Here is a 114,293-nt window from a genome sequence, read left to right as displayed (position 1 = left end):
AGCACTTCGCCCGGCAGCGGTGCGGGTCCGCAATAGGGGCTCCAGCTACGAACCATCATGGCCAACCCACGCTGCGGCGCGCCACGGGTTCATCGCGGCGGCAGGTGCACCTTGGAACACGGGCGAGCGCCCGACATCGCCGCGCCTGAGGAAGGGCGACTTATTGACCGCCCTGCCCCGGATCATTGGCCAGCGGCCGCAGCGCGCGGCGGTGTGACCTGCCAAACGGTATTGGACAGATCGTCCGCCACCAGAAGGATACGCCGCTGCGGATCGAACAATACACCCACCGGACGCCCGCGTGCCCGACCGTCTTCGGTCAGGAAGCCGGTCAGAAAATCGACCTGATTTCCGGCAGGCCGCCCATTGGCAAACGGAACCCATGTGACCTTGTAGCCAGCCAGATCCTGACGATTCCAACTGCCGTGTTGGCCGACAAAGGCCCCTTCGATGAACGTGCCGCCAAACCCGCCGTCGCGTGCAAACGATAACCCCAATGCCGCCACATGCGCCCCGAGGGCATAGTCGGGCTTGAGAGCGGATGCGACCAGTTCAGGTTTTTGCGGGCGCACGCGCGGATCGACATTCTGGCCCCAGTAACTGTAGGGCCAGCCGTAAAATGCCCCGTCGCGCACCTGTGTCAGGTAATCGGGCACCAGCTGCGGACCGATCTCGTCCCGTTCGTTCACCACGCTCCACAGAGCGGAAGTGTTCGGCTCGATGGCCAGAGCGGTGGGGTTGCGGATGCCCCGCGCGAGGGTACGGCGTGCGCCCGTTTCACGATCGATGGCCCAGACCACGGCGCGCTCTTCCTCCACGGCCATGCCGCGTTCGCCCACATTCGAGTTGGAGCCGATGCCCACATACAGCGTCGAGCCATCCGCACTGGCTGTCAGTGCCTTGGTCCAGTGGTGATTGAGAGCCGAGGGGAGCTTGGTGACCTCTTCCGGCTCTGCCGAGGCTTGGGTCTGACCCTCGACATAGGGCACCCGCACCAGAGCGTCCTGCTCGGCGATATAGATGTAGCCATCCACGAACGCCAAACCATAGGGAGCGTTCAGAGAGTCCAGAAACACAGTCCGCACGTCCGCGACACCATCACCATTAGAATCTCTGAGCAATGTCAGCCGGTTACCGCTCTCGACCTTGGTGTTGCCCTGCTTCTTGATGAACCCCGCGATGACATCCTTGGGCCGCAAGCGCGGAGCCCCGCCGCCTCGACCCTCGGCGACGAGTACATCTCCGTTGGGCAACACAAGCATCTGGCGCGGGATGTTCAGGCCCGTCGCCAGCGCTGTCACCGTGAACCCCTGTGGTGCCTGAGGCACGCTGTCGCCCCAGCCTACCGGCTTGGCAATCCGCATGGGCGGCAGCAGGGTCTCGCGGATTTCAGGCAGGTCGGGACGCGGCCCGGTTTCGTTAATGCCCTCGACGCTGCTGCCGCAGGCTGCCAGAGCGAGGACCGACACCATGGTCAAACAACGACGGATCATCGTACCGCTCCCTTATGCAGCGTGCCGGTATAGTGAAGTAGCCCTGCAACGAGTGCGCAGACGCAGCTCAGCACCGACAGGGTCATGCCCAGCGAACCGACCGAGCTCCACCCGTCCTGACTGTGTTTGAAAGCGTTGACCAAGCCGAACAGGCACATGGCCAACAGCAAGACGCTGTGAAGACTGTGCGTGAGCGAGCGGAATCTCAAAACCCCGAACAGGCTCCAGAGAAAGGCGATACCGCCGAAAACCAGCCCTCCCACAATCGCCCATGCCGAGAAATTGCTCCACTGCAGTTCCTCGGTTTTCAGGTAGGCGATGTCTGTCAGCATGGCCTGGGTGAACAAGGCCACCGGAAACGCAAGGACCAGGCCATAGAGGCCTCGTCCGAAACTGGCGGGATGAGTGTACATAAGGCAGCCCCTTTTCTAACCCTCTCGGTCCGCCAGCCTCGAGCGGCGCGTGTTGGCCAGCTCACAAACCCGGACTCTCCGTAGCGAATTAATCGGCTCCGGCCCTATGGGTTCCTCAGTGACAGCTGGGGCACTTTGGCCGCCCATCATCCGACGCAATAAATGTAAGAAAATCAGGGAACCGTGGCCGTTACGAAGCGTTGCAGTCCGGCTTGTGTAGATGGCCCAGCCTAGGTACGCATAAGCTCAGTGAGAAAACCTTGTTACGGAGCGGGTAAAACCCGCTGATGGCGCTCTGGGGGGAGCCGCAGCCTATGTTCTCTAAGAACCGTTCGACCGCCTCGTCCCGCACCGAGGCATGGGCTGCTTTAGGACTGGTACTGGTCTTAGCCTTTTTTTGCGCCACCAGCGTCGTCGCCTATATGAATATTCAGGTCCTCAGGACCAACAACCAGCAGATAATGCACACCCACAAGGTCATCGTCGGTATCGATGGCCTGATGGCGTCCTTGCTGAATGCGGAAACGGGTCAGCGCGGCTATCTTCTCACGGAAAACCCCTCTTATCTCCAACCCTATCAGCGCGCCGTCGAGGGACTGGAAGCGCAGATGGCGGAATTGGATGCGCTCACCCAGAATAATGCCATCCAGAATGCTCATCTGGACCAAATGCGTGCCCATGTCGCCACGCGCATGAGCGAGCTGAACAATGCGCTGGATGCGCGTCGCGAACGCGGCATTGAAGGCGCGATCGCCCACCTGAACTCCGATCGCGGCAAGGCTGAAATGGATGCCGTGCGCACCATTATCGGCCAAATGCAGCTGGAAGAGCAGCGGGTGCGCGAGGCGCGCATAAAACAGATGGAAGCCGCCGCCCGCACCGCCGTCATCAGTGGTGTGTTCTCGGGGCTGTTTGGCGCGTTTCTGACTATTGTTGTCTTCCAGCTCATCCGCCGCAGCGTACGACAGCGCGCCCGTCAGGAATGGCTGCATCAAGGGCAGGTGGGTCTGGCCAAGGCCATGCTGGGCGACCAGTCTCTGGAAAATCTCGCGGACAATATTCTGGCGTTTCTGGCCCGTTATACGGGGGCCCATGCGGGTGCCCTGTTCAAGGGCGAGGAAGGCCAGTTCCGCCGTCTGGCTGTCACGGGGGTCCCCTCCGATGCCGCCATCCCTGCCCGCTTCTCGCCCAAGGAAGGCCTGTTGGGTCAGGTCGCCAGCGAGGGGCACGCCATTGTTCTTGACGAGGTACCCGACGGCTATCTGACCATCGGCTCGGCACTGGGCCGCGACAATCCTCGACATCTGATTATCGCACCGGGCAAGGCCGACGGCGAGGTCAATGTGGTACTCGAGCTGGGCTTCCTGCACGCCGTCGCAGAACCCGCGCGGGCCCTGCTGGAGGAATCCGCTTCCGCCATCGGCGCGGCCCTGCGGTCGGCCCGTTACCGCGCCCGCTTGCAGGACATGCTCGAGGAGACCCAGCGTCAGGCCGAAGAACTGCAGGTGCAGAGCGAGGAACTGCGCGTCTCCAACGAAGAGTTGGAAGAGCAAGGTCGCGCCCTCAAGGAATCCCAAATCCGTCTGGAACAACAGCAGGCCGAACTGGAGCAGACCAACAGCCAACTGGAAGAACAGGCCCAGATGCTGGAAACCCAGCGCGACGATCTGGAGCGCAGCGGTGCCGATCTGGCCCTGAAGGCACGCGAGCTGGAACAGGCCAGCCAGTACAAGTCCGACTTCCTGGCCAATATGTCGCACGAGCTGCGCACGCCGCTGAACTCGCTGCTGATCCTGTCGAAACTGCTGGCCGACAACAATGACGGCAATCTGAGCGATCAACAGGTGAACTATGCCCGCACCATCCAATCCTCGGGCAATGACCTTCTGGACCTCATCAACGACATCCTCGACCTGTCCAAGATCGAGGCGGGCCATATCCAGGCGCGCCCCGAAGCGGTGGCCATCCAGCGTATGGCGGGCGATCTGAGACAACTGTTCCAGCCCGTGGCCGACGAACGCAAGCTGAGCTTCGCCATCGATATCGCCTCGGTCACAGACGTCGATCTGGAAACCGATCGCCAGCGTCTGGAACAGATCATCAAAAACCTGCTCTCCAACGCCTTCAAATTCACCGAGGCAGGCGAGGTCAAACTGTCCGTCGAACCGGTCGGCGTGGACGAAATTGCCTTTGCCGTTTCGGACACGGGTATCGGCATTTCGCCCGAACATCAGGCCGCCGTCTTCGAGGCCTTCCGTCAGGCCGACGGCACCATCAGCCGTAAATACGGCGGCACGGGGCTGGGCCTGTCGATCTCGCGCGAGCTGGCCCGTCTTCTGGGTGGCCGCCTGACGATGGAAAGCGCTCCAGGCAAGGGCAGTACCTTCACGCTGATCATCCCGCGCATCTATCAGGCCGAAAAGGTGACCGCGCGCGAGCTTGCACCCAAGCCGATGGGCAACAGCTTGCCCGCCGCCGCGTCGATCCCGCCCTCCAGCACAAAGACACAGGACGCGCCGCAAGCGCTGGCCACCTCCGCCCCTCGTGCCGTCGACGATGACCGCGATCATCTGACGACCAAACGACGCATCCTTCTGGTGGTCGAAGACGACGCACGTTTCGCCTCCATTGTACGCGATATCTCGCGCGAACTCGGCTTCCAGGTGCTGGTGGCCGGCTCGGCGGAAGAAGCCGTACGCATGGCCAAGCGCTATCAGCCCAATGCCGTGGTGCTGGATGTCGGCCTGCCCGACCAGTCCGGACTGACGGTGCTGGATGTGTTGAAGCGCGATGACGACACCCGCCACATTCCGATCCACGTGATTTCCGGCGAAGACCACAGCCAGACGGCCCTGTCGCTGGGCGCCATCGGCTATCTGGTCAAACCGGTGCAGCACGAAGATCTGGTGCAGGTGCTCACGACGCTGGAAGAAAAGCTGACGCGCTCGGTGCGACGCGTCCTGATTGTCGAAGACGATCTGGTCCAGCGCGATGCCGTCAGCCATCTTCTGGCGTCCGGCGACGTGGAGACTGTGGGTGTCGGCACGGCCGCAGAATGTCTGGAGCAGCTCAAGTCCCAGACCTTTGACTGTATGGTTCTGGACCTGACCCTGCCGGACGCTTCGGGCTTCTCCCTGCTGGAGACCCTGAGCCGCGAAGGGGCCTACGCCTTCCCGCCGGTGATCGTCTACACCGGTCAGGACCTGTCGCCCGATCACGAGCAGCAACTGCGCCGCTATTCCAGCTCGATCATCATCAAGGGGGCCAAATCGCCCGAGCGGCTGCTCGACGAAGTGACCCTGTTCCTGCACCAGGTCGTCTCCGATCTGCCGCCGGAACATCAGAAGATGATCCGCAAGGCGCGCAACCGCGATGCCGTATTGGAGAACCGCCGCATTCTGATCGTCGAAGACGATGTGCGGAACGTCTACTCCCTGACCAATGTGCTGGAACCACGCGGCGCGCAGATCGAAATCGCCCGCAACGGCAAGGAAGCCCTGGACGCCCTGGAGCGATCGGCAGCCGATCCGGCCAAGCAGATCGATCTGGTCCTGATGGACGTGATGATGCCTGTTATGGACGGGCTGACCGCCACGCAGGAAATCCGCAAGGACAGCCGCTGGAAGGATTTGCCGGTTCTGATGCTAACGGCCAAGGCTATGCCTGACGATCAGGAACGCTGCATGGCGGCCGGTGCCAATGACTATATGGCCAAGCCTCTGGATGTGGACAAACTCTTGTCTCTGGTTCGCGTATGGATGCCGCGTTGACCCCTTCGCAGCAGCCCTCGGTCGAGGATATCGAAATCCAGCTTCTGCTGGAGGCGATATTCCTGCGCTATCACTATGACTTCCGCCACTATGCCCGCGCTTCGATCAAGCGGCGGCTGATGCAGGCTCGCATCCATTTCGGTGTGCCCTCCATCACCGCCCTGCAGGATCGGGTGCTGCATGATCCGGCCATTCTGGATCAGATGCTCGGCTTCCTGACGGTGCAGGTCAGCGAGATGTTTCGCGACCCCTCCTACTTCCGCGCCCTGCGCGAACAGGTTCTGCCACACCTAAAAACCTATCCGTCTCTCAAGATCTGGATCGCGGGGTGCAGCACTGGCGAGGAAGTCTATTCCATGGCTATCCTTTTCAAGGAAGAAGGCCTTCTGGACCGGACCCTGATTTACGCGACAGACATCAATCCGGACGCCTTGGCCGCCGCCAAGGCGGGCGTTTATGCCAACGACCGCATCCGCAAATTCACTGAGAACCACCAGAAGTCAGGCGGGCGCTCATCCTTGTCCGACTACTACCGTGCCGACTATGGCCGCGCGGTTTTCGACAGCAGTTTGAGAGCCAATGTGGTCTTTTCCGACCACAGTCTGGTGTCTGATGCCGTCTTTGGCGAGATGCAGCTGATTTCGTGCCGCAACGTCATGATCTATTTCGATCGTGATCTTCAGGATCGTGCGGTTGGTCTTTTTAAAGACTCGCTGAGCCGTCACGGCTTTCTGGGCATTGGCTCCAAGGAAACCCTTCGCTTTTCGCGCCATGCCGGTGCCTTTGCCGATTTCGTCCCGTCCGAAAAAATCTATCGGAGACAGGACGGATGAAGGGGGTCGAGGCCGTTGTGATGGGGGCGTCTGCCGGCGGCGTTCAGGCCCTGCTGGAAATCTTGCCGTATCTGCCCGCCGACTATCCCGTGCCGGTCATGACGGTACTTCATATTCCGGCTGACCGCGCCAATGCGCTTGTGCCACTGTTACGCAGCAAGTGCGTGATCGGCGTGAAGGAAGCGGAAGACAAGGAAAGTCTGGCCCCCGGCACCGTGTATTTTGCGCCGGCAGACTATCATCTACTGGTCGAGACCGACGGCTCCCTCGCCCTGTCTTCGGACGAGCCCGTCAACTTCTCCAGACCGTCCATCGACGTGCTGTTCGAGAGCGCTGCCGATGCCTATGGCGAAGGCTTGCTGGCTGTCCTGCTGACCGGAGCCAACGACGACGGCGCGCGTGGCCTCAGGAACATCTGCGCCACCGGGGGTCGGGTCATCGTACAGGATCCCGAAGAAGCCCAAGCCCGCGCCATGCCCGAGGCTGGACTGCGATTTTGTCCCACAGCGCGCGTGGAGAAACTGCGCGGAATTGTTGAACAGATGAGAGCGATTGAAGCCCCATGAGCATCGTGGATACGCCAGTCAACATCCTTCTGGTCGACGATCTGGAAGAAAACCTCATTGCTCTTGAGGCCCTGCTGGCCAACGAAGGCGTGGTCTGTCTCAAAGCGCGTTCTGGTGAAGAGGCACTGGAACTTCTGCTGGTGCATGATGTGGCTCTGGCGCTGCTGGACGTGCAGATGCCGACCATGGACGGTTTCCAGCTGGCCGAGTTCATGCGCGGCAATGTCAATGCACGCGACATTCCTCTGATCTTTCTGACAGCAGGCAGTGCAGATAGTCCGCGACGGTTCCGGGGCTATGAAGCGGGCGCGGTGGATTTCATCCAAAAGCCGATCGAGGCTGATATTCTTCGCAGCAAGGCGCGCGTGTTCATCGAACTGTATCGCCGCAAGCTGCAGATACTGACCCAGCGTGATGCGTTGGAGGCCTATGCCAATACCCTTCGTCAGGCCGACCAGCGCAAGAACGAGTTCATCGCCATTCTGGGGCACGAGCTGCGCAATCCGATCATGGCCTTGAACGCGGGCTTCAAGCTGCTGGAAAAGACAGACGACCCCGCAAGGCAGCAGGCGCTGCACGAGCGTATGAAGGTCCAGACCCACCATCTCTCGCGCCTGATCGAAGACCTGCTGGACGTGGCACGTATCGACAAGGGCAAGATATCCCTGAAGCCGCAAGCGGTCAGTTTACAAGACATTGTCCAGTCCGCCGTCGATATAGCGACACCCAAAATGCAGGCAGGCGAACATACCCTGACCGTCAGCACGCCGGATCAGACGGTGTGGATGTATGGCGACTTCACCCGTATGTCCCAGATTGTCAGCAACCTTCTGACCAATGCGGCCAAATACACCCCGACGAAGGGAAAGGTGCATTTGGAAGCCACGGCTTGCGAAGACCACGTCACGATCGCGGTTCAGGACAATGGCATCGGCATCGCGCCACACGCGCGGAACTATATCTTTGACCTGTTCGCCCAGTCCAAAGGCCCCGACGCCCGTGCAGGAGACGGCCTTGGTATCGGTCTTGCGCTGGTCAAAAAGCTGGTGGAAATGCACCACGGCAGCATCGAGGTGCATAGCGAGGGCACGGGCAAGGGCAGTTGCTTTACCGTCCGCCTACCCGTGCAAAACCCGCAAGCCTAGACCGGCATCCGGGCCGCCAGAGTAAGGGACGACACACATTCGGAACTATTGAAGGCCACACTCGATGATGTGGGACGCCGTTCCACATCCCGGGGATGCCTGAAATCCATGCCTGCTGGCTTAAGATCAAACATTCCGGCCAATGCCGTACATCTTTGCATCGATATGCAACGCATGTTCGTCGAAGACACACCGTGGCAAGCCCCGTGGGCCGAGAGGGTCCTGCCCCAGGTCATCACCCTGTGTGCGGCTCGCCCCGAGCGCATCTGCTTTACCCGCTTTGTGCCCGCAGACGCGCCAGGACAGGGCCGAGGCACGTGGCAGTCCTATTGGGAGCGCTGGTCCGACATGACCCTTACCGAACTGGGGGGAGATATGGTTGATCTGGCTTTGCCGCTTCAAGCGTTCACCCCACCGGCAAAGGTACTGGACAAGCGCGTCTATTCGCCGTGGGTGGGCACCGATCTGGACGCTGCGCTACAAAGGGGCAGCGTGGACACCTTGATCGTCAGCGGTGCCGAAACCGACGTTTGCGTACTGGCCGCCGTGCTGGGGGCGGTTGATCTGGGCTATCGGGTCATCGTGGCAACTGACGCGGTTTGCAGCTCGTCGGACGAAACCCATGACTATCTGCTCAGACTCTATCAGACCCGATATGGCCATCAGGTCGAGACCGCCGAGATCGAAGAAATCATACAGGCTTGGGCTCCGGCATGAGCGACCTAGCCTCAGTGGAGTTTAAGTCGCCCCGCCGCACGCTTGGATAGCCGGCGCGCCATACCCATCAGCAAGGTCCGGCGTAGACCCACGACTGTTCGATAATGATCGAACCGGATCGCGCCATAGGCCGCCCGCGCCACCAGTCCCTCGATCAGAAACCCGCGCCCGAGTACGCCGCCCATCAGCGAGCCGACCGCACCGAAATGGCCGAGTGAAACCAGAGCCCCGCGATTTTCGAAACGGAAGGGTCGGTCGTGCCTCGGGTTCAACAGGAAGCGTGCCAGATATCGCGCCTGCTGCGACGCGGCCTGCGCCGTCGGTGGCAAAGGCGCACTGGATCGGCTGGCGCAATCGCCCATGGCATAGATGTGGGGTTCGGACGTGCGAAGCCGGTCATCGACCAGGAGCTGGTTCAACGGACCGGTCTCCAGTCCCAGCTCCTGATTTTCCGGTGAGGCCAGAACGCCAGCCGCCCACACGACAGCGTCGGCGTCGATCCAGCCGGACGTGGTTTGCAGGCCCTCGGGCGTCACCGCCTCGACACGTGTTCCGGTCCTCACCTCGATACCGCGACGTTGCAGTTCGGCCTGCACATTGGCGGATACCTCGTTCGACAGACCGCCGAGTATCCGTCCCGATGCCTCGATCAGGGTGATGCCCAGTTTGAAATGTTGGGCAGGAGGCAGCCCTTGGGCCAAGGCCTGATAGCCCACCAGAATCTCTGCCGCCAACTCCGTTCCCGTCGCCCCCGCCCCCACAATGGCGATCGCCAGCTGAGGTCGCCCCTCATAGGCCGCCGCCAGAAAAAGCTGGATCAATCGCGCGTGGAACTCCCGTGCATCCTCGGCGTCCTCCAGAACGTGGGCGTGCCCCTGCGCTCCGGGTGTCTTGAAAAAGTTCGAGCCACTGCCCGTCGCCAAGATCAGGCGACCGTAGCCGATATCGCGCTCGGAGCGATCCTCGCCGTCCAAGGATGACGACAGCCGAATACAACGGCTTTCCGGATCCAGCCCCACAAAGCGGCCCAGAACGAAGCTGAAATGGTTTCTTCGCGCCAACAGCGGATAGGAAATTGCTTCTTGGGAGGCATCCAGTGTACCGGCAGCAACCTCGTGCAACGACGGCTTCCACAGATGGCTGATGTTGCGATCAATCAACAGCACCCGACGGGGCCCCTGATCACGTCCGAGCTTTCGCCCCAGCCGCGCGGCCAGCTCCAGACCACCCGCGCCCCCGCCGACGATCACAAAATCATACCTCATCGGTTGCCGGTCGGCACACAAAGAGGCGGGGCGCGCCTTGGGAAAGACGCGCCCCGTCAGGGTTCTGATCATTCAGCTTTTCTCGACCGGAGTGGTCTTGCCGGCACCCGGCCCTGCGCCAAGATCGGCACCGGTAAGCGGCTCTGCATTCGGGTCCGATTGGGTGCGGTCGGCAAAGGCCTGAACGGTCTTGGCTTCGACCCCGCCCAACTTGACCTCGCAGCCACCGTCTCCGCCATCGACCGCCATCTGGCCCTCGCGGTCGGAGACGACCTCCCACTGCGGCCCTGTGTTCCACGGCCCCTGCCCTTCGGGCTCGCCCTGCGACATGTCGAAATAGGTGTCGGCAAATGCCGGATCGGCGGGCAGCTTGCCTGACGGGAAGTTGTCGGGGATGGCATAAAGGGCTTTTTCAAACGCCTTCTGGTGGGCCACTTCGCGGGTCATCAGGAATCTGAGCGCATCCTTGATCCCCGGATCGTCGGTGACGTTGATCAAACGCTCATAGACAATCTTGGCCCTTGCCTCGGCGGCGATGTTGGAGCGCAGGTCGCAGGTCGGATCGCCGATAGAATCCACATAGGCAGCCGTCCACGGAACGCCCGCCGAATTGACCAGTGGCGCACCGCCTCCATAGAGCAGGGTCGTGGTGTGGCTCTCTCCACCCTGCGTCATGGTGGCGTACAGGTCGGCTTCCTCCTCGACCGCTTCGGCCAGGCGTCCCTTGGCCCCGCGATTGAGCATGCTGACGATCGAGCCAATGATTTCGAGGTGGCTAAGCTCCTCGGTGGCAATGTCCATCAGAAGGTCGCGCCGATTGACGTCCTCGTCGGCCAGACCTTGGGTAAAGTAGCGCATGGCTGCGGCCAGCTCGCCTTGCGGACCCCCGAACTGCTCCAGCATGAGGGTAGCCAGAGCAGGGTTCGGTTCGGCCACCCGCACCGTGTACATCAGTTTCTTGTTGTGCATGAACATGGTCAGTCCTCCCGTTTAACGGCTGTGCTCGGCGTCGCTGCGCTTGAGGGTCAGGAATTTCTCGGTGATTAGCGGCAGGCTCTGATCCACCCACGCCGCCATCCTCATTTCCTCATCAAGCGAGGTATTGAGCGGGTCATATGCCGCCGAATATCCGCCATGGCGGGCCAGCAGAATGAGCCCCCGATAGGAGGCCACCTCGAAGTTTTCGAAAGCAAAATTGGCGAAGGCGTTTTTCAGAATCTCATCATCGGCGAACATGTGGCCCAGAGCCGCCATGTTTCCGCTCAGGCTCAGCGCCGCATCCTTCAGCCCTGACGGGCTTTCACCAAATCCGTCCAGAAGCCCTTCGAGCCGTTCGATCTGCTGTTCGGTCTCCACGCGGTGGGCTTTCAGCATGTCGGCAACTTCGGTGAAGTTCTTGGCCCGATCAATCTGGCGGTCCATCAACGCCAGTGCCTGATGCTCGACCGCATGGGCATTTTTCAGTCCACTGACAAAGACCTCGCGCCAGATGTCGTCGTTATTGGTCATAGTCTCGTTCCTCCTAGAGCCCCGTCAGGGAACGCCGCCAAAGGAAACGGGACCGGCAGTGTCGGCCCCTGAACAGACCCTCCGAAATCGACGGGGAACATCGACGCCCTTTCAATGTTCTGACATCAAAGGGGACGTGACATGACAGACAACAAGCCGTGGGACGTAGTGGTCGTTGGCGCAGGCCCTGCCGGTCTGACCGCCGCACTTTATCTGGCGCGATATCACCGCCGCGTGCTGGTCGTTCACGACGGGAAAAGCCGCGCCCTGCGTATCCCCCTCACCCACAATGCGCCGGGGTTTCCCGAAGGTATCAACGGCGTGGACCTCGTCCGGCGGATGACCGATCACGCCACCCATTTCGGTGCCGAAATACGTGAAACCCACATCACCGACATCCGTCGCCGGGAGGAAGGCTTCGCCTTGTCGGTGGCCGACGCCGCCGACCTCGTCGCCCGCACGGTTATTCTGGCCACCGGCATTTTCTTGAACCAGGTCGATCTGCCTGAAGACGTTCATGAACAGGCGATCAAAGACGACGTCCTGCGCTATTGCCCGATCTGTGACGCCTATGAGCATACAGATGCCCACATCGGCGTTCTGGGCTGCGACAGTAACGGTGCGGCCGAGGCCCTGTTTCTGCGCCGCTATTCGGACCGCATTACCTTGATGCCCCTCTCCCATCCCGAACTGACCGCGTCGCAGAAGGCTCAACTGGATCAGGCCGGCATCAAGGTTATGACGGGTGCCCTGGTCGAGCTCTCACCCCAAAACGACCGGATCGATGTCGTTTTGGAGGGATCGCAAACGCTGGGTTTCGACGTGGTCTATCCGGCGCTGGGCTGCTCTCCGCGCGCAGAACTGGGGACCGCTTTGGGTCTTGCTGTAACCGAAAGCGGCTGCCTGCCCAGCCAATGTGTGACAGCCAGCCCGATAGCAGGCCTGTGGGCCGCAGGCGATGTGGTGGAAGGCCTGGACCAGATCAGCGTCGCCATGGGCCACGGAGCCCTCGCCGCCACGAAAGCCCATAACTGGCTTCGCGAGCAGGACGGCGAGACGCTGACCTGATCCGGTGCCTTAACCGTGGGGTTGCAGCACCACCTTCGTCCACTCGTTCGGATTGTCGTGGAAGTTTTTATAGGCGTCGGGCGCTTGTTCCAGCGGTAGGCGGTGACTGATCAGATCCGTCGTGTCGATCCGGCCCTCAAGCACCAGTTTGAGTAGCTCGGGCAGGTATTTCTGCACATGGGTCTGGCCCGTTTTCAGGGTCAGGCCCTTTTGCATGAAGGCTCCGATCGGCAGTTTGTCGCCAATGCCGCCATAGACGCCCGGCATGGAGATACGCCCGCCCTTGCGGCACGCCATGATCACCTCGCGCAGAACGTGCTGGCGATCGGTGCCCAGCTTGGTCTCCTGCTTGACGGCGTCGATAATATTGTCCGGCGCGAAACCATGCGCCTCCATGCCCACGGCATCGATACAGGCATCAGGACCAATACCCGCCGTCATTTCCTTGAGTGCGTCCAGCACCTTGACCTCGTGATAGTTGAGCGTCTCGGCACCGTTGCGGCGTGCCAGCGCCAGCCGGTTCGGCTGATGGTCGATGGCGATCACGCGCCCCGCCCCCATCAGAAAGGCGCTCTTGATGCAGAACAGGCCCACCGGACCACAGCCCCAGACCACAACCGTATCCCCCGGCTCGATCTCTGCATTTTCGGCGGCCATCCAGCCGGTCGGCAGGATATCGGACAGGAACAGAACCCGTTCGTCCTCGATACCGTCGGGCACTACGATGGGTCCAATATCGGAATAGGGCACGCGGGCGTATTCGGCCTGCCCACCCGCATAGCCGCCCGTCAGGTGGCTGTATCCGAACAGGCCCGCCGTCGGATAACCATAGGCCACCTCCGAAGCGTCCGACTTGTCCGCCGGATTGGAGTTATCGCAGGCCGAGTACTGCTGCTTGCCACAGAAGAAACAACTGCCGCAGGCGATCACAAAAGGCACCACCACCTTTTGCCCGACCTGTAGGCTGGTGTTTCCCCGCCCGACCTCGACCACCTCGCCCATGAATTCGTGGCCCAGAATGTCGCCAGCGTGCATGCCGGGGATCATGCTGTCATAGAGGTGCAGGTCCGAGCCACAGATGGCCGTGGCCGTGATCTTGATGATCGCATCGCGCGGATTGACGATCTGAGGATCGGGGACCGTATCGACGCGAACGTCATGTTTCCCGTGCCAGGTAAGTGCGCGCATGATCGATCCTCCTCAACTACGCGGTGCGGCGTGGGGAGCCTGGGAGGTTGCGACCTCTCCCGTCTCCATCAGTTGTTTGAAACGGCGCAGTTCACGACGCGCTTGAATGCGGGGTTCGCGCTGCATGACCTTGGCCACCAGCTTGCCAACAGCGCCCGCGGGCGGGTCATAGCTGACCATCACGCGCACCTCGGTCCCGCGCCCGAACGCATTGTCGCGGAACTCGACCCAGCCTTCATGGTCAATGTCGGACTGCTCTGTTGAACGCCATGCGATATACTCGCCCGGGCGGTCCTCGGTGACTTCGGTCTCCAGCTCGATATCGGTGCCGCCCGGGCCTGCGATCACCCAGCGCCGACCGTCGGCAGATACCTCGCGCACATTCGGCATAAAGGCCGGAAGGTTCTGAAACGCCCGCCAGAAAGCATAAAGATCGGAGCGGGGTCGATTGACCATCACCGCCTGCACAGAGGACGCCTCGTGGTCGCCCCTAGGCTCCTTGCGGTCTAGCAGACCCGTCGAAGCCATGTTGGCGTCGGTGCCCTCAGGGGCATGGATGTGGGGTTGGGTCATCCTGCCGCCCTCGCGCAAACTGGCCAGGCCATCGTCAAATCGGGACGTCGCATGGGTATCTCCCTTCTTTGTTGTGAAGGAAAAGTGCGCGGCGCGGACGATGCGTTTCTCAGCGTCGCCCATGTGTCCGGAACGGATCAAACCGGAACGGGGCCGTGGGGTACGGGTTAGTCGGGCGTATCCAATCGCACAGCGAGCCCGCCATGCCCCACCCGCCCCCGCACGAGAAACCCGAGGTCCTCAAACGCAAGGGATCGCTCATGCGGTTTCTGGCGATCCTCGTGGGTCTGGCCATCCTCATCTATGTGGGCGTGGCGGCCACGGCTTTCCTGCGCACCGAACGAGACCCTGCCAGCCCTCCGCATGGAAGCGGAAACGAAAGGACAATCGATGGACAAGCAAACTGAAGGCCGCACCAAGAACGGGGCTGTCCCCGTAACCAAGTCCACGCCTGACGCGCCCGACAAAGGCGCGCAAAAGGCGCACGAAAAGTCGCAGCAGCGCGCAGGTCCCGATGGCCCTGACGCCACCGAGATTGGCGACACCTTTAAAAAAGCACCGTAACAAAAAGGGCGCTGAAGATAACTTCAGCGCCCTAGCTTTATCGCCTGTCCTGAAATCAGGATTTGGCCGCCAGCAGCTCTTGAGCCTTTTCAAGGTGCGCGCGGATTTTGGGCAGGACAGCCTGCGCGTGGGCGCTCAGCTGCGCCGCCTCTGCGTTGTCGGCAAAGCCCGAATGAAGCGCGATGGCTTCTTCGTGTGCCGCCACCTGTTGTTGCAGATAGATCTTGTCAAAATCGCCATTGGCCGCGTTGGTCAGATTGTCCAGCAGGCCTTTGCGGCGTTGATCCAGTTCGCCGGCGATCCACGAGGTTTCCCCCGCCTGACCCACCGCGGTGCGCAGCTTCTCGGTGGCTTCAGTGTGGTCCGCCTTGATCATCCGGGCCAGTTCTTTGACTTCATCGGACTGGCCATGCTGCAGCGCCAGATCGGCCGAGCGGATTTCGTATAGATCGCCCATCGAGGCGCTGTTCACATAGCTTTCGGTGTTATTGGCACCCATAACATTGGCCGACACCTGACCAACTCCGGCAGAGACCGTATCTTCAGCACGGTCCATCGCGGTCGGCTCGTTATTGTTGGAGCATGCGACCAGAAGCGAGGCTCCGGCCAACAGAGACGTGAATGCTATTGCCTTACGCATGGTTGGTTCCCTTTCCGTGATGAAAGGAAAACCCGACCGCCAATGCTACGTTTCGATAAGCCGTTCACCCGACACAACCGGTTGCGTAAACCCCATATCAGGAACAGGCCAAGGCTGAACCCATTGCAAAGGAGCCGTTCAACTCAAATCTGGGAGATACCAAGAAATGGCCGACAAAGATTTGAACGATCTGTTCTATGATACCCTGCGCGATATCTATTATGCCGAACGGAAAATACTGAAGTCGCTGCCGAAAATGGCTCGCGCGGCACAGTCTCCGGAACTAAAGGCCGCGTTTGAAAAGCACGAGGCCCAAACCGAGGGCCAGATCGAGCGCCTGCAACAGGTCTTCGAAATCGTAGGCAAGGCCGCCCGCGGCAAGACCTGCGACGCCATTGAAGGCATCATTGCCGAAGGCGAAGAGATCATGGAAACCTTCAAAGGCACGTCCGCACTTGATGCCGGTCTGATCTCTTCGGCGCAGGCGGTCGAGCACTACGAGATCACGCGCTACGGCACGCTGAAACGGTGGGCTCAGGTGCTGGGCATGGACGATGCTGCCAAGCTTCTGGACGAGACCCTGCAGGAAGAAAGTCAAACCGACGACGATCTGACCGGCTTGGCCGATGCCCAGATCAACGCCGAAGCCGCCTGATTAAAAAAACCCGGTGAAGCCAAAAGCTTCACCGGGTTTTTCTATGCCCGCATTGGCTCGGGCTGCCTGTGAAGGGGCCGTCGCACGGGTTCGCGATGGGTGTCACACGAACAGCAGATGGCTCTGAGTTTCTCGACATCCGTCACCACAACCCGACCTCGGCGGATTTCGATAGCGCCGCGATCTTTCAGATAGCCGCACGAAGCGTTGATGCTGGTACGTTGAAAACCCAGAATCTCCGCCAGACGCGCTTGGGTAATCAAGATGCCCTTGGGATCGGTAACCGCACGGTGCAGACGCATGATCCATTTGGCCGTCCTTTGAGAGGCCGTATGGATGGCATTGCACGACGCCTCCGTCGCTGCATCGCGGGTGCGGGCCACCGCGTGGACAGCCAGAAAACGAAACATCCACGGATCACTCAGCGCCTTGCGCAAAGGCTCCAGCGGAACACTGAAGCCCTCGCACGGGAGCAGAGCCCGCGTTTCGCGCCATTCGCCTTCGTCCAACAGCGTTTCCCACCCGTGCACACTGCCCGGCACGATCAAACCCGAACACACCGGATGACCACGCGCAAAAATGCCCAGCACACCCGATGTCAGAAAGTACAGATGACCTTTCGGCGGAGCATCTCTTTGATCCAGAAAGGTCTTTTTGGCCAAAGAACTGATGACCCGCTTAATGTCTTCAGGGAATGCCATCAGAACCGGGTGCATCACTTGCACTTCGGCACTTTTACTATGCTCGAGCGCATTTCTTTTCATCTCATTTTAGCCCTCGGTCAGAAATGAAACGCTCAACGGACATCGGGTCATTTCGATTGATGATGGACGCCAGATGCCTGCTGACACGACCTTGAAGTGAGTTTGTCTTGAAAAAACCGCCGCAATCGACAGTGGACGATCACTGTCATGGGAAGTGTGAAGGTAACGAACTGTAACCCAAAGCAGTTGCCTCGGCTTTGGGACAACCGCGCGCTGTTAAGCTTAATGATTGTTTTGTAAGGACTTTAAACTGAAGCGTCAGGTCCTTTTGTCGCCCATACGTCCAATATCGGACACTAGGCATGACCATTTTTCTTTTCCGCCGTGATTATAACGGCTTAGGGATAGATCCAGCTGTCGACCTTCACAGCGACAGGCCCGTCGCTCCCGACCGTCAAAACGGCCTGCCGCACGCCGTGTGCCGGCACATAGTCGACTGTAACATCAGACCCCTGCCCCGACGCCACCGCAGACACCATCACCTGGGACGCTGTGCGTGCGCCCTCATTATTCACCTCGACCAGCACCTGCCGACCGTCAGCATACGGACGGACTTCGAGGATGCGCGCGGACAGTTCAGCGCTCCGGCTCCCGAGCAAGCTTTCGCTGACCAGCACCACGACACAGAAGACTATGACCAGGCTGCCCAGCACGGCCGCGATAATCTGTAATCGCGACGGCCCTGCCCGCTTGGCGGGCGTGGACAGTTTTCGCGCTTTGGAAAACAGCTTCATACCAGCAACCTCGCCACAGCGGCCCCCAGTGACGCCGGAAAGGCCAGGACCACCGTATTGGCGAGAATGGCCCCTGCACCGTGGCCATCATTCATGCCCAACACCGCCAGTATCCCCAGACTGGCCAAAAGACAGAGTGCGTAGCCGGGCACGGTAAAATGCAGCAGCGCGCCCAAGGGCGTCTCCTTTTCTTCCTGACCGGCAAACCCGACCTCGAAAACAAAGACGTGGAGCAGCACCATCGACAACAGCATCACCTCCAAAGAGGTGACGGGGCCGATCTGATAGGCGATCAGCTTCATCTCTTCGGTCGGGGCAAGGTTGGCGGCCAGATAGAGCGCCCCTGCCATCATCAAAAACAGTTCGCCCGGATAGTCGCCACGACGCAGGTGATCCTCCGATCCGCCGATGGCCAACTGCTTTCGCGCGACCAGTGCACCCATGGCAGCAGGGACCATTTGCAGCGTCACCTGACCTGTCGCCACCCGCAGATTACCGACTTCCAGACTGCCCGTCAGACCCAATAGCCCGACAGCCAGAACGGCAGCCGCGAACAGGGCCACCGCCACATCCAGCAAGTTTTCGCGCACCCCCCTGCGGTCCGAGAAGCCCGCATAATGGGCCAGACCATAAAGTACCGGCAGCCCCGCCAGCAGGAACAGCAGCTGACGCCACGGCTCCAGCGTCATCCCCAACGCCCACATCTCCATGGTCATCAGCAGGGGCAGAGAAAACAGCAGCGCGCCGCCGAAGGCGCGACCCAGATCGCGCACATACGAGGGTTTGGACTTCAGGGCGTGGCTGCCGGACACTGTGAAGACCTTATCAGCCGACGCCTTCGCCGCCGGTTACGCCCCACACCTCTCCGGTGACGAAGCTGGCTTCCTGCGAGGCCAGCAGGACGTAAACGGGCGCGATCTCCACCGGCTGCCCGGGGCGCCCGAAGGCACTGTGTGCGCCAAAGTTTTTCACCTTCTTGTCGGGCTGCCCGCCGCTGGGCTGAAGCACCGTCCAGAAAGGTCCGGGAGCCACGGCGTTCACGCGAATGCCCTTTTCGATCGCCTGTTTCGCCAGAGCCTTGGTGTAGGTCACTATGCCCCCCTTGGTAGTGGCATAGTCCAACAGAATGTCGCTGGGGTCATAGGCTTGAATGGAGGCCGTGGTGATGATCGCCGCCCCCTCAGGCATGACGGGCACCGCCGCCTGACACAGCCAGTGCATGGCATAGAGGTTGGTTTTCATCGTCGCGTCGAAGTCTTCTGTCGAAAACTCGCCGATGTCTTCGCGATACTGCTGACGCCCGGCGTTGACCACCAGAATGTCCAGACCGCCAAACGCCTCTACGGTCGTCTCCACCAGCGCAGCGTTCCAGTCTTCGTCGCGCACATCGCCTGCAAGTCCCAGCGCCAGCACGCCTTCGGCCTCGATCAAGGCGACCACCTCGGAGGCGTCGGCCTCCTCCGAGGGCAGATAGCTGATGGCCACATTGGCCCCCTCGCGGGCAAAGGCGATGGCCACGGCACGGCCAATGCCGGAATCCCCTCCGGTGATCAGCGCATTGCGTCCGGCCAACCGTCCATGTCCCCGATAGGACACCTCGCCATGGTCGGGCGCGGGCACCATGCGCTTTACAAGTCCCGGTGCTCCCTGCGCCTGTTCGGGAAAAGGCGGGCGCGGATATTGGTAACGGGGGTCCTGCATCGTCAGACGTTGATCCATATCGATACCTCCAGATCATCCTGCGCCTTCGCGCGGTCGGGGTGGGCGGACAAAATGCTGACTGCTAAAACCGGATCACTGCACAGGTGTTGCAAAGCCTCAGAACCAAACACGCTGGAACCACGCTCCGCATCAACCGCTAGGGGTGGCTTTGAGCATTTTGGCCAGAGCCTTTTCGAATGATTTGGCGCTGGCGCGCGGCAGGGTCTCGGCAATCTCGCCCTGTTCGAACAGCTCGACCACGCGGGGGTGGACATAGGCGCTGCGACACACCGCCAGCGTGTTACCCAACAGGGTTGCAGCCTCACGAATGCAGGCGTTGGCCTTGCGTCTGGCGTCCGTGGGAGAAGTAGGAGGCTCGGTGTCGCACAGCGCCCGCGCGACGCAGACCGTGGCCGCCCAAGTGCGAAAGTCCTTGGCCGAAAACTCTTCGCCCATGTGTTCGCGGATGAAGGCGTTGATGTCGTCGGACGTCACCGGCCGCACCTCGCCTTCCGCGTCAGTGTATTGAAACAGCGTGTGCCCCGGCAGTTCGCTGAGCCGTCGGACGCCAGTGGCCAAGCGGCGGTCCTGAAGGCTGAGGTCGTGTAGAATCCCGCTCTTGCCACGAAACCGGACACGCAGCTCGGTACCGCTGACCTCTATGTGTCTCTTGCGCAGGGTGGTCAGTCCATAACTTCGGTTTTCGCGCGAATAGCGGGCATTGCCGACGCGGATCAGGCTCAACTCCATAAGCCGCATGGCCGTGGCCACCACCTTTTCCTGATCAAACCGCCTCCGCGCCAGCCCCGCCTCGATAGCCGCTTCAAGCCTGGGCAGTCTGGCTGCAAAGGCGGGCATGCGCGCAAACTTGTTTTCTGACTGCGCCGCGGTCCAGTCAGGATGATAGCGGTATTGTTTGCGCCCCTTCGCGTCGCGTCCTGTCGCCTGAATATGGCCGTTCGCGCGCGGGCAGATCCAAACGTCCGTCCAGGCCGGAGGGATAGCCAGAGCGCGTATACGGGCGAGCACCTTTTTATCGCTGATGCGGGTGCCGTCCGGTTTCACATAGCAAAAGCCGCGCCCTGCCCTTTTGCGCCGGATGCCATCCATTTCGTCCGAGCACCATCGCAGTCCGGCAGGGACCTCCGGCTCATCGGCCACCTGGGGCATGGCCGGTTAACCGGCTTTGCGGGTGCGGGACCGGGTGGTCTTCGTCGTCGACTTGCTGGCGGTCTTGGCGGGAGATTTGGCCGCGCCTTTGGCCGATTTGGCATCCAGACTGGCGCGCAAGGCGGCCATGAGGTCCACCACGTTGTCTTCTTTGGCCTCGGTCACCTTGGCGGGCTTCTTGCCCTTCTGCTTGTCGGCAATCAGAGCCTTCAGAGCCTCTTCATAGCGGTCGGTGAACTGGCTGGGATCAAACGGTCCTGCCTTTTGCTCGATAATCTTCTCGGCAATCTTGATCATGTCGGCATCGGCCTTGGCCGAGGAGATGCCGCCGAAAACCTCGTCGGGCTGGCGCACCTCGTCATCCGTTCGCAGCGTATAGGCCAGAATGCCCTTGCCACGCGGCTCCAGCGCCAGCAGACGCTCGCGTGTCGACATCACCACCCGCGCCAGAGCGATCTTGCCCGACTTTTCCATCGCGGTACGGATGACGGTAAAGGCGTCCTGTCCGATCTTGCCGTTGGGGGCGAGGAAGTAGGGATTATCCCAGTACAAGCGGTCGATATCCTTGGCCGGAACAAAGCTCTCGATATCGATGGTCTTGGTGCTCTCCAGCTTGACCGACTTGATCTCCTCGTCGGTCAACAGGACGTATTCGCCCTTGGAGACCTCATAGCCCTTCACCAGATCGGATCGGGAAATCGGGCCGGTGTCCGGATCGGTGGTGACCATTTTGATCCGGTTGTTGGTCTTGGGATTGATCAGGTTGAAGTGAACGTCACCGCCGGTCGATGTGGCGGTGTACAGCGCCACCGGACACGTCACCAGCGACAACTTCAGATGACCTTGCCAACTGGGTCTGGGGGCCATGATCGCAACCTCGTTCCTGAACCGCCGCGCTGTGGCGACCATTCACAAACGAGCGTTACGCCAATAGGTTCGCTCAGCCGCAGGCCTGAATGTCGCCGCTGTCGGTGTCCAGCAGGAAACAGTGCTGATGGCCGTCGTCGATATCGGTGACCCACAGCCTCAGTTCCGGCACAGGCGGAGAGGTCACAAAGTCCTCGATATAGGTCACGGCGGCGGCCTCGACTGTCGGCTCTTCGACAATACGGGTGGGGTGGCCGGTCGCGGTAACGCGATAGCGGTTCAGTTCGGGCGCGTGGGTTTGCGTCATCTGCATCCTCCGTCTCAACCGAACGCCTAACCCGCCATAAGGATTCGCCCGACAGGACGAAATCTGTGGATGGCGGAGCGCAAAGCCTCGCCGTTCGTTTGCACAGGCGGAGGTCACCATGCCCAATCCCCGCCTGTCCACCTATCAAAAGATGCGCGACTTCTCCAAGACGCAGGAGCCGTCGGGCATAGGGGCCGAGATCGCGCCATCGGACCAGCTGCGCTTTGTGATCCACAAGCACGACGCCAGCCGTCTGCATTTTGATCTGCGACTGGAGTGGGGCGGCACCTTCCTGTCATGGGCCGTGCCCAAAGGTCCATCATTGGACCCTGCGGACAAACGTCTGGCCATGGCGGTAGAAGACCATCCGCTCGACTATGGCGACTTCGAAGGCACCATCCCCAAGGGCCTGTACGGCGGGGGCACAGTGATGATCTGGGACCGCGGACTGTGGATACCGGAACACGGCTTTGAGGACGTCGAGCGGCATCTGGAGAAGGGCGAGCTCAAATTCGTGATGGAAGGGTCACGGATGCACGGCTCGTGGGTTTTGGTACGGCTGAAGCCCAAGGCGGGCGAAAAGGGCAAGCCCTGGATGCTGATCAAACACAGGGACAGCGCCGCCAAGACAGGCGATCGCGGCGGGCCGTCCGATCGCGATAAATCGGCCGCCTCGGGCCGGACGATGAAGCAGATTGCCGATCATGTTCAGGCCGAGGTCGAACCCTTTATGACCCTGCCCCGCACGCCACCCAAACCGCAGAAATCTGCCCCCAAGAAAGCCACTTCACCGAAGATGGCGAGCAGGACCAAAACGGCCAAGGCCGCGCCCTCATCGGCCATGCCGGAGTTTATTCCCCCGCAGCTTGCCAGCACCATCGCCACGCCGCCAGCGGGCGAAGCGTGGGCGCATGAGATCAAGTTCGACGGCTATCGGCTGCAACTGCGCATCGACAACGGCAAGGCCACCGTGCGCACCCGAAAGGGGTTGGACTGGACAGACCGTTTTGCCACTTTTGCATCGGACGCCAAGACGCTGAAGGACGGGCTGTACGACGGCGAGGCAGTGGCGCTGGACGATAATGGATCGCCCAGTTTTGCCCTGTTGCAGGCCGTTCTGGGCGGCGAGAGCGATGCGCCACTGATCTATTACGCCTTCGATCTGCTGCACGATGGCAAGAGCGACCTGCGCGACAAACCCCTGTCCGAACGAAAGGCCCTTCTGGCCAAGCGGCTGGCCAAGGCGGATCAATCGATCCGCTATGTCGACCATTTCCAGACGGGGGGGCAGGCGCTTTTGCTATCGGCCTGCCGCCTTGATCTGGAAGGCATCATCTCCAAACGGCTCAGCGCGCCATATCGCTCGGGCCGCAGTGACGCGTGGGTAAAATCCAAATGCCGTCAGGGACAGGAGGTCGTCATCGCCGGATGGGCTACGACGGGCGATGCCTTCCGGTCACTGATCGCTGGCGTCTATCGAGAGGGACAACTGGTCCATGTCGGCCGCATCGGCACCGGCTTCAGCCGCAAGACGGTCGAGCAGATCATGCCCAAACTCAAGGCAGTCGAGACGGACAAAAGCCCCTTTCCAGACGGCCCCGAAACAATTGCCGGCGTTCATTGGGTAAAGCCCGTTCTGGTCGCAGAGATTGCCTTCGAGGGCTTTACCGGCACAGGTGCCATCCGTCAGGCATCGTTCAAAGGCCTACGCGAAGACAAGGCCGCCAAGGATGTAGAACTGGACACGCCCGCCGCCGTGGCCAAGCCTTCTTCCGCCAAACCTGCCCACTCGGCAGCCCCCTTGCGCAATGTACGACTGACCAGCCCTGACAAGGTGCTGTGGCCCGCCACCAAAGACACCCCCGCCATCACCAAGCGCGATCTGGCCGAATACTACGAGCGCGTTGGCGAGAAAATGCTGGAGCACATCAAGGGTCGGCCCTGCTCCATTATCCGCATGCCGGACGGCATCGAGGGGCAGTCTTTCTTCCAGCGCCATCCGGTCAAAGGTCAGTCGCCGCTGATCGAGGCGGTCGAGATCAAAGGCGATCCCAAACCCTATATCCGTATCGATACGGTCGAGGGCCTGATCGCGGCAGCCCAATTTGCTGCCGTGGAAATCCACCCGTGGAACTGTGTGCCCTTCAAGCCGGAAAAGGCCGAGCGACTGATATTCGACCTCGACCCCGCGCCGGAGGTTTCGTTCGACGAGGTCATCGCCGCCGCCAAGGAGGTGCGTGATCGGCTCAAGGATCTGGGGCTGGACAGCCACTGCAAAACCACCGGCGGCAAAGGGCTGCACGTCACCACCTACATCGAACATTTCGACATGGATTGGGCCGAAGCCAAGGCCTTCGCGCGCGAGTTTTCGCGTGTCATGGCCGCCGAGGCTCCCGACAAATATTTGATCAGCATGTCCAAGAAGGCGCGCGAAGGACGCATCTTCATCGACTATCTGCGTAACGACCGCAAAGCCACCGCCGTCGCCCCCTACTCTCCCCGAGGCCGCCCCGGCGCTCCGGTCTCCATGCCCGTGAAATGGACACAGGTCCGCAAGGGTCTGGACCCCCACAAATATCGCATCGACACCCTGTAACGAAAACGGCTCCGAGACAGGTTCGGAGCCGTCTGATCGTCACGTCGTATGCGCGCGCTTACAGGATTTCGAACAGACCCGCTGCGCCCATGCCGCCACCGATACACATGGTCACCACGCCATATCGGGCCTTGCGACGGCGGCCTTCGATCAGGATGTGGCCCACCATGCGCGAACCGGACATGCCATAGGGGTGGCCGATGGAGATGGCACCGCCGTTAACGTTCATCTTCTCCAGCGGAATGCCCAGAATCTTCTGGCAGTACAGCACCTGTACAGCGAAGGCCTCGTTCAGCTCCCACAGGTCGATGTCATCGACCGTCAGGCCAAAACGCTCCAGCAGCGGCGGCACCGCCTTGACCGGACCGATACCCATTTCGTCCGGCTCCACGCCCGCGACAGCCATGCCGACATAGCGGCCCAGCGGTTGCAGACCCCGGCGTTCGGCCTCCTTGGCCTCCATCAGCACATTGGCCGAGGCCCCGTCCGACAGCTGGCTGGCGTTGCCTGCCGTAACGATGCCGCCCGGAATGACTTCGCGCAGGCCTTGCAGACCTTCCAGCGTGGTTTCGGGACGGAAGCCCTCGTCCTTGGTCAGGGTCACGTCCTTATAGGACACCTCGCCCGTCGCCTTGTCGACCACCTTCTGGCGCGAGGCCAGCGGGGCCAGTTCGTCAGCATAGGCACCGTCCTCATAGGCCGCCGCCGTGCGCTGTTGCGAGATCAGGCCGTATTCGTCGCACTCGGCGCGAGTGATGCCATAGCGCTGACCGACGATCTCGGCGGTGTTCAGCATGGTGATATAGGCGTCCGGCGCGTTCTTCAGCACCGTCGGATCGCTCTGCACGCGCATCTCCAGCGTCTGCACCAGAGAGATGGACTCCACGCCACCGCCGACAGTGATCTGCATCTGGTCGGTGATGATCTGCTTGGCCGCCGTAGCCACGGCCATCAGGCCGGACGCGCACTGGCGATCCAGCGTCATGCCCGCGACGGACACAGGGAAACCGGCTGCCAGCACAGCATTGCGGCCGATGGTATGCTGATAGCCCTGCGGCATGGCACAGCCCAGCAGCACATCCTCGATCTCGCCGCCTTCAAGTCCGGCGCGATCGGCGGCCACACGCAGCGCATGGCCTGCCAGCGTCGGCGAAGGGGTGTCGTTGAAAGCTCCACGATAGGCACGGCCAATCGGCGTGCGCGCGGTGGAGACGATGACGGCTTCTCTCATGATTTATCGCACCGTGACTGCCGGACACACCGGCTGCGGCCAGCTCTTGCGTGGCCTGTTGAAAACCGAACGCGGGTATAGTCTCGCCCCACGATCCACGACCTTGGCCCAGTTGGCAATGACCTGCTGATCCCCAACGCGCCCCCCGAGGCAAAGCGCAAAGGTCAGGGTGGTAATCACCTTGATAAGGACATATAGTATTTATTATACGATCAGGTGTTCACGTCTTACCCTCGCTGGGCCACAGCTACGAGACAGCTTGGGGCGCATCAAAGTGTCAGGCGTTACCTCTCCCGCACAATCGATAGGAGGATCATCGATGAGTCTGTTTGATACCGAGGCGTACACCTGCCTGTCGGTGCAAGAGGTCTATGAACTGTCGTTCAAAGTCCTGACGGCGGCGGGCCTGGCCGAGGATCAGGCGACCTCGGTGGCCAAGGTGATCACGGCAGGCGAGCGCGACGAATGCCGCTCCCACGGTCTGTATCGCCTGCCGGGCTGTGTGCAGACCATTCAATCGGGCAAGCTCAATAAAGACGCCAAGCCTGACATTAAGGATGTGACCCCTGCCCTGCTGAAGGCCGACGCCAAGTTCGGCTATTCGGTGCTGGCGTTTGATCAAGCCGTGGATGCATTGGCGGCCAAGGCCAAACAGAGCGGCATCGCCGCATTGGCCATCAACAACTGCTTTCACTTCTCGGCCCTGTGGCCGGAGGTCGAGGCACTGACCCAGCGCGGTGTGGCGGCCTTGGCCATGACGCCCAGCCATGCGTGGGTGGCCCCCGCCGGTGGCAAGCGCGGACTGCTGGGCACCAATCCCATGGCCTTTGGCTGGCCGCGTCCGGGCCCCAATCCTTACGTCTTCGACTTTGCCACCAGCGCCATTGCGCGCGGAGATCTGGCGCTGCACGACATCGCGGGCAAGCCCATCCCCGAGGGCTGGGGCGTGGACAAGGACGGCAACCCGACCACCGTCGCCCGCGAGGCACTGGACGGAGCCATGCTGACGTTTGGCGGCCATAAGGGCTCGGCCCTGTCGACCATGATCGAGCTGATGGCCGGTCCGCTGATCGGCGATCTGACAAGCCTTCAGTCCATGGCGTTCGACGACAACCAGAAGCTGGCCCCCATGCACGGGGAACTGGTTCTGGCGTTCGACCCGGGCCTGCTCGGCGGCGGCGATCTGGAAACCCAGTCGGCGCGCGCCGAACAGCTGTTTGCGGCCTTCGCCGATCAGGGGGCCCGCCTGCCCTCGCAACGGCGTTTCGAAGCCCGTCAGCGCAGTCTGGCCGACGGCGTGCGCGTGCCGCAAAGCCTGTACGATCGCATCACAGCGCTCGATTTATAAGCCCGCCTCTCTCGACACTCCCTTTGAAATACGTATATCGTATACCAAATGAGAGGGGAGTGTTGAGATGAACAAGTTTCTGATGGGGACTGTTGCTGCCGCCGTGTTGATCGCGGGCGCGGCTCAGGCCCAAACCACCCAGTACCAGAACCAGCAGGCGTGGAGCGACGATCCGCCGGTCATCGGTTCACTGATCGCCTTCGCCAATAATGAAAGCAATCTGCGCACCGCCGTAGAGCGCTATCTGCAGGACAAGGCCGCTATCGAGCGCCGCTATCCGGTGCAGATGTCGCCAGTGCGCTCTGCCCGTCTTCAGGCTTTCTATGCGGCGTGGGCCGAGCGTCTGACCCAGACCGATTTCAACGCCCTGAACGCCGAAGGCCGCATCGACTTCATTACCTTACGCAACCGCATCACCCATGATCAGGCGATGCTGAAGCTGAGCGACGACCGCGCCCAGCAGATTGCGCCGCTACTGCCCTTCTCCAACAAGCTGGGCGCTCTTCAGGAAGCCCGCTTCGACCGCAACCGCGTCAATGCCCGCGAGGCCGCAGGTCAGCTGGACCAGATCGCTGCCGAGGTCGCCCAACTGACCCGCAATGTCGAAGAGTCGGCTGCCCGCAACAACGGCACGGCCCGCATCGATGGCGTGACGCCCGTCTCGGCCCGCCGAGCAGCCATCCAGATCGAGCACCTGCGCACCATCCTGTCGGACTACAACACCTTCTATGACGGCTATGACCCCGACTATTCGTGGTGGGTACGCGAGCCCTATGCCCGTCTGGATGCCGCGCTGGTCAAATACGCCCAGACGCTGAACCGCCATCTGGTCGGCATCCGCGATGGCGAGCAGCCGCCGATCATCGGTGACCCCGTGCTGGCCCAAGGCCTGCAAGCCGACCTGCAACTGGAGATGCTGCCTTACACCGTCGAAGAGCTGATCGATATCGGCCAGCAGGAGTTCGCGTGGATCGTGCGCGAAATGAAGGTCGTCTCCAACCGCATGGGCTATGGCGACGACTGGCACGCGGCGCTGGAGCATGTGAAGAACCTCGCGCCTGCGCCCGGCGAGGTGCCGTGGGCCATCTTCGACATTGCCAAATATTCCGAAGAGTTCGTCGAGCGTGATGACAGCGTCACCATGCCCGCCTTGTCGCGCGAGATCTGGCGCTTGGCGATGCAGACGCCCGAGCGTCAGCTAATCAACCCCTTCTTCTCGGGGGGCGAGGTGACCCGTCTGTCCTATCCGACCGACGGCATGACGCATCAGGACAAGATGATGTCCATGCGCGGCAACACCCCGCACTTCAACTTCGCCACGGTGCACCACGAACTGATCCCCGGTCACCACATGCAGAAGTTCATGAATGACCGCTTCAACACCCACCGCACGCCGCTGACCAATACGCCGGTCTGGCGCGAAGGCTGGGCGCTGTATTGGGAAATGATCCTGTGGGACAAGGACTTTGCCCGTAACGACGCGGACCGTATCGGCATGCTGTTCTGGCGCCTGCACCGCGCCGCGCGCATCGTCTTCTCGCTGAAGTACCAGATGGGCGAATGGACCCCGCAGCAGGCGACCGACTATCTGGTCAAGGAAGTCGGCCACGAATACGCCAACGCCGAGGCCGAGGTGCGCCGCACCACCATCGACGCCCCCTTCTATCAGTCGGCCTATATGATCGGCGGGCTACAGTTCTACGCCCTGCGCCGCGAGCTTGTGGACAGCGGTCGTATGACCGAGAAGGAATACCACGACGCTGTTATGCAGTTGGGCCCGATGCCGGTCGAGATGATCCGCGCCCGCCTGCTCAACCTGCCGCTCGGTCCCGATTACAAGACCCAGTGGCGCTTCTACACCGGCCCCGTGAGCTAAGCTCGCGGGGTCACCCCCACAGACACTACGCTTCCCCAGTTCAGGATTAAGCCATGACCCAAACAATCGAACTGACGCACTGGATCAACGGCGAAAAAGTCGCCGGTGATCTGTCGTCCGAAAGCCTTAACCCGTCGGATATTTCCGATGTGGTGGCCGTGGCTCCTGACGGTGGCGTGGCCGAGGTGGATGCCGCTGTCGATGCCGCCACCAAGGCTTTTGACGGATGGTCGGACGCCTCTCCGGAAGTCCGCTCGGATATTCTGGACCGCGCCTCCAATCTTATGATGGAGCGCCGCGAGGCTCTGGGCACCCTGCTGGCCCGCGAAGAGGGCAAGACCCTGCCCGAAGGCATTGGCGAGACCATGCGCGCCGCCCGTATCCTCAAGTATTTCGCGGGCGAGGCCCTGCGCCTGCACGGCCAGAATCTGGCCTCCACCCGTCCGGGCGTCGAGGTCCAGACCTATCGTCAGGCCGTCGGCGTCTATGGTCTGATCACGCCGTGGAACTTCCCTATCGCCATTCCGGCGTGGAAGATCGCGCCGGCGCTGGCCTTCGGCAACACCGTGGTGCTTAAGCCTGCGGGTCTGACCCCCGCCACCGCCGAGGCTCTGGTGGCCATCTTGCATGAAGCGGGCCTGCCCAAGGGCGTGCTGAACATGGTTGTGGGTCGCGGCCACGTCGGTCAGGCCATGGTCGACCACAAGGGCATCAGCGGCATCAGCTTCACCGGCTCGCAAGCCGTGGGCGCTGGCGTGGCGGCGGGTGCGGCCAGCCGTCAGGCGCGCGTCCAGCTGGAGATGGGCGGCAAGAACCCGCTGATCGTTCTGGACGATGCCGATCTGGACAAGGCCGTGGCTATCGCTTTGGACGGCTCTTTCTTCCAGACCGGCCAGCGCTGCACCGCTTCCAGCCGCCTGATCGTACAGGACGGCATCTATCAAGACTTCATCGACCGCTTGGCCGAAAAGGTTTCTGCCATCCGTGTCGGCCACGCCCTGAACCCGAACACCCAGGTCGGTCCGGCCGTCAGCGAGGCCCAGCGCGAGACCTCATACCGCTATATCGACATCGCCCGCAGCGAAGGGGCCACCATCCATGCAGGTGGCGAGCGCCTGTCGCTGGAACATGAGGGCTGGTACGTCCAACCGACCCTAATCACCGACACCGATCCGCAGCAGCGCATCAACATCGAAGAAGTGTTCGGCCCTGTCGCCTCGGTCATCCGCGTGAAGTCGTATGAAAACGCGCTCGAGACGGCCAACAACACCGAGTTCGGCCTGTCTGCCGGTATCGTGACCCAGTCGCTGAAACATGCCCGCGACTTCCAGAAGCGCGCCAAGGTGGGCATGACCATGGTCAATCTGCCGACCGCCGGTGTGGACTATCACGTGCCCTTTGGCGGCATCAAAGGCTCCAGCTACGGAGCCCGGGAGCAGGGCTTCGCCGCCGCGGAGTTCTTTACCCAGACCAAGACGAGTTATTCGGCCTACTGATCACAAATCCCCGCCCTTCGGCGGGGATTTTATTATAAGCCACGGAAAAAGCTTAGGTTAATTTTTGACACCCTCTCTGGCCCGCTTATTGACACAACACTGATATAGGATAACGTATTTCGTATACGGTATTATATATCGTCGATGCGCAGGCTCTGGTCGCCCCGTTGCGTCTGGTTGCTCGGCGCATCAACGGAAGGGGTCGCGGCTATGCGGCCCCGATCACAAGGGTCCGCAAAGGACCGCAATGAGGGGCGAGTTCATGTTTAGACGTCAGCAGACGCGAAGCCTTCTTCGCGCGACTTCCTTCCTCTCCGGTGCCGTGGCGCTGGGGGTTGTTTTCACCGCCGGCAGCGCCACGGCGCAGGAAACCACTTCGGTGGACGACATCGTCGTCACCGGTTCGCGACTGGCGCGTCCGGATCTCAGCGCACCCAGCCCGATTACGGTCGTCGGTCAGGAAGACATCACGAACTCGGGCGCGACCACCATTGAGTCCGTCGTCAACGAACTGCCGCAACTGTCAGCGGGTAACACTTCCAGCGTGAACTCGGGCGGTGGCTCGGGCGTGCTGACGGCCAACCTGCGCGGTCTCGGGGCCAACCGCACCCTGACGCTGGTCAATGGCCGCCGCTTCATTCCCGCTAACGGCTCGGGCAATGTCGATCTGGGCACCGTGCCCAGCGCCCTGGTCAAGCGCGTCGAAATCATCACCGGCGGTGCCTCGGCAGTTTATGGCTCGGACGCCATCGCCGGTGCGGTCAACTTCATCCTGCGCGACGACATCGATGGCATCGAGGCGGGCTATCAATATGGTCAGGCCTTCGAAGGCGATGCCGCCAGCCACAAATATGATCTGACCTTCGGCACGTCCTTTGCCGATGGCCGGGGCAGCCTGATCCTGCACGGAAACTATCTGACCCGTGACGGTGTCATGATGGAAGACCGCGAGTTCTCGCGAATTCCGCTGGATTCCAACACTATGGGCGTCACCGGCTCGGGCAACATCCCCGGTGGCCGTATTGCACTGAGCGCCGCCCAGCTGGCCTCGCTGAACGTAGGCAATGGCGCAGGCGTGCTGCCGCGCAATCCGTCCTGTACCGCTCCGCAAAACGCCATCCGTTTTGGTGAAAACGGTCAGGTGCTCCAGTACTGCTCGCCGGAAGACACCTTCAACTATGCCGACGGCAACTTCCTGCTGCGTCCGTTCGAGCGCCAGCAGTTCACCGGTCTGGTCAACTATCAGGTCAGCGACCGCGTCGAGGCCTTTGCCGAGTTCCACTACGTCAACACCCAGAACAACTATCAGCAGGCCTCTGACTCGCTGAACGTTCTGACGCCGGACCAGTCCTATTTCGAGGTCGTCAACTATGCGACCAACCCGGTTCTGCCGGACGCGGTGCGCCAGTTGTTCGTCAACAACGCGGCCATCTTCGACCCGAACGGTACCGGCAACGCCCGCATCGCAGGCGGCATCCTGCGCCGCTTTGACGAGCTGGGCCTGCGTAATTTCGCATTCGAGCGTACCACCGTCGGCACCACGGGCGGCCTGAAGGGCAGCTTTGATCTGGGCAGCAATGCATGGAATTGGGAAGTGTTCGCCCAGTACCAGCGCTCGCGTACGGACGAGACGGTCGAGGGTATGATGTCCCCTGCCCGTCTGGGTCTGGGATTGAACACCACGATCAACGGTCAGGGTCAGGTCGTCTGCGCCAATCCGATCCTGGGCTGTGTGCCGGTGAACCCGTTCGGCCTGAATGCCTTCAACGCCGAAGCCGCCGCCTTTATCACCCCGCACCGCTCGTCCAGCGACGAGTTCGAACGGACCGTCTTCGGGGGCTCCATCGCCGGCGAGCTGTTCGAACTGCCTGCCGGTCCGGTCTCGACCGCGGTTGGCTTCGAATATCGAAAGGACGACTACCAGTACCAGCCGGGTGCGACCGATCTAGCCCGCGAATACGGTTCATCCTCGCGCGGCGTGACCGCTGGTGGCTATGAGGTCACCGAGCTGTTCGGCGAGCTGCGTGTGCCGATCCTGACGGGTGTGCAGTTTGCCGATGAACTGTCGTTCGAGGGCGCTGTCCGCTTTTCGGACTATTCCAACTTCGGCGGCTCCACCACGTGGAAGGCCGGTCTGGAATGGGCTCCGATCGACTGGCTGCGTTTCCGTACCGCCTACAACGTGGCCAACCGCGCCCCGTCGATCAGCGAACTGTATGCCCCCGTCTCGGTCGGCTTTAACGCCGGTAATGATCCGTGCGCGGCTGCCAGCAATCCATCTGCCGCACAGAAGGCCCTGTGCGTCCAGCAAGGCGTGCCGGCCAATGCCATCGACAACTTTGTCCCGACGGCTCTGGGCTTCAACCAGCGCTCGGGCGGTAACCCCAACCTGCAGGAAGAAACCTCGGAAACCTTCACTGCCGGCTTTGTGGCCCGCGTGCCGTGGATCTCGCGCCTGAACGTCGCCGTCGACTATTTCAAGATCGAGGTCGAGGACGCTGTGGCGACCCTCAGTGCCGCCGACACCCTGCGCGTCTGCTACCAGTTGCTGGATATTAACTCGGCCCCGTGTCAGGCCATCACCCGCATCCCGGGCAATGGTGAAGTGTTCGAGGTCAACGCCTCCAGCAGCAATATCGGCTCTCTGTCCGTCGAAGGCGTCGACCTGTCGGCAGACTGGGGTACCGCGCTGCCGGAGACGCTGGGTCTGGCCAACCACGGTGCAGACCTCAGCATCACCTTGCACTCGAACTGGATGTTCGAGCGCGTCAACCAGTTGATCGGCGCCCAGCCTATCGACTGCGCGGGCTACTATGGCACCTGCACCCGTATGGGTGCGGGCGGCACTCCGGCCTTCAAGGCTAATCTGGGTGTCTCCTACCTGTCCGGTCCGTTCACGCTGCGCAACCAGTTCCGCTACATCGACAAGCTGGAGCCTATGGCAGGCGTAAACGGCGCGAACATCGACGCCGATACCGTGACCTATTGGGACCTGTCGGCCTCCTACACCCTGTCTGACCGGTTCGAGGTGTTCGGCGGCATCAACAACCTGCTGGATCAGGAGCCGCGCATTCTGGGCCAAGCCCACGGCGGCGATTCCAACACCGATGTCACCCTGTACGACCCGATTGGCCGCTACGGCTTCATCGGCGTGCGCGCACGCTTCTAACGCTCAGGCAACGACAAGGGCGGCACCGCGACTATCGCGGTGCCGTTTTTCGTATACGGATTTCAGGTCCGAATACGAAAGGCGGCTTGATCTCCCTTATATAAATCAGATACCGTATACTATCTTATATGGAGGCTTAGTTATGGCGGGCGTAAACATGGACTGGAACGGAGTCATTCCGGCAGCCACGACGCAATTCGCGACCGATTACAGCGTCGATATCGACGCGACCCAAAAGGTGCTGGATGCGCTGATCCGCGACGGCGTGGACGGTATTATCTCGTTGGGCACGGTCGGCGAAAACAACTCTCTGGATGCCGATGAAAAGCGCAAGGTCCTCAGCGCCGCCATCGAGACGTCCAACGGTCGCGTGCCGATCATCACCGGCGTCAGCGAGCTGACCACCGAGCGCGCCGCGGCCTATGCCCGCGATGCCGAAAAGCTGGGGGCCGACGCCCTGATGCTGCTGCCAGCCATGGTCTATGTGCCGACGCCGGAAGAGCTGGAAGCCCACTTCCGTGCTGTGGCCGCCGCCACCTCGCTGCCGATCATGCTGTACAACAACCCGACCATCTATCGCGTCGGCGTCAACAACAGCGACCTGAAGCGTCTGGCCGATGTGCCGAACATCGTCGCCGTGAAAGAAAGCGCGCCGGACTCACGCCGCATCACCGACATCATCAACGAACTGGGCGACCGCTATAAGGTGCTGGTGGGTCTGGATGACGTGGCGCTGGAAGGCCTGCTGCTGGGGGCTTGCGGCTGGATTTCCGGCCTGACCAACGCCTTCCCCGAAGAGTCTGTGGCTCTGGTCAAGGCCGCCAAGGAACGCGATCTGGATCGCGCCATCGAGATCTATCGCTGGTTCATGCCGATGCTGCACCTGGATGCCGTGTCCGATCTGGTCCAGTCGATCAAGCTGGCCGAGCAGATCATGGGCCGTGGCAGCGAGCGCGTGCGCATGCCGCGAATGCCGCTGGCGGGCGAGCGCCGCAAGGAAGTGATTGCCATGGTCGAAAAGGCCGCCGCCAACCGTCCGGTCGGCGTCTCCAAAACCGTCGCAGCAGCCTAAGGCTCAGAACCCATGCGGGACGTCTTTTTCTGTATAGACGGTCACACTGCAGGTAACCCCGTCCGCCTTGTGGCGGGCGGGGCTCCCCTGCTCAGCGGCAAGTCCATGGCCGAGCGCCGTCTGGATTTTCTGGACCGCTATGACTGGATCCGCACCTCGCTGTGCTTCGAGCCGCGCGGCCACGACATGATGAGCGGCGGCTTCCTGTATCCGCCCACCCAGGACGATACAGACGCCGGCATCCTGTTCATCGAGACCAGCGGCTGCCTGCCCATGTGCGGCCATGGCACCATCGGCATTCTAACCTTTGCGCTGGAAAACGGCCTGATCCGCCCGCGCCAGCCGGGTCGACTGCGTATAGAAGTGCCCGCGGGCATTCTGGACGTGACCTATGAAGAAGACCTCAACCGCGTCACCTCCATCCGTCTGAAGAATGTCGCCAGCTATCTGGCCGCAGAAAACATCCAGATCGATGTGCCGGGCCTTGGCCCGCTCAGCGTGGATGTCTCCTACGGCGGCAACTATTACGCCATTGTCGAGCCTCAGGGGGCCTATACGGGCCTTGATGATCTAGGGGCCTCGCGCATCATCGAACTGAGCCAGATTGTCCGCACCAAGGTGCGCGAACAGTTCCATCCGGTGCATCCGCTGGAGCCGTCCATCAACGGTGTCAGCCATGTGCTGTGGGCCGACAAGCCATCTGCCGAAGACGCCCATGGCCGCAATGCCGTCTTCTATGGCGACAAGGCCATCGACCGCAGCCCGTGCGGTACCGGCACCTCGGCCCGTATGGCGCATCTGCATGCCAAGGGACGGTTGAAGGTCGGCGATGCCTTTGTCCATGAAAGCTATATCAAGAGCCGCTTCATCGGACGGGTCGAGGCCGAAACCACTCTGGGCGAGCATAAAGCCATCATCCCCTCCATCGAGGGTTCAGCCATCTCGACAGGTTTCAACACCATCTGGATCGACCGGCAGGACACCTTCTGGAAGGGTTTTCAGGTCGTCTGAAACAGCAAGGGTCACGGCGCATAGCGTTCGTGGCCTTTTTTGTTAGCCCGGTGCGTACGGTCTCGCGGATGACACTGTGACTTGGTATACTAAACCATGGCTACTAATCCGTTCGAAGTTCGCACCCTGTCTGACCGCCTTGTCGAGGTGGTCCGCGACATGATTTTGTCCGGCGCTATCGAGCAAAACGTCCCCATACGTCAGGATGCTCTGGCCAGCGAACTGAACGTGTCCAAGATTCCGGTCCGCGAAGCCTTAGTGCGTCTGGAACAGGACGGTCTGGTCGTCTCGCACGCCAATCGCGGCTTCTTTGTCCGTGCCATGTCGTCGCAGGAAGCCGAAGAGATTTACGCCCTGCGCCTTAAGCTGGAGCCCGATGCCTCGGCCGAGGCCTGTCTGGCCGCCAATGACAAGGAGCGTCAGGCCGCCAAGGATATTCTGGTTCAGCTGGATGCCGCCGCCGCTGCGCGCTCGCCGCAAGTCGGCCCATTGAACCGCGCCTTCCACATGGCCCTGACCCAGCCCGGCCATAACACCATCACCGCGGGCATCGTGTCGCGCCTGCACATCATGGCCGATCGCTATGTGCGCAAGCACCTCGAGTTCAAAGGCCGCCACGAAACAGCCGCCGACCAGCACCACGAAATTCTCGGCGCCTGGCTGACCCGCGATCCCGATACGGTGCGCGCCCTGATCACCAGCCACCTGCAAAACACGCTGGAAGATCTGCGCGACGAGTTCAGTCAGGCCCATAACGCGGCCTGATCAGCGCCGAGAGAACGGTACAAAATAAAACGGGCAGAAATCGCTTTCTGCCCGTTTTGTATTTTAGGCGCTGACGGCGAGCGCCGCGCGTTTCCTTTTCAGAGCTGTGTGCAGCAGCGATACCGCCGCATATAGCACAACCACCACCACGCCCCAGCGCATGACCGTCAGCGGCAGAGAGGTCACCACAAAGGCCGCCAGCAGCACTGCCGGAATACCGCCCAGCGCCATGCCCAGCACCAGTTTCAGGTCGATGCGATCGCTCTTGATAAAGCGCAGGCCCGACACCGGCATCAGGAAGGCACAGGCCCCCATCATGATCGGGAATGCCGCCGTGGGGTTCATGCCCATCAGGCTGAGCATGATCAGCGAAGGCGCATACAGGCCGATGCCAAAGCTCATCAGCGCGCCCATCACCACGTGGGCGGCAATGGCGATGTAGAACAGGTGGCCTTCCAGAGAGACGGCCTCGCCGCCCGCAGGCATCAAGTTCAGATTGGTCATGGCATAAAGGCCTGCCGCGATCAGCAGGGCCGTACCCACCACGATCTGCACCGCCTTCACCGGCAGTTTCAGCACGATCGGCGCACCAATCAGCGCCCCCACGACCGACGCGGCGATACAGGCAATCAGCAGCACCGGATCAACCACCACCATGTGAATGAACACCAGCCCCTGCGCCACCGTGGGCAGGCAGTGTCCGGCATTCAGCACCGCAGGCAGAAAGCTGTCAGGGATCAGTTTGCGAAACCGCAGATAGGCCGTGGTTGGCGCAAAAGACCCGATACCCAGAGCGTCGAAAAAATTGGCCACGGCCCCCACCGCAATGCCCTCGACGTTGGGCCTTGCCTGCCCTTTGGATCGCGCTGTCCGTATCAATTGAAACGCAAAGTTCAGCGCCAATAACGCCAACGCAATCTGAATACCCAAAATAATCACGACCTACCCCTCCCGATAGCGTGGATGCCCCTTGGCCTTGTCGACCGGCGTTGTTAGAAAGAGCATGATCCAAGATCGGATACAATATACTTTTGGAGCCAAGAGCTTGGCCTTTAGCGCCCCTACCGCCGCCCCCATCAGCGCCACAGAACGCCAGCAGCGCATCGAGACTCTCACCCGTCGCATGGCCGCTTATGGCGTCAGTGCTGTCTTGCTGGGCGCATCGGAGTCCCTGCGCTATTTCACCGGCTTGGTGTGGTCACCGTCCGAGCGCTTCAGCGGCGCGCTGATCCACGATGACGGCACGGTGGACATCGTCTGCCCGCGTTTCGAGCAGGAAAAGTTCGAGCAGATTCTCGCCGAGGAGGGCTGCATCGGCGGCGATATCTTCACGTGGGAAGAGGAGCACGATCCGCACGCGGTGATCGCTGCGCGCCTGTCACCGAATGCCAAGCTGGCGGTAGACGATCAGCTGGCCGCCTTCACCCTGTTCGGGCTGGCGCGCACGCTGGGCCATGAGCGGATTATCAGTGGCGGGTCGATTATTACGGCGCTACGCAGCATTAAATCACCCGCCGAAATCGCCATCCTGCAGCGCGCCAAGACCATCACTCTGGAAGTGCAAAAGCGCGCCCATGCCCAGCTCTATAAAGGCACCCGCGCGTCGGAAGTGGTGGCCTTCATCGACACGGAACACCGCAAACTGGCGGGCCATGGCTCCTACTTCTGCATCGTCTCCTTTGGCGTGGACACCAGCCTGCCCCACGGCGGCAGCGGCGATCCGGCGCTTCAGTCAGGCGATGTGGTGCTGATCGATACAGGCACGGAAATCGACGGCTATCACTCCGACATCACCCGCACCTATGCGTTCGGCGACCCGACGCCGTCCTTTGCCCGCGTGTGGCAGGACGAGAAAGACGCCCAACTGGCCGCGTTCAACGCCGCCCGCCTCGGTGCCCCGTGCGAAAGCGTCGATGCCGCCGCCCGCGACCTGCTGACCGCGCGCGGTTACGGACCGGACTACCAGCTGCCCGGACTGCCCCACCGCACCGGCCACGGCATCGGTCTGGATATCCACGAAAGCCCCAATCTGGTGCGCGGCGACCGCACGCCATTGCAGGCGGGCATGTGCTTTTCCAATGAGCCGATGATCGTCATTCCCGGCCAGTTCGGCGTGCGTCTGGAAGACCATTTCTACATGACCGAAGACGGCCCGCGCTGGTTCACCCCGCCCGCCTTCAGCCTCGAACAGCCGTTCGGCGAGACCGCCTAATGACCCGCACACCGCGTAGCTTTACCGTCATCGGCGGCGGTGTGGTCGGCAGCGCCATTGCGCTTCGCCTGCAAAACGCTGGCCTTGACGTCCTGCTGATCGACAATGGCGATCCGCGCCGCGCCGCTTCCTTTGGGAACATCGGCCATATCGCCGCGGAACAGGGCGACCCCATGCCCTCCAGCCAAACCCTGCTGAGCGCGGCAGGACGCCTGTTTGCCTTTCAGGGTCCGCTGGATTTTCGCCTGCGCGACGCCGCCCTGTGGGCCCCGTGGGCGATGCAGTTCGTCACTGCCTCGCGCCCCGTTCATGTCGAGCGCGGGGCCTATCTGCTATCCAAACTGCTGCATGATCCCTTGGGCGCGTGGGCGCGGATGGTATCTCTAGCCAAGGCTCCGAGCGATCTGGTCCGCCCTGCGGGCCACAATGTGGTGTGGATGACGCCCGAACGCGCCACAGCCGGCGTGGCCGCCTGGGATCAGGCCCGCAAGGTCTCGACGACCACCCGCCCGCTAGAGGCCTTTGAGCTGGAAGCCTATGAGGCCGTGTTGAACCGCCCTCCATCAGGCGGTCTGGCCTTTACCGGCACCGGACAGGTCAGCGAACCGATCCGCGTGGTCGAGGCCCTGCGCGCGGCCTTTACTGCCAAGGGCGGTCAGGTCCGGACCGGCAATGTCTCTACCATCACCCCGCACGATGGCGGTGTCACCCTGACACTGGCCGATGGCGGCTTTATCGAAAGCCACGCCATTGTGGTAGCGGCGGGCGCATGGTCGGCCTCGCTGATGGCTTCCATGGGGGTCAAGGCTCCGGTCATCGGCGAGCGCGGCTATTCGGTCCAGTCTGCCGAACACAACTGGCCAGCCGACCTGCCCCTGACCGTATTCGAGGACAGCCCCTTGGTGGTGTCGCGCTTTACCGGCGGCCTTCGCGCCAGCAGCCATGTCGAGTTCGGCGATCCGTCCGCCCCGCCCGATCCGCGCAAGTGGAAATGGATCGAGGACCGGCTCAAGGGTCTGGGCATCCAGTTCTCGGCCCAGCCGGACCGCTGGTGCGGCCCGCGCCCGACCCTGCCCGACTATCTGCCCGCCATCGGCCAGTTGGATCAGGCCCCGCAGGTCTATTACGCCTTTGGCCACCAGCATCTGGGCCTGACCTTGGCGGCGGAGACGGCGGAAATCATGGAAGGCCTGATCGTCAACCAAGAGCAGCCACACTGGCTGTCATCGCTCAAGATCGAGCGCTTCGCCAAGGCGCGCTAGGCGTCCCACACCAAGGTCACAGCCAGCCCGCCCAGATCGGACCGCGACAGGATCAGGTCGCCATCAGTGGCCTGCATCCGGTCCAGCGCGATAGCCAGCCCCAGACCGCTCTGGCCGTGCGTTTCGTCCAACCGTCGCCCGCGCCGCAGGGCCTCGGCCATCTGGTCCTCGGCAATGCCCGGCCCGTCATCGGCGACGGTCAGCGAGCGGCGCTGGCCGTCCGCCTGCGCTGTCACCCGCACCGTCGTACGGGCAAAGCGGGCCGCGTTTTCCATGACCGCGCCCAAGACTTCCAATAGAGCCGCCTCGCCCATCGGCAGCATCAGCCCCTGCGGCACGGCATTGTCCCACAACAGCTCTGCGCCATCCGGCGTGCGTTTCAGCACGGCCATCAGGCGTTCCACCACTGCCGCGCCTTGGGTCTGTTTCCCGTGTTCCAGCGCCTCACCACGCGCCAGCTCGGCCTCGACCGCCCCCTGCAGCAGGTTGAGGCTCTGCCCCAGTGACTGACGTTGTGCGTCCGGCAGCTCTTCGGCCTGCAATCTCAGCGCCGTCAGGGGCGTCTTGAGGGCATGGGCCAGATCGCGCGCCTTTTCGCGCGCCCTTTGCACATCGCGCGCCCGGGCCTGCGCCAGCGCATTCACCGCCTCGGTCAAAGGCCGCACCTCCAGCGGATGGGTTTCAGGGACCAATCGCGCTGTCGGCTCGGCCCGCATCCGGTCCAGCTCCCGCCGTACCCGATCCAGCGGGGCCAGACCCAGTTTCACCTGCACCCACACGGCCAGTGCCATCACGCCCCACAGCACCAGCAAGAAGACCGACGTCTCGCGTCCGAAGGCCGAGCGTGCCGCCATCAGGTCGGCCCTGTCCGCCGCCACCTCGATCCGCACCTGCGGCCCGTCCGGCTCCAACTGCACTTCGCGCGCAATGGTCAGCACGCGCGGCTCATAGGGCCCATCGCCTTGATAGGCCCCCCATCCGCGCGCAGGCAAGGCGGGTCCTTGCGGCAACTGCCCGTCCCATAAGGAGCGCGAGCGGAGATCGCCTGCATCCGTGGAAATGCGCCAGTAAAGACCGCTGGCCGGACGACCAAAGCGCGGATCAAACGGCTGTCCCGACAGCACCGGCTTGCCCCCCGCATCCAGCGACAGGGCCGAGATCAGAGACAGACCGTGGCGTTCCAGCTCGGCCTGCAACTGCCGCTCCGAATGGCGCTCAAACAGGAACCCCAGCACCAGCCAGCCGACCACCAGCGCAAGGGCAATCATGCCCCCCGCCACAGCCAGCAAACGGATGGCCAAAGAGCGCACGATTACAGCGTGCCTGCCAGATAATAGCCAAAGCCACGGCGGGTCTCGATGATCCCCGCCCCGACCTTGCGACGCAGCCGCGCCACCAGCGCCTCGATGGCATTGGCATCTACCGAGTCCACGCCATGCAGGGTTTCGGACAGCTCCCCCGCCGACAACGGACGCCCGCCCCCGTGCGCTAAGGCATGCAACAGGCGATACTCCAGCGGTGACAGGGTCAGCGGCGCGCCGTCCACCGCCCCTTGCATCCGGCGCGTATCCAGCGTCAGGCGGCCCAGCGTCAGCACCGCCTCGGCATGGCCCGCGCTGCGACGCACCAATGCCCGCACCCGCGCCACCAGTTCGGCAGGCTCGAACGGCTTGGCCAGATAGTCATCGGCCCCCGCCTCAATCCCCTCGACCTTTTCCATCCAGCTGCCGCGCGCCGACAGAATAATCACCGGAAAGCCGCGCCCCTCGCTGCGCCAGTTCCTAAGCACGCTCAGCCCGTCCAGACGCGGCAAGCCCAGGTCCAGCACCGCCACATCGAAATCCTCGTCAGAGCCCAGCGCCCACGCCTCTTCGCCATCGCGCGCGGGCGTCACCAGAAAGCCCGCCGCCGTCAGGGCGCGGGTCACACCGGCGGCAATCGCCTCGTCATCTTCGACCAGCAACAGACGCATGGGCGATCAGTCCTCTTCGCGATCCAGCACCTGCCCCGTGCGGGCATGAACTGTGGTTTCGATGGCGCGGCCTTCGGGCGTCAGGGTCTTTACCTCGTAGACCTCAACGTCATCGTCCTCATCGAGTTCGACCTCGATCACCTCTCCGGGCGAGACGCGCGCAACGATCTCCAGAATACGTTTCAGAGGCAGGCGCGATCCCTCAGGCGCGTCTACCGGTGGGGGTACATTTTCACGCGTAGGCGGGGTGACAGGCTCGGACGGGTGAACGCGCGCCATGTCGGGCGACACCGGAGGGGTGTCAGGCGCACGACTTTCCTCGCGCTGACAGGCTGCCAGCGTCAGGGCCACACACGTCATGACGACAAACCTGAGCATTATACGCTGCTGTATGCCCCAACTTAGCTGACATTTCGCTGACGATCGGCGTGACGGGGGCGTCAGCCAGCCTCCGCCATAGTCCATTCATCGCCGCAAGCATGCGGACTTGAAAGGACAAAATCATGAACACCAAGCTGACCGTCTTGACCGCCGTCGCCGCCCTGCTGACCGCCGGTGCCGCCGCCCCTGTAATCGCCCAATCGGCTCCGGAAGCTGCCCCGCAGCGCGCATCGGCCCAAACCGCCCCTGCCCGCACGCAAGGCGACTTCTTCGCGGGAACGGAATGGGACGATGATGCCGAAGACCAGCGCCGCTATGGCCGAATGCCGCGCCCGAGCGTGCAGGCTCTGCGCGCCATCGGCATGGTCCGCGCCACCGAGGTCGAGCGTGACGACGGCCGTCTGGAAGTCGAGGGCGTGGACCGCCATGGTCGGGACATCGATGCCAAGATGGATCTGGCCGGTCGCCGCGTGATTTCGTACGAGGTCGACAACGACTAAAGGCCGTCTATCCAGAACATCAAAGGCCGGAGCGCTGTCTCCGGCCTTTTTTGCGAGCACGCAGGCTTACGATACTCGTCGCAGCACGAAGAAGTATGGCAGGGGCATCGCCCGCATATCCATGACGCCCAGCACTGTCCGCACATCCACCCGGCGGAACATGTCGATAATCGGCAGGTCGTCATAGACCATGGCCGCCGTCACCTGCCCCCGATGCAATACACTGCGCAGGCGTGCGGCGGGTTGATCGGTTTCCAGTTCAGCGCGGCGCTCGACGGCCTTGCCCGGTGCCGGTTGGCCCATAAAGCGACCCGGATGCACGGCAAAAGTCCCGCCCTTCCCGTCGTCGAACAACAGCGGATGTACCGCGTCGACACTGTCGAACCGCTTGCCGCGCCAGCCGGTCGCCTCCAACGCCCCGTCCATCGGATGTCCGGTCGCAAACGGCTCGCCCGCCCACTCCCCGATCATAAAATCCGGATCAACCGGTGCCATAGCGTCGAACAGCGCAAAGGCCTTTTCAGGTGTAATTGGGCCCTGATCCAGCGCGTGTTGGAAAGCAGTCATAGGGTTTGCTCCTGCGGCATCAGCAATACGGGTTTGACGGTCCGGCCCTGCTCCATGTCGTGAACCGCCTCGTTTATGGCCTCGAACGGATAAAAGCGGATCAGCTGCTCGAACGGAAACTGTCCCTGCCGATGCAGATCGATCAGATGCGGAATGAAGGACTGTGGATCGGCATCGCCTTCAATCGATCCCACCAGACGCCTGCCTTGCAACAGGGCCGTCATGTCGACGCCAACCTCTGTCCCGCGTCGGGGCAGACCCAGAAGCACGCAGGTGCCGCCGACCGCCAGACTTTGAAAGGCCGAGGCCAGAACACCTTGCGCCCCTACACAATCCAGCGCCGCTTCCACCCCGCCTTTCACGGCGCGTCGGATCGCCTTGGCCAATTCCGGCTGATCACCCCGAAATGTCATGTCGGCCCCGAGCTGTTCAGCCAGCGCCAACCGCTCGTCGCGGATATCTATGGCGAGGATCGGTCCCGCGCCCACCGCCTTGGCCGCCATGATCGCCGCCAGTCCCACAGCCCCTGCGCCAAACACGGCCAGAGACTGACCGGCCTTTAACTGCAATGTGTTCAACACCGCACCGGCACCGGTTTGCAGTCCGCATCCTAACGGGGCCAGACGTTCCAGCGAAAGGTCATCCGGCACCTTCACCACATTGCGGGCCGCGACAATGGCATGGCGCGCGAATGAGGACTGACCGAAAAAGGCACTGCCCACTTCGCGCCCCTCCAGTCGCACGGGTCGGCTTCCGTCCGGTCGGGCACCGGAAAAATTGCCGGCAAAGGCTTCGGCACAATAGGCGGGTCGCGCGTTGCGGCAGGCCGCACATTGGCGACAGGCATGAAAACTGAGCACCACACGCTCGCCCACACTGACGCGCGATACCTGTTCGCCTACTGCCTCAATGATACCCGCGCCTTCATGACCCAGTACGGCAGGCAGGCCAAAGGCCCCATGGCCGTCGCGGTGCACCAGATCGGTATGACATATCCCCACAGCGTGCAGGCGCACGCGCACCTCATCCGGACGGGGCGCTTCCAGTTCGACCTCCCGCAAGACGAACGGACCCTTGGGCTGTTCCACCACGGCCGCCACGGTCTTTAACACAGCCGACACCTCCCGCTTCTGGAGGCACAACCTGCCGCGAGAGTCCCCGCCTTCCAACCTAGCGATACTGACAGGTTCGCCTGCCAGCGCGGACCTAAAGTCCCTGCCGGATACCTCGGGAATAGTCGATGTCTCTGGGCAGCGCCTGCGCCTTGGCGGTAATCCGTGCCGATTGTTTGATGTCACCCAGCGCGCGGTCGTTGGCGATGACGCCGATGTCGTACAGATAGTCCGGCACATGACCTGACAGCAGAACCCGCCAGTCCAGCGGAATACCGGGGGCCACCAGACGCGCCAGCCGCCAGATCACCGTGGTGCAGTTGGTGGTGACGGTCTGGTACCAGCGCGGCTTGCGGTCCAGATCATTGCCCAGTTCCAGATAGGACAGGAATAGCTGGCGACGCTGCTCGGGCGTCATCTCCAGACGGTACAGCGACACCTGATCAGCCCGCGCATGGGTGCGCAGGCGCACAATGTCCTGCTCGGTCGCGGCAATCAGAACCAGTTCAAACTGTTTGAAAAAACCGCCCAGTTCGGAAAACGCCTCATCCGCCTCGCGCCGGATTTCAGCCGACAGGACTACATACTGCCCATCGGCAAAACCAAAGCTGAGCATGGTGTGGGCGATGTGCGAACTGCCCCATGTGGTCATCACCAGATCGACTGTTTGAAGCTGCTGCAGATCGACCGTCGTGCCGATCCAGCGCTCATCCGCCTCATCGCGCGTGATCCAGCCGAAATCGCGTACATCGGTCAAATGCACCTTCGTGCCCTCGACGCGCGAGGTCACACCGCGCGCCACATCCGGTGCCCAGTCGCGGTCCTGCCGCGGTTGCAGCGCGCCGAACCACGCCCCCACACCCACCACAATCGCCGCCAGCCCCAGCCACGCCGCGCGCCGCCCCTTGAACGACAGGGCTATAAGGCCCGCCAGCAGTACAAGCGGAAGTACGAACGCCAACCACCGCACAGCCGGAAACTGGAACCACAGGGCCGCCGCCGTCCACGCCAGCACCAGTGTTGACAAAGCCACAGCCAGCACTGGCCAACGACGCCCTTGCGCGCGGTATTCAACAGACATCCCAGACCCTGCCCGACTTCACTTCCACACGACGTTAGCGCGTGCGGATCGTGGCACAACTGCTGAAAGCCGGACAGGGTTGCAGGCCGAGACGTCAGATCGACTGGCCGCCGGAGATTTCGATACGCTGTGCCGTCATCCAGCGGTGGGCCGGATCCAACAGATTGGCCACCGCAGGGCCGATATCGTCCGGCACGCCGACGCGGCCCAGCGCCGTCATAGATGCAAAGGCGTCGTTATATTCCGGCGTGTCACGCACGGCACCGCCCAGAAAATCCGTCTCGATGGCCCCGGGGGCGACCACATTGGCCGTAATCCGTCGCGGGGCCAGTTCCTTGGCCATATAATGCGTCAGCACCTCGATCGCGCCCTTGGCCGCCGCATAGGCCGAAAAGCCTTCGCCCGCGATCCGTGTCAGGCCCGAGGAGAAGTTGATGATCCGCCCCCCGTTGGCCAGCATTCCGGCGAGGGTCTGGGTCAGGAAAAAGACCCCGCGCACATGCACGCCGAACAGGGCATCAAAGGCGGACACAGACGTCTCCACAAACGGAGCCATGTCGCCGTGACCGGCATTGTTGATCAGGTGGTCAAAGCTGTCGCGGCCCCAAACTGTTTGCAGCGTCCGCGCCACCTCGTCGCGAAAGCGGGCAAAGCCGGCCACGTCGGAAACATCCAGCGGCAGGGCGACGGCCTTGCGGCCCATGGCTTCGATCTCGGCCACCACCTGCGCGGCCGCATTCGTGTCGGCCCGATAGGTGATGATGACATCGCCGCCGCGACGGGCGACGCTCAGGGCGGTGTTACGGCCAAGGCCACGGCTGCCGCCGGTGATCAGGGTGATGGTCTTCATGGTCAGGCTCCTTGAGGGGCTTTGCGATGACCACACCCTGCCGGATCAACGCCGCTCCTAATTGCCGGATCGTGGCTAAGCCTTGCCCGATCCTCCAACACCATTGTTCGCCTCCCATATCCGGGCGTAGCCTAGGCTCATGAATACGCCCGTCCCTCACCGGCTTTATGATTTGGCCCGCCGCCAACTGGACGCCCATGGAATGGCCGAGGGCAAGCTGGCAACGCCCATTCCGGGCCTGTCCATCGTGCGTGAAATCCAGCCCTCTCCTCTGACGCACGACATCCCCGCGCCCATGGTGGCTCTGGTGCTTCAAGGTGAAAAACAGGTGACGGCAGGGTCTCGCACGACCCATCTGAAGCCGGGGGATTCCCTTCTGATCGCGGCAGATGTGCCGACCATCAGTCAGGTGATGCGGGCCAGTGCCGACAAGCCCTATGTGTCCATTATCATCGACCTGAACCCTGCGGTGATAGAGCCGCTTTTGCTCGAGATCGACGGCCTGCCCGATGGCGGGCACGCGGTGCGCAGCCAAACCACGACGCCCGAGATGGCCGACGCCGCCCGGCGGTTACTGGACTTGCTCGATCGTCCAGCCGCTTTGCCCATCCTGCAGGAGGGTCTGATCAGAGAGCTGCATTTCTGGCTGCTGAGCGGAGCACATGGCGCGGGCATCCGGCACCTCGGCATGACCCATAGCCACCACCACCGCATCGCCCGCACGGTGAGCCTGATCCGTAGTCGCTACAACCAAACTCTGCGCATAGAACAACTGGCCGAGACTGCGGGCATGAGGCCCTCGGCCTTCCACCAGCATTTCAAACAGATCACGACGCTGACGCCGCTACAGTTTCAAAAACAGCTACGGCTGATCGAGGCGCGCCGGAAACTGCTCACGCGGGGAGCCTCCATAGCCGATACCGCCTATGGCGTCGGCTATGAAAGCATTCCGCAGTTCACGCGCGACTACGCCCGCATGTTCGGCGCGCCGCCCGCCAAGGACCGGCGCGCCCAAGCACAGATTGCCTAATAGAGATCAGGCCGCCGCCTTGGCCGATTGACGTTCCGATGCCGTATTGGCCGCGCTGATGACAGCGCGGGCCGAGGCGGTAGCCACGTCGGAATCCATACCAAAGCCGAACACGACCTGACCGTCCGCCGTGCGGCATTGGACATAGGCGGCGGCTCTGGCGTCCGTGCCCGCGCCGATGGCGTGTTCCTGATAGTCGACAATCTCGAACGCGGGACCACCCGCCTCGCGCATACCGTCCAGCAGGGCCGAGATCAGGCCGTTACCGCGCCCCGTGATCTGCTGCACCTTGTGGCCGATCTTCACGTCGCCGGTGAACACACGCTGGCCGTCACTCTTGGCGATGCCATGCTCGGCAAAGGTCATCAGTTCGAACTGCTGCGGACCTTCGACGCGATAGGTCTTTTTGAAAGCATCCCAGATGTCGGCACTGGTCAGTTCGCGGCTGGTTTCGTCGGCCAGTTTCTGGACCGCGCGGCTGAAATCGGCCTGCATGGCCTTGGGCAATTTCAGACCCTTGTCCTGTTGCAGCACCCACGCCATGCCGCCCTTGCCGGACTGCGAGTTCACGCGGATGACGGCCTCATAGCTGGCCCCGATGTCCGCCGGATCGATCGGCAGATAAGGCACGTTCCAGATCTGGTCGTTGCGCTTCTCTTGGGCTTCAAAGCCCTTCTTGATCGCATCCTGGTGCGAGCCCGAGAAGGCCGTGAACACCAGCTCCCCCGCATAGGGATGACGCGGGTGGACAGGGATCTGGTTGCAGTACTCAACCGTCTGGACGATCTCTTCCATATTGGAGAAGTCCAGCTCCGGCGAGACGCCCTGCGTGTACATATTCAGCGCCAGCGTCACCAGATCGACGTTGCCGGTACGCTCGCCATTACCGAAGATACAGCCCTCGATACGGTCGGCACCGGCCATCAAACCCAGCTCGGCAGCGGCCACGCCCGTGCCACGGTCGTTATGCGGATGCAGTGAAATGATCACCTGCTCGCGACGCGACAGGTTCTTGATCATCCACTCAATCTGGTCGGCATAGATGTTGGGGGTCGAGCACTCGACCGTGGCGGGCAGGTTGAAAATCAGCGGCTTTTCGACCGTCGGTTCCAGAATATCCTGAACTGCCTCACAGACCTCCAAGCTGAAATCCAGCTCTGCGGTCGAGAAGGTTTCCGGCGAGTATTCGAACCGCCAATCGGTGTCGGGGCGCTTTTCGGCCTCTTCGCGCAACATCTTTGCGCCTTCGATGGCCAAGGCTTTGACGCCCGCGCGGTCCATGTTGAACACCACTTCGCGCCATGCGGGCGAGACGGCGTTGTACAGGTGGACAGTGGCGTTGCGCGCGCCTTCCAGCGATTCAAACGTCTTCTGGATCAGGTCACGGCGCGACTGGGTCAGCACCTGCACCATCACATCCTCGGGAATGCGGTTCTGGCGCACCAGACCCGAGATAAAGTCGAACTCGGTCGCACCCGCAGACGGGAAGCCCACCTCGATCTCCTTCAGGCCGATCTTGACCAGCATGTCGAAGAAGCGCTGCTTCTTGGCAGCATCCATCGGGTCGATCAGGGCCTGATTACCGTCGCGCAGATCGGTCGACAGCCAGCGCGGTGCCTTGGTGATGGTACGCGAAGGCCACTGGCGGTCCTTCAGATCGATCTGGGGAAACGGACGGTATTTAACCGAGGGGTCGCGCAGCATGAATGCGCCTCTCTTGGGCAAGCAGATTATTCAATGGGAGATGTGCGGCGAAGACACGTCGCCACCGAGGCAGCCGTTAACCCCGGCGGCCACTCATAAGTCGCCCAAGGGCGACGCCTGCATGTGCAAGTTTCTCAACCATCGACGCACCCATAAGATAGTGCGCCGCAAAAATCTACCCGATTATTAGATGCCAACTTATATACGTTAGCATAAAAAACCCGACATCCAGCTAAAGCCGGTACCCAGAAGCAAAATCCCAAAAAGTCGGGAAATATTTGCCGTTTCTAATGCCGGTTTCAGGGCAGAACGTCCTTAAATCGCGCGGCGCGTTTCGGGGCTCAGGCGTGGCGCCGCTCTTGGCACAGTTGCCAAAGCGCAAGGCCCAAAAGGACAGGCAGCCCCAGCTCTCCCGTCTCCTCGACCGCCTTGCTGACCGCCAGGACCGCGGGCTCCAACATCAGGCCGACGTCGGCAAGCTTGCGCGGAAAGCCATCCATCTCCTTGAGAAAGATGCCGAATGCCACCAGCGCGCCCAAGGTCAACACAGCGGGCGATCCCCGGCCTCGCATGGAACGCCACGCCGAACGTGCGGCCAGACCCACCAGAATGATCAGAACCAGCACCGCGCCGCCTGCCAGCACTTTTTCCAGCAGGGGAACGTCGGGGCTCACATAAAGGCGCGTTTTGAATACGCCATAGGTGGTGAAGGCCTTGTGCGCGTCCATTTCGCGCAACCCCATCAACAGCGCCGCCAAGGACACCAAAGTCGCCGCCTGAATGCCGCGTCGCCACAAAGCCAGACCTGCAATCAGCACCGCCGCGTACAGAACCACCGTAGCGATCTCGATCGGGCCGCCTTCCTGGGTCAGTTGCAGGGCACGCGGGCCCAGCGAAAGGCTGAACGCCAGCGCCACGGCCAGACAGACAATGATCACCGCTAAAGCGGGCGAAGCCGCAATCGCAAAACGCTTGACCCGTGACCATGGCGTTTCCGGTGCCATAACACGAGACGATGAGGACATTTGACCGAACATTGACTACCCGATGCGATCGCACCAACGACCGCCCGGGCGTTACTGCTTGCTGAAGTCTTTACCGTAATATTACGGCCGCGCTCGCGCCACGAGATTCTACAAAGGCGGGCACGCCCCTTAACGCTTTTTCTCGCTCCACAGGTCCAGATCGGCCTCTTGCCCGATCAGCGCCAAACCCGATGCGATGGATTCAAACTCGCTACCGCTCTCGATACGCTCGGCGCTAAAGCGGTCGGTAAAGATGCGGCGCACGGCAGGCACAAATGATGTGCCCCCCGTCAGGAAGACCCGCTCGATCTGATCGGCCTGCAAGCCCGCACGCTCCAGTGCCAGATCGACGGCATCCTGCATGGCGGCCAGTTCCGGCGCGATCCAGCCCTCGAACGTCTCGCGGCTGACATCGGCGCGAATGTCCACATCGCCTGCGCTGAACACAAACTGCGCCTGTTCTTGCGACGACAAGGCGATCTTCAGCGCCGACACCGACTGATAAAGGGCATAGCCATAGTTCTCGTCCAGCACCTCGACCAGACGCTCGATCTTTTCCGGCTCGTCGGCACTGCGGACCAGTCCGCGAATGTCCTTCATGTCGCGCGATGCGCGCAGCAGGGCCAGCTGCTCCCATTTGGCAAAGGCGGTGTAATAGCGCTGGGGCACCGGCAGGGTCTTGCCCATGGCCGTATAGGTCGTGCCCTTCCCCAGCTGCGGCGACACCAACTGGTCGATGATGCGATAGTCGAACGCGTCGCCCGCGATGCCCACACCCGCGCGGCCCAGAGGCACCGACCGCAAGCCCTCCGGAGTCGGCTCGAAACGGATGATGGAAAAGTCGGACGTACCGCCGCCAAAGTCGGCCACCAGCACGGTCGCCGCCTGAGTCAGTTGGCGGGCGAAAAAGAAGGCCGCGCCTACCGGCTCATAGGCATAGCGTATGTCGCTAAAGCCCACCTGCGCAAACGCCGCCTCATAGCGTTCCAGCGCCAGCGCCTCGTTAGGGTTGCCGCCCGCAAAGGTCACGGGGCGCCCCACGATCACGCGCGGCGGCAGGTCGGTCAGCGCCTCGCCCGCATGCTCGCGCACCTGTTTCAGGAAGACGGCCAGCAGGTCTTCAAACTTGTAGCGGCGACCGTCGATGACCGTTTCGCTAAAGGCGGCACTGGCGGCAAAGTTTTTGAACGACTGGATGAAGCGCGTCTCCAGCGGATCTTCCAGATAGGTCTCCACCGCCCACGGCCCCGCCGTAATCACACGCTCGGGTGCCGAACCGTCAGCGGCGGGGATCAGCTGGAATCCCAGTGCCGAGCGAAAACCCGAGACCTCGCCCTGCGGAGCCTTCAGCGTCACCACCGCCGACTGCCCCTGTCCGCCGCTAAGCGCCAGCACAGTGTTGGTGGTGCCAAAGTCGATACCGATAGTCAGGGCAGAAGACGTCACGCCGGGTCTTTCAAATCTGTCCGCATCGCCGCCGCGCGCAGACCAAAAGGGGGCGCTCCCCCTAGCGCAAAACGCGCGGCGGCGCCCCCTGCCAAATGTCCAATGACCAAAGAAAAGGGCCGCCCCTGACAGAGACGGCCCCACGCTCTCACAACCGGAAGGCTGCGATTACTGGTTCTTGAACACCTTGCCGGCGCGCATGACGAAGTTGACGTTCATCAGGGTGGCGACGTCCTGCAGCGGGTCGCCTTCAACCGCGATGATGTCGGCGGCATAGCCCGGGGTCACGCGACCGATTTCATTGCCCAGCTGGAAGTGGTCAGCGGCATTGATGGTGGCGGTCTGAATGGCCTGCAGCGGGGTCATGCCGGCTTGGACATACAGCTGGAACTCGCGGGCATTGGTGCCGTGCGGGGCCACGCCGTTATCGGTGCCAAAGGCGATCTTGACGCCAGCCGCATGGGCGCGGCGCGCCATGTCCAGCATCAGCGGACCGGCTTCCAAAGCCTTTTGGCGCTGGTTCGGGGTGAAGAAGGTGCCCGGACGGGCCGCTTCCTGAGCCACGAACTCGCCGGCCAACAGGGTCGGCACCAGATAGCGGTTGCCTTGCTTGAACAGGCGGATGGATTCGTCGTCCAGATAGGTGCCATGCTCGATGGAGTCACCGCCAGCGCGCAGGAAGCTGTTGATACCGTCCGTGCCGTGGGCGTGGGCGGTCACGCGACGGCCCATAAAGTGGGCGGTCTCGACGATGGCTTCCAGCTCGGCTTGCGAGAACTGTTGGTTCAGGCCTGCACCGGTGTCGGACAGAACGCCGCCGGTGGCGGTGATCTTGATCACATCGGCGCCCGAACGCACGCGTTCACGCACGGCGCGACGGCAGTCGTCCGGACCCGAGCAAACGCCGGTCGAGCGCATCAGCGGCACAAAGGCTTCCGAGACGCCGTTAGCATCGCCGTGACCACCGTGCGGGGTGACGCCACCGGCCGAAGCTAGAATGCGCGGACCCGGAACGCGGCCTTGGGCCACTGCATTGCGCAGGCCGATCACCGCGTCGGTGTTGCCGCCGAGGTCGGCCACAGTGGTAAAACCGGCTTCCAGAGTAATCTTGGCGTATTGAGCGCCGCGCAGGGCCGCATCGGCCGCCGTGTTGGTGAAGCGGCTGGCGCGGTCACCGTCGCCCTGCTGGTTGCCGAGGTGGACGTGGCTGTCGATGAAGCCCGGCAGCACGAACTTGTTCGACAGGTCGATGACATTGCCTTCACCGACGAAGCCGTCGCGGATTTCCTTGACCTTGCCGTTCTCGATGACCAGCGTCTGGCGCTCGGTCACGCGGCCTGTGGCCGGATCGGCCAGCAGGCGACCGGCGTGGATATAGGACAGGTCCTGTGCCGATGCTGCGCCGGCAGATGCCATCAATGCGGCGGCCAGACCAACGGCCCAGCTCTTCTTCAGGGTCAGTTTCATGGTTTCCTCCTCCGCGGCGCATCAGGCGCCGCCCCAAGACTGGATACTCAAATTTCCGGTGCACCCTCGTCCACCGGAAAACGCGAAGGGGCCGGAACATTCGCTCCGGCCCGAAGTCGTTAGAATTTCTTGCTCACCGCGACCGAGTAGTAGCGGCCCAGAACGTCATAGTTCTGCGGGTCATAGGTCCCGCGCACATTGCCGACCTGCGGCGGCTCCTCGTTCAGCAGATTGGTGACGGTGAAGCGTACCGTAGTGTCGAACGGCAGATCGACGCGGGCGTTCAGATCGAACACGTCATAGGCATCCACACCGCGCGTCGTGCTGGTGGGCGAGGTCACGCGCGCCGAGTTGATCATCTCGGACGTATGACGCCAGCGCAGGCCGACGTTCCAGCGATCGCGCGAATAGGTGACGCTGCTGACGGCCTTCCACTCGGGGTGGGCCTGACCGGCATTGGCCTCGATGGCCGTGCCCCAGGTGCCGACATAGTCGTACACAGGCGCACCCGGCAGGGCCTGAATCTCGAAGCTGTCCAGATAGGACACGGTGGTGCCAAAGGCGAGGCTGCCGGTATCGCCAAAACCCAGATCGGCCAGATGCAGACGCCAGTCCACCTGCAGGTCCACACCCGTCACATTGAACGCGCCGAGGTTCAGCAGCGGCTGCAACGGATTGACCATATTGCCGTCGACCGTGCTGCGGTCCTGTAGCTGACAATAGTAGTTGTTGGCGTCATAGGTCGGGTTGTTGCCGCCATCGTTGAAGCAATAACGGATGGCGTTACCGACACCCAGCGTACCGACGGCATCGGCCACCTCGATCTTGTACCAGTCGATCGAGGCCGAGATGTTGCTCAGCCACGGCGACGAGAACTGCGGCTGGATCACGGTGCCGAACGAATAGGTGTCGGCGGTTTCCTCTTCCAGATCTGGGTTGCCGCCGGTCAGGGCGAACACTTGCGCGGCACCAAACTGATAGGTGTCGATCAGAGCTTCGGGCACGCCCAGAGCCACGCACAGATCGGCGACCTGCTGGCCGTTCGGACCCTGACGGAAGGAGGAGCGAACATCACACGGATCACCATCGGTGTTGGCCGCCGTGGGCGTGCCGATACCCACCGTAGCGGTCGAGATGGGGGCGAACAGCTCGCCGACGCTCGGCGCACGCACAGCGCGGTTATAGCCGCCGCGTAGTCGGAAGATGTCGTTCACCTGCCAGTTCAGATCGGCCTTATAGGCCTGCACGCCACCCACCGAGCTATAGTCGGAGTAGCGATAGCCGAACTCCATCTCCAGCGACTGGATGAAGGGCAAATCCTTCAGCAGCGGCACGAGGACCTCGGCAAAGACCTCGGTGGAATCCACCTCGCCCGATGACGCCCACAGCGGCGCATAACCCAATACGTCGCTGGTCCCGTCCGGGCGGCTCAGTTGCGCGTCCGGTACGAACTCGAAGTGGTTGTAACGATAGCCGACACCCGCCGCGAAACGCACCTCGCCCGCAGGCAGTTCGAACAGCGAACCGGTGACCGAGGCCTCGGCCATGCGCTGGGTTAGCTCATTGGTGTTGGTGGTCTTGCGCACCACATAGTTGATGCACTCGGCCGAGGGCGTGTGGTTGCCGAACGGGTTCAGTCCACCGGCGCAGAACTCGTTACCGCCGGTCGGGCTGTACAGCAGGTCGGTCATCGCATCGCGCGAGACGCCGCCGACCTGGGTGTTCAGGAATTTGGCCTTCGATGCGCTGGCATAGGCTTCCCACGTCCAGTCCTTGATGCCCACCTGACCCGACAGGCCGCCGATGAACTGATAGACGTCATAGGCATAGTTCTGCAGGCGCGGACCCGCGAAATCGAGGTCCTTCCAGAAGGTGAAATCCGCGTCCGGATCGGCGCGCGAGTTCAGGATGTGGCGGAAGTCATTGCTGATATAGGGGTTCGACGCCGGCACCGTCAGCGCATAGGCCAGACCCGCCAGCGTCGGATTGAACACACCCTCGGACTCATAGCTGGTCAGCGAGCCCTGGATATAGCCGCTGATGTTCTGGGTGATGTCATAGTCCACCCGCGAGAACAGCGAATAGCGCTCGTTGTCGTTCTGGACGATGTTGCCGGTCCAGCCGTACAGCATGTTGTTGCCGCCCGCCGACAGATAGGCCCCGTCAGTCTCCGGATCGCGCAGGTTCATCACCGGCGAGGTGCCCGCCAGATTAAACAGGGAGCCATCAACGGTGTTGAAGCCGATCTGGCCATTATAGAAGCCCGCCGAGCCCTGAACCGGATCGGTGCCGTACTGGCCGACGAAGATATCGTTGATGGCCGCCAAAGTCGGCCGGTTTGCGCCGAACAGGGCCGAACCCTGCGCCACAATGGCGGTGTTGGATTCGCGGTTACGGCGGAAATAATAGTCACGCTCGGACTGGAAGGCGCGCTCGCGCATCGAATAGTCCAGCGAGATCACCGCGCGGCCACGCCCCTCGGCAAAGCGATCCCCTGCCGTCACCGATACGCGGAAGCTCTCGCCGTCGCCATAGTCGGAAATGCCGTACTGCGACGCGAGCGTGACGCCTTGGAAATCGTTCTTCAGGCGGAAGTTGACCACACCGGCGGTCGCATCCGAACCATAGGCGGTCGAGGCACCGCCGGTGATGACTTCCACATTGCCGATCAGGGCTTCGGGGATGATGTTCAGATCGACCGAACCATCAGGGTTCGATGGCTGCAAGCGTTTGCCGTCCAGCAGGATCAAGGTGCGCTTGGAGCCCAGACCGCGAAGACTAGCATAGGCCTGACCGCCATTCAGTGAGGTCGAGGATGAACCCGAGGTGCTCTGGCCTTGCGCACCGGCAAACTGGGGCATCTGCGTCAGGGCTTTTTCAACCGTGACCTGACCTGTGTTTTCAATCGCTTCGGCCGTCACCGACGCCAGCGGGCTGTTCGAGGTGTAGTCACGCCGCGCGATGCGCGAACCGGTCACCACAATGTCGCTGACCTGGGCCACGGTTTCCTCGGCCTCGGGCAAGGCATCCTGCGCATGGGCCACACCGGCAGCCAGCGCGGTATAGGCACACGCCCCAGCCAGAAGCGTGCGATAGGCCACGCGTCGCGTATTTTGATTACCCCTAAGGCGCATCGGCATCCTTCCCTCTGACAAAAGTCGAGCCCCCTCACTACGGGGGTCTCCAACAAATGCGTACTGACGAAAATATGCGTTCAACGAACGAAGGAAGACAATAGTATACAGAAAAATATTTTCTCTATTCGCGCCGTTGAAGAAATGAGAGGCGATAATTCGAGTTTTAGTCGAAACAATATGGGATAAAAAATGCGCATCGCCTTAAAGTGGTGCTGCTGACCGAAAAACTCTGGATGGTTTAAAATTCTGCCCCGTTGGCAAATTTTATTCTCCATCAGACAATCCAGGCATGGAATATTCGGCATAAGCGAAAAGGGGTTCCGCTACGTCAGCATAGCGGCTTGTCTTGCACGGCGGGCATACAGGCCTGATGATACGGGCCTCCCCAATCAGAAACGCCCTCCCATGACTGAACTGCCTTCTCCGAACGATCCGTCTTCACCTTCGGCCCCCGCGCGGGTGGAAGGGCTGATCGATTTGCTGACGGTCGAAACGCTGGACACGGACCTGTATCGCGGCATTCCCCTGCCCGGCGGCAAAGGTCGGGTCTATGGCGGTCAGGTGGTGGCGCAGGCCCTTCAGGCCGCCCAACTGACCGTCGAGGGTCGCCGCTGCCACTCGCTGCACTGCTACTTCATGCGCCCCGGCGAAGAGGGGCGTCCGATCATCTATCGCGTGGCGCGCGATCATGATGGCCGCACCTTTGCGACCCGCCGCGTGATTGCCTCGCAAGGCGGCGAGCCTATCCTGAACATGCTGCTGTCGTTTCAGGTCCCCGAAGAGGGCTTTGAACATCAGGACACCATGCCGGACGTCGCTCCGCCGGAAGATCTCATCAGCGAGGCAGAGCTGTGGCGCGCCAATGCCCACATGGTGCCGGACCATCTGAAGTCCTATGTGCTGCGCCCGCGCCCGCTGGAGTTCCGTCACGTCTATCAGCGCAATCCGCTGGCCCCCGTTCCCGCCGAGCCGCGTCACGCCTCGTGGTTCCGCACCGTCGCGCCCATCGGCGACGAAGAAACGATGCACCGCGCCATTCTGGCCTATGCGTCGGACATGACCCTGCTCAGCACCTGTGGCCAGCCTCACGCCATCAGCTATCTGGACCCCCAATTCCAGATCGCCAGTCTGGACCACGCCGTCTGGTTCCACGGAGATTTCCGCGCCGACGACTGGCTGCTGTATGTCACCGACAGCCCTTCGGCCTCGGGTGCTCGCGGCTATAACCGTGGCCAGATCTTCACCCGTGATGGCCGCCTCGTCGCCAGCGTGGCCCAAGAAGGCCTTATCCGCCAGCGTAAGCCGCGCGCCTGATCAAGCCATCGGCTCCAAAACAAAGCCCCCGCCGTTCGCAAACGGCGGGGGCTTTTTCTTTCGGCGCTTAGCCCAGGCTGTAATAGGTCGGCGCACCGGGCCCGACCGGCAGGCCAAAGCCGAAGACCCAGACGAAGAACATGATCGTCCAGATGATGGTGAAGAAGATGGAGTACGGCAGCATCATCGCGATCATGGTGCCGATGCCGACCTTCTTGTCGTACCTGACCGCCCACGCGAGGATCAGGCCGAAATAGCTCATCATCGGGGTGATGATGTTGGTGGTGGAATCCCCGATCCGATAGGCCGCTTGAATCAGTTCCGGCGAATAGCCCAACAGCATCAGCATGGGCACAAAGATCGGGGCCGTCATCGCCCACTGTGCCGAGGCCGAACCGATCATCAGGTTCACGAAACAGCAGATCAGAATAAAGCCGATGAAGATAACCGGTCCGGTCAGGCCCAGCGCCTGCAGCCCCTGAGCGCCCTTCACCGCCGTGATCGAGCCGATGTTGGACCAGTTGAAGAAGGCCACGAACTGGGCCGCAAAGAAGATGATGACCAGATACAGGCCCAGCGAGGTCATGGCCTGCGCCATGCCGTCAATCACGTCGCGGTCGTTCTTCACCGTGCCCACGACGCGGCCATAGGCCCAGCCGATGGCCAGGAAGAAGATCAGAATCCAGACGGCAAACCCGCTGAAGAAGGGCGAGCGCATGGCATCGCCCGTCACCGGATCACGCAACACGCCCCATGACGGCAGGATGGTGAGGGCCATCAGCGCCAGCACGCCAAGGAAAGCCAGACCCGCCCATTTCAGACCCTTCTTCTCCTGATGGGTCAGCGGATCGGCGGTGGCACCTTCCAACACGGTCGGATCGGCGTCTTCCTTGTTATAGGCACCCAGTTTGGGCTCGACGATATAGGTGCTGACGGCCCAGCCCACGAGGGTGACCATGAACACCGAGATGGCCATGAAATAGTAGTTGGCCGTGGCCGTCACCGAATAGGTCGGGTCAATCAGGCGCGCCGCCTCTTCGGTGATACCGGCCAGCAGCGGATCAATCGTGCCGATTAGAAGGTTGGCCGAATAGCCGCCCGACACACCGGCAAAGGCCGCCGCCATACCCGCCAGCGGGTGACGCCCCAGCGAATAATAGACCGCGCCGGCCAGCGGGATCAGTACCACATAGCCCAGCTCCGACGCAGTGTTGGACATCACGCCCGCGAACACGATCACCACCGTAACCACATTCTTGGACGCACCCAGCACCATGCCGCGCACAGCCGCCGACAGCACGCCGGACTTTTCCGCCACGCCGATACCCAGCATGGCCGTCAGCACCACGCCCAGCGGCGCAAAGCTGGTGAAATTGGTGACCAGTCCGCTGAAAATCCGCCGCACGCCATCAGCGCTCAGCAGAGAGACGGCGCGGATCATGCCGTCTTCGGAGCGGCCCGCCGCCCCGACCGGACGCGGGTCATCAACCGCCACGCCCAGATATCCGAACACCCCCGACAGCAGCACCATGCCCAAAGCCAGCAGGAAGAACAGGGTCACCGGATGCGGCAGCAGATTGCCCAGCCATTCGACCGTATCCAGAAAGCGGGTGAAGGCATTGCGCTTGGGCGGCGTGCCCCCTTGGGGCGCGGCGGGCTGCATGTCCGGCATTCGGTCAACCTTGAGTCGGGGTCATCAATCATTATCCGGCCGCCTCCCCTTCGAAGCGCCGGAAATTGAGAACTTTCAACTCTAGCGAGGGTTAAGGCAATGCGACAATCTTGTCCGCTTGGCGCATAGCTTGGCCACGCTAGAGTATCATCAGCGATAATTCAGCGATCTTTATTCGGAGACTTTTCATGTCCGTCAGAGCCTATGGGGCCACCGCCGCCCATCAGCCCGTCGAGCCGATCACCATCCCCCGACGCGATGTTGGCGAACATGATGTCCAGATCGAGATCGATTATTGCGGCATCTGCCACTCGGACCTGCACACCGTGCGCGGAGAATGGGGCGAGGTCCGCTTTCCCTGCGTCCCCGGCCACGAAATCGTCGGCCGCGTATCCAAGGTCGGCTCGGCTGTCTCGCGCTTTAAAGAGGGCGATGTCGTCGGCGTGGGCTGTATGGTCGACAGCTGCCAGCACTGCCACCCCTGTGAAGAGGGGCTGGAGCAGTACTGCGAAAACGGCATGACCGGCACCTATGACAGCAAGACGCCAGATGCCCCGGGCCACACTCTGGGCGGCTATTCCCAGCGCATCGTGGTCAAGGACAGCTTTGTGCTGAAGATCACCCACGACGCTTCGCAACTGGCTGCCGTGGCCCCGCTGCTGTGCGCGGGCATCACCACTTGGTCGCCGCTGCGCCACTGGAACGTCGGTCCGGGCAAGAAGGTCGGCGTCGTCGGCATCGGCGGCCTTGGCCACATGGGTGTGAAGCTGGCCCATGCTCTGGGCGCGCATGTGGTGGCCTTCACCACGTCTGAGTCCAAGCGTCAGGCCGCGCTGGATCTGGGGGCCGACGAGGTCGTCATCTCCAAGGACAAGGACCAGATGAAGGCCCATGGCCGCAGCTTCGACTTCATCCTGAACACCGTGGCCGCCAGCCACAATCTGGATGCCTTCACCAAGCTGCTGAAACTGGACGGTACCCTGTGTCTGGTCGGCGTGCCCGAACACGCCCACCCCTCGCCCAGCGTCGGCGTGCTGATCGGCGGTCGTCGCTCGATCGCGGGTTCTTTGATCGGCGGCATCAAGGAAACGCAGGAGATGCTCGATTTCTGCGCCGAGAAGGGCATCACTTCGGACATCGAACTGATCCGCGCCGACCAGATCGAAGAGGCCTATGAGCGTATGCTGAAGTCGGACGTGAAATACCGCTTCGTCATCGACAACAGCACCCTGTAAGCGCCAATCCCGCGCCCACAGAAAAGGCCCGCCGGATCATCTCCGGCGGGCCTCTTGGTTTTTGTCAGGCAACAGGGGCCTTAGAAATATTCCGCATTGGCCGGGCACTGGGCCGCGATGCGGCGGGCCGTGATGCTGGCAGGGATATAGGGCGTGCCACGCGACAGCTGGGCACCGCCGTTAAAGCGGAAGGATTCCTGCTGATAGGTACCGTTCAGACGCACATTGATGCGACGCCCCTTGCGGTCCTGACAGCTGCCTTCAAAGCGGGTGCGGCCATTGCCGACCTCGCGCACCGGATAGGTGCACTGCCATTTGCGGGTCGAAAGACCGCCAAAGAACCGGTTGATCTCGCTGGGACGCACACATTTCTGTTCGGTGTCACGCACCCCCAGAACACTGGTGGTGTATTCCCAATAGCCGGGCAGGACCTCGCTGCGAGCAGCCTGCGCCTGCGGGGCCGAGGCCGGTGCGGCCAACAGCACAGCGCCCGCCACCAGCGGCAGTGTCACAGCCGCAATTCGAAATCCCCTGGAGGGAGCAAGAGTAGCGGTTTTGATTTTTGAACGGCTCATCATAGGCTCCGCTATAGTGGTGACGGGTTGAACGGCGTGTGAACGGGTTCGATCCCTTATATTTATCGCCAGAATCCACTTTCGTCGCCGACTCCGGACCAGACTCGGCTTGACGCGAAGTGAGTCCTTCCTCTATACGGCCCCCTCTCGCGTGGGCCAAAAGCCTTACGCGCCACCTGTTTTCATGCGTCCGCAACGTTTGCGCGGATGTGACCTTGAGGATCTTAAGATGTCGCGTCGTTGCGAACTCACCGGTATCGGCCCGATGGTCGGCCACAATGTGAGCCACTCGAACATCAAGACCAAGCGTCGTTTCCTGCCGTCTCTGAAGACGGTCAAGGTAACCTCGGACGCTCTGGGCCAAACCTTCTCCCTGCGTATTTCGAACGCTGCCCTGCGCACGCTCGACTACAAGGGCGGTCTGGACGCCTTCATCGTGAAGGCTCGTGATGAGAAGCTCTCGGCTGCTGCCCTGCGCATCAAGCGTCAGGTCAAGGCCAAGCTGGCTGAACAAGCCGCTGCCTAATCAGCCCTGCTGATAAAAGTTCTGGAAAGGCCGCTGGAAACAGCGGCCTTTTTCTTTTGCGCGAGGGGCGGCTAGATAGCGGCCAAGCTGATCTACCGGAGCGCTGCTATGTCTGTCCGTTCGCCCCTTGCACGCCGCCTGATCGTTCCGGCGCTGGCGGCCCTGATGACGGCCAGCACGGGGGCACTGGCCCACGACACCAGCCCGCGCCGCCCCACCGCCTTTACCCTCACCAGCGGATCGGAGCGCACGCCCGAACAACAGGCGGTCAGATTCGATGCCGCCCGCTTGGCGTTCAACATCCGGCCCGCCAGCAAATCCATTCAGGCGCAGGCGGGTCTGGATTTCACCGCCACGGCACCCGTCTCTGCTATCGTGGTTGAGCTGGACACCCTCTACACCATCGACCAGATCGAGGTGGACGGCACCCCCATCGACAACTGGACCAATCCCGAAGGCCGCCTGACCATCCCCCTGCCCCACCCCCTGGCGCAGGGCGATAGTGTGGAGATCAACATCGCCTATGGCGGCATCCCCCATGTGGCCGAGCGCGCGCCATGGAATGGCGGCTTCGTCTGGTCCGAATCCGACGGCCAGCCGTGGATGGCCAGCGCGGTTCAGGGCGAAGGCTGCGACCTGATCTGGCCGTGCATCGACCACCCCATGGGCGAACCGGCCAAGCTGGATATGTTCATTACCGTGCCAGCGGGTCTATCGGCACCGGCCAATGGCCGTCTGGTGCAAAAGACCGAGCACAGCGATGGCAGCACCACCTGGCACTGGACCACGCGCGATCCGAACACCTATGCCATCACGCTCAATGTCGGCCCCTATCGCGAGATGTCGGCCACCTATAGCAGCCGCTATGGCAACGCCATTCCGCTACAGTTCTGGCCGCTGGCCAACGTACCGGAAGACAAGGCCAAGAGCCTGTTCGACCAACTGCCGTCGATGCTGGACTTCTTCGAGGAATGGGTCGGCCCCTATCCCTTTGCCGATGAAAAGGTCGGCGTAGTCGAGACCCCGCATCTGGGCATGGAGCACCAGACCATCAACGCCTATGGCAATGGCTATAAGCTGGATGGCAAGGGCTATGACTGGCTGATGCAGCACGAACTGGCCCACGAATGGTTCGGAAACCAGATGACCAATGTGTCGTGGGACGACATGTGGCTGCACGAAGGGTTCGGCACCTATATGCAACCGCTCTACGCCCGTTGGCTGAACGGCGAGCGCGCCATGCAGGCCGAACTGGAGACCATGCGTCGCACCATCACCAACCGCTTCCCGATGGTCTCGGGCCAGCCACAGGATGCGGCCACGGTCTATAAGGCCGAGACCGGCCCTGCGCTGGACCTCTATTACAAAGGCGCGCTGATCGCCCACACCCTGCGCCTTTATATGGGTGACGCAGCGTTCAAACAGTCGTTGCGCGAACTGGTCTATGGCACCCCTGACCCGCAACCCGGCCATATTACGACCCAGTACCGCACCACCGCCCACTACATCACCATCGTCAGTGCCCTGATGGCTAGGGACATGAGCTGGTTCTTCGACGCCTATCTCTATCAGGCCGACCTGCCGGAACTGGTGATGGAACGCGACGGCGATCAGGTGCGCCTGACGTGGGTAACACCCGCCAAACAGCCCTTCATCATGCCTGTCGAAATCGAGATCGACGGCACGATCTATACGATCGATATGAAGGACGGTTCAGCTATATTCTCGGCCCCTGCCAGCGCCCACATTCTTCTGGACCCGCAGTCGAAAATCCTGCGCCGCCTGCCCTATATGGAAGCGTGGAAGGCCGCCGCTAGAGGCTGAGATGGCGGGCCATCCGGTCCCGCAACCATTCCACCAGCGCCTCGACCCGCCCGTCAGAGGCACGCCCCGCAGGGCGCAGCATCACATACTGCGTCCCGTCAGGCGAAAAGCCGTGGGGGGCGATCAGCCGCCCCTGCTCCAGCGCCGTCGCCACCATATGCACCGAGGCCATGGCCACTCCCTGCCCCGCCAGCGCGGCCTGAAGCGTCAAGTAGAAGTGCTGATACTGGATGTCGGCCCCGCTGAAGCGCGCCTTGTGGCCGCGCGTCCAAGCCTTCCACGCGTCGGGGCGGGTGCGGCTGTGCAGGCNNCAGGCGCGGCAGGTCCGACAGCGCGGCATCGGCCAGGGAGGGCGCAATCACCGGCCCCATCCGCTCTTCAACCAGCGGCAAGGCCTCTACGCCTGCGGGCAGTGGAAAGTCCTGACGACGCAGCGCCAGATCAAACCCCTGCGCCACAAAATCCACAGGACCGCCCGCCGCCAGCACGCGCACCGCGATCCCCGTCTCCTGTTCCAGATCGACCATGGCGGGGATCAGAAAACGCAGACACAGGGTCGGCTCGCACGACAGGATCAGCGGCTGGGGTCCCGCATCCAGCGCATGAAACTCGCTCATCGTCTGGGCCAGACCGCCGAAAAGCGGCCCCAGCTTTTCGGCCAGCCAAGCCCCTTTTGGCGTCAGATGCAGGCCGCGATTGCGCCGCTCGAACAGCGCCTCGCCCAGTTCATCCTCCAGCCCGCGCACCTGTTTGGACAGCGCCCCGTGCGTGACGTTCAGTTCTGACGCCGCCGCCACCAGGGAGCCCTGCCGCGCCACGGCTTCGAACGCCCGCAAACTGCCCAAGGCCGGAAGCCGCGCCCGATCCATACCAAACCCCATGTGTGAACATTACTCACATATTAGCGGTATGAATTTCGATTTTAAAGCGTCAGCACTGCGATGAATGTGAGAGCGGTTTCAATATCGGGGTTCACATGGAAACGTTCGCACTGTTTCTCGGCGTTGTGGTTCTGGCGGTGATCAGCCCCGGAGCCGATTTCGCCATGGTCTCGCGTACCAGCGCCGTAAGCGGGCGAACGGCGGGGCTCATGACGGCACTGGGCGTGGCGACGGCGTGCTGGTTCCATATCACCTACGCCATTTTCGGCTTGGAACTCATCACCCGCTGGCTGCCCGGATTTCTGGACGGCGTGCGACTGATCGGCGTGGCCTATCTCATCTATTTGGGGGCGAGCATGGCGTGGCCCCGCCCCCGCGCCGCCCAAGCCGAGCCAGTAGCCGACACCGGCTCAACGGGACGACATTTCCTGCTGGGCCTGTTCACCAATGCCCTGAATCCCAAGACGGCGATCTTCGTCATCAGCCTTTATGCCCAAGTCATCGGGCACAGCACCGGCATGCTGACCAAGCTGGGCTATGGTGCCATCATCTCGGCGGTCCACCTCATGTGGTTCGCCTTGGTGGCCATCTTTCTGTCCCGCGACACCGTCCGCCAGTTCGTGGCGCGCCATCGGCCTGTCGTGGACACCATTATCGGCCTGCTATTGATCGCACTTGGCGTGGCCTTGTTGTTCTATAAAATCGATTAGACTGGCAGCGCTTTACCATCGACGGCTGTCGCTTCAGTCTGGGGCACAACCAAAAGCGATAGGGAGCCCGCCATGCGCCGTCTGTCCGGTCTGATGACCAGCCTTGTTCTGATGACCAGCGCAGTCAGCCTGTCCGTGCCCGCCATGGCGCAGGACGCCGCCGCGCTGCCGCCGTTGGAAAAGCCCTCTCAGGTCCTGTTCTGGACGCCGCAGCAGCGCGAGGCGGGCTTTCGCGCCATGGACCAGATTGTACCACACCGCGTCATCCGTCGCGGCCCCACGGTGCATGAACTGGCGCAAGGCACTCCGCTGAATCTCGACGTGGCGGCCTTTATGGACAGCGAAAAGACCGCTGGCCTCTTGGTGCTTCAGGACGGCAAGATCAGGCTGGAACGCTATGGTTTGGGTTTTGGTCCCGAGGGGCGCTGGACCTCCTTCTCGGTCGCCAAATCCATCACCTCTACGCTGGTGGGCGCGGCCATTCAGGACGGCCATATCGAAAGTCTCGACACCCCCATCGTGCGCTACCTGCCCGAACTGGCCGATAGCGCCTATGACGGGGTCAGCGTGCGCCAACTGCTGACCATGACCTCGGGCGTTGACTGGAACGAGGACTATACCGACCCGCAATCGGACGTGGCCCGCTTCTTCGAGCCGCACGAGACAAACGGCATGGACCCGACCCTTCACTATATGCGGCAGCTGAAGCGGGCCGCCGAGCCGGGCACCCGCTGGCACTATAGCACCGGCGAGACCAATCTGATCGGCGTGCTGGTCGCCCGCGCCACGGGTAAACCGCTGGCCGACTATCTGTCCGAAAAGCTCTGGGCTCCCTACGGCATGGAGCAGGACGGCGGCTGGATGATCGATGAAAACGGTCAGGAAGCTAGTGGCTGCTGCGTCATGGCCAGTCTAAAGGACTGGGGCCGCGTGGGTCAGTTCATTCTCGACGGCGCACAGGTAAACGGCCAGCCCGTCGTGCCCGCCGACTATCTGGCGCAGGCCACCACCGCACAGGCCCAGACGGGCGAGCCGGGCATCGGCTATGGCTTCCAGTGGTGGACCCTTCCTCGAGGGCGCTTCGGCGCACAGGGCATTTTCGGTCAGTCGATCACCATTGATCGCGAACGCAAACTGGTGGTGGTCATCCTGTCGGCATGGCCCACCGCCACCGGACGCTCACCCGCCCGCACGGCCTTGATCGAGCAGATCATAGAGGCGGTGGACGTCCAGCCCATGTGATCGAACTATACCGCAACCCCTAATTGAGATAACATCGGTATATCAATTAGGGAGCGAGAGCGGTTTGGTATGAAACATCTGATGTTTGGACTGGCGCTGAGTGTTTTCGTCGTGGCACCCGCCGTGGCCCAAGACGCACCACAGGCTGTGACAGCTCAAGGCACCAGCGTCTTCATTGGACGAAATACGCCGCAGGCCATGTACGGCACCTATCTGTATGAAAAACGCGGTGAGCCAACGATCGAACTGCGCGCAGACGGCACAGGCCATTTCCAACCGCACGGCGTTCCCGCCATTCCCATCCGTTATTTCATTCAAACCGACGAGACCGGAGAGCCCATTATCCAGCGCGGTCAAGTTGACGCCAGCTATATGCATATTCTGGTGGTACAGTACGGCCCCGGCGGCGGCGGCAACTATCCGCAGGACAGCTATGACCGCTTCAACTGGATCTGGGACGCCTCCACCGGCTGCGCCGTGATCCTCGGCGAACGGTTCAAATGCTAGAGCCCTAAGCCTCCAGCGCGACATCCCAGTAAAGGTAATCGATCCACGTCTTGTGCAGGGTCTGCGGGGGGAAGCGGCGTCCGGCCTGTTGGAGTTGCCATGCGCTGGGGCGTTCGACCTTGCGGCGCAGGGGCATTCCGGCTTGCAGCGGGGTGCGGCCGCCCTTGCGTAGATTGCACGGGCCGCAGGCGGTGACGATATTCTTCCACGACGTCACCCCGCCCTGAGAGCGCGGCAGCACATGGTCGAACGTCAGGTCCTGTGACGTGCCCTGCTCGCCGCAATACTGACAGCGAAAGCCGTCGCGCAGGAACAGGTTGAAGCGGGTAAAGGCGGGGCTGCGGTCCTGATCCACATAGGATTTCAGGCACACCACGCTGGGTAGCTGTATCTCCATGGAGGGGCTGCGCACCACGCGGTCATAGGTGGCAATGACATCCACGCGGTCCTGCCAGACCGCCTTGATCACCTCTTCCCACGGCCATAGCGACAGCGGGAAGTAGGACAAGGGGCGATAGTCGGCATTCAGCACAAGAGCCGGAAAGCCTGAGGGCGTACCTGTCAGAACCTGCATCACGCAGGCCCCCGGTGGTGCCAGAATATCGACGCTACAGGACTGAAGACACGTCTCCTTCCTTGATCAGGACGGAGAAAGGTTAACCCTGATTCTTCGACAGCACCACGACCTAAAGATCACAGTTCTTTAATGGTGCCGCTTGTCAAAAACGCTGTGGCGCACTGGGAAAGGCTGGCAGGCTCCAGCCCTTCAGAATGGCACCGGCGCGCAGGGCCAGCCCCACCGTCACAGCCGCCGCCACAGCAGGCCAGGTGGGTACCGTCATGGCCTTCAGGCCCACGAACACCGCGCCGGACGCCAGAGCCGCCGAAATATAAAGCTCGCGTCGCAGCAGGATGGATGGCTGGTGCGCCAGCACATCGCGCACGATGCCGCCGAAACACGCCGTCAACACACCCATCACCACGCAGATCAAAGGTGCCACACCATAGCTGGCCGCCTTGGCCGCGCCCATCACGCCATAAGCCGCCAGACCGATAGCATCCAGCCACATCAGGGCGCGGAAGCGCCACGTACGCGGTCCGATCACCCACACCGCTGCCGCCGCCAGCAGGCACACCGCCAGATAGCGCCAGTCCGCCACCCAGAATACCGGTGCCCCGATCAACAGATCGCGCACCGTGCCGCCGCCCACACCCGTCAACGCGGCAAAGAAGCCGAAGGTGACCACATCCTGTTTCTGATAGGCCGCCGCCAGCGCACCCGTGGCGGCAAACACAGCCACGCCGGCGAAATCCAGCAGGGGCAAAACATTTTCGGGACGGGCCAGCTCGGCAGTCGTGCTCAGGGGTGTCACATCAATCCTCCAGCGCGATGTCGCCGCGCTTTACGGCTCCATACCATCCCCAGAGCATTTGCGCCGCAACAGAGCGCCACGGTCGCCAAAGGTCTGCCCGTGCATAAAAGGCCTTTTCTTTCAACCGCGTGTCATCACCTGCGGCCCAGCGCCACGCCTCCTGCAGGGCCACATCGCCCGCCGGAAACACATCCACCCGCCCCTCGCAGAACATCAGAAAGGTCTCTGCCGTCCAGCGGCCCACGCCCTTGATGGCCGTCAGGGCCGCGATCGCCTCGTCGTCTGAAAGCCGTTCCAGATGATCGAGGTCGATCAGACCGTCGATGTGGGCGCGGGCGATCGCGTGGCCATAGCGCGCCTTTTGTCCCGACAGGCCCAACGACCTTAGAGCCTCGATATCGCGTGCCAGAACCGCCTGTGGCGTCACCTCGCCCAAGCCTTCGCACACCCGTTTCCATATGGCCGCGGCCGCCGCCACCGACACCTGCTGTTCGACGATCATGCGAAACAGCCCCTCATACCCGCCGGGCCGCAGTCGCCATTCCAGCGCGGGTGTTTGTGCATGCACGCGCGCCAGCACGGGATCGGCCCGCACCAAATCCTCCCTCGCCTGTCCCATGACGGCGCTCAGCGCTTCGGCTTTGGACATGCGAACCCTCCGCTCCACAGTCATCCGTCAAGGATGCTGGCAGTCCCGTCTTGTCGACAGGCGCGGGCGGCGCCATTAGCCTTTGGCCATGGACCGCCCCTTCGTCACCCGCTTTGCGCCCTCGCCAACCGGACGCCTGCACAAGGGGCACGCCTTCTCGGCGCTGACGGCCTATCAGGCCACCAAGGACGCCAATGGCCGTTTCATCCTGCGCATCGAGGACATCGACCCCACCCGCTGCCGCCCCGAATATGAGGACGGCATCTATGAGGACCTGCGCTGGCTGGGCCTTGACTGGGAAGAGCCGGTGCGGCGTCAGTCGGACCATCTTGCAGACTATGCCGCCGCTGTTGACGACCTTCGCCAGCGCGGGCTGGTCTATCGCTGCTTTCGCACGCGCAAGGAAATCCTCGACGGCATAGGCCATGCCCCGCATGGCAGCGCCGACGCCGTCCGCCCCGGCCCGCACAGCCCCGACGAAGAAGCCGAACTGCTGGCCAGCGGCAAAGCCTATGCGTGGCGTCTGTCACTGGACCGTGCCCATGAAGCACTGGGCGGCGCGGCATGGGAGGCCCTTTCGTTTTACGAAGAGGGTACCGGCCCTGACGGCGAAAGCGGTTGGGTCAAGGCCCGCCCGGAGACCGCAGGCGATGTGGTGCTGTCACGCAAGGATGCCGGTGCCGCCTATCATCTGGCGGCTGTCCACGACGATGCTCTACAGGGGATCAGCCACGTTATTCGCGGCGTTGATCTGTTCGAAGCCACGCACATCCAGCGCCTGATACAGACCCTGTTCGACTGGCCCGCGCCTGTCTATCGCCACCACCGCCTGATGACGGGGCCGGATGGCCGCCGCTATGCCAAGCGCGATGGATCGGTCACGCTGAAGTCTTTGCGTGAAAGCGGTACCACCGCCACCGACATCCGCGCCGAGGCCGGATTTGGCGCATAGAAAAACGCGGAAGGTTTGCACCTTCCGCGTTCCTCAAACCTTTTAGGTCCGGATAGACCTTAGAGGACTTTCAGCTCGATGGCTGCGGTCTTGCCGCGCTGGTTTTCCAGCTCGTATTCGACCTTGGCATTCTCATCGAGACCAGCCAAACCAGCCTTTTGAACAGCCGTGATGTGGACGAAAACGTCCGAACCGCCGCTGTCAGGTTGAATGAAGCCATAACCCTTGGTCGGGTTGAACCACTTGACCGTACCGGTCGCCATGTTGCGTCTCCGTAAACGCGCTTTTCCAGGCAGACCCCCTACAGGAGGCCCGACAGCCCATCTGGACAAGCTCGTTCAGAGAATGAGCGCAACGCGAGTTTGGACCCCACGCGATATCCGGACTGCGAGATAGTTGTCACTTGCCTTCCGCCTACGGTCAACTGAAATGATTCTGTTATTTTTAATGCTACGCCGCAGAAATGATTAACGTCCGCCGGACGTAGTCCATCCTTGGACAGCGCAAAACATCACACCGTTCGCTTTGCGCCACCGGTGCCCGTCGCATGGTTTAACAGTCGGGTGGACGCCGCTGGATTGCAGTGTCACCGTACGTCCTCCCCGTGGCACAGCCGGAGCCCCCATGTCCAAAGACTATGAAACCGAACTCGAGGCCTTGCAGGTCCAGATCGTGGAAACCCAGGCTTGGGCCATCGAAAAAGGGCTAAAGGTCGTCATCATCTTCGAGGGCCGCGACGCCGCCGGTAAGGACGGGGCGATCAAGCGACTGACCGAGAACATGGCCCCGCGCGTCACCCGCGTGGTGGCCCTGCCCAAGCCCACTGATCGTGAAACCACCCAGTGGTATTTCCAGCGTTATGTGCCGCACCTGCCCGCCGCGGGCGAGACCGTCATCTTCAACCGCTCATGGTACAACCGCGCCGGTGTCGAGCCGGTCATGGGCTTTTGTACGCCCCAGCAGCATCAGGCCTTTATGGAAGAGGTGGATGATTTCGAGCGCCTGCTCACCCATTCGGGCATCATCCTGATCAAGCTGTGGCTGGACATCAGCCGCGAAGAGCAGGCGCAGCGCCTGTCAGAGCGGTTGGTCGACCCCATCAAACGCTTCAAGGTGTCCCCCATGGACAAGGAGGCTCAGGATCGCTGGGACGCCTATTCCACGGCCCGCGACAAGATGCTGTCCCAGACCCATTATGATTACGCCCCGTGGACGGTCATCAAGACCGACAAGAAGAAGAAGGCGCGGCTGAACATCATCCGCCACATCCTTCATGTGCTGAACCGCCCCGGCCTGAAAGCCGATGCCCCCGATAAGGACATCGTCTTTGCAGGCGATAAGGCCAAGGGTCAGCTGAACCCCTAGGCCTTGGGTTCGGCAGTCGCATTCGATCCGGTCAGACCAGCAAGCACACTGCTGACCTGATCGGTCGGGCCGGTGCCGAGGGCTGCACTCTGGGCCAGTTTGGCTGCTCTCTCGCGCAGGGCTTCGATCTTTTGGGTGCGAGGATCGTCCTTCTGCATTTCTTCGGCCTGACGCACGCGCGCTTCCAGTTCGGCAACCAGTTCCTCGAACTGCTGGTTGTTCAGTTCCTCGCCCTGTTCAAAGCGGCTCATGGCCTCGTCCAGAGCGTCTTCCCACGCCTTGTTGTGAATCTCTGCGTTATCCATGGGTGGGCTCCTTTTCTTCAGACGGGGACCGCACGGCATACCGCCGCCGCCCCACCTCCAGATAAGCCGGACCTCGGCTCTAGGTTCCGCTCATCGCCATGCCGTTACAGCCTTGGCAACACAGACTTAACCCCTATGGCCCAGCTTGGATGACGTCGTTCTTCGTCGCACCGCAAGGAGATGCGTGGTGTCCACCGTCATGACCCAGAGCTACCGCCGCAGTCGGGACCATTTCCAGCCCGAGGACATGGATCCACAGGAGCAGCGGCGCATCCGTGGCCAGCTGGAACAGATCGACTATGCCGCCTATGTCGCCAACCGCGAGATCATCGGCCAGACGCTGGGCGAGATCAGCGCCGACGACTTTGGCAAAATGGCCGCCCGCACCGCACAGGCCCGCGCCCGCTGGGTGGCCGAAGGCCTGCGGCTCACCCACTCCGGCTCTCCGGCCACGCCCGATCAGGTGGTGCGACTGACCTCGGCACGCGTGGCCTATGAGGAACTGGCCGAAGCCTATGACGCCCTGCGCCGGATGGTGGAGCGCGGCTATGTCACCGCCCGCTTTGTGGCTGATCAGAACAGGCCGACCAGAAGCTGACGCAAGGGGTTGTCCGGATCGGACAGCAGCTTGGCCACCATGGCCAGACAGATGATCACCAGCAGCGGGCGGATCAAGCGGGGCCCGAAACGCATAGCCGCGTGCGAGCCCAGCCAGCCGCCAAACACCTGCCCTACCGCCATCAGCAGACCCACCAGCCACAGGACGTGACCGCCGACGGCAAATATGCCGACCGAGACGATATTGCTGGCAAAGTTCAGCGCCTTGGTGTGGGCCGTCGCCCGCGTCAGCCCCATGCCCAGCAAGGTCACCAGCGCCAGCGCAAAGAACGATCCCGTGCCCGGTCCGAAAAAGCCGTCATAAAAGCCGATGCCGCCTGCCACCGCGCCAAAGGCGAAGGGCGTCAGCCGCGCCTTCACATCCTCGTCGCTGGCCTTGGGGCCGAACAGAAAATAGAGCGCAATCGCCACCAACAGGACCGGCAACAGCACCATCAGCCATGCCGCATCCACAAAGGTGACGACGAACGATCCCGCCGCCGCGCCCAGAACCGTAAAGATCAGAGGCCATTTCAGCAGGCCGAAGTCGATACGCCCCTTGCGCCAGAAGGTATAGGTCGCCGCCGCCGTGCCGAAACTGCCCTGCACCTTATTGGTGGCGATGGCGGCAACGGGCGAGACTCCCGCCGCCAGCAGGGCGGGCACGGTGATCAGCCCGCCGCCACCGGCAATGGCGTCCACAAACCCTGCCGCGACGGCGGCAAAGAACAACAGCCCGATGATCTCGGGGGCCAAATCCAACACCTTATTCTCCCCCGACCCGTGGCCGCTTAGTCCAGTCGTTGAGGACGGGTCACAACGGGCGCATCCGGATCACTGGGCGGAGCCGAAGCTACCGTGGGCGGCGGACCGGACGGCTCGGCTGCGGGCGGCGTGACCGTCACGACCGGCGGGCTTTGGGGAGCGGATTGCGGCGCGGGTGACGGGGTCGCCTGAATTCCACTTGCCAGAGTTCCGTTTGCCTGAATTCCGCTCACCTGAGTTCCGCTTGCCTGCGGGCGAGGCGCAGGCTGCGCACGCGGCGCAGCGGACACCGGCCGCGGTGCGGTGGCTTGCGGTTGTAGAGCCAGTTCCGGATTACGGTGCGACACAGTGTCGGTCGCCGTGGAGGGCGGAGCCACCTGCGGGGCTTCGCCTTCGACAATCGGTTCAGGCAGGGCTGCGACCCCGCCGGTGGCACCTTCCATCACAGGCGCTTCCTCGATCGCAGGGCCTGCATCGACAACAGGCGCCGCGTCGGTCCCCGCGCCCCTCTGGGTCAGCACAAAGGCGCCAGCCGCCAAAGCCACCACGCCTGCTCCGACCAAGAGGACCAGCGGCAGCTTGCTGCGCGACGGCCGTGGCTCGGTCTGGGCTATCGTTTGCTCTGGCGTCTGAACGGCTGCTGCGCTCACGGTTTCCACCACCAGCGCTGCGGGCTCGGCGGAAACCTTGGTATCAGACAGGGCCGCCAGCTTGGGTGCCGTCTGTGTATCAGGGGCTTTAGCCTGAGGAAGCTCGACCGTCTCGATAGTCACTTGATCGGCCGCAGGCTGGGGCACGGGTTGGGGGGCGGGCTGGGGTCTGGCCAGACCGGCTCCCGGCACCAGTGAACCGCCAAGGAAGTTGGCGGGCCGCACCGGCGTCGAGGGTTGGGCTACCGCGGGCTTGGGTGCAGGGGTTTGTCCAGCAAGGGGCTGCGCCGGACGCGTCGCCACCGGAATATTACCCCCGCCCAGACCATTGGCGGTGCTGCCGCTAATGCGTGGTGCCGTCGGCTTGGGATACGGCGGCATGGCCATCAGACGGGCCATACCCTCGTCGCGCGGCAACGGGCCGGCGCGAAACACGGCCTGCGGCGGACGCCCCCAGGTGATCTGGCCACGACGAAACGGCTGTCCGGCAGCCGCATCATGGGTTGCGGGCGCAGTCGCAGGCGCTTGCGGCTCGGCCGGAGTGGCAGACGGGTTTTCCGAAGACTTGGGGCTATTCGACGACATAAACGCTCCAGCATCCGGCGACCGCCGGAAAGACCATCAACTCAAATCAGGCCCGCAACCTCGGGGGGCCATCGCCTGACACGCTGGCCCGTGAATGCGGCCAAGACGCGGCCAATATCATTACGGCTTGGCCACACCTCACGTCAGAGCCAGACGCGCCTTATATCAACGCTCGCTCAACAGCCCAAGACGAAGTGGAACGCGGATTCGGGCTAACTGATTGATTAAATATTCCAAGGCTCAGCAAGACTTGACCCTAGGTAGCCTAATAACTTTACGTTGCGTCACTGAAAACGACATCTGTAATGCGGTTTTGCGCAACAATGCGCCACTGCGGCTTTGCGGACGGTTGACCGCGCGGGTTTGGCCGTTCATCACAAAGAGAAAATTAAACATTGGGGAAAGGCGGCGCATCCATGGGTATGACGGCGAGTATCAAGCAGGAAGTTCGCTTTCTTGGAGGTCTGATCCGCCTCTTGCGCCGCATTAAGCCCATCCAGTTGGATAGTGATGTTCTTGTTTGCGACGATATCGAAGAGGCCGTCGACAAGTGGCCCGATAATATCTGCGTCGAGGACGAGACCCGCAAGCTGACCTATCGCGAGTTCGAAGCGCTCGCGAACCGTTATGCCAACTGGGCCAAGGGCCGTAATCTGAAGCGCGGCGACACCATCGCGCTGGTCATGCACAACCGCGTCGAATACGTCGCGGCTTGGTTCGGCTTCTCCAAGATCGGCGTGGCGACGGCCCTGATCAACAACAACCTGACCGGCGCAGCCCTCGGCCACTGCCTGAACATTTCGGGCGCGTTCAACGTCGTCTCGGACGAAGACTGCTGGCAGGCCGTCGAAGAAACCCGCACCCGTATCGAGCGCGATATCAACCTGTGGGTTCTGGGGCTGGGCGAAGAGAACGAAACCAACAGCCGCCGCGATTTCGACAGTGCCGTGCGCAGCGCCTCCTCGGTGCGTCCGGACCGTTCGGTCCGCAAGGGCCTGACCAACCGCGACACCGCCCTTTATATCTTCACTTCGGGCACCACCGGCCTGCCCAAGGCAGCGCGCATTCCGCATTCGCGTGCACGCACCTATATGCGCGCCTTCGCCGGCGGCACCGGTGCCACCTCCAAGGACACCCTGTTCAACGTCCTGCCGCTGTATCACTCCACCGGCGGTCTGGTCGGTGTGGGCTCGGTGCTGCTGAACGGGGGCCGCATGGTCACCCGTCGTCGCTTCTCCGCCTCGACCTTCTGGCCCGACGTCAAGGCCAGCGGCGCGACCATGTTCGTCTATATTGGCGAACTGTGTCGCTATCTGGTCAACTCGCCGGCCAACCCCGACGAGGCCTCGCACAAGCTGCGTCTGGCCTTCGGCAACGGCCTGCGTCCCGATGTGTGGGAAGAGTTCCAGAACCGCTTCAAAGTGCCCGTGATCCTCGAGTTCTATGGCTCGACCGAAGGGAACGTCTCGCTGTTCAACTTCGGCGGCAAGCCGGGGGCTATAGGCCGCGTGCCCGGCTATCTGAAGTCTCAACTGAACATCCGCATCATCGAACTGGACCCCGAAACGGGCGAGCCGGTGCGCGGCCCCAACGGCCTGTGCAAACTGGTCAAGACCGGCGAGACGGGCGAAGCCATCGGCGTGATCGGCAATACCATCCGTCAGGACTTCACCGGCTATGCCGACAAGGCCGCTACCCAGAAGAAAATCCTGACTGACGTCTTCAAAAAGGGCGACCGCTGGTTCCGTACCGGCGACCTGATGCGTCAGGACAAGGAAGGCTACATCTACTTTATGGACCGTCTGGGCGACACCTTCCGCTGGAAGGGTGAAAACGTCTCGACCGCCGAAGTGGAACAGCACCTGTCCGAAGCGCCGGGCGTGCAGGAAGTCATCGCCTATGGCGTCCATATCCCCGGTCAGGAAGGCCGCGCGGGCATGGTGGGTCTGGTGCTCGACAACGGTTTCGACGCCAAGAGCTTTGCAGAGGTCGCCGAGCGCGAACTGCCGCCCTATGCCCGCCCCTGCTTTATCCGCCTGCTGAAGTCGGCTGAAACCACCGGCACCTTCAAATACCGCAAGGTCGATCTGGTGGCCGATGGCTTCGATCCGGAAAAGGTCGACGGCCCGCTCTATGTCCGCGGTGGCCCCGACGGCTATCAACTGCTGACCGAGGACGTGCGCCAGAGCATTCTGAACGGCACCCTGCGCCTCTAAGGACTTACGGTTCCAGACAATCAAAAGGCGGCGAAGCCCAGCTTCGCCGCCTTTTCTTTTGCCTCCTTGTTCATCGCCGCCCCCTGCACCAAGGGATTGGCGTGAAACCTGACCTTAAGCATTAACCTTCACAGTAGGCGCTTCATCGGTCCCTCTTCAGAGCTGTCCCAGTCGCCTCATGTTCCAAATCATCGGCATTATCATGCTGTTCGCCATGGTGTTCGGCAGCTTCCTGCTGCACGGCGGCAAGATGGCAACCATTCTGTATTCGCTGCCCTATGAGCTGATGGCGATCTTCGGCGCGGGTATCGCAGCGTTTCTGATTTCCAACTCCATGACGGTGATCAAAGGTGCGCTGGGCGGCCTTGGCAAATCCTTCGCCGGACCGAAATGGAAGAAGCAGGATTATAAAGACCTGCTCAGCCTGCTGTTCCAACTGACCAAGACGATGAAGTCCAAGGGCGTCATCGCTCTGGAAAGCCACATCGAGAAGCCGGCTGAAAGCCCGATCTTCCAGAAATATCCGAAGATCCTGAAGGACCACTTCGCCGTAGACTTCATGTGCGACACCCTGCGCATGATGACCATGAACCTCGAAGACCCGCACCAGATCGAGGACGCCATGGAAAAGCAGCTGGAGAAGCATCACCACGAGGCGCTGGCCCCTGCCCATGCCCTGCAAACCCTTGCAGACGGGTTGCCCGCCCTTGGCATTGTGGCCGCCGTGCTGGGCATCATCAAAACCATGGGCTCCATCACCGAGCCGCCGGAAGTTCTGGGCGGTATGATCGGCGGCGCTCTGGTCGGTACCTTCCTCGGCGTGTTCCTCGCCTACGGCCTGGTCGGCCCGTTTGCCTCCCGCTTGAACGCCATCGTCGAGGAGGAAGGGGCCTTCTACAAGATCATCCAGTCGGTTCTGGTCGCCCACCTGCATGGCAATGCCGCACAAATCTCGGTGGAAATCGGTCGCGGCGACATCCCCTCGACGGCCCAGCCCAGCTTTGCAGAGATGGAAGAAGCTCTGGCCGCCGCTCCGTCGGAGTAAGGTGACGGATTCGACTCTTACGAATAGCTACGTTACTTCTTTCTATTGAAGGGCCGAGGGGGCGACCCTCGGCTCTTTCCAATTCGATCGCCTGTCAACTGACACCAACCGACCCATTGGGGGGATAGCTTATGAACATCCGTCGTCTGATGATCGCTGCCGCTGGCGTGAGCGCACTGGCCGTGGCCGCCTGCCAACCGGCTACCAACGAAGCTCCGGCAGAAACCGCCGCTGACAACGCCGAAGCCTCGGCCGAGCAAGCGACCGACGCCGCTGGCGACGCCGTTGAAGCTGCTGGCGATGCCGTCGCTGCCGCAGGGGACGCCACGGCTGCCAAGGCCGAAGAGGTCGCAGAAAAAGTCGAAGAGAAGACCTCTAACTAACGGACTTATAAGGAGATTTCGTATTTCCTCACCGTCCATCACGAACGCGTGAGAATTTTACTTGCGATTCTCCTCACGATCCCGTTATCTGTTGCTCAGCGAGGCATTTGGCCCCGCCTCAAACTTCTAAGGAAGACACACATGCGCATCGCCGCCCTGATCGCCGCTTCGGCCGCCGCTCTGGCTCTGGCCGCTTGCCAACCGGCTGCTACCGAAGCTCCGGCTGCTGAAGCTGAAGCCGCTGCTGCTGACGCTACCGCCGCTGCTGAAACCGCTGCTGACGCTGCTGGTGAAGCTGCTGAAGCTGCTGGTGAAGCCGCTGTTGCTGCTGACGCTGCTGCTACCGAAGCTGCTCCGGCTGCTGCTCCGGAAGCTGCTCCGGCTGCTCCGGCTGCCTAAGCCCAAGATTTCCATCTTGGATCGCGGGGCTTACGCTCTGTGATGGAGAAGGGGTCGTCCGAGGACGGCCCCTTTTTTCATGGCCGAAAGCGGTCTATCCCCGCGCCATGACTGACGACAACGCCTCTCCACAACTTGTCTGGGCCGACGATGGCTCGCCGCGCTCGGGCCGGTTTGGCGACGTCTACTTCTCGAAAGATGACGGGCTGGCAGAAACCCGCGCCGTGTTTCTGGGCGGTTGCGACATGCCCGCCGTCTGGCAGGACCGAACCCGTTTTACGGTCGGCGAGCTGGGCTTTGGCACCGGCCTCAACATTATTGCCCTGATCGATCTGTGGCGACAGCATCGACCGTCGCACGGTCAGCTGCACGTCTTTACCGTCGAAGGCTATCCCCTCACCCGCGAGGAGGCTGCCCGCGCCCTGGCCGCGTGGCCCGATGTGGCCGAAACCGCTGCCGCCTTGCTAGACCAGTGGCCGACCACGCGCCCCGGCTTTCACCGCATCGACCTGCCACAATGGGGCGTCACGCTCGACATCGCCGTGGGCGAGGTAGAATGGGCGCTGGCGCAATGGTCCGCACAGGCCGATGCGTGGTTCTTAGATGGCTTTTCGCCCGCATTGAACCCCGGCATGTGGTCCGATGAGATTATGGCCGCTGTCGCCGCCCGCTCCGCCCCCGGCTGCCATCTGGCCACCTTTACCGTCGCCGGTGCCGTGCGGCGCGCCCTTGCCTCCAATGGCTTCACCGTCGAGAAAAAGCCGGGCCACGGACGCAAACGCGAACGTCTGGAGGCCCGCATGGCGGGTGCCACTGTCGCCGTCGTACAGCCGCGCGTGGCCGTCATCGGTGCCGGAATCGCTGCCGCCAGCACCGTCCGCGCGCTCAAGGCGGCAGGCCTGAACCCCACCGTCATCGAAGCAGACCATGCCGGCGCAGGCGGCTCGGGATTTCCAGCCTCGCTGGTGACGCCGCGCATGGATGCCGGCGATGACTTTATCGCCGGTCTCTATGCCCAGTGTCTGGAACGCGCCGGACAACTATATGGTCAGATCGATGGGGCCATATTGTCACGCGGCGTCGTGCAGTTGGAGCATATGGCGCGCGATAATGCCCGCTTCGACAAGATCGCAGCCCAGCCCCTCTGGCCCGACAACACCATGCGCCGTCTGACGCCGTCCGAGGCTTCTGCCCTGATCGGTGAGCCGGTCCCCCACGGCGGCCTGCACATGCGGTCGGCCTTTGCCCTTTCACCGCGGCACGTACTGGCCGACTGGCTGGCCGACACCCCGATGATCACCGCCAAAGTCGCACGTCTGGAGCGCACTGTGGACGGCTGGGCCCTACGGGACGAAGACGAACAAATTATCATCCATGCCGATCACGTCGTAGTCGCCGCAGGTTGGGGCACCGCCACCCTGCTTCCCGATCTGGCGCTGTCGCCTGTGGCCGGACAGGCTGACTGGGCCGAGCAGGACGGTCCCAGCCCCACCGCCGTCGCATGGGGGGGATACAGCGTCCCTACCCCTCAGGGCCTGCTTTATGGGGCCACCCACGATCGCGGTGTAACAGACCCCTCCCCTAGCGATGCTGCATCCGACAAAAACCTGAACACCCTGTCGCAGACCCTGCCTGCGCGCGCCGCCGCCATCGCCGATGCCCCGCGCCATCGCCGCACAGCGGTTCGCGCCACTACGCCGGACCGTCTGCCACTGTGCGGGACTGCCCGCGAGGGCCTACACGTCCTGACCGGCATGGGATCGCGCGGCTTTTGCGCCTCCCCCCTACTGGGTGAACACATCGCCGCCCTTGTCTCGGGTGCCCCCTCGCCCCTGCCGTATGACTGGGCCACAAAACTGTCACCTAGGTTTTGAATATTACGGGTAGACGAGACAGTAATTTGAACCACTATGAGCTGTACGCCCTGATCAAGAGGTTCATATGGCACGCATCATCACTTACGGCACAGCAGCTCTGGCCATGGCTCTGGCATCGTGCGCATCGGATACATCGACCCAACTGGCCAGCACCGGCACCGACAATGTGCGCCAGTGCTTCCGACTGGAACAGGCCCGTTCTGTCACTTATGAGGCCGAAAGCGGTTTGAAGATCGACGCCGGTCTGGGCCGCACCTATCAGGCCGATGTCGAGGGCCCATGCCCCGATATCGCGCGCGTCAGCCAGTATGCTCTGATCGCCGAGGCCGGTCGCAATCGCGAAATCTGCGTGGGTGACACTGCTCTCGTTCAACCCAAAGAGCTGAACCAGACCACGGCCCCGTACGCCTGCCGTATCAAGGTCAATAGCGTCACCCGCTAATCGCTTTCCCACATGACAATGCCGCGCATATCCTCCCGCTTCACCCCGATCGCCCTGACCAGCCTGGCTTTGGCAGCGACGGCGGGAGGATGCGCGCCTACCCCTCCGACCTCTTCAAGCGTGGCCCCCGTGGCATCCGCACGTCCGTGCTTCAATGTGTCCCAGGTAAGAGGCTTTCAGGCGCGCGATCGCGACAGCGTCATCCTCGAAACGCGGCTCGGACAACATTATGTGGTCGAGACGGTGGGCCTGTGCATGGGTCTGGATTCCGCCATCGACCTTGGCATTCAATCCGATGTTCCGGGCCTGGATCGCCTTTGCGTAGGCGACCTTGCCCGCCTTGTCCTGCGCGATGCGGCGCCATCTCCTACGCCTTGCCGCGCCCGCGTGGTTGAAGTTATCGAGGCTGACCGCCCTGCCGCATCAACGCCCGCCGCATGGATGTAAACAAGGTCCGTCGTAGGCACCTTGCAGTTATACATCTTCGTAATGACGCGTTTGAAAGTTTGAGCGAAACCTCAAGGCAGAGTATGGATCAGCAAGTTTGCTGGTTGACGAAACACCGTTTCGCGTTCCCATACCTCCCCTAGGCCGCGCCGTTCGCGCCGCTCTTTCCTTTGAACCGTCCCGAATGATCCAATCGCGCCCCTCGCTTCGTCTTTCGCTTCTCGGTTTTGCTGCCCTCGCCCTGGCTGCGTGCGGTGGCTCCTCCGAAAAAGAAGCGGCCCCCACATCCACCACCACCGTCAGCGCCGTGACCACCACCGTGGCCACCCTGCCGCGCATCGTTGTCGCGTCCGGCACGGTCAGCGCTTGGGAAGAGGTACCCGTCGGTGCCGAAACCGGCGGCATGACGGCTACGGCCGTTCTGGTAGATGAAGGCTCCTATGTACGTCAGGGCCAGCCTCTGGTGCGCATGAACGATGCCCTGCTGCGTGCCCAGCTCAACCAGCAACGCGCCGCCGTCCAAACGGCAGAGGCCAATGCCTCGCGCGATGATGCGGCTCTGGCCCGCGCACAGGAACTGAAAGAGCGCGGTTTCCTGTCCCAGGCCTCGCTGGATCAGGCACTGGCCAACCAGCGCAGTTCGCAGGCCAATCTGGCCGCCGCGCGCGCAGGTTTGGCCGAGACCCAGACCCGTCTGGATCAAGCCGTCATCCGCGCCCCTGTCAGTGGCCAGATCATCAGCCGCAGCGTGACCAAGGGCCAGATCATCCAGCCGGGCACCGAGCTGTTCCGCATGGTGCGTGAAGGTCGCCTCGAACTGGACGCCCAGGTGCCGGAAACCGACCTTCCCGCCCTGCGCGCCGGTCAGACCGCCCGCATCACTTCCTCGCATGCCGAGCCGACCACCGGCACCATTCGCATCGTCACGCCCGAGGTGAACGCAGAGACCCGTCTGGGCGTGGCGCGCATCAGTCTGGCCCCCGGCGGCGGTCTGAAACCGGGTATGTTTGCCCGCGCCGAGATCGAGGCCGGTACCCGCGAGACCACCGTCGTACCAACCCCTGCCGTGCTTTACCGCGACAACAAGGCGGGCGTCTTCGTCATCGAGGCCGAGAACAAGGTGCGTTTCGCGCCCATCCGCGTGCTTATGCGTGACGATCAGAACTCGTCCGTCGAAGGTCTGGCCGAGGGCGTCCGCGTGGTGGTTCAAGGTGCCGGCTTCCTGAACACCGGCGACACCGTGACTGTGGCCCGCGCGGTGACCACCGCCTCGGCCACGGCCACGCCCGCGCCTGCGGCCCCTGCGCCCGCGGCTAAAAACTAGGGTCGCCCGTTCATGAACCAGATTTCGTCCTGGGCGATTAAAAACCCCATTCCCATCATCCTGCTGTTCCTGCTGCTGACCATCAGCGGCATGATCGGCTTTGCGTCCATGCGGATTAACAACAATCCGGATGTGGACTTCCCGCTGGTGAACGTCACGGCCGTACGACCGGGGGCTGCGCCTTCGGAAATGGAAGTGCAGGTCACGCGGGTGATCGAAGACTCGATCGCGGGCCTATCGGGAGTGCGCAACGTCTTTTCCAACATCGGCGATGGCGTCTCGACCACCCTGATCGAGTTCGAACTGGGCACTGATACCGAACGCGCCACCAATGACGTGCGCAACGCCATGAGCGGAGTGCGCGCCACCCTGCCGCAAGACATGCAGGAACCGACGGTCCAGCGCATCGACATCACCGGCGATGCCCTGATCACCTATGTGGTCCGCTCGCCGACGATGACGCCCGAACAGATTAGCTGGTTCATCGACAACGACATCTCCAAACGTCTTCTGGGCCTTGGCGGCGTCGGCGAGGTTAACCGCTCGGGCGGTGTGGATCGGGAAATCCGCGTGGAGCTGGACCCGCAACGGCTGGCTGCCTATGGCGTCACCGCCGCCCAGGTCAGTCAGGCCCTCACGGGGGTGAACAACAACCTGCCGGGCGGTCGCGTGACCGTGGCAGGGTCCGAGCGCGCCGTCCGCACCGTCGGCTCGGCCACGTCGCTGGAACAGCTGGCTGGCACTCTGGTGCCGCTTCAGGGCGGTCGCAGTGTGCGTCTGTCCGATCTGGGCGAGGTGGTCGACAAATGGTCCGAGCCGCGCCGTCTGGCCCGTTATAACGGCCAGGAAGCGGTGACTTTCAACTTCCTTCGCTCGCGCGAGGCTTCCGAGGTCAAGGTTTCCGAGCGCGTGCGCGAAGAAATTGCGGCCGTTAACGAAGCCCGCGACGATCTGGTCATCGAGGAGGTCACCTCCTCGGTCCAGTACATCGAGGAATCCTATCTGGCCTCGCTGGAGGCCCTGATCCTCGGGGCCATTCTGGCCGTGGTGGTGGTGTTCATCTTCCTGCGGGACTGGCGTGCGACCTTCATCGCCGCCACCGCCATGCCGCTGTCGCTGATCCCGACCTTTGCGCTGCTGGCCCCCATGGACCAGTCGCTGAACGTGGTCACCCTGCTGGCCCTGTCACTGACCATCGGCATTTTGGTCGACGACGCCATTGTGGAGATCGAGAACATCGTCCGCCACATGCGCGACGGTAAACCGCCCTATGACGCCGCCTTCGAGGCCGCCGACGAGATCGGTCTGGCCGTCGTGGCCACCACAGGCACCATCATTGCCGTGTTCGCGCCGGTCGGCTTCATGCCGGGCATCATCGGCCAGTTCTTCAAGGCCTTTGCGCTGGCGGCCTGTATCTCGGTCTTCTTCTCGCTGGTGGTGGCGCGCACGCTTACCCCGCTGATGGCCGCCTACTTGCTCAAGCACACCAAACACGAGGACAAGGATCCGGGCTGGATGCCGGGCTATCTGCGCGCGCTGAAATGGTGCCTTGGCCATCGCTGGCTGGTATTCATTGCCGGTGCCGTCTTCCTCGTCGGCTCTTTCGTGACCGCAGGCGTCACCAAGATGTCGTTCGAGTTTATGTCGCCCGCCGATCAGGCCCGCGCGTCATTTCAGGTGGAGTTGCCGCCCGGCTCGACCCTGCGCCAAACCGACGCTGTTGTGCAGCAGGTGACCCAGATCCTGAACGGTCGCTCAGAAGTCGTGTCTGTTTACGCAGCCATCGGGGGTCAGGACGTCAACCAGGCCAATGTGTTTGCCGACATGGTGCCCAAGGGTGATCGCGACCTGTCACAGCAGGACTTCCAGCGCGTCATGGTCGACGAGCTGAAGACCATTCCGGGTGCCCGCATCCGCGCCGGCATCGCCCAACAGGGCGGTGGCCCGGGCGACGGCACGACCTATGAGTTCGCTCTTCTGGGTGATGACCCTGTGAAGCTGGAACAGGCCGCCCGCGCGGTCGAGGCCGAGATGAAACAGGTTCAGGGGCTGGCCAATGTGGTCAACACCTCGGCCATCGCCCGTCCGGAGATTGTGGTTACACCTCGCCCTGACGAAGCGGCCCTGCTGGGCGTGTCGGCCAGTGCCATATCGCAAGCTGTCCGTGTCGCCACCATCGGCGACGTCGACCAGAACCTGCCGAAGTATAATCTGGGCGACCGCCAGATCCCGATCCGCCTGCAACTGACCGAAGATGCACGCGAGGACCTCTCGGTCATCCAGAACCTGCGCGTTCCGACCGCTTCGGGAGCGACTGTGCCGCTCAGCGCCGTGGCCAATGTGGAGTTCGGTGCCGGTCCGGCCAGCGTCACGCGCCGTGACCGCGCCCGACTGGTCTCCATCCGCGCAGAACTGAACGGCATTACCACCGGTGCTGCCGCGCAGGCTGTGCGCGCCCTGCCCTCGGTGCAAAACCTGCCCGATGGCGTACGTCAGGTGGCCGCAGGCGATGAAGAGTTCATTCAGGAAATGCTGATCGGCTTCGGCATCGCCTTCCTCAGCGGGATTTTGCTGATGTATGCGGTGCTGACCCTTTTGTTCAAATCCTTCGCCTATCCAGTCACCATTATGGCGGCGCTGCCGCTGGCGATTGGCGGGGCCATTCTGGGTCTGATCATCATGGGCAAGACCTTCTCGATGTCGGCCCTGATCGGGGTTCTGATGCTCATGGGTATCGCCGCCAAGAACTCGATCCTGCTGGTGGACTACATCATTATGGCCGAGGCAGAGGGCATGTCGCGCTATGAGGCGATTATGGATGCGGCCCACAAACGGGCCCGCCCCATCTTGATGACCACCTTCGCCATGGGAGCGGGCATGGTGCCGATCGCCATGGGCATCGGCGCGGACGTCGAGTTCCGTTCCCCCATGGCTATCGCCGTGCTGGGGGGATTGATTTCGTCCACCTTCCTGTCGCTGCTCTACATACCGGCAGTGTTCACTATCGTCGACGATGTGGCCCTGTTCTTCCGTCGCCTGCTGGGCAAGACCTTTGCCAGCCAGAAGCACCACGCTGACGGCACCACGCCCAGCAAATACTAATCCTGATAGATCAGGTATTTTGGCCCCCGGCGTCCGCGTCGGGGGCTTTTCATTGAGGGGTTCGCACGTCCATGTCGCCATCTGCCGAGGCTCTGTGGAACCGCTATCGCCAACAGGTGCCCGATGCGCCTGAAACGCCCTATGAGTGCTTCCACTTCTGCGACAACGAAGCAGACGCTGACGAATGCGCCGATCTGGTGGTGCGCGACATCAAGCGCGGTACCGCCGCCTCTGTCGCCGAACTGGAGCGCGCGGGCATGCGTTTGCCCGTCGCCGGCGATATCTCTGTCGTCACCCGATGGAATGGCGATGCCGTAGCCGTCATCAAGACTGTTCAAGTCGACATCCGCCGCTTCGATGATGTGGACGAAGCCTTCGCCCGGCGCGAGGGCGAAGGGGATAAGACCCTGACCTACTGGCGCGAGGTGCATGACGCCTATTTCCGGCGGGTGCTGGAAGGGTCCGGCGTGGCCGTCGATGGCGATCTACTCATCGTCTGCGAACAGTTCGAGCGGGTTCTATAACGCCCAAAAAGAAAGCGGCCGGATCGCTCCGGCCGCCAGTTGCTCGATAGTCGTCGGGATCAGTAACGGATACGCAGCGTCAGACCATAGGTGCGCGGCGCACCAAGGAAGGCGGCATAGGTCTGCGTATCGCGTGCCGGATCGTAATAGGTGCCGTTCGACTGAACGGTCGTCTGGAAGGCCGAACCCATCAGCGGTTGGTTGATGGCCACTTGCAGGTACTCGGTGTCGGTCAGGTTCTGACCCCACACTTCCAGCGTCCAGCGCTCGTCTTCCGAACCGATGGAGATACGGCCGTTCAACACACCATAGCCGTCCTGCATCTTCCACGGCAGCAGGTCCGAACCGGTGTTGTACTCGGTCATGTACTTGCCGGTCAGGTTGAAGCCGGCGCGCAGGCCGTTACCCATGGCGCGGTTGAAAGCGATGGAGGCCGTGGTCGACCATTCCGGTGCGAACGACGCGCGCGCGCCCGGCAGCAGCGACAGCTGCGGGAAGTTGCCCGGCACGGTCATGTCGTCGGCCGTGAAGTTGCTGTACTTGGTGTCGGCGTAGGTCACGCCGCCCGACAGCACCAGACCTTCGATCGGGGTGAACCAGGCGAAGTCGGCATCCACACCGCGCGAGGTCAGTTCCGGGATCGACTCCACCACGAAGGCGGTGCCGAGGAAGGTGTTCAGCTGGAAGTCCTCGAAGGTCTGGTCGAAATAGGTCAGGTTCAGCAGGACCGACCGGTTGAACAGGGTGTTCTTCAGACCGATTTCGTAAGAGTCGACCGTTTCCGACGGAAACAGGAGCGAAGCGTTCGGCGTGATGCCGGTCTGCACACGGTCCATGTTGTAGCCGAAGGACTTATAGCCCTTGGCATACGAGCCATACAGCATGACGCTGTCGTTAAACTTGTAGCTGGCCTTGATGGTGCCGCTCAGCTCGCCGTCATCGAACGACTCGTTGATCTGGCGCTGGTCATACAGCGGGTTAGCCCAAGGCAGACAGATGTTACCGATGATGGTCTGCGCTGCACCGGCACCGGCCACCGGACCGAGAACGGCCCCCAGGGCTTGACCCAGAGCTGTCGCATTGCCCAGTGCACCGCCGCAGGCTTGGCCATTGGTGCCGACATTGTCCTGAAGGCCACGCAGGGTCTTCTCATCCCACGTGTAACGCAGACCCAGCGTAATATCGAACTGGTCGCTCACGCGCCACGTGTTGTTGGTGAACAGCGCCACCGACTGGGTGGTTTGGGTATAGAGGTCCTGCACGCCATGGCCGGTCCCGAAACCCGGGCCGGTGCCGGGAATAGCGCCGGTCACACAGCCGGTCAGCTGTGCAGGCGTCGCGCCGGGTGCCGTGATACAGCCGATCCGCGCCGGGCTGGGCTGAATGAGGCCGCCGGTCGCCGTGCTCATGCTGGACGTCAGCAGCAGCGACAGGAACGGAGTGTAGTGCGCGCCGTAATAATAGGAGTCGTCGCGACGGATCTGCTCGCGGGTGAAGAAGGCCCCGAACAGCCAGTCCAGCTTGTCGGTCGCGCCCGCCAGACGGAACTCTTGCGTCACATTATCCAGCGAATAGCCGTAGCCGCCGTTGTTCTCGCGGTACATGTTATCCAGCGTGGAATAGTCGAGATCCATGCCGTTCATACCTTCCCACGCGCGCCAGGAGGTCAGCGAGGTGAAGGTGGCATTCCACGACGGAATGTCGATGTTGGCTTCTGCCGACAGGCCCATGTCTTCCATGGTCTGACCGGTTTCGCGGTTGGAATAGGCCGTGCGGGTGAACGGAATGGCACCGAAGCCTGGCACTGCCGGTTCCATCTGGCCGCCCAGAAGATTGACCAGCTGGACCGTCGGGCCGACGCGAACCTGCGTGGCCACGCAGCAATATTCATCGCGCTTGGTGTAGTCGGCGATCAGGCGGATCGACACATCGTCGGACGGCAGGATCAGCAGTTGGCCGCGCGCGGTCCAGAAGTCCTGGTTCTGGTCATCGGTTTCGGTACGCGGGCCCGGGCCAGTCACCACGTCATAGTAACCATCGCGCTTGCGGGTACCGATATAGAGGCGACCGGCAACATTGTCCGACAGCGGGCCGGTGACCGAACCGGTCACGCCCCACGCGCCGAAATTCCCGACGGTGGCTTCCAGATTCATGCCCGGATCAAACGACGGGGCTTCGGAAATAATGTTGATCACGCCCGCCGAGGTGTTCTTGCCGAACAGGGTGCCCTGCGGGCCCTTCAGCACCTCGATGCGCGACAGCTCGCCCAGATCGCCAAAGCCGACCGAGTTACGCGAGCGGTAAACGCCGTCGATCACCACGCCGACCGAGCTTTCCAGACCCGGGTTGTCACCCACCGTACCCACGCCGCGGATACGGGCCGTGGTGGAGGCTTCGGACTGGGTAGAGGTGACGGTCATACCGGGGGTCAGGATCTGCAGATCCTTAATGTCTTTAACACCCGCACCGTCCAGAGCTTCGGCCGACAGGGTGGTCACCACGATCGGCACTTCCTGCAGGCTTTGCTCGCGCTTTTGCGCCGTCACGATGATGTCGTCGACGGAGGTCGGTGACTCCTGCGCCACGGCCATACCGGCCATGCCAAAGGCTGCCCCGAAGGCAATGGCGGATGCAGTGTAGCGAAGGCTAGTGTTCAGACGCATATGTCCGGCTCCCGGCTTTGAGGCCCGGCCGCAGCTCGGCGACCGCGCACGTTTCCTGTCCCAATATCGACCCGCGCTCGTTAAGCGGCGCGGGTTCGACAAATTGGGTAGTGCAAGCCTCAAAAACCGTAAAGACAACGAAGTTACATGAACTACGTTTTGTCGGCCGTTATAAGTTTCTGTGACGCGAAAGCGACACATTTGGATGACGCTAGGTCAAGGTTTTTACTGGTTTTTCAAGTTCTCGTGAGAAACCTGCGCCGCTTTCTCGCGCATTCGAGTCGCATGCGAACTGGAGGCCATGCGCAAAACGATCGCCGCGCCGAGGGTCGACAACAGCGATCCACCGATGACGCCCAGCTTCACCTCCACCTGCTCGACCGAGTCTACGGCCCCGGGGAAGGCCAGCACGCCAATGAACAGGCTCATTGTGAAACCGATGCCGCACAGCAGGCTGACGCCGTAGACCTGTAGCCAGGTGGCCCCCGTCGGACGGTCCGCCAGTTTCAACTTGGTCGCCAGCCACGCCGCGCCAAACACGCCGATCTGCTTGCCCACAAACAGGCCCAGGGCAATCGAGATTACCAGCGGCGCAAAGGCCTGCTCCAACGACAGTCCGGCAAAGCTGACGCCGGCCTTGGCAAAGGCAAAGATCGGCAGCACCAGAAACGCCACATAGGGGTGCAGGTCGTGCATGGCATCGCGCAGGGGGCTGGCACCGGTTTCCTTGCGCGGATTCACCGGCACAATGGCCGCAAAGGCCACGGCGGTCAGGGACGTCGATAGTCCCGACTTCACCGTCAGCCACCACATAATCCCGAAGCCCAGCGACCAGAAGGCCGCCGCCAGACGGCGACGCCCAGCCACGGCCATCAGACCGATCATACCAATGGCCCCCAACAGCGGTGCCAGCTCCACGCCCTGACTGAACAGGGCCGCGATCAGCATAATGGCCCCGAGATCATCGACGATGGCGAGCGTCAGCAGGAAAACACGCAGCGAGGACGGCAGCCCCTTGCCCACCAAACCAAAGACCGCCAGCGCAAAGGCGATGTCCGTGGCCACCGGAATGGGCCAGCCGCCATGCGGGCCACTCAGCGCCCCACTGACCGCCAGATAGACAGCCATCGGCGCGACCATACCGCCGATGGCAGCGATGATGGGCAGGGCCAGCTTCTTGGGGTTGCTCAGCTCGCCCTTGAGGATTTCATGTTTGATTTCCAGACCGACGACCAGGAAGAAGAGGGCCATCAGGCCTTCCTTGATCCAGTTCGACGTGGTCTCCACCAGCACCAGCGGGCCGATCTGCAGCGTGTGCTCGGCTTTCAGCCAGCTGAAATAGTCGGCCGACCACGGCGAGTTCGCCACGATCAAAGCCGCCACTGCGGCCAACCCGAGTGCGGATCCTGAAGCCGCCTCTGTCTTCAGGAAGTCAAATGTCAGTTTTTTAGCCACGTATAGAGATCCGATATGTCGGTTTAATTCAAAAATGGCGTCAGGTTATCGACGGACGCCTGACCGGATTCGCTCACCCACGGGCGCACGCCGGCCTGGCTCCTGCGCGCTCGACACCGCCCAAAATAGGGGCGGCTACAACGAAGGAGCCTGATCTCTGGGTACAAAATACCCTGCCACAGGAGCGGTTCAACCCTTATCGACATTGCGAAATCACTTGCGAAGGCGCATCTGCCCCGCATGCCTGTTTCCCCGTCCTATCGCCCCGATCCCCGTTTCGCCCTTCTGGGTTCCGACTACGGCGAGACCGTCGCGGCTGCCGAGTTCCCCGACACCCTTCTGCGCCTGCGCCACGACCGCGCCGCTGCCGAGGTCGGGCTGGACACGCTGACGGAGAATGAGTGGATCACCCACTTTGGACGGTTCCAACCCCTGCCCGGCCAGCCGGAGCCGGTCGCCATGGCCTATCACGGCCACCAGTTTCGCGTTTACAACCCGCAGATTGGCGATGGTCGCGGCTTCCTTGCGGCGCAGCTGTGGTCCACTCCCGCTCAAGCAGCGAGCGGCCCTAAACTTATGGATCTGGGCACGAAGGGATCGGGCCTCACCCCCTACTCGCGCCATGCCGATGGTCGCCTGACCCTAAAGGGCGGCGTGCGTGAAGCTCTGGCCGCTGCCATGCTGGACAGCCTCGGCGTACCAACCTGCCGCATCCTGTCCCTGATTGAGACCGGCGAAGAACTGGAGCGCGGCGACGAGCCTTCGCCGACCCGCTCGGCGGTCATGGTGCGCCTGTCGCACAGCCACATCCGCTTCGGCACCTTCCAGCGCGCGGCCTATTACAGCCGCCGCGATCAGCTGTCGGTCCTGCTGGAACACGCCCGCAGCCTCTATTATCCGCACCTGAAGGAAGGCGACGCCGCAGGTTTCCTTCATGAGGTTGTGCAGGCGCAGGCCAAGCTATGTGCGCGCTGGGTGGCCGCCGGTTTTGTCCATGGCGTTCTGAACACCGACAATCTGAATGTGACGGGCGAAAGCTTTGACTACGGCCCGTGGCGCTTCCTGCCGCACTATGAGCCGGGCTTTACCGCCGCCTATTTCGACCACGACGGCCTTTATGCCTATGCACGCCAGCCCGAGGCGGTGTTCTGGAACCTGACCCAGCTGGCGGGCTGCCTGAAACTGATCGCCGAGCCTGAAGGTCTGGTGACGGCGCTCAACGGGTTCGGTCCGGCCTATATCCGCGAACTGCGCGCGGCCTTCCTGATGCGTCTGGGCGTCAAATCGGTGGGCGAAGCCGCCGACCAGCGCCTGCTGGACTGCACCTTGGCGCTACTGCGCGAGAAGGGTGAGGAACTGCGCTGGGAGCCGCTCTTCTTCGACTGGTTCGGCGGCTTTTCTTCGGCTGCCCGCGCCTTGGGTGGACCGCGCGGCAAGGTCTATCAGGGCGAAGCCTTCGATGCCTTCCGCTACGCCCTGATGGAGCACGAGCCGGATCGCCCCGAGCGTCTCGAACACCCGATGTTCCGCGCTGGCGAGCCGGAGGAAATGCTGATCGACGAGGTCGAGGCCATTTGGTCGGCCATTGCCGAAAATGACGACTGGCAACCCCTGACAGAAAAGCTGGCCCGTCTCGAACAGGCCCGTCTGGCTTGGGATTTCAGCGACCCGGCTGCCGTCTGATTTCAATTCATCACCCGGACTGACAGATTTTTCGGGGTGCCCCCCTTTCATAGGGCAAAAACGACACTAAATACGACACTGCAACAACAGCAGTTACCTATATGACCACCTCCTGCCCTCCACGCCCGCGTCTCTCCTTGTGGCAAATCCTGCGACCGCGCGCCAAGGCTTCGGCTCGGACCATCACGAGTTCGGTCGTCGCCGACACGCCGCAACGCCGCGTGCGCGCCATATGGATCAATGCGGCGCTGTGGACCTTTCAGGGCTGGCTGTCGATGTTCTTTGCCGCCGCAGGCTTTGCCAAACTGACCGAGCCGATGAACCATCTGATTGTGCTGCTCGGCTGGCCCGAAGTCGCATCGCTGGAATTTGTCCGGATTTTCGGCGTCGTTGAACTGGTGCTCGCAGGTCTGATGCTGACCCCTCTGGCCGGTTGGACGATTGGCCGTCCGGTCGTAATCGCCGCCTCGGCGGCCCTCGTTCTGATGCAGCTCGGCTTTCTAGCGACACACATCGCGCGGGCCGAGGTCGGTCTGGCTGTGATGAACATGATGCTGCTGGCCATCACCGTACCGGTATTATTTGGACGCCGCCGCGGCTTCTGATACCCTTGAAAGGTCGACGGTCCTGCCCCGTTCGGCTCGATCACAAAAAGCTTACGTTTACGCGCGCGTAAACCCTCTTGCGCTTTACGCTGACGTAAAGTTATGTTTGCCGCATGGCGAACGCTGACGATCATCGCACCTATTCCATCCGGCAGCTTTGCCGCGAGTTTGGCGCAACGGCCCGCGCGCTTCGTTTTTACGAGGACAAGGGCCTGCTGACCCCCTCGCGCAAAGGCCAGACGCGTGTCTACAGCGCGCGTGACCGGGCACGACTGAAGCTGATCATGCGCGGTCGTCGCATCGGGTTCACCTTGCAAGAGATCCAGGAAATGATGGATCTCTATGACAAGAAGGAACACAACGTACACCAGATGGCGATCGCCCTGCCGCGTCACCGTGCCCGCATTGATGCGCTGAAGCAGCAGCTAGAAGATATCCAGGGTGCCATCGAAACCGCCGAAGAAGCGTGTGCCTGGATGGAGCAGACTCTGGCCGAACACCGGCCCGACCTGCTGCCCGGAGCGGATGCCTACGCCAATTTGTTGAGCGAACGCCTCAACAATCCCGACAATCAATATCAGCCCTTCAAAGCGAGAGCTTAATCATGGCCTATAAGTCGCCCGTTCGCGACCTGTCCTTCGTGCTGCACGATGTGCTGCAAGTCGAAAACTACGCCGAGCACTTCGGTAACCCGGACGTCTCTCGCGACCTGATCGACCAGATCCTGGAAGAAGGTGCGAAGTTTGCCGACGGCGTGATCGCTCCGATCAACAAGACCGGCGACATCGAGCACTGCAAGATCGAAAACGGCGTCGTCACCACCCCGACGGGCTGGAAAGAAGCCTATCACCAGATGGTCGAAGCCGGCTGGACCAGCCTGGCCTTCAATCCTGAATACGGCGGCCAGGGCCTGCCGGCCATCATCTCGATGGCTGTCGGCCAGTTCACCGCTGCGGCCTCGGCGGCCTTCTCCATGTATCCGGGCCTGACCGCCGGTGCCTTCCACGGCATCGAGGCCAACGGTTCGGACGAGCTGAAGGCTAAGTGGCTGCCGAAGATGGCGACCGGCGAGTGGACCGGCACCATGAACCTGACCGAGCCGCAGTGCGGCACCGATCTGGGTCTGGTGCGCACCAAGGCTGTTCCGAACGGTGACGGCACCTATTCGATCACCGGCCAGAAGATCTGGATCTCGGCTGGCGAGCACGACTTTGCCGAAAACATCGTCCACACCGTGCTGGCCCGCGTCGAAGGCGCGGTTCCGGGCATCAAGGGCCTGTCGCTGTTCCTCGTGCCTAAATTCCACGCGGATGACGCCGGCAACATCACCGAGCGCAATGGCGTCGAGTGCGTCGGCCTTGAGCACAAGATGGGCATCCATGGCAACGCCACCTGCGTCATGCAGTACGAGAACGCCAAGGGCTGGCTGATCGGCGAAGAAGGCCGCGGCATGAACAACATGTTCGTTGTCATGAACGAAGCTCGCCTCGGCACCGGCCTGCAAGGTCTGGCCATCGGTGACGCGGCCTACCAGCACGCGGTCGAGTTCGCCAACGACCGTCTGCAATCGCGCTCGCTGACCGGACCGAAGAATCCGGACGGTCCGGCAGACCCGATCATCGTCCATCCGGACGTGCGTCGTATGCTGCTGGAATCCAAGGCCTATGTCGAAGGCGGCCGCGCCTTCATCCTGTGGACCGCGCTGCAAGCCGACCTGCAACACTCCAAGGACGAAGCCGTGGCCCAAAAGGCCAACGACTACATGGGTCTGATCACGCCGGTTCTGAAAGCCTTCCTGACCGACCGTGGCTTCCACGTCGCCTCGCTGGGCATGCAGGTCCACGGCGGTTCAGGCTACACCGAGCACTTCCAGGCCTCGCAGTACCTGCGTGATGCCCGCATCACCATGATCTACGAAGGTACCAACGGCATACAGGCGCTGGACCTCGTGGGCCGCAAGCTGCCGGCCAAGGGTGGCCGTGCCATCATGTCGTGGTTCGGCGACATCGACGCCTTCGTGTCGGAGAACTCGGGCAACGAAGCCATCAAGCCGTATGTCGACGGTCTGGCCGACGCCAAGGAGAAGCTGCAGGAAGGCACGATGTGGCTGATGCAGAACGGCATGGCCAATCCGGACAACGCCGGTGCCGCCTCGACCGACTATCTGCACCTGTTCGGCCTGACCGCCTACGCCTACATCTGGGCGCAGATGGCCAAGGCGGCCCAAGCCAAGATCGACGCTGGCGACAGCGATCCGTTCTACGCCAACAAGCTGAAGACGGGCCGCTACTTCGTCGAGCGCATCCTGCCTGACGCAGGTGCCCACCTCACCAAGCTGAAGACCGGCGCAGAGGTCCTGATGGATCTGGACGCCTCGGCCTTCTAGGCCAGACAGATCAGGGCCTTTCCCCAGCGGAAAGGCCCTTTTCTTTGCCCGTTTCACGCCAGTCCGCCGATGCACAAGAGCGGACAGCCCATGAGAGGAATGCCGGATGAATGCTCTGAACCTCCCCGAACCCACTTTCATGCAGGATGAGGACATCATCCTGTTCAACGACAGCGTCGCCAAATGGGTGGCCGATCACGCCCCGCCCGAAAAGGTGACCCAATGGATCGCCGACAGTTCGGTGCCGCGCCAGCTGTGGAACGATGCCGGTGACGCTGGCTTGCTGGGCGTGTCCATGCCCGAGGAAGACGGCGGCTTCGGCGGCGACTATCGCCATGAAGTGGTGATCATGAACCAGCTGGGCTGGCAGGGCGCAGACCACTTCGGCATCTCGTTGCACAACGCCATCGTCATGCCCTACGTCTGGCACTATGGCACCGAAGAGCAGAAGGCCCGCTGGCTGCCGCGCCTGCAGTCGGGCGAACTGGTCGGTGCCATCGCCATGACCGAACCGGGCGCAGGCTCCGACCTGCAAGGTGTAAAGACCACCGCCATCAAAAAGGGCGACCACTACGTCCTCAACGGCTCCAAGACCTTCATCACCAATGGCCAGCTGGCGAACTTCATCCTCGTTGTCGCCAAGACCGATCCGGCAGAGGGTGCCAAGGGCATCACCCTGATCGGCCTTGAGACTGATGGCGCAGAGGGCTTCGAGCGCGGTCGCAACCTGCACAAGATCGGCATGGAGGCCAATGACACCTCGGAGCTGTTCTTCAACGATGTGAAGGTGCCGCTGGAAAATGCGCTGGGCGGCTCTGAAGGTCAGGGCTTTGTCCAACTGATGCAGCAACTGCCGCAAGAGCGCCTGAACATCGCCGTTCAGGGCTGCGCCGCTGCCGAGCGCGGTCTGGAAGCCACCCTCGCCTACGTCAAGGAACGCAAGGCCTTCGGCAAGCGCGTCATCGACTTCCAGAACACCCAGTTCAAACTGGCCGAGGTCAAAACCAAGCTAACCGTCGCGCGCGTGTTCGTGAACCACTGCATAGAGCAGCACCTGCAGGGCAAGCTGGATGCGGCCACCGCCTCCATGGCCAAATATTGGGTCACCGACATCCAGGGCGAGACCATCGACGAGATGCTCCAGCTGTTCGGCGGCTATGGCTATATGAACGAATATCCGATCGCCCAGCTGTACAAGGACGCCCGCGTCCAGCGCATCTACGGCGGCACGAACGAGATCATGAAGCTGCTGATTTCGCGCACGCTGTAAGCGTCACGCCCTACACACAAACGCCAACGGCCCGCAGGTTCCACAACCTGCGGGCCGTCTGCATTTCCACTACGGGCGGAACAATGGTGCCCGATGCTGCGCTTACTCCTCATAACGACAAGGAGGATGTCAAATGTCTACCGAACGCCGCATTGAACACCCCGATGGCAGTGTCGAGACTGTCACCACCCACGAGACACCCAACACGGTCGTCACGGAAAAGCGCGGCGGTGGTATGGGCCTTCTCGGAATCCTTGTGGCCATCCTCGCCATCGGCGTGGTCGGCTATTTCCTTTTCACCATGACCCAGACCGAACAGGTCGAAAGCAACGCCATCGCCGGTGCCGCCGAGAGCATTGGCAATGCCGCCGACAATGTGGGCGAAGCCGCCCAGCGCGCCGTCCCCCCCGCGCAGTAAGACTTCTGGCTGAACCGCGTGGGAAAAATCCCTACGCGGTTCAGTGCGGCCAACGTATCGCCAGCGCCACCACGGCCCCCGCCACGACGACGGCACCGGCAACCCAGCGGGTAGCCCATTTGATCTCGTGGGCGATCTGACGCTGGGCCTCGGTGTCGGCGCGCGGCGTCTCTTCCGACAGTTTGCGGGACGCGGCACGGATCAAGCGCGGGATATCGTCAGTGACCGAGGACAGGTCCAGCAAGGTGCCGATAGCCCAGTTCCTCACGGCCTCGGGGCTGCGGCGCGAAAGCAGCGCCCGTTTCCAAGCCCCGTTCATCGTCCGCATCAGGTCGAACTGGGGATCGACCCGCGACAGCACCCCTTCGATCGTCACCAGCGCTTTCAGGATCAGCACCAGATCGGGCGGCGCAGCGACCCGCTCGCGCCGCATCAGTCCCATCAAGTCCTCGACGATCGCGGGCAAATCGATCTGCCCCTGCCCATGGCGGGCAATCAGGCGTTCTGCCCCTTCGGTCAGGCTGCGGCGCGACACATCCGTGCCCTCGGTCCAGTCGGCCAGCACCTCGGCCATGCGCGCGCCATCGCCACCGGCCAGCGCCTGCACAAAGCCGATCAGTTCGCTGCGTCGGCGGGGTGTGATCGTGCCAACCATGCCAAAGTCCAGCAGGCCGATGCGGTTTCCCTCCAGCCCGCGCAGGTTTCCGGGGTGCGGGTCGGCATGGAACCGACCATTCACCAGCACCATGTCCAGCACCGCATGCGCCCCGACCTTGGCCAAGGTGTGCGGATCGATCCCGGCCGCGATCAGACGGGCAGCATCGGTGGGCGGCACGCCCTCCAGATAGTCCTGCACCAGAACGCTGTCGGTGGTGTGCTCCCAATAGATCGCCGGAATGACCACAGCGTCATTTCTGGCAAAATCGGCAGCAAAGCGGTCGCAGTTGCGCCCCTCGCTGGTGAAATCCAGTTCCTCCAGCATGGCTTCGCTGAGCTGTTTGATCAGGGCGCGCGGGCGATAGCGGGCAATCTCGGCGCTGGACTGCTCCGCCTTGCGCGCCAGTTCGTTCATAAGGCGCAGGTCCGCCTCGACCTTGGGCCGGATGCCGGGACGGCGGATTTTCACCACCACCTGTGTGCCGTCATGCAGAACGGCGCGGTGCACCTGAGCGATAGAGGCGGCGGCCAGAGGCCGGGTATCGAACGTCGCGAACACCTCTTCGGGCGCTCCACCCAGCGCCCTTACGACCTCGGGCCTCAGCTGTTCGAAATCCACGGTGGGACCACCGCTCTGAAGCTGCTCGAACTCGGCCACCCAGTCGGGCGGCAACAGGTCGGAGCGCGTGGACAATATCTGCCCCAGCTTCACGAAGGTCGGCCCCAGCGCCTCCAGCGCCAGACGGGTACGGCGTGGCAGCGGCTCCGGCCCCTCGCCTTCCTCGCCCTTGCTGCCAAGGCCCAGACGTCCCACCACCGCCTGCAATCCGAACCGCGCCGCCACGGTGGAAATCTCGGCCAGACGTTTGCGATCGCGGGCCGCTACGGCAAGGGTTGTGAACATGCTGACAGAACGTCAGGGCCAAGGCGACGTTCCCGTTTCCTCACCCGTCAAAGCGCGATATTCAGACGCCATGATCCGTCTGCACGTCACTGCCCCGCTGGCCGAAGGCCATGCTGTCGCCCCCACCCTCGACCAGTCCCGCTATCTGACGCAGGTCATGCGTCTGAAACAGGGCGACGACCTGCTGCTGTTTAACGGTACGGACGGCGAATGGCGCGCCGAGGTGATCGAGGTGCTGAAAAAGGGTGCCATCCTGCGCTGTCTCGAACAGACGCGCCCGCAGGCCTTCGGCCCCGACCTCGAACTGATCCTCGCAGGCATCAAGAAAGCCCGCGTCGAGACCGTGGTGGAAAAGGCTGCCGAACTGGGGGCCAAGTCGGTACAACTGACCATCACCCAGCGCACCAATGCCGAGCGCATCCGCCTTGACCGCCTCGATGCCATCGCCGAGGAAGCCGCTGAACAAACGGGCCGCCTGGATGTGCCCGTGGTGCACGAATCCAAAAAGCTGGCCGACATCCTCAAAGACTGGCCCGAGGGCCGCAAGCTGATGTTCTGCGACGAAACCGGTGGCGATCCGGCCATCGACGCCCTGCAAAAAGCCGGTGCCGGCGCGTGGTCGATCCTGATCGGTCCCGAGGGCGGTTTTTCCCCGGAAGAGCGTGAACACTTGCGCTCTTTGCCCTTTACCACAGCCGTTTCGCTGGGCCCGCGTATCCTGCGCGCGGACACCGCTGCGATTTCGGCCATGACCCTTTGGCAATACGCCGTTGGGGATTGGGAACGATAAGTTTCCAAAAAGGCTTGTGAAGGCGATTGCGGGTGCGCATCTAGCCCGCAACAACAGAGGTTACTCATGGCTGACGACGCGCCGCTCACCCGCGATCAACTGATCGAAACCATCAGCCGTGGCGAAAAGCCTCGCGACCAGTGGCGCGTGGGCGCAGAGCACGAAAAGTTCGGCTTCGACCGCTCGACCCTGCGTCGTCCGGCCTATGAAGGCGACAACGGCATCAAGGCCATGCTGGAAGGCCTGACGCGCTTTGGCTGGTCGCCAGTGTACGAAGGCGAAAACGTCATCGCCCTCGAGCGCAAGAACAATGAGGGCTTCTCCGCCTCCATCAGCCTTGAGCCGGGCGGACAGTTCGAGCTGTCGGGCGCGCCGCTGCTGACCATGCACGACATCTGTGACGAGACGGGCCGCCACCTGATGGAGGTCAAACAGATCGCCGACCAGATCGGTCTGGGTTTCCTCGGCGTCGGCTTTGACCCTTTGTGGACCCGCGCCGACGTGCCGGTCATGCCCAAGGGCCGCTACAACATCATGCGCGCCTACATGCCCAAGAAGGGCTCGCTGGGCCTCGACATGATGCTGCGTACCTCGACCATTCAGGCCAATCTCGATTTCGAGAACGAAGCCGACATGGTGATGAAGTTCCGCACCTCGCTGGCGCTGCAACCCGTCGCCACCGCCCTGTTCGCCAATAGCCCCTTTACCGAAGGCAAGCCCAACGGCTTCTTGTCGGCCCGTGCCAATGTCTGGACCGACACCGACCCGGACCGCACCGGCATGCTGGACTTCGTGTTCGAAGACGGCTTCGGCTATGAGCGCTATGTCGACTATGCGCTGGGCGTGCCGATGTATTTCGCCAAGCGCGGTGACACCTATCATGACCTGTCGGGTCAGGACTTCCGCGCCTTTATGGACGGCAAGGTCGATGCCCTGCCAGGCGAGCGCGCCAATATCAAGGACTGGGCCGACCATCTGACCACCCTGTTCCCCGAGGTGCGCCTGAAACAGTACCTCGAAATGCGCGGGGCCGACGGCGGCCCGTGGAGCCGCATCTGCGCCCTGCCCGCCCTGTGGACCGGCATCTTCTATGACGCACCGTCTCTGGCCGCCGCATGGGACCTGTGCAAGGAGTGGGACATCGAGGACCATGAGCGTCTGCGCCGTGACGTGACCCGTCTGGGCCTCAAGGCCGAAGTGAATGGCCGCAGCGTGCGCGATGTCGCCGTCGACATGGTGGCCATCGCCAAACAGGGCTTGATCAACCGCAACCGCCTCTCCGCCGGCATGGTCGATGAGCGCGGCTATCTGGCCGAACTGGAAGACATCGCCGACAGCGGCATCACCCCCGCTGAACGCCTGCTGGATCTCTATCACGGCGAATGGCAGGGTGATCTCAGCCGTCTGTTCCGCGATTTCGCCTACTAAGGCACAGAAAATACAAAGATTTACGTCAACAACCGTAAATCCTTCCGCCTCTCACAGCTTGTTCATCGCCCCGCGTTCGCTTGGGCGCGTTCTGGCGCTTCCCACCCTGACACTCAGACGCTAAGTCTTGTGTCAGGGAGCAGCGGCACCACCGTGTCGCCGCACAGCGAGGGAGGATGTCCATGACGCGTACCGCACTGGTCACCGGAGGCACCCGCGGCATTGGCAAGGCCATTGTCCAGCGCCTCAAGGAAGACGGTTTCAATGTCGCGGCAGGCTATTCGGGCAATGATGCCGCCGCCCGCGCCACTGCCGAAGAACTGGGCGTAATGGTGGTGAAGGGCAATGTCGGCTCCTTCGAGGACTGCCAGCGTGCCGTTGCAGAGGTCGAGGCCGAACTGGGCCCGATCGATGTGCTTGTGAACAATGCAGGCATCACCCGCGACGGCTTCTTCCATAAAATGAGCCACGACCAATGGTCGGACGTCATCCGTGTGAACATGGACAGCGTGTTCAACATGACCCGTCAGGTCATCAACGGCATGCGCGACCGCAACTGGGGCCGTATCGTCAACATCTCTTCGATCAACGGCCAGAAGGGCCAGATCGGGCAGGCCAACTATTCGGCGGCCAAGGCGGGCATGATCGGCTTTACCAAGGCGCTGGCGCTGGAGAACGCGCGCAAGGGCGTGACGGTCAACTGTATCGCCCCGGGCTATATCGATACCGATATGGTCGACGCCATGGACCCCAAGGTGCTTGAGGGCATCATCGCCCAGATTCCGGTGGGTCGCCTCGGCAAGGGCGAAGAGATCGCCGACATGGTCGCCTGGCTGGCCGGAGAGCGTGCCGGATATGTCACAGGGTGCACACTGTCGCTCAATGGCGGGCAGTACCTCGTCGGGTGATTACGACTCTGCCTAAAATCTGCCGCGCGTTCATCGGACGAGTCTTGTTATGACATTCGCGGCCAAGCACGTGACGGAGAATCCGTTTGCTTTGCACGTCGAGGCCAACCACGCCTCGACGGTCGCACGTGCGCGCGCCACGATTATCATGGCCTCTGCCCTGGCCGCTCTGCCCATTCTATGCGCCCCCACCAGCGGGCTGGCCATGGACGCGGGTGTACAAAGGGCTGCTGTGTCCGCGGGCGACTATCCGCGGGGTATCCGCGCCACACCGGGTCGCACCACTCCGCCGCCGGGCCGCTATGTGGCCGCCACAGGCCAAGGTTTCATCCTTGGCCGCCAGGGCAGTCTGACCCTTTTGCGCTTCGACCGCTCGAACGAGACGTGGGTACTGCGCGCCTCCTCGGCACCGCGCGGCGACACCATCTACCGCAATGATGCGGGCGAGCAGGTCCTGCGCGTCACCTCCTCGGGCGGTATGACGCTGTACTCGTCGCGCAGCCCCGGTGGCTCTCCGGTGTCCAACGCCGGTGGCACTGCCCCCAGCCTTGAGCCTCAGGCGCTGGGTCCGGTCCAGCTGTTCAATCTGATGACCCGCCGCTCCAGCCTGATCTCGGACGCGGTTGGCCGTCTGGTGCAGATCAACGTCTATGGCGACGAGTCCGAGGCTCTGTGCGTCGAGGCCCTGATTGTGACCACCGACACGGTGATCCGTATCGCCCGTTCGCCCAGCGCCAAGCCCTTCCTCGACCGCATGCGTGTCATCACTATCGTCGAGGGCAACCGCTCGGCGGTAACCTATCAGCGCGGCGAGCTCCGCATCGTGGTCGACCCCTCGCGCGGCATTGCCGGACGCCCCTCGTCGGCCCGTATCATTCGCGCGATTATTCCTGAGGAATAATATCCGCGATCGCGGTAATGGCTAAGCCATGCGCGCACGTGATTTTCTGATCCTTGTTCTGGTCTGTCTGGTCTGGGCCTTTTCCAATGTATTGGGAAAGATCGCCGTCGACCGCTGGGACATTCCGCCGATCTTCTTTACCGCCGCGCGCTTTGTGCTGGTGGCCCTGTGTACCCTGCCGTGGCTCAGGCCCGTGCCGCGCCCGCTGTGGCGTATTCTGCTGATCGGGCTTTGCATGGGCGGCGGCAATTTCGCCCTGCTCTATATGGGCCTGCAAGGAGCCTCGCCTTCAGCGGCCGCCGTGGTGCTGCAACTGGCCGTGCCCTTTACCGCCCTGCTGGCTGTGCTGATGCTGAAAGAGACCATCCGCTGGCGGCGCGGTCTGGGCATCGCCCTGACCATGGCGGGCGTGCTTCTGGTCAGCTGGAACCCTGCCGGTCTCGGCCTCGCGCCCGCACTATGGTTCGTGGTGGGCGCAGCCTTTTCTGCCGCGCTCGGCTCGGTGCTGATGAAGCAGATGGAATCCGTGCCACCCCTGCGGTTTCAGGCGTGGGTGGGTCTAATCTCGGCCTTCGTCCTTTCGGGTCTCAGCCTGATGTTCGAAAGCGGGCAGGTAGAGACCGCCATGGCCGCTGGCTGGCGCTTTGTCGGCGCGGTCGTCTTCATGGCCCTGATCGTCTCGATCTGTGGCCACACCGCCTTCTACGGCCTGATCAAACGCTATGAAGCCAATCTGCTGGCTCCGCTGACGCTGATGACGCCGCTGGCCACCATCGGCTTTGGCGTCTGGCTGACCGGCGACCAGCTGAGCCTGCGCATGATTATCGGTGCAGCTATCGCGCTGGGCGGCGTGTTGATCGTCGCCATCCGGCCCAAGCCCACCGCCGAAATGATGCTGAACCGCGAAACGCCCTAGCCCGCGAAACTGTCCTTGGCCGCGCGGCGCTGCGCAAACTCTTCGGCAGTCTTGGCCGTCAGGAAGGGGTTGAACTGTTTTTCGACCGCCAGTGTCGTCGGCACGGTCTTTTCGCCGCGCTGGCGTTTGGCAAAAATCTCGTCGCAATGGGCCTTCAGCGCCGTATCGTCCGACAGGCTCAGCGCAAAGCGGGCATTGGACGCCGCATATTCGTGGGCGGCATAAAGGACGGTGTCATCGTCCCATGCGGCGATCTTCGACAGGCTGACGAACATCTGCTCCGGCGTGCCTTCAAACAGACGGCCACAACCCAGCGGAAAGATCACATCTCCCACAAAGGCCAGTTTCTCGCCCGCTGCATGCAGCACCACATGGCCCAGCGTATGGCCGGGGGCCTCGGTCACCTCGAACACGGTCTCGCCCAGCGCCACCGTATCCCCGTCCTTGATCACGCGGTCCAGCGGGGCCACGCGGCGCACCTCTTCGGGGCCGACAATCTCGCAGCCCGTCTCGGCCTTCAGCCGCTCATTGCCCTCGGTATGATCGGGGTGCCAGTGGGTGTTGAGGATCATATCCAGCCGCCCCCAGCCCGAAGCCTCTAGGTCCTTCAAAATGGCCTCGGCATCGGGCGTGTCGATGGTCGCCACCTGTCCGGTCGCCTCGTCGCGAACCAGAAAACCGTAGTTGTCAGAGCGGCACGGGAATATTCGAACGGACAGTGTCATGTTGTCATCCTAGCAGGCGTGGGCCTCATCGTCCTATACTCGCGTCATGCGACGCAGCATTGACGAACTCAGGACCTTCTACGGCGAGCCGACCGGCGCGCTGGTCCGACGCCTGTTGGCGCGTCGCCTGTCCGATGCATGGGGCACCGCCAGCAACTGTGACGTCCTCGGCCTTGGCTATGCCACGCCCTGGCTGGACGGTTTCAGCGATGCCCGCCGCGTGATCGCCGCCATGCCGGGGGGCCAAGGGGCCGAGCATTATGCCAGCGCCGCCCGCAACCGGTCCGTGCTGGTGGACGAACGCCGCCTGCCCTTCGCATCCGGCCTGTTCGACCGCATTCTGATGGTGCACGCCATCGAGGAAGCCGACGACCCGCAAGCCATTCTGATCGAGGCCGCCCGCACCCTGTCACCCTCAGGCCGGCTGATTGTGGCCACTGCCGCGCGGGGCGGGCTTTGGGCGCGCACCGAGGCCACCCCCTTTGGCCACGGCCGCCCCTTTTCGCGCCGCCAGCTGGAAAATCTGGTGCGCGGCGCAGGGCTGGAGCCCTCGGCGTGGTCACCGGCCGTCTATGTGCCCCCGTGGCGCCCCCTGCTGGGCTTTGCCGACGGCTTTGAGCAGGTGGGCCGCGTCGCCTTTCCGGGCGCGGCGGGGCTGATCCTGCTGGAAGCCAGCCGTCGCAACTATGCCCGCCCGCGGCCCAAGGGCAATCTGGTGGTTCTGCCGCGACCGGCGCTGGCCCCGGCACCCAGCGGCGCGACCCGCCAGTCCCATTCAACCGGCGTTTCGCGCGACAGCGAACTGGAACCACAGCGCAAACCGCTTTATGGGGGCGTCCCATGCACAGACTGATCCTGATGCGGCACGCCGAGGCCGAAGCCCGTCCCCCCGTTGGCGGAGAAGACCGCGACCGCCCGCTGTCGGCCCGCGGTCTCAGCGAAGCGGCCCGCGTGGGTCAGGAACTGGCGGCGCGTGGCTTCCGTCCCGATCTGGCGCTGGTGTCCAGTGCCGTTCGCACCCGGCAGACGTGGGAACAGGTTCAGGACGCACTGGGCGATGTCGAAGTCCGCGTGCAGGATCATCTCTACGACGCCCCTGCCGAAACCCTGCGCCATGAAATCGAACTGAACGAGGAAGAGGCAGGCTGTGTGCTGGTGCTGGCCCACAATCCGGGCATCCACCAACTGGCCGTCGACTATCTGATCGAAAGTGCGGCCTCACCCACCATTCTCGACCGCTTTGCCGGTGGCTTTCCGACCTCGGGCTGCGCCGTATTTCAGGTCGATGCCGCCGGTCGCCCCAGCTATGAAGGCTGGCTGACACCAGCCAGTCTGGGCTGAGGACCATGAGCCAGATGCCCGATGTGGCGTGGAAAATCCTTTCGGTCGCCGACTGGAAGCGGATGCTGGCCGAAGGCCGCTATGAAGGCTCGCCGGTTGATCTGGCCGATGGCTACATCCACCTGTCCGCCGCCGACCAACTGGAAGCCACTGCCGCCAAACACTATGCGGGCCAGACGGACCTAATGCTGGTCGAGGTGGATCTGACAGTCCTTGCCGACGATGTGGTGTGGGAGCCGTCGCGCGGCGGGGCCCTGTTTCCGCACATCTATGGCGTGCTGCCGGTTTCGGCCACGCGCAATCCCCGCCCGCTGTCGGTCAGTGCCGACGGCCAGATGATCCTCTGACCCGACTGTCCGTATCATGAGCCTGACCGATCTCGGCACCGCCCTTTTCCGCAAACTGGACCCCGAGACCGCGCACCGCGCCGCCGTTCAGGCCGCCCGCCTGTTTCCCCTGCCCGCACCCGCCGCTGATGATCCGGTCCTGACCACCCGCATCGCAAGCCTGACCCTGCCCAATCCGGTGGGGCTGGCCGCAGGCCTCGACAAAAACGGCGAGGCTCTGCACGGCCTTGCCCGCCTCGGCTTTGGCGCGGTTGAATGTGGCTCGGTCACGCCCAAGGCCCAGCCGGGCAATCCCAAGCCGCGCCTGTTCCGGCTCACCGAGGACCGCGCGGTCATCAACCGCATGGGCTTCAACAATGACGGTGTGGAGCCGTTCGCGTCCCGTCTGCATGACCGCCCGCGCACGGTCGCCATCGGGGCCAACCTCGGTGCCAATAAAGACACCGAGGACAAGGCCGCCGACTATGTGGCGGGCCTGAAGCGTCTGGCGGGTCTGGCCGACTATTTCACCGTCAATATCTCCTCGCCCAATACGCCGGGCCTGCGCGCCCTTCAGGGCCGCGAGGCGCTGGACGATCTGCTTGGCCGCATCCATGAGGCCCGCCCCCACGACCGCGCGCCGGTCTTTTTGAAAATCGCGCCCGATCTGATCGGCGAGGAAATCGGCATGATCGTCGAGGCCTCTATCGCCCATGGCATCGATGCCCTGATCGTCTCCAACACCACTTTGGAACGCCCTGCCCATCTGAAGTCCGCCTTCAAGGGCGAGGCGGGTGGCCTGTCGGGTGATCCGATCAAACCCTTTGCCCGCCGCGCCCTGCAAGCCGCTGCCGAGGCCGCAGAGGGCCGCCTGCCCCTGATCGCGGTTGGCGGTATCGACAGCGGCGAAGAGGCCTATGCCCGCATCCGCATGGGGGCCAGCGCGGTCCAGCTCTACTCGGCGCTGGTGTTCGAAGGCCCCGGCCTGATCACCCGTATCAAACGCGATCTGGCCGCGCGCCTGAAAGCCGATGGCTTCACATCGATTTCGGATGCCGTATCGACGTTACGTTGACGCTCCATTAGGGCTCATGATCTAGTTTGTCTGCGGGGAGACGCCTTAAGACGAGAGATCGGGGACATGAGCAACGCCTCTACGGCCGGACCCATCCGTCCAAACGGATGGTCAAAGGCTATTGATTCGCGTCACCGAACCTTGTTGCACAGGGTGGCGGCAGCCTGCGCATCGGCTGTGGTTTTTGCTCCGATCATCGGCACTCTGACCACTCTGGGCTGGCTGGCCGCCTATCTTCTCATGCTCGGCATGGAGAAGGTCGTGGTCCGACCCGCGCGCGGTCAGGACGGCAAACCTCCGCCCGGCCTCATCGGATTTATGTGCGACAGCATCCTGCTGGTGGGGGCCATCACCTATGCCTGGGTCGTCCTGCCGATGTGGTTTGTCGGCGGCCTGATCGGCGGTCTGTGCGCGACCATCTATCTGGGCGCGGGCATTTTGCAGGCCGTGATCAACGGCTCGGGATCCGCGCGCGTCACCCTGCTGACCGTCTTGCCGAACACCCTGATGGGGCTGGCCATTCCGTGGCTGCTCACCCTGCACGGTGCCACGATCAATCAGGTTGTGGCCACCACCACGGCGGTGCTGGTCTTCCTCGGCATCTGTCTTGGTACGTCCTTGCGTTTGAAGGCGGCCAATCACGCCCACGCCCAAGCCTATGCTTTGGCCAAACAGAACCAGCAGGAAGCCGAACAGGCGGTCGACAGCCGCACGGCCTATCTGTCCATGGTTGCCCATGACCTGCGCACGCCCATTACGGCCATTCTGACCGGTGCCCAGTCCCTGAAGGACGACAGCCTGCGCGGCCTGCCCATGGCCCCGCAGAAGCTGGCCATGATCGAGGACGCAGGCCGGATGATGAACGCCCTGCTGAACGATCTGCTGGACCACGCCCGCATCGAGGCGGGAGCCATGACACTGAACACGCAGGCCTTTGACCTGCGCCGCCTGTTGGCCCAGACCGCCCGCCTGTGGGCCGGCCCGATCCGCGCCAAGGGCCTGAAACTGGTGATCGACGCCGACCGGTCGCTGCCGCGTGCGGTACTTGGCGACGAAATGCGCCTGCGTCAGGTGCTCAACAACCTGCTGTCCAATGCCGTCAAACTCACACAAAGCGGCACCATCACCCTGACCGCCAGCGCCTTTCAGGATGACAACGGCACCTATGCCGTCACGATCGAAGTGGCCGACACCGGCCCCGGCATGACCCGCGATCAGGTGTCGCGCGTTTTCAACCGTTTTGATCAGACCGCCGAGGACATCGCTTCGCGTTATGGCGGTTCCGGCCTTGGCCTGTCGATCTGCCATGATCTGGTGACGCTGATGGACGGTCATCTGACCGCCCGCAGCCAGCCGGGTCAGGGTACCCGTTTCACCATCGCCCTGACGATGACCGAGGGCGAGGTAATGGCCGCCGCCCCAGTGGCCCCGCCTGCGCCCACGGCCTCGGATGTGCTGGCCGGTCTCAGTCTGCTCAGGGCAACGCCGCCCCTCCCCTCCGGCCTAGCCGAAGAGGCTGCACCGGCCCCGACACCGCCGGACGCAGTGCCTGAGATGGAGCCGGAACCGCAGCCCGCCACGGCCGTGTCAGACCCTGCGCTCGAGGCGGGTGAGGCCAATGAAGCCCCCCTGCGCGTGCTGGTCGTCGACGATCACGAGATCAACCGCCGCGCCATCCAACTGATCCTTCAGCCGTTCGACTGCGACATCACATCGGCGGCAGATGGTATGTCGGCGCTGGAACTGGCCGCGACCAAACCGTTCGACGTCATCTTCATGGATGTGCGTATGCCCGAACTGGATGGCCGCGAGACCACCCGTCGCCTGCGGGCCGCGGGCGGGCCGAACCTTCACACGCCGGTCATTGCCGTCACCGCCGACAACTCGCCCGAAGACGTCAGCGCCTGTCTGGCGGCCGGTATGAATGCTTTCGTTGCCAAGCCGCTGACGCCCGCCACCTTGGTGGCCACGCTGGAACAGGCCTTGTCCGCGCCCGCCAGCCATCAGGCGGCGGCATAAAAAACGGGGGAGAGCCGATGCCCTCCCCCGTCTTCGATCCGTTTGCCGGATATAAGCTTACAGCTGTTCGATCAGAAACTCGGCCGCCGAGACCTTGAACTCGCCGCCCTGCTCCACATTCAGCTTCTCGACCACGCCATCCTTGACCAGCATGGAATAGCGCTGCGAGCGGTTGCCCATGCCAAAGCCGGTGGCGTCCAGTTGCAGGCCCACAGCCTTGGTGAAGTCACCATTGCCGTCTGCCAGCATGACGATGTCGTCATTGCCGTTCAGACCATTGGCCTCGGCCCACGCGCCCATGACGAAGGCGTCGTTCACCGACACGCAAGCCACGGCGTCCACGCCCTTTTCGCTCAGGGCCGACAGATTGTCCTTATAGCCCGGCAGGTGACGGGCCGAGCAGGTCGGCGTGAAGGCACCGGGGACGGCAAACAGGGCGACCGTACGGCCCTTGAAAAATTCGCTGGTGCTGACCGGACGCGGACCTTCGCTGGTCATTTGGGTCAGATTGGCTTCGGGCAGGCGCTCGCCGGGTTGAATGCTCATAAAATTCCTCCGTACGCCGTTCCGGCACATTCCGGTCGACGTCTGAGCCTGAAAGATAGGGCCCGCTCGACGGCGCGCCAAGGCCCGCGACCGAAGATCACTCGACACAAGCCTTGCGTCGGGGCGCGCCAATACCGACAATAGAGGGATGAGTGGCGCTTTTCCTTCCCCCGACGCCCAAGGTTCCCCGTTCATGACCCAGTGGCCGTCATTACAAGGTCGCCTGTTGGTGGCCATGCCCGGCATTGACGATCCCCGTTTTGAAAACGCGGTGATTCTGGTCTGCACCCATGACGAAGACCACGCCATGGGCCTGCGCCTCGACCTGCCTGCCCCCGGCGTCGATCTGGCCGATGTGCTGGAAAAACTGGACGCCCCCACCCAGGGCGCTGCGGGCAAGCCGGTTCTGATCGGGGGTCCTGTCGAGCAAGAACGCGGCTTTGTGCTGCACACCGATGACTGGATCAGCGACGACTCCTCACTGCGTATCGAGGGCGGCATGGCCGTGACCGGCACGCGCGAAGCCTTGGCCGCCATGCACGAAATCACCGGCCCGGCCCGCTCGGTGCTGGTGCTCGGCTATGCCGGATGGGACGAGGGCCAGCTGGAAGAAGAGCTGTCCGAAAACGTCTGGCTGACGCTGGAGGCTGACCACAACCTGATCTTCGATGACGACTATGCCAGCAAATGGTCGCGCGCCCTGACCCTGATGGGGGTGGATGCCGCGCGCCTGTCATCGACCGGCGGCAGCGCCTGATCTAGCTGCGGGCCTTGATCGGCGCGGCCCCGTCCACCAGCGATTCATTCAGATAGACCTCGGCCTCCTGCGCGGCCAAGGCGGGCGCATAGCCAAAGCCCTGACCGTAGTGGCATCCGTCCTGCACCAGCAGATAGGCCAGACCGGCATTCTCTACGCCCTCGGCCACCACTTCCAGCGACAGGTCGCGGCCCAGATTGACGACCGAGCGCACGATCTTCGCCGAGCCCTCGTCCTTATCCATGGTCAGAACGAAATAGCGGTCGATCTTCAGCGTATCGAACGGCAGGCGCGCCAGATAGGACAGCGACGAGAAGCCGGTGCCAAAGTCATCCAGCGCCAGCGACGCCCCCACTTCGCGCAGCGACGACAGAATCTCCCCCGCCCTTTGCGGATCGCGCATGATGTCGCTTTCGGTCACTTCCAGCTTGAGCGCCCCGCGCGGCAGGCCCGTGGTGCGGATGATCTCTTCCACATCCTCGACCAGATGCGGACGCTCGATCTCGCCGACCGACAGGTTCACGCTACAGAACAGCTGACCCGCGCGCGGATGGCGGCCCAGCCATTCGGCCAGCTGCCGCGCCGCAGAGCGCATCATCACCAAGCCCAGATCGCCCATCAGGCCCATTTCCTCGGCCAGTGACAGGAACTCGTCCGGCGGTACCAGACCACGCTGCGGATGGCGCCAACGCGCCAAGGCCTCGAACCCCGCCACAGCACCGGTCGAGAGGTTCACAATCGGCTGGTAGAAGGGTTCGATCTCGCCGCGCGTCAGGGCGTTACGCAGGTCGCTTTCCAGCGCCAGACGCGACAGGCTGTCGCTTTCCAGAGCGCGCCCATAGGCCGCCGCCCCGCCTCGTCCGGCCAGTTTGGCCTTTTCCAGAGCCAACGCAGCACGACGTAGCAACTCGGACGCATCAGGAGCCTCTGCCCCGCCCTCGACGGCCACGGCACCGATGGCCACGGTCGGATAGATATCAAAACCGGCAATGCTCAGCGGCACTTCCAGCGCGGTGCGCATGCGCTCGGCCACCGAGCTGCGACCCGCCGTGCGATCGCGCTTCATAAAGACGCAAAACTCGTCCTCGCCGATGCGGGCAGGCAGGGCGTCTTCGGGAAAGGCCGCCATCAGGCGCGAGCCCAGCGTCGACAGAACCAGATCGGCCCGATCCGGCCCCAAGGCCTCGTTGAGGCGACGCAACCGGTCCAGATCGGCCACCACCATCTCATATTCACCGCTGTTCAGCAGGGCTTCGGACACCCGTGCCAGAAAGGTGCGGCGGTCCAGCAGATGGGTCAGACCGCACCGACCGGTGTGCGAGGCGCGATGCTCCAGCGTCACCAATCCCGCTGCCCGCAACCCGTCTTCCAGCCACACGCCGCGCCACAAACAGGTCTCGGACCCGCGCATGCGCAGGCGCACGGCGATCTCGGTACCTTCTTCTCGGGGCTTCAACAGACGGTCCGCCAGCGCGCGGTCCTGCGGCATGGCCAAGGCGGCGAAGGACGCTGCCGAACACGACGGGGCCAACGGTCCCAAGCCCAGCGAGGGCGTGGCACCGGTAAAGCTCAGCCTGTCTTCAGATGGAGACCACACCCACAGCGCCGAATCCGAAGCGGCCAGCGCCTCGATGGCCATGGTGGGGTCCCACCCTCCCCCTTGTGAACGACTGTTCAAATACGGCCTCGACTAAACACGATCCGCCCCGTCCACATCACCGATATCGGACGCCAGAACCCCAAACAGCAGATGATCTGCCCATAGGCCGTTAATTTTCAAATAAGCCCGCGCCAGTCCCTCGTGCTGAAAGCCGGACTTTTCCAGCACGCGGCGCGAGGCTAGGTTGGTCGGCACACAGGCCGCCTCGACCCGATGTAGCTGCAAGGGTCCGAAGGCGAACCGCAGAATCGTCCCCACCGCCTGCGTGCCAAAACCCAGCCCCGCAAAAGGCTGGCCGATCCAGTAACCCAGCGTCGCCATGTCAGCCACGCCGCGCCTAATGTTGGACAGGGTGATGGCCCCCATCAGCGCACCGGTGCGCGCATCCACCACAAAGAACGGATAGGCCGTGCCCAAATCCATTTCGCGTTGATAGATGGACAGGCGGCGCTTGAAAGCGGGGCGGGTCAGATCATCCTCGGCCCACGCCGGTTCCCACGGTTGCAGATAGTCACGCGACACATCGCGCAGGTCTGCCCATTCGCGGAAATCGGCCGGACGCGGCGGTCGCAAAACGATATCCGGCCCATGAAGAACCGGACCGCTGCTTTCCGACATCCACTCAAACAGGGCCATGGGCGGCAGTTGTACGCCCTTCTGCCGCACAGGGGAACGTTGCGCCGCCCACTATCCCCAAGCCAGACGCATGGCCGTGTCCGTGCTTACGCGCTCAGCGCCTTGACGAAACGCTCGCCCGCCTTGGACGCCGCCTTGGGGCCCAGCACCGCCGTGGCCGGACGGCTATTGGCCAACATGTGGCTGCCCACAACCTTCATCTGCTCGGCGGTGACAGCCTGTAGCCCCGCGACGAGAACGTCAGACGGCACCGGCTGGCCATAAACCAGTGTCTGGGTGGCCAGACGGCCCGCGCGATTGGCCGCGCTCTCGTCCGCCATCCACAGTCCAGCCGTCAGCACCGCCTTGGCGCGTGAAAGCTCGGCTTCGCTCGGCCCCTGCTCGGCCAGTTGCACCAGTTCCCTGCCGCACACCTCGGCCAGCTCCAGCGACCGCTCTGCCGCCGCACCGGCATAGATGCCCAGCAAACCCACATCCGCATAGGGCTCCAGATAGGCGTCGATGGCATAGGCCAGCCCGCGCTCCTCGCGCGCCGACTGGAACAGGCGCGAGGCCATGCCCCCGCCCAAGATCTCGGTGAACAGGCGCGCCGTGTGCAGATCGTCCGACGATGCCCCCGGGGCGGCAATCTGGAACACCAGATTGGCCTGCTCGATCTTGCGGCTCAGGGCGCGGTGCCCGCCCACAAAGCGCGCCACGGCCAGTTCCGGCAGCGGCGTCGCCACCGCCTGCCCGAACCAGTTTTCCGCCAGTTTCAGCAGTTCGACCTCATCGACGGCCCCTGACACAGAAACCACCATACGATCCGGCGAATAAAGGGTCGCCCGCCACGCTTCGATATTGTCGCGGTTCACCGGCTTCAGGCTGTCGACCGAGCCCAAAATGGGCCGTCCCAGCGACTGGCCGTCAAAGGCCGCCGTCTGGGCCATCTCGAACACATGGTCGTCGGGCGTATCAAAGGCCTCGGCGATCTCCTGCGCGACTACATCCTTTTCGCGCTCGATCTCGACCGGATCCAGCGTCGGGCGGAAGACCAGATCGGACACGACCTGCATGGCCAGAGGCAAGCTGCCGTCCACGCCGCGCACCTCGAAACTGGTGCGCTCATAGCCCGTGGCGGCGTTGATGGTGCCACCCTCGGCCTCGATCCGCTCGACGATGTCGCGCGCGCCCATGTCGCCCGCGCCCTTGAACACCAGATGCTCTAACAGGTGCGACCAGCCGGACTGGCCTTGCGATTCCATCCGCGCTCCGCCTGCGACCGCCACGGTCAGGGCAAAGGTACGACGACCCGGCAGCGGGTCACAGATCAGACGGACGCCGTTGGACAGCGTATGCAGGCGAATGCTCAGGGGGATGGTCCTCAATCGGCCGTTCGCGTCAGGCGACGGCGCAGCAGAACCATATAGAGAATGATCAGGGCCACCGCGAGGCCGAACCACGTCAGGGCATAGCCGAGGTGGTTGTTGGTAAAGGCGGGCGGCGGCACCACGGGGTGCACACCCGGAGTTTCGGGATTGATGGCGCTGGACGCATAGACCGTCCACGTCGACACCGGCCCCGTTACGCCCAGCGCGCGGGCCATGGCTTCATTGTCGCGTCCGTAAAAGGTCAGCTCCTCGGGCGCGGGCGTCATCGACGACAGCTTGGTCGGCTGGCGCAGCACGCCTGTGAAGGTCACCGGCAGGCTGTGTTCGGGGCGCACGCCGGGACGGGCCGCGTCACCCTGCTGGATAAAGCCGCGATCCACCATGATGGTGCTGCCATCAGCCAGACCACAGGCCGAGACCAGACGCACCCCCGCCTCGCCCCGGTCTATGGTGCGCAACTCGACGAACGGCGCAGTGTTTATCCCGCGGCAGGTAGCGATCACCTGACGGAACTCCGGCGCATCCTCGCCCAGTACCTGCTCCAGCGGCGCGGGCGGCACATTGGCGGCGGCCTCCGCCGCTTCGATCAGGCCCACCTTCCACTGCAGGCGCGACACCTGCCAACAGCCCAAAAACAGCAGCGCCCCCAGCAGGATCACGGCCAGAAGCGTCAGCACAATGGGAAAGCGGTTTTTCGCGGTCATGCGTGTTCGTCTCAGTTCGCGCGGGTGCGCAACAGGTTGAGGGCTGTCATCAACCCCTTTCCGGGCCGCATCAAGCCCAGAGCCATAATCAGCGCCAATGGCGGCCAGATCAGCAGGTTCACCCACAGCGCAGGCTGATAGGCCAGATTGAAGGCCAACGCACCGCCGCCGACAAACAGGCCGGTGATCTGCATGATAAATGTCGCCGCGCCATCGCCCGTCTCGACCTCGCCCAGCGGATAGTCACAGGCGGTGCAGCGGGGAGCCACCTTCATCCACCCGGCAAACAGCGGCCCGCGCCCGCAGTTGGGGCAGCGGCCGCGCGCACCGGCCCATGCCGCCGCACGGCCTTTCAGTACAGTCGGGGATGCATCACTCATGGCTTCACCATAGCAGAACGGCGCGGGACCCA

107 protein-coding genes and 1 pseudogene (1 of these 108 running past the window's edge) are annotated in these 114,293 nt (G+C 62.7%); 57 read left to right on the top strand and 51 right to left on the bottom strand.

The window, feature by feature from the left end; translation table 11 throughout:
- From B3B04_RS07070 to B3B04_RS07060, 3 genes are all read right to left on the bottom strand, one after another.
- On the bottom strand, positions 1–59 hold the start of the coding sequence (locus B3B04_RS07070; RefSeq protein WP_292041382.1) for a cytochrome c oxidase assembly protein. 664 nt of this gene lie to the left of the window's left edge; the window shows 59 of its 723 coding nt (coding positions 1–59); it begins with the start codon at positions 57–59; the stop codon falls past the left edge of the window.
- Positions 60–182: 123 nt separating this feature from the next.
- Positions 183–1,493, bottom strand: a complete 1,311-nt coding sequence (locus tag B3B04_RS07065) for a PQQ-dependent sugar dehydrogenase (RefSeq protein ID WP_292041380.1) — start codon at positions 1,491–1,493, stop codon at positions 183–185.
- Positions 1,490–1,906 (bottom strand): DUF2231 domain-containing protein, encoded by a 417-nt coding sequence (locus B3B04_RS07060; RefSeq protein WP_242915626.1) that lies wholly within the window; start codon positions 1,904–1,906, stop codon positions 1,490–1,492. Before B3B04_RS07060 ends, B3B04_RS07065 begins: the two co-directional genes overlap by 4 nt.
- 314 nt (positions 1,907–2,220) lie before the next feature.
- Here B3B04_RS07060 and B3B04_RS07055 point away from each other — a divergent pair, with 314 nt between their 5' ends.
- The 5 genes from B3B04_RS07055 (at position 2,221) to B3B04_RS07035 (ending at position 8,937) form a co-directional block, all read left to right on the top strand.
- Positions 2,221–5,676 carry a response regulator gene (locus B3B04_RS07055; RefSeq protein WP_292041377.1) on the top strand — a complete coding sequence of 1,152 codons (3,456 nt, stop codon included), beginning with the start codon at positions 2,221–2,223 and terminating at the stop codon, positions 5,674–5,676.
- Positions 5,661–6,509: a CheR family methyltransferase gene (locus B3B04_RS07050; protein WP_292041376.1), complete on the top strand. Its 849-nt coding sequence runs from the start codon at positions 5,661–5,663 to the stop codon at positions 6,507–6,509. The genes B3B04_RS07055 and B3B04_RS07050 overlap by 16 nt, the downstream gene beginning before the upstream one ends.
- Complete coding sequence (locus B3B04_RS07045) at positions 6,506–7,075, top strand: chemotaxis protein CheB (RefSeq protein WP_292041375.1); 570 nt, start codon at positions 6,506–6,508, stop codon at positions 7,073–7,075. Before B3B04_RS07050 ends, B3B04_RS07045 begins: the two co-directional genes overlap by 4 nt.
- A complete protein-coding gene (locus B3B04_RS07040) occupies positions 7,072–8,220 on the top strand; it encodes a hybrid sensor histidine kinase/response regulator (RefSeq protein WP_292041374.1) in 1,149 nt (382 codons plus the stop codon). Before B3B04_RS07045 ends, B3B04_RS07040 begins: the two co-directional genes overlap by 4 nt.
- Positions 8,221–8,328: 108 nt before the next feature.
- A complete protein-coding gene (locus B3B04_RS07035) occupies positions 8,329–8,937 on the top strand; it encodes a cysteine hydrolase family protein (RefSeq protein WP_292041372.1) in 609 nt (202 codons plus the stop codon).
- Between the two features lie 11 nt (positions 8,938–8,948).
- Here the strand turns inward: B3B04_RS07035 and B3B04_RS07030 are convergent, their stop codons facing one another.
- From B3B04_RS07030 to B3B04_RS07020, 3 genes are read right to left on the bottom strand one after another with little or no spacing between them, the layout of a single operon-like run.
- On the bottom strand, positions 8,949–10,274 hold the full coding sequence (locus B3B04_RS07030; protein WP_292041370.1) for an NAD(P)/FAD-dependent oxidoreductase: 1,326 nt from the start codon (positions 10,272–10,274) through the stop codon (positions 8,949–8,951).
- Entirely contained in the window at positions 10,275–11,171 is an 897-nt protein-coding gene (locus B3B04_RS07025; RefSeq protein ID WP_292041368.1) for a manganese catalase family protein, read from the bottom strand.
- A 21-nt stretch (positions 11,172–11,192) separates the two neighbouring features.
- Entirely contained in the window at positions 11,193–11,711 is a 519-nt protein-coding gene (locus tag B3B04_RS07020; protein WP_292041365.1) for a ferritin-like domain-containing protein, read from the bottom strand.
- 141 nt (positions 11,712–11,852) lie between these two features.
- Here B3B04_RS07020 and B3B04_RS07015 point away from each other — a divergent pair, with 141 nt between their 5' ends.
- Positions 11,853–12,779, top strand: a complete 927-nt coding sequence (locus B3B04_RS07015) for an NAD(P)/FAD-dependent oxidoreductase (protein WP_292041364.1) — start codon at positions 11,853–11,855, stop codon at positions 12,777–12,779.
- Between the two features lie 9 nt (positions 12,780–12,788).
- On the opposite strand, the gene B3B04_RS07010 is transcribed toward B3B04_RS07015, so the two are convergent.
- Both B3B04_RS07010 and B3B04_RS07005 read right to left on the bottom strand, forming a co-directional pair.
- A complete protein-coding gene (locus B3B04_RS07010; RefSeq protein ID WP_292041362.1) occupies positions 12,789–13,967 on the bottom strand; it encodes a zinc-dependent alcohol dehydrogenase in 1,179 nt (392 codons plus the stop codon).
- Between the two features lie 12 nt (positions 13,968–13,979).
- A complete protein-coding gene (locus B3B04_RS07005; RefSeq protein WP_292041360.1) occupies positions 13,980–14,540 on the bottom strand; it encodes an SRPBCC family protein in 561 nt (186 codons plus the stop codon).
- Positions 14,541–14,930: 390 nt separating this feature from the next.
- Between B3B04_RS07005 and B3B04_RS07000 the strand changes: the two genes are divergently transcribed.
- Positions 14,931–15,104, top strand: a complete 174-nt coding sequence (locus B3B04_RS07000; protein ID WP_292041358.1) for a hypothetical protein — start codon at positions 14,931–14,933, stop codon at positions 15,102–15,104.
- 55 nt (positions 15,105–15,159) lie between these two features.
- Here B3B04_RS07000 and B3B04_RS06995 read toward each other — a convergent pair whose 3' ends face one another.
- On the bottom strand, positions 15,160–15,744 hold the full coding sequence (locus B3B04_RS06995; RefSeq protein WP_292041356.1) for a DUF4142 domain-containing protein: 585 nt from the start codon (positions 15,742–15,744) through the stop codon (positions 15,160–15,162).
- A gap of 166 nt (positions 15,745–15,910) precedes the next feature.
- On the opposite strand from B3B04_RS06995, the gene B3B04_RS06990 reads away from it, so the two are divergent.
- Complete coding sequence (locus B3B04_RS06990) at positions 15,911–16,399, top strand: ferritin-like domain-containing protein (protein ID WP_292041355.1); 489 nt, start codon at positions 15,911–15,913, stop codon at positions 16,397–16,399.
- A 41-nt stretch (positions 16,400–16,440) separates the two neighbouring features.
- Here B3B04_RS06990 and B3B04_RS06985 read toward each other — a convergent pair whose 3' ends face one another.
- From B3B04_RS06985 to B3B04_RS06955, 7 genes are all read right to left on the bottom strand, one after another.
- Complete coding sequence (locus B3B04_RS06985) at positions 16,441–17,061, bottom strand: Crp/Fnr family transcriptional regulator (protein WP_292041353.1); 621 nt, start codon at positions 17,059–17,061, stop codon at positions 16,441–16,443.
- A 440-nt stretch (positions 17,062–17,501) separates the two neighbouring features.
- Positions 17,502–17,897, bottom strand: coding sequence for a hypothetical protein (locus B3B04_RS06980; protein ID WP_292041351.1), 396 nt, complete (start codon positions 17,895–17,897; stop codon positions 17,502–17,504).
- Positions 17,894–18,709 carry a TIGR02587 family membrane protein gene (locus B3B04_RS06975; protein WP_292041349.1) on the bottom strand — a complete coding sequence of 272 codons (816 nt, stop codon included), beginning with the start codon at positions 18,707–18,709 and terminating at the stop codon, positions 17,894–17,896. The genes B3B04_RS06980 and B3B04_RS06975 overlap by 4 nt, the downstream gene beginning before the upstream one ends.
- A 13-nt stretch (positions 18,710–18,722) precedes the next feature.
- Positions 18,723–19,616 carry an SDR family oxidoreductase gene (locus tag B3B04_RS06970; RefSeq protein WP_292041346.1) on the bottom strand — a complete coding sequence of 298 codons (894 nt, stop codon included), beginning with the start codon at positions 19,614–19,616 and terminating at the stop codon, positions 18,723–18,725.
- Positions 19,617–19,748: 132 nt separating this feature from the next.
- The gene (locus tag B3B04_RS06965) at positions 19,749–20,768 is read right to left on the bottom strand and encodes a DNA topoisomerase IB (RefSeq protein ID WP_292041344.1); all 1,020 of its coding nucleotides are present in this window, start codon (positions 20,766–20,768) and stop codon (positions 19,749–19,751) included.
- 6 nt (positions 20,769–20,774) lie between these two features.
- Positions 20,775–21,635 (bottom strand): Ku protein, encoded by an 861-nt coding sequence (locus B3B04_RS06960; protein WP_292041342.1) that lies wholly within the window; start codon positions 21,633–21,635, stop codon positions 20,775–20,777.
- Positions 21,636–21,708: 73 nt separating this feature from the next.
- Positions 21,709–21,942 carry a DUF5961 family protein gene (locus B3B04_RS06955; protein ID WP_292041340.1) on the bottom strand — a complete coding sequence of 78 codons (234 nt, stop codon included), beginning with the start codon at positions 21,940–21,942 and terminating at the stop codon, positions 21,709–21,711.
- 118 nt (positions 21,943–22,060) lie between these two features.
- On the opposite strand from B3B04_RS06955, the gene ligD reads away from it, so the two are divergent.
- On the top strand, positions 22,061–24,538 hold the full coding sequence (gene ligD / locus B3B04_RS06950) for a DNA ligase D (RefSeq protein ID WP_292041339.1): 2,478 nt from the start codon (positions 22,061–22,063) through the stop codon (positions 24,536–24,538).
- A gap of 58 nt (positions 24,539–24,596) precedes the next feature.
- Here the strand turns inward: ligD and B3B04_RS06945 are convergent, their stop codons facing one another.
- Positions 24,597–25,769 carry an acetyl-CoA C-acyltransferase gene (locus B3B04_RS06945; RefSeq protein ID WP_292041337.1) on the bottom strand — a complete coding sequence of 391 codons (1,173 nt, stop codon included), beginning with the start codon at positions 25,767–25,769 and terminating at the stop codon, positions 24,597–24,599.
- A 319-nt stretch (positions 25,770–26,088) separates the two neighbouring features.
- On the opposite strand from B3B04_RS06945, the gene B3B04_RS06940 reads away from it, so the two are divergent.
- The 7 genes from B3B04_RS06940 to B3B04_RS06910 all read left to right on the top strand — a co-directional run bounded on the left by B3B04_RS06940 (position 26,089) and on the right by B3B04_RS06910 (position 36,506).
- Complete coding sequence (locus tag B3B04_RS06940) at positions 26,089–27,117, top strand: Ldh family oxidoreductase (protein ID WP_292041335.1); 1,029 nt, start codon at positions 26,089–26,091, stop codon at positions 27,115–27,117.
- 67 nt (positions 27,118–27,184) lie between these two features.
- Complete coding sequence (locus tag B3B04_RS06935) at positions 27,185–28,993, top strand: DUF885 family protein (protein ID WP_292041333.1); 1,809 nt, start codon at positions 27,185–27,187, stop codon at positions 28,991–28,993.
- Between the two features lie 53 nt (positions 28,994–29,046).
- The gene (locus B3B04_RS06930) at positions 29,047–30,489 is read left to right on the top strand and encodes an aldehyde dehydrogenase family protein (RefSeq protein ID WP_292041331.1); all 1,443 of its coding nucleotides are present in this window, start codon (positions 29,047–29,049) and stop codon (positions 30,487–30,489) included.
- 262 nt (positions 30,490–30,751) lie between these two features.
- Positions 30,752–33,658, top strand: a complete 2,907-nt coding sequence (locus tag B3B04_RS06925; RefSeq protein WP_292041330.1) for a TonB-dependent receptor plug domain-containing protein — start codon at positions 30,752–30,754, stop codon at positions 33,656–33,658.
- Positions 33,659–33,800: 142 nt separating this feature from the next.
- Complete coding sequence (locus B3B04_RS06920; RefSeq protein ID WP_292041329.1) at positions 33,801–34,730, top strand: dihydrodipicolinate synthase family protein; 930 nt, start codon at positions 33,801–33,803, stop codon at positions 34,728–34,730.
- Positions 34,731–34,742: 12 nt separating this feature from the next.
- Positions 34,743–35,741 (top strand): 4-hydroxyproline epimerase, encoded by a 999-nt coding sequence (locus B3B04_RS06915; protein ID WP_292041327.1) that lies wholly within the window; start codon positions 34,743–34,745, stop codon positions 35,739–35,741.
- Between the two features lie 96 nt (positions 35,742–35,837).
- Positions 35,838–36,506, top strand: a complete 669-nt coding sequence (locus B3B04_RS06910; protein WP_292041326.1) for a GntR family transcriptional regulator — start codon at positions 35,838–35,840, stop codon at positions 36,504–36,506.
- A 63-nt stretch (positions 36,507–36,569) separates the two neighbouring features.
- Here the strand turns inward: B3B04_RS06910 and B3B04_RS06905 are convergent, their stop codons facing one another.
- Entirely contained in the window at positions 36,570–37,319 is a 750-nt protein-coding gene (locus B3B04_RS06905; protein WP_292041324.1) for a sulfite exporter TauE/SafE family protein, read from the bottom strand.
- Between the two features lie 232 nt (positions 37,320–37,551).
- On the opposite strand from B3B04_RS06905, the gene B3B04_RS06900 reads away from it, so the two are divergent.
- Together B3B04_RS06900 and B3B04_RS06895 are read left to right on the top strand one after the other, a co-directional pair.
- Positions 37,552–38,718 carry a M24 family metallopeptidase gene (locus tag B3B04_RS06900; protein WP_292041322.1) on the top strand — a complete coding sequence of 389 codons (1,167 nt, stop codon included), beginning with the start codon at positions 37,552–37,554 and terminating at the stop codon, positions 38,716–38,718.
- The gene (locus tag B3B04_RS06895) at positions 38,718–39,980 is read left to right on the top strand and encodes an NAD(P)/FAD-dependent oxidoreductase (protein WP_292041321.1); all 1,263 of its coding nucleotides are present in this window, start codon (positions 38,718–38,720) and stop codon (positions 39,978–39,980) included. Before B3B04_RS06900 ends, B3B04_RS06895 begins: the two co-directional genes overlap by 1 nt.
- On the opposite strand, the gene B3B04_RS06890 is transcribed toward B3B04_RS06895, so the two are convergent.
- The 3 genes from B3B04_RS06890 to B3B04_RS06880 are packed head-to-tail and all read right to left on the bottom strand — an operon-like array spanning position 39,977 to position 42,330.
- Positions 39,977–41,281, bottom strand: coding sequence for a sensor histidine kinase (locus tag B3B04_RS06890; protein ID WP_292041320.1), 1,305 nt, complete (start codon positions 41,279–41,281; stop codon positions 39,977–39,979). The genes B3B04_RS06895 and B3B04_RS06890 overlap by 4 nt on opposite strands.
- An 11-nt stretch (positions 41,282–41,292) precedes the next feature.
- Complete coding sequence (locus B3B04_RS06885; RefSeq protein ID WP_292041319.1) at positions 41,293–41,952, bottom strand: response regulator transcription factor; 660 nt, start codon at positions 41,950–41,952, stop codon at positions 41,293–41,295.
- Positions 41,953–41,958: 6 nt separating this feature from the next.
- Positions 41,959–42,330: a PepSY domain-containing protein gene (locus tag B3B04_RS06880; RefSeq protein WP_292041318.1), complete on the bottom strand. Its 372-nt coding sequence runs from the start codon at positions 42,328–42,330 to the stop codon at positions 41,959–41,961.
- Between the two features lie 125 nt (positions 42,331–42,455).
- Between B3B04_RS06880 and B3B04_RS06875 the strand changes: the two genes are divergently transcribed.
- On the top strand, positions 42,456–42,833 hold the full coding sequence (locus B3B04_RS06875; protein WP_292041316.1) for a hypothetical protein: 378 nt from the start codon (positions 42,456–42,458) through the stop codon (positions 42,831–42,833).
- Between the two features lie 66 nt (positions 42,834–42,899).
- Here the strand turns inward: B3B04_RS06875 and B3B04_RS06870 are convergent, their stop codons facing one another.
- From B3B04_RS06870 to B3B04_RS06855, 4 genes are all read right to left on the bottom strand, one after another.
- Positions 42,900–43,400 (bottom strand): DUF4334 domain-containing protein, encoded by a 501-nt coding sequence (locus B3B04_RS06870; RefSeq protein ID WP_292041314.1) that lies wholly within the window; start codon positions 43,398–43,400, stop codon positions 42,900–42,902.
- A complete protein-coding gene (locus B3B04_RS06865) occupies positions 43,397–44,521 on the bottom strand; it encodes an NAD(P)-dependent alcohol dehydrogenase (RefSeq protein WP_292041313.1) in 1,125 nt (374 codons plus the stop codon). Before B3B04_RS06865 ends, B3B04_RS06870 begins: the two co-directional genes overlap by 4 nt.
- An 85-nt stretch (positions 44,522–44,606) precedes the next feature.
- Positions 44,607–45,593, bottom strand: coding sequence for a DUF4105 domain-containing protein (locus B3B04_RS06860; protein WP_292041312.1), 987 nt, complete (start codon positions 45,591–45,593; stop codon positions 44,607–44,609).
- A gap of 94 nt (positions 45,594–45,687) precedes the next feature.
- Positions 45,688–46,443: an SDR family NAD(P)-dependent oxidoreductase gene (locus tag B3B04_RS06855; RefSeq protein WP_292041311.1), complete on the bottom strand. Its 756-nt coding sequence runs from the start codon at positions 46,441–46,443 to the stop codon at positions 45,688–45,690.
- Between the two features lie 139 nt (positions 46,444–46,582).
- Between B3B04_RS06855 and B3B04_RS06850 the strand changes: the two genes are divergently transcribed.
- Positions 46,583–47,473 (top strand): AraC family transcriptional regulator, encoded by an 891-nt coding sequence (locus B3B04_RS06850; protein ID WP_292041309.1) that lies wholly within the window; start codon positions 46,583–46,585, stop codon positions 47,471–47,473.
- Between the two features lie 6 nt (positions 47,474–47,479).
- On the opposite strand, the gene leuA is transcribed toward B3B04_RS06850, so the two are convergent.
- The 5 genes from leuA to B3B04_RS06825 all read right to left on the bottom strand — a co-directional run bounded on the left by leuA (position 47,480) and on the right by B3B04_RS06825 (position 56,216).
- Positions 47,480–49,177, bottom strand: coding sequence for a 2-isopropylmalate synthase (gene leuA / locus B3B04_RS06845; RefSeq protein WP_292041307.1), 1,698 nt, complete (start codon positions 49,175–49,177; stop codon positions 47,480–47,482).
- A gap of 341 nt (positions 49,178–49,518) precedes the next feature.
- Positions 49,519–50,202 carry a hypothetical protein gene (locus B3B04_RS06840; RefSeq protein WP_292041304.1) on the bottom strand — a complete coding sequence of 228 codons (684 nt, stop codon included), beginning with the start codon at positions 50,200–50,202 and terminating at the stop codon, positions 49,519–49,521.
- 129 nt (positions 50,203–50,331) lie between these two features.
- Complete coding sequence (locus B3B04_RS06835; RefSeq protein WP_292041301.1) at positions 50,332–51,648, bottom strand: Hsp70 family protein; 1,317 nt, start codon at positions 51,646–51,648, stop codon at positions 50,332–50,334.
- Positions 51,649–51,816: 168 nt separating this feature from the next.
- Positions 51,817–53,115: a metal-dependent hydrolase family protein gene (locus B3B04_RS06830; RefSeq protein ID WP_292041299.1), complete on the bottom strand. Its 1,299-nt coding sequence runs from the start codon at positions 53,113–53,115 to the stop codon at positions 51,817–51,819.
- A 119-nt stretch (positions 53,116–53,234) separates the two neighbouring features.
- A complete protein-coding gene (locus B3B04_RS06825; protein ID WP_292041297.1) occupies positions 53,235–56,216 on the bottom strand; it encodes a TonB-dependent receptor domain-containing protein in 2,982 nt (993 codons plus the stop codon).
- Positions 56,217–56,657: 441 nt separating this feature from the next.
- Here B3B04_RS06825 and B3B04_RS06820 point away from each other — a divergent pair, with 441 nt between their 5' ends.
- Positions 56,658–57,566, top strand: coding sequence for an acyl-CoA thioesterase (locus B3B04_RS06820; protein ID WP_292041296.1), 909 nt, complete (start codon positions 56,658–56,660; stop codon positions 57,564–57,566).
- Between the two features lie 67 nt (positions 57,567–57,633).
- Here B3B04_RS06820 and B3B04_RS06815 read toward each other — a convergent pair whose 3' ends face one another.
- Positions 57,634–59,238, bottom strand: a complete 1,605-nt coding sequence (locus B3B04_RS06815; protein WP_292041295.1) for an AbgT family transporter — start codon at positions 59,236–59,238, stop codon at positions 57,634–57,636.
- Positions 59,239–59,426: 188 nt separating this feature from the next.
- Between B3B04_RS06815 and B3B04_RS06810 the strand changes: the two genes are divergently transcribed.
- Positions 59,427–60,473: an NAD(P)-dependent alcohol dehydrogenase gene (locus B3B04_RS06810; protein ID WP_292041294.1), complete on the top strand. Its 1,047-nt coding sequence runs from the start codon at positions 59,427–59,429 to the stop codon at positions 60,471–60,473.
- Positions 60,474–60,553: 80 nt separating this feature from the next.
- On the opposite strand, the gene B3B04_RS06805 is transcribed toward B3B04_RS06810, so the two are convergent.
- A complete protein-coding gene (locus B3B04_RS06805; RefSeq protein WP_292041293.1) occupies positions 60,554–60,985 on the bottom strand; it encodes a DUF3617 domain-containing protein in 432 nt (143 codons plus the stop codon).
- 292 nt (positions 60,986–61,277) lie between these two features.
- Here B3B04_RS06805 and rpmB point away from each other — a divergent pair, with 292 nt between their 5' ends.
- Together rpmB and B3B04_RS06795 are read left to right on the top strand one after the other, a co-directional pair.
- Positions 61,278–61,574: a 50S ribosomal protein L28 gene (gene rpmB, locus B3B04_RS06800; protein ID WP_292041291.1), complete on the top strand. Its 297-nt coding sequence runs from the start codon at positions 61,278–61,280 to the stop codon at positions 61,572–61,574.
- 108 nt (positions 61,575–61,682) lie between these two features.
- Complete coding sequence (locus tag B3B04_RS06795; RefSeq protein WP_292041289.1) at positions 61,683–63,398, top strand: M1 family metallopeptidase; 1,716 nt, start codon at positions 61,683–61,685, stop codon at positions 63,396–63,398.
- Here B3B04_RS06795 and B3B04_RS14655 read toward each other — a convergent pair.
- The gene (locus B3B04_RS14655) at positions 63,388–63,738 is read right to left on the bottom strand and encodes a LysR substrate-binding domain-containing protein (RefSeq protein ID WP_414632064.1); all 351 of its coding nucleotides are present in this window, start codon (positions 63,736–63,738) and stop codon (positions 63,388–63,390) included. The genes B3B04_RS06795 and B3B04_RS14655 overlap by 11 nt on opposite strands.
- A gap of 340 nt (positions 63,739–64,078) precedes the next feature.
- A pseudogene (locus B3B04_RS14650) lies at positions 64,079–64,267 on the bottom strand (LysR family transcriptional regulator); the annotation flags it as partial.
- Positions 64,268–64,374: 107 nt separating this feature from the next.
- Between B3B04_RS14650 and B3B04_RS06785 the strand changes: the two are divergent.
- The 3 genes from B3B04_RS06785 (at position 64,375) to B3B04_RS06775 (ending at position 66,738) form a co-directional block, all read left to right on the top strand.
- Positions 64,375–64,989 carry a LysE family translocator gene (locus B3B04_RS06785; RefSeq protein ID WP_292041285.1) on the top strand — a complete coding sequence of 205 codons (615 nt, stop codon included), beginning with the start codon at positions 64,375–64,377 and terminating at the stop codon, positions 64,987–64,989.
- A 72-nt stretch (positions 64,990–65,061) separates the two neighbouring features.
- Positions 65,062–66,231: a serine hydrolase domain-containing protein gene (locus B3B04_RS06780; protein ID WP_292041283.1), complete on the top strand. Its 1,170-nt coding sequence runs from the start codon at positions 65,062–65,064 to the stop codon at positions 66,229–66,231.
- A gap of 69 nt (positions 66,232–66,300) precedes the next feature.
- The gene (locus tag B3B04_RS06775) at positions 66,301–66,738 is read left to right on the top strand and encodes a hypothetical protein (RefSeq protein ID WP_292041281.1); all 438 of its coding nucleotides are present in this window, start codon (positions 66,301–66,303) and stop codon (positions 66,736–66,738) included.
- A gap of 4 nt (positions 66,739–66,742) precedes the next feature.
- Here the strand turns inward: B3B04_RS06775 and B3B04_RS06770 are convergent, their stop codons facing one another.
- The 3 genes from B3B04_RS06770 to B3B04_RS06760 form a co-directional block, all read right to left on the bottom strand.
- Positions 66,743–67,312, bottom strand: a complete 570-nt coding sequence (locus B3B04_RS06770) for an HNH endonuclease (protein WP_292041279.1) — start codon at positions 67,310–67,312, stop codon at positions 66,743–66,745.
- Between the two features lie 145 nt (positions 67,313–67,457).
- Complete coding sequence (locus B3B04_RS06765; RefSeq protein ID WP_292041278.1) at positions 67,458–68,111, bottom strand: trimeric intracellular cation channel family protein; 654 nt, start codon at positions 68,109–68,111, stop codon at positions 67,458–67,460.
- Position 68,112: 1 nt separating this feature from the next.
- Entirely contained in the window at positions 68,113–68,760 is a 648-nt protein-coding gene (locus tag B3B04_RS06760) for a DNA-3-methyladenine glycosylase family protein (protein ID WP_292041276.1), read from the bottom strand.
- Between the two features lie 88 nt (positions 68,761–68,848).
- Between B3B04_RS06760 and gluQRS the strand changes: the two genes are divergently transcribed.
- Entirely contained in the window at positions 68,849–69,712 is an 864-nt protein-coding gene (gene gluQRS / locus B3B04_RS06755) for a tRNA glutamyl-Q(34) synthetase GluQRS (RefSeq protein WP_292041273.1), read from the top strand.
- Positions 69,713–69,771: 59 nt separating this feature from the next.
- Here the strand turns inward: gluQRS and B3B04_RS06750 are convergent, their stop codons facing one another.
- Complete coding sequence (locus B3B04_RS06750; RefSeq protein WP_292041271.1) at positions 69,772–69,975, bottom strand: cold-shock protein; 204 nt, start codon at positions 69,973–69,975, stop codon at positions 69,772–69,774.
- 361 nt (positions 69,976–70,336) lie between these two features.
- Between B3B04_RS06750 and ppk2 the strand changes: the two genes are divergently transcribed.
- Positions 70,337–71,077 (top strand): polyphosphate kinase 2, encoded by a 741-nt coding sequence (gene ppk2 / locus B3B04_RS06745; protein ID WP_292041269.1) that lies wholly within the window; start codon positions 70,337–70,339, stop codon positions 71,075–71,077.
- On the opposite strand, the gene B3B04_RS06740 is transcribed toward ppk2, so the two are convergent.
- Positions 71,074–71,382, bottom strand: a complete 309-nt coding sequence (locus B3B04_RS06740; RefSeq protein WP_292041268.1) for a hypothetical protein — start codon at positions 71,380–71,382, stop codon at positions 71,074–71,076. The two genes, ppk2 and B3B04_RS06740, sit on opposite strands and share 4 nt — an antisense overlap.
- A gap of 187 nt (positions 71,383–71,569) precedes the next feature.
- Here B3B04_RS06740 and B3B04_RS06735 point away from each other — a divergent pair, with 187 nt between their 5' ends.
- A complete protein-coding gene (locus B3B04_RS06735; protein WP_292041267.1) occupies positions 71,570–71,980 on the top strand; it encodes a hypothetical protein in 411 nt (136 codons plus the stop codon).
- Here the strand turns inward: B3B04_RS06735 and B3B04_RS06730 are convergent.
- Both B3B04_RS06730 and B3B04_RS06725 read right to left on the bottom strand, forming a co-directional pair.
- Complete coding sequence (locus tag B3B04_RS06730; protein ID WP_292041266.1) at positions 71,956–72,744, bottom strand: TSUP family transporter; 789 nt, start codon at positions 72,742–72,744, stop codon at positions 71,956–71,958. The two genes, B3B04_RS06735 and B3B04_RS06730, sit on opposite strands and share 25 nt — an antisense overlap.
- Before the next feature lie 26 nt (positions 72,745–72,770).
- Positions 72,771–73,979, bottom strand: coding sequence for a hypothetical protein (locus B3B04_RS06725; RefSeq protein WP_292041264.1), 1,209 nt, complete (start codon positions 73,977–73,979; stop codon positions 72,771–72,773).
- A gap of 416 nt (positions 73,980–74,395) precedes the next feature.
- Here B3B04_RS06725 and B3B04_RS06720 point away from each other — a divergent pair, with 416 nt between their 5' ends.
- The 10 genes from B3B04_RS06720 to B3B04_RS06675 all read left to right on the top strand — a co-directional run bounded on the left by B3B04_RS06720 (position 74,396) and on the right by B3B04_RS06675 (position 85,738).
- Positions 74,396–76,195 carry a long-chain-acyl-CoA synthetase gene (locus tag B3B04_RS06720; RefSeq protein ID WP_409516043.1) on the top strand — a complete coding sequence of 600 codons (1,800 nt, stop codon included), beginning with the start codon at positions 74,396–74,398 and terminating at the stop codon, positions 76,193–76,195.
- A 178-nt stretch (positions 76,196–76,373) separates the two neighbouring features.
- Complete coding sequence (gene motA, locus B3B04_RS06715) at positions 76,374–77,240, top strand: flagellar motor stator protein MotA (protein WP_292041261.1); 867 nt, start codon at positions 76,374–76,376, stop codon at positions 77,238–77,240.
- Between the two features lie 131 nt (positions 77,241–77,371).
- Positions 77,372–77,623, top strand: a complete 252-nt coding sequence (locus B3B04_RS06710) for a hypothetical protein (protein ID WP_292041259.1) — start codon at positions 77,372–77,374, stop codon at positions 77,621–77,623.
- 141 nt (positions 77,624–77,764) lie between these two features.
- On the top strand, positions 77,765–78,022 hold the full coding sequence (locus B3B04_RS06705) for a hypothetical protein (protein ID WP_292041257.1): 258 nt from the start codon (positions 77,765–77,767) through the stop codon (positions 78,020–78,022).
- Between the two features lie 107 nt (positions 78,023–78,129).
- On the top strand, positions 78,130–79,896 hold the full coding sequence (gene mnmD / locus B3B04_RS06700; RefSeq protein WP_292041255.1) for a tRNA (5-methylaminomethyl-2-thiouridine)(34)-methyltransferase MnmD: 1,767 nt from the start codon (positions 78,130–78,132) through the stop codon (positions 79,894–79,896).
- Positions 79,897–79,963: 67 nt separating this feature from the next.
- Positions 79,964–80,341: a hypothetical protein gene (locus tag B3B04_RS06695; protein ID WP_292041254.1), complete on the top strand. Its 378-nt coding sequence runs from the start codon at positions 79,964–79,966 to the stop codon at positions 80,339–80,341.
- A 12-nt stretch (positions 80,342–80,353) separates the two neighbouring features.
- Positions 80,354–80,788 (top strand): DUF6491 family protein, encoded by a 435-nt coding sequence (locus B3B04_RS06690; RefSeq protein ID WP_349679364.1) that lies wholly within the window; start codon positions 80,354–80,356, stop codon positions 80,786–80,788.
- A gap of 184 nt (positions 80,789–80,972) precedes the next feature.
- Complete coding sequence (locus B3B04_RS06685; protein ID WP_292041252.1) at positions 80,973–82,112, top strand: efflux RND transporter periplasmic adaptor subunit; 1,140 nt, start codon at positions 80,973–80,975, stop codon at positions 82,110–82,112.
- Between the two features lie 12 nt (positions 82,113–82,124).
- Positions 82,125–85,214: an efflux RND transporter permease subunit gene (locus tag B3B04_RS06680; protein WP_292041250.1), complete on the top strand. Its 3,090-nt coding sequence runs from the start codon at positions 82,125–82,127 to the stop codon at positions 85,212–85,214.
- A 71-nt stretch (positions 85,215–85,285) separates the two neighbouring features.
- Entirely contained in the window at positions 85,286–85,738 is a 453-nt protein-coding gene (locus B3B04_RS06675; protein WP_292041248.1) for an ASCH domain-containing protein, read from the top strand.
- A gap of 59 nt (positions 85,739–85,797) precedes the next feature.
- On the opposite strand, the gene B3B04_RS06670 is transcribed toward B3B04_RS06675, so the two are convergent.
- Both B3B04_RS06670 and nhaA read right to left on the bottom strand, forming a co-directional pair.
- Positions 85,798–88,401, bottom strand: coding sequence for a TonB-dependent receptor (locus B3B04_RS06670; RefSeq protein WP_292041246.1), 2,604 nt, complete (start codon positions 88,399–88,401; stop codon positions 85,798–85,800).
- Positions 88,402–88,626: 225 nt separating this feature from the next.
- Positions 88,627–89,856, bottom strand: coding sequence for a Na+/H+ antiporter NhaA (nhaA, locus tag B3B04_RS06665; RefSeq protein WP_292041245.1), 1,230 nt, complete (start codon positions 89,854–89,856; stop codon positions 88,627–88,629).
- A gap of 240 nt (positions 89,857–90,096) precedes the next feature.
- On the opposite strand from nhaA, the gene B3B04_RS06660 reads away from it, so the two are divergent.
- The 6 genes from B3B04_RS06660 to B3B04_RS06635 all read left to right on the top strand — a co-directional run bounded on the left by B3B04_RS06660 (position 90,097) and on the right by B3B04_RS06635 (position 96,218).
- Entirely contained in the window at positions 90,097–91,539 is a 1,443-nt protein-coding gene (locus tag B3B04_RS06660; RefSeq protein ID WP_292041242.1) for a protein adenylyltransferase SelO family protein, read from the top strand.
- 101 nt (positions 91,540–91,640) lie between these two features.
- A complete protein-coding gene (locus B3B04_RS06655) occupies positions 91,641–92,144 on the top strand; it encodes a DoxX family protein (protein ID WP_292041240.1) in 504 nt (167 codons plus the stop codon).
- A 113-nt stretch (positions 92,145–92,257) separates the two neighbouring features.
- The gene (locus B3B04_RS06650; RefSeq protein ID WP_292041238.1) at positions 92,258–92,746 is read left to right on the top strand and encodes a MerR family transcriptional regulator; all 489 of its coding nucleotides are present in this window, start codon (positions 92,258–92,260) and stop codon (positions 92,744–92,746) included.
- A 2-nt stretch (positions 92,747–92,748) separates the two neighbouring features.
- Positions 92,749–94,530: an acyl-CoA dehydrogenase C-terminal domain-containing protein gene (locus B3B04_RS06645; RefSeq protein WP_292041236.1), complete on the top strand. Its 1,782-nt coding sequence runs from the start codon at positions 92,749–92,751 to the stop codon at positions 94,528–94,530.
- A 106-nt stretch (positions 94,531–94,636) separates the two neighbouring features.
- Entirely contained in the window at positions 94,637–95,800 is a 1,164-nt protein-coding gene (locus B3B04_RS06640) for an acyl-CoA dehydrogenase family protein (protein WP_292041234.1), read from the top strand.
- A gap of 133 nt (positions 95,801–95,933) precedes the next feature.
- Entirely contained in the window at positions 95,934–96,218 is a 285-nt protein-coding gene (locus B3B04_RS06635) for a hypothetical protein (RefSeq protein WP_292041232.1), read from the top strand.
- Positions 96,219–96,258: 40 nt separating this feature from the next.
- Here B3B04_RS06635 and B3B04_RS06630 read toward each other — a convergent pair whose 3' ends face one another.
- Entirely contained in the window at positions 96,259–97,779 is a 1,521-nt protein-coding gene (locus B3B04_RS06630) for an ABC1 kinase family protein (protein ID WP_292041230.1), read from the bottom strand.
- Between the two features lie 70 nt (positions 97,780–97,849).
- On the opposite strand from B3B04_RS06630, the gene B3B04_RS06625 reads away from it, so the two are divergent.
- From B3B04_RS06625 to B3B04_RS06605, 5 genes are all read left to right on the top strand, one after another.
- Positions 97,850–98,569, top strand: coding sequence for a 16S rRNA (uracil(1498)-N(3))-methyltransferase (locus B3B04_RS06625; RefSeq protein WP_292041434.1), 720 nt, complete (start codon positions 97,850–97,852; stop codon positions 98,567–98,569).
- A 66-nt stretch (positions 98,570–98,635) separates the two neighbouring features.
- Positions 98,636–99,997, top strand: a complete 1,362-nt coding sequence (locus tag B3B04_RS06620) for a glutamate--cysteine ligase (protein ID WP_292041228.1) — start codon at positions 98,636–98,638, stop codon at positions 99,995–99,997.
- Between the two features lie 182 nt (positions 99,998–100,179).
- Positions 100,180–100,905, top strand: a complete 726-nt coding sequence (gene phbB / locus B3B04_RS06615) for an acetoacetyl-CoA reductase (RefSeq protein WP_292041226.1) — start codon at positions 100,180–100,182, stop codon at positions 100,903–100,905.
- A 49-nt stretch (positions 100,906–100,954) separates the two neighbouring features.
- On the top strand, positions 100,955–101,806 hold the full coding sequence (locus tag B3B04_RS06610; RefSeq protein ID WP_292041224.1) for a DUF4908 domain-containing protein: 852 nt from the start codon (positions 100,955–100,957) through the stop codon (positions 101,804–101,806).
- 28 nt (positions 101,807–101,834) lie between these two features.
- A complete protein-coding gene (locus B3B04_RS06605) occupies positions 101,835–102,722 on the top strand; it encodes a DMT family transporter (RefSeq protein ID WP_292041222.1) in 888 nt (295 codons plus the stop codon).
- Here B3B04_RS06605 and gloB read toward each other — a convergent pair.
- Entirely contained in the window at positions 102,719–103,447 is a 729-nt protein-coding gene (gene gloB, locus B3B04_RS06600; protein WP_292041220.1) for a hydroxyacylglutathione hydrolase, read from the bottom strand. The two genes, B3B04_RS06605 and gloB, sit on opposite strands and share 4 nt — an antisense overlap.
- 46 nt (positions 103,448–103,493) lie before the next feature.
- Between gloB and B3B04_RS06595 the strand changes: the two genes are divergently transcribed.
- From B3B04_RS06595 to B3B04_RS06575, 5 genes are all read left to right on the top strand, one after another.
- Entirely contained in the window at positions 103,494–104,300 is an 807-nt protein-coding gene (locus B3B04_RS06595) for a class I SAM-dependent methyltransferase (RefSeq protein ID WP_292041218.1), read from the top strand.
- Positions 104,288–104,788: a SixA phosphatase family protein gene (locus B3B04_RS06590; RefSeq protein ID WP_292041216.1), complete on the top strand. Its 501-nt coding sequence runs from the start codon at positions 104,288–104,290 to the stop codon at positions 104,786–104,788. The genes B3B04_RS06595 and B3B04_RS06590 overlap by 13 nt, the downstream gene beginning before the upstream one ends.
- A 5-nt stretch (positions 104,789–104,793) precedes the next feature.
- A complete protein-coding gene (locus B3B04_RS06585) occupies positions 104,794–105,135 on the top strand; it encodes a DUF952 domain-containing protein (protein WP_292041214.1) in 342 nt (113 codons plus the stop codon).
- Between the two features lie 16 nt (positions 105,136–105,151).
- Entirely contained in the window at positions 105,152–106,189 is a 1,038-nt protein-coding gene (locus B3B04_RS06580; protein ID WP_292041212.1) for a quinone-dependent dihydroorotate dehydrogenase, read from the top strand.
- 66 nt (positions 106,190–106,255) lie between these two features.
- Complete coding sequence (locus tag B3B04_RS06575; RefSeq protein WP_292041210.1) at positions 106,256–108,208, top strand: ATP-binding protein; 1,953 nt, start codon at positions 106,256–106,258, stop codon at positions 108,206–108,208.
- Positions 108,209–108,265: 57 nt separating this feature from the next.
- On the opposite strand, the gene B3B04_RS06570 is transcribed toward B3B04_RS06575, so the two are convergent.
- Positions 108,266–108,754 (bottom strand): peroxiredoxin, encoded by a 489-nt coding sequence (locus B3B04_RS06570; RefSeq protein ID WP_292041208.1) that lies wholly within the window; start codon positions 108,752–108,754, stop codon positions 108,266–108,268.
- A 193-nt stretch (positions 108,755–108,947) separates the two neighbouring features.
- Between B3B04_RS06570 and B3B04_RS06565 the strand changes: the two genes are divergently transcribed.
- Positions 108,948–109,511, top strand: a complete 564-nt coding sequence (locus B3B04_RS06565) for a YqgE/AlgH family protein (RefSeq protein WP_292041206.1) — start codon at positions 108,948–108,950, stop codon at positions 109,509–109,511.
- Between the two features lies 1 nt (position 109,512).
- On the opposite strand, the gene B3B04_RS06560 is transcribed toward B3B04_RS06565, so the two are convergent.
- The 5 genes from B3B04_RS06560 to B3B04_RS06540 all read right to left on the bottom strand — a co-directional run.
- Complete coding sequence (locus B3B04_RS06560) at positions 109,513–111,150, bottom strand: putative bifunctional diguanylate cyclase/phosphodiesterase (protein WP_409514379.1); 1,638 nt, start codon at positions 111,148–111,150, stop codon at positions 109,513–109,515.
- A gap of 51 nt (positions 111,151–111,201) precedes the next feature.
- Positions 111,202–111,807, bottom strand: coding sequence for a GNAT family N-acetyltransferase (locus tag B3B04_RS06555; RefSeq protein WP_292041201.1), 606 nt, complete (start codon positions 111,805–111,807; stop codon positions 111,202–111,204).
- Between the two features lie 86 nt (positions 111,808–111,893).
- On the bottom strand, positions 111,894–113,159 hold the full coding sequence (locus B3B04_RS06550) for a M16 family metallopeptidase (RefSeq protein WP_292041432.1): 1,266 nt from the start codon (positions 113,157–113,159) through the stop codon (positions 111,894–111,896).
- Positions 113,160–113,170: 11 nt separating this feature from the next.
- On the bottom strand, positions 113,171–113,881 hold the full coding sequence (locus B3B04_RS06545; RefSeq protein ID WP_292041199.1) for an SURF1 family protein: 711 nt from the start codon (positions 113,879–113,881) through the stop codon (positions 113,171–113,173).
- 11 nt (positions 113,882–113,892) lie between these two features.
- On the bottom strand, positions 113,893–114,293 hold a 401-nt coding region (locus tag B3B04_RS06540), incomplete at its 5' end, for a DUF983 domain-containing protein (protein WP_349679363.1).

Source organism: Brevundimonas sp. UBA5713 (assembly GCF_002419815.1).
In the GTDB taxonomy this organism is placed as follows: Bacteria; Pseudomonadota; Alphaproteobacteria; order Caulobacterales; family Caulobacteraceae; genus Brevundimonas.
The sequence above is the reverse complement of the archived record's forward strand: the minus strand, read 5'-3'. Positions and strand labels throughout refer to the sequence as shown.

Coding starts and splice junctions, on each gene's coding strand:
- B3B04_RS06785 (WP_292041285.1), top strand. CDS start 64,375: ATGGAAACGTTCGCACTGTTTCTCGGCGTTGTGGTTCTGGCGGTGATC.
- B3B04_RS06935 (WP_292041333.1), top strand. CDS start 27,185: ATGAACAAGTTTCTGATGGGGACTGTTGCTGCCGCCGTGTTGATCGCG.
- B3B04_RS06725 (WP_292041264.1), bottom strand. CDS start 73,979: ATGTCGTCGAATAGCCCCAAGTCTTCGGAAAACCCGTCTGCCACTCCG.
- B3B04_RS06775 (WP_292041281.1), top strand. CDS start 66,301: ATGAAACATCTGATGTTTGGACTGGCGCTGAGTGTTTTCGTCGTGGCA.
- B3B04_RS07005 (WP_292041360.1), bottom strand. CDS start 14,540: ATGACCCAACCCCACATCCATGCCCCTGAGGGCACCGACGCCAACATG.
- B3B04_RS06740 (WP_292041268.1), bottom strand. CDS start 71,382: ATGGATAACGCAGAGATTCACAACAAGGCGTGGGAAGACGCTCTGGAC.
- B3B04_RS06910 (WP_292041326.1), top strand. CDS start 35,838: ATGGCTACTAATCCGTTCGAAGTTCGCACCCTGTCTGACCGCCTTGTC.
- B3B04_RS07020 (WP_292041365.1), bottom strand. CDS start 11,711: ATGACCAATAACGACGACATCTGGCGCGAGGTCTTTGTCAGTGGACTG.
- B3B04_RS06640 (WP_292041234.1), top strand. CDS start 94,637: ATGAATGCTCTGAACCTCCCCGAACCCACTTTCATGCAGGATGAGGAC.
- B3B04_RS06930 (WP_292041331.1), top strand. CDS start 29,047: ATGACCCAAACAATCGAACTGACGCACTGGATCAACGGCGAAAAAGTC.
- phbB (WP_292041226.1), top strand. CDS start 100,180: ATGACGCGTACCGCACTGGTCACCGGAGGCACCCGCGGCATTGGCAAG.
- B3B04_RS06645 (WP_292041236.1), top strand. CDS start 92,749: ATGGCCTATAAGTCGCCCGTTCGCGACCTGTCCTTCGTGCTGCACGAT.
- B3B04_RS06595 (WP_292041218.1), top strand. CDS start 103,494: ATGCGACGCAGCATTGACGAACTCAGGACCTTCTACGGCGAGCCGACC.
- B3B04_RS07040 (WP_292041374.1), top strand. CDS start 7,072: ATGAGCATCGTGGATACGCCAGTCAACATCCTTCTGGTCGACGATCTG.
- B3B04_RS06875 (WP_292041316.1), top strand. CDS start 42,456: ATGAACACCAAGCTGACCGTCTTGACCGCCGTCGCCGCCCTGCTGACC.
- B3B04_RS06830 (WP_292041299.1), bottom strand. CDS start 53,115: ATGAAACTGACCCTGAAGAAGAGCTGGGCCGTTGGTCTGGCCGCCGCA.
- B3B04_RS06555 (WP_292041201.1), bottom strand. CDS start 111,807: ATGGCCCTGTTTGAGTGGATGTCGGAAAGCAGCGGTCCGGTTCTTCAT.
- B3B04_RS06585 (WP_292041214.1), top strand. CDS start 104,794: ATGAGCCAGATGCCCGATGTGGCGTGGAAAATCCTTTCGGTCGCCGAC.
- B3B04_RS06620 (WP_292041228.1), top strand. CDS start 98,636: ATGGCTGACGACGCGCCGCTCACCCGCGATCAACTGATCGAAACCATC.
- B3B04_RS07025 (WP_292041368.1), bottom strand. CDS start 11,171: ATGCACAACAAGAAACTGATGTACACGGTGCGGGTGGCCGAACCGAAC.
- B3B04_RS07000 (WP_292041358.1), top strand. CDS start 14,931: ATGGACAAGCAAACTGAAGGCCGCACCAAGAACGGGGCTGTCCCCGTA.
- B3B04_RS06710 (WP_292041259.1), top strand. CDS start 77,372: ATGAACATCCGTCGTCTGATGATCGCTGCCGCTGGCGTGAGCGCACTG.
- B3B04_RS07060 (WP_242915626.1), bottom strand. CDS start 1,906: ATGTACACTCATCCCGCCAGTTTCGGACGAGGCCTCTATGGCCTGGTC.
- B3B04_RS06625 (WP_292041434.1), top strand. CDS start 97,850: ATGATCCGTCTGCACGTCACTGCCCCGCTGGCCGAAGGCCATGCTGTC.
- B3B04_RS06660 (WP_292041242.1), top strand. CDS start 90,097: ATGCCTGTTTCCCCGTCCTATCGCCCCGATCCCCGTTTCGCCCTTCTG.
- B3B04_RS06570 (WP_292041208.1), bottom strand. CDS start 108,754: ATGAGCATTCAACCCGGCGAGCGCCTGCCCGAAGCCAATCTGACCCAA.
- B3B04_RS06770 (WP_292041279.1), bottom strand. CDS start 67,312: ATGCAGGTTCTGACAGGTACGCCCTCAGGCTTTCCGGCTCTTGTGCTG.
- B3B04_RS06850 (WP_292041309.1), top strand. CDS start 46,583: ATGAATACGCCCGTCCCTCACCGGCTTTATGATTTGGCCCGCCGCCAA.
- B3B04_RS06815 (WP_292041295.1), bottom strand. CDS start 59,238: ATGCCGGACATGCAGCCCGCCGCGCCCCAAGGGGGCACGCCGCCCAAG.
- B3B04_RS06945 (WP_292041337.1), bottom strand. CDS start 25,769: ATGAGAGAAGCCGTCATCGTCTCCACCGCGCGCACGCCGATTGGCCGT.
- B3B04_RS06895 (WP_292041321.1), top strand. CDS start 38,718: ATGACCCGCACACCGCGTAGCTTTACCGTCATCGGCGGCGGTGTGGTC.
- B3B04_RS06695 (WP_292041254.1), top strand. CDS start 79,964: ATGGCACGCATCATCACTTACGGCACAGCAGCTCTGGCCATGGCTCTG.
- B3B04_RS06940 (WP_292041335.1), top strand. CDS start 26,089: ATGAGTCTGTTTGATACCGAGGCGTACACCTGCCTGTCGGTGCAAGAG.
- B3B04_RS06575 (WP_292041210.1), top strand. CDS start 106,256: ATGAGCAACGCCTCTACGGCCGGACCCATCCGTCCAAACGGATGGTCA.
- B3B04_RS06655 (WP_292041240.1), top strand. CDS start 91,641: ATGACCACCTCCTGCCCTCCACGCCCGCGTCTCTCCTTGTGGCAAATC.
- B3B04_RS07030 (WP_292041370.1), bottom strand. CDS start 10,274: ATGATCAGAACCCTGACGGGGCGCGTCTTTCCCAAGGCGCGCCCCGCC.
- mnmD (WP_292041255.1), top strand. CDS start 78,130: ATGACTGACGACAACGCCTCTCCACAACTTGTCTGGGCCGACGATGGC.
- B3B04_RS07065 (WP_292041380.1), bottom strand. CDS start 1,493: ATGATCCGTCGTTGTTTGACCATGGTGTCGGTCCTCGCTCTGGCAGCC.
- ppk2 (WP_292041269.1), top strand. CDS start 70,337: ATGTCCAAAGACTATGAAACCGAACTCGAGGCCTTGCAGGTCCAGATC.
- B3B04_RS06970 (WP_292041346.1), bottom strand. CDS start 19,616: ATGGATCAACGTCTGACGATGCAGGACCCCCGTTACCAATATCCGCGC.
- B3B04_RS06880 (WP_292041318.1), bottom strand. CDS start 42,330: ATGCTCAGGTTTGTCGTCATGACGTGTGTGGCCCTGACGCTGGCAGCC.
- B3B04_RS06650 (WP_292041238.1), top strand. CDS start 92,258: ATGGCGAACGCTGACGATCATCGCACCTATTCCATCCGGCAGCTTTGC.
- B3B04_RS06760 (WP_292041276.1), bottom strand. CDS start 68,760: ATGTCCAAAGCCGAAGCGCTGAGCGCCGTCATGGGACAGGCGAGGGAG.
- B3B04_RS07050 (WP_292041376.1), top strand. CDS start 5,661: ATGGATGCCGCGTTGACCCCTTCGCAGCAGCCCTCGGTCGAGGATATC.
- B3B04_RS06860 (WP_292041312.1), bottom strand. CDS start 45,593: ATGTCTGTTGAATACCGCGCGCAAGGGCGTCGTTGGCCAGTGCTGGCT.
- B3B04_RS06545 (WP_292041199.1), bottom strand. CDS start 113,881: ATGACCGCGAAAAACCGCTTTCCCATTGTGCTGACGCTTCTGGCCGTG.
- B3B04_RS06980 (WP_292041351.1), bottom strand. CDS start 17,897: ATGAAGCTGTTTTCCAAAGCGCGAAAACTGTCCACGCCCGCCAAGCGG.
- B3B04_RS06915 (WP_292041327.1), top strand. CDS start 34,743: ATGCGGGACGTCTTTTTCTGTATAGACGGTCACACTGCAGGTAACCCC.
- B3B04_RS07015 (WP_292041364.1), top strand. CDS start 11,853: ATGACAGACAACAAGCCGTGGGACGTAGTGGTCGTTGGCGCAGGCCCT.
- B3B04_RS06675 (WP_292041248.1), top strand. CDS start 85,286: ATGTCGCCATCTGCCGAGGCTCTGTGGAACCGCTATCGCCAACAGGTG.
- B3B04_RS06820 (WP_292041296.1), top strand. CDS start 56,658: ATGACTGAACTGCCTTCTCCGAACGATCCGTCTTCACCTTCGGCCCCC.
- B3B04_RS06990 (WP_292041355.1), top strand. CDS start 15,911: ATGGCCGACAAAGATTTGAACGATCTGTTCTATGATACCCTGCGCGAT.
- B3B04_RS07055 (WP_292041377.1), top strand. CDS start 2,221: ATGTTCTCTAAGAACCGTTCGACCGCCTCGTCCCGCACCGAGGCATGG.
- gluQRS (WP_292041273.1), top strand. CDS start 68,849: ATGGACCGCCCCTTCGTCACCCGCTTTGCGCCCTCGCCAACCGGACGC.
- motA (WP_292041261.1), top strand. CDS start 76,374: ATGTTCCAAATCATCGGCATTATCATGCTGTTCGCCATGGTGTTCGGC.
- B3B04_RS06870 (WP_292041314.1), bottom strand. CDS start 43,400: ATGACTGCTTTCCAACACGCGCTGGATCAGGGCCCAATTACACCTGAA.
- B3B04_RS06960 (WP_292041342.1), bottom strand. CDS start 21,635: ATGGCCCCCAGACCCAGTTGGCAAGGTCATCTGAAGTTGTCGCTGGTG.
- B3B04_RS06690 (WP_349679364.1), top strand. CDS start 80,354: ATGACAATGCCGCGCATATCCTCCCGCTTCACCCCGATCGCCCTGACC.
- B3B04_RS06885 (WP_292041319.1), bottom strand. CDS start 41,952: ATGCGTCTGTTGCTGGTCGAAGATGACGAGGCGATTGCCGCCGGTGTG.
- B3B04_RS06855 (WP_292041311.1), bottom strand. CDS start 46,443: ATGAAGACCATCACCCTGATCACCGGCGGCAGCCGTGGCCTTGGCCGT.
- B3B04_RS06955 (WP_292041340.1), bottom strand. CDS start 21,942: ATGACGCAAACCCACGCGCCCGAACTGAACCGCTATCGCGTTACCGCG.
- B3B04_RS07010 (WP_292041362.1), bottom strand. CDS start 13,967: ATGCGCGCACTTACCTGGCACGGGAAACATGACGTTCGCGTCGATACG.
- B3B04_RS06565 (WP_292041206.1), top strand. CDS start 108,948: ATGACCCAGTGGCCGTCATTACAAGGTCGCCTGTTGGTGGCCATGCCC.
- gloB (WP_292041220.1), bottom strand. CDS start 103,447: ATGACACTGTCCGTTCGAATATTCCCGTGCCGCTCTGACAACTACGGT.
- B3B04_RS06750 (WP_292041271.1), bottom strand. CDS start 69,975: ATGGCGACCGGTACGGTCAAGTGGTTCAACCCGACCAAGGGTTATGGC.
- leuA (WP_292041307.1), bottom strand. CDS start 49,177: ATGCTGCGCGACCCCTCGGTTAAATACCGTCCGTTTCCCCAGATCGAT.
- B3B04_RS06780 (WP_292041283.1), top strand. CDS start 65,062: ATGCGCCGTCTGTCCGGTCTGATGACCAGCCTTGTTCTGATGACCAGC.
- B3B04_RS07035 (WP_292041372.1), top strand. CDS start 8,329: ATGCCTGCTGGCTTAAGATCAAACATTCCGGCCAATGCCGTACATCTT.
- B3B04_RS06685 (WP_292041252.1), top strand. CDS start 80,973: ATGATCCAATCGCGCCCCTCGCTTCGTCTTTCGCTTCTCGGTTTTGCT.
- B3B04_RS06720 (WP_409516043.1), top strand. CDS start 74,396: ATGGGTATGACGGCGAGTATCAAGCAGGAAGTTCGCTTTCTTGGAGGT.
- B3B04_RS06810 (WP_292041294.1), top strand. CDS start 59,427: ATGTCCGTCAGAGCCTATGGGGCCACCGCCGCCCATCAGCCCGTCGAG.
- B3B04_RS06635 (WP_292041232.1), top strand. CDS start 95,934: ATGTCTACCGAACGCCGCATTGAACACCCCGATGGCAGTGTCGAGACT.
- B3B04_RS07045 (WP_292041375.1), top strand. CDS start 6,506: ATGAAGGGGGTCGAGGCCGTTGTGATGGGGGCGTCTGCCGGCGGCGTT.
- B3B04_RS06795 (WP_292041289.1), top strand. CDS start 61,683: ATGTCTGTCCGTTCGCCCCTTGCACGCCGCCTGATCGTTCCGGCGCTG.
- B3B04_RS06580 (WP_292041212.1), top strand. CDS start 105,152: ATGAGCCTGACCGATCTCGGCACCGCCCTTTTCCGCAAACTGGACCCC.
- B3B04_RS06840 (WP_292041304.1), bottom strand. CDS start 50,202: ATGTCCTCATCGTCTCGTGTTATGGCACCGGAAACGCCATGGTCACGG.
- B3B04_RS06995 (WP_292041356.1), bottom strand. CDS start 15,744: ATGCGTAAGGCAATAGCATTCACGTCTCTGTTGGCCGGAGCCTCGCTT.
- B3B04_RS06705 (WP_292041257.1), top strand. CDS start 77,765: ATGCGCATCGCCGCCCTGATCGCCGCTTCGGCCGCCGCTCTGGCTCTG.
- ligD (WP_292041339.1), top strand. CDS start 22,061: ATGCCCAATCCCCGCCTGTCCACCTATCAAAAGATGCGCGACTTCTCC.
- B3B04_RS06670 (WP_292041246.1), bottom strand. CDS start 88,401: ATGCGTCTGAACACTAGCCTTCGCTACACTGCATCCGCCATTGCCTTC.
- B3B04_RS06630 (WP_292041230.1), bottom strand. CDS start 97,779: ATGTTCACAACCCTTGCCGTAGCGGCCCGCGATCGCAAACGTCTGGCC.
- B3B04_RS06920 (WP_292041329.1), top strand. CDS start 33,801: ATGGCGGGCGTAAACATGGACTGGAACGGAGTCATTCCGGCAGCCACG.
- B3B04_RS06680 (WP_292041250.1), top strand. CDS start 82,125: ATGAACCAGATTTCGTCCTGGGCGATTAAAAACCCCATTCCCATCATC.
- B3B04_RS06560 (WP_409514379.1), bottom strand. CDS start 111,150: ATGGCCATCGAGGCGCTGGCCGCTTCGGATTCGGCGCTGTGGGTGTGG.
- rpmB (WP_292041291.1), top strand. CDS start 61,278: ATGTCGCGTCGTTGCGAACTCACCGGTATCGGCCCGATGGTCGGCCAC.
- B3B04_RS06590 (WP_292041216.1), top strand. CDS start 104,288: ATGCACAGACTGATCCTGATGCGGCACGCCGAGGCCGAAGCCCGTCCC.
- B3B04_RS06925 (WP_292041330.1), top strand. CDS start 30,752: ATGTTTAGACGTCAGCAGACGCGAAGCCTTCTTCGCGCGACTTCCTTC.
- B3B04_RS06965 (WP_292041344.1), bottom strand. CDS start 20,768: ATGCCCCAGGTGGCCGATGAGCCGGAGGTCCCTGCCGGACTGCGATGG.
- B3B04_RS06605 (WP_292041222.1), top strand. CDS start 101,835: ATGCGCGCACGTGATTTTCTGATCCTTGTTCTGGTCTGTCTGGTCTGG.
- B3B04_RS06610 (WP_292041224.1), top strand. CDS start 100,955: ATGACATTCGCGGCCAAGCACGTGACGGAGAATCCGTTTGCTTTGCAC.